Source organism: Bartonella sp. HY328, from assembly GCF_025449335.1.
In the GTDB taxonomy this organism is placed as follows: Bacteria; Pseudomonadota; Alphaproteobacteria; order Rhizobiales; family Rhizobiaceae; genus HY038.
Map to the genome: position 1 here is coordinate 727,843 of NZ_CP104883.1, position 115,343 is coordinate 843,185.

The window sequence follows — 115,343 nt, forward strand, 5'->3', positions numbered from 1 at the left end:
ACCTTAAGCGCAATAAAATATGGCTTAGTGTAAGTGCCGGTATTATGGCGGGTTGCGCTAAGTTATGTGGGTGTATATTATAGTGGTTTTGTAGACGTAAACATGCAAGTGCATTAAAATCTTGCATTTTTGCTTTAAATTTGCGACATCTGCTTTGAATTAATTGGTTGCAGTATTATTTGTCAGATAATTTGCGTTACCTGTGATTGTAGAGTATTGCAAAATTTAGTAATGGTTTTATCGGCAAATAGTTGTTAGCATAGCTAAATATTATAGCGATTTATAGGCTATATATTCATATTCGGTTTGATATGATATCATATGAACACCGTATAATAATTAAAGAAATAGATCGTTTGATGCGAACGATTGGGTAGAAAATGAGTAGTCGTCTTTAATGGTTGTAAAACTGGCCCAAGATGATTGATCCTAAAAGGATGATGACTAAGGTGAGCAAACTAAAAACAGGTATTATCATTACTGGAACTCTAGTATTGAGCATTAGTGTGTCTGGCTGTGTCAGCGGCCCAACCTATGGTACGGATAAATCATCCGGCCAACAAATGGTCGATGATTTTTCAAACCTTTTTTCATTCCGCACCAGTAAAAACTCCGGTATTGAAGTAAAGCCACGGCCTGAACTTGTGCGCCCTAATGAAGCAACCAGAAATAATTTGCCTGCCCCTCAACAAAGTGTTGCAAGTGCAGGTTCACCAGACTGGCCAGAATCACCTGAGCAGAGGCGTGCACGCTTACGTGCAGAGGCGACCGCCAACCAAAACAATCCTAATTATGTATCACCGATTACCAGTTCACCAGGTAATCCAGAGCGCTATTTGGCGACGGGTATTGATTCTGCTGCAGAACGGGCGGATAGAATGCCTAATCAAACAACGGCTAAAAAGCAGCGTGAAGAATATCAGCGCCTTAAAAAAGAAGCCGGTGGTGGCAGCGCTACTCAGCGTAAATATCTAAGTGAACCGCCAATTGCTTATCGCCAGCCAGCAGCTTCGGCGCCGATTGATGAACAAGGGCCTGATGAAGCGCAAAAAGAGCGTGAACGTAAGGCTAAATCAGGCAAGAAAAGCAGCCTTTGGCCCTTTTAGGCGCCAGTAAAAATAATAGTTTTGAAGCCGGTTTGTTGCAGCAAATCGGCTTTTTTATAATTGAAAAAACTTATCATAGCTGCGGTAATAACCAATTAACCCTTATAGGTTCTGGTCCTAGATTCTTCATTCTGACGCTTGTTGTTAAGCAAAAGCTTAATCTATTGGTATTGGAGGTGCTTTAGACTCTCCAAACGGGGATTTGCTATTTACAAGTTTTAAAGTGGCATTCTAGCAAAACACATCGAGTTTGTGACTTTAAAATTTTTAATTCAATAGAGTATAAAAATAAGCGGGTACGCGTTTGTGCTAATGTTAGCTATATATTACCGATTAACAAAAAGCGCGACTCACCTTATCATGTATCATTTTGTACTATTTCGTTGCATCCAAGTTAAGATATTTAACTAAATTAGTATATTGACCTAGCTTCATGCATGTCGATTATATGGTATTTTATAGTTAAAAGACTGTTTTATTAACCCAATATCGGAATCTTTTATAAAACGGCTTCACACTCTTCCATAAATGCATTAGAAGCTTATATATATGAAAATAAGTACTAAATGTAAGAGATTTATCGCTTTATGGCAGACTTTGTAGGACTTTTAAAAAAAACCATAGACGCACAAAGCAATATGACGCCGCAGTTGCGGCAGCGTATTTATGAACGTGCAAAGGCCGCAGTTGAGCGTAAGCTTTCTGAAAGTCCGCTTGCGCTTGAGGTTGTCAATGAGCAGCGCGCAATCTTGCAACGCGCTATTGATGAGGTGGAGGCCTATTATCTTGCACAAGAAGGGCTTGATGAGCTTTTAGGTTTTTCGTTTGATGAAAGCGTTTCTCAAGAAGTTGACAGCGTTGAAAATCAAGCGGTACAACTATCGCACGAAAATCAGCAATATGAGCCGCCAATTAGCAAGCATAATGACAGTACCGAAACGCTAATTGAGCAGCCTTTGCAGGCAACATCACCCAGTATATTGCCTGAGCATGAAGGTTCAATAGAGCCATCCGTATTGCCTGAAGCGCCAGAAGGTGACTATGAAGGTCGCCCAGCACAAATTAGTGTTGATAGTCAATATGTTGACAGATCATTAGGTGAGGGTAACTTTAATGATTCTGCAGATTTAGCCTCGCAAAATAGCAGTCAATTTACACAAGAATCGCATAGCTTTGGCGCTGTTAATGAGCCAGCCGCAGGCGAAACTGTATCGGACTCATTTGTTTTGCCAATTGCAGATCAACATCGTTTAAGCAATTCCACAGAAACATCCCGCGTCTTTAGTGTTAATTCCAATGCAAACGAGCAAGCACAGTTTGAAGAAATTGAACGCCTGCGTGAAGAAGAGCGTCGTATTGCGGCCGAGCAGGCTTTAAAGCAAGCTGAAGAGCGAGCAAAATTTGAAGAAAATGAGCGCCTGCGTGAAGAAGAACGTCGCATTGCAGAGGAGCAGGTTTTAAAGCAGGCTGAAGAGCGCGCAAAGTTTGAAGAAAATGAGCGTTTGCGTGAAGAAGAACGCCGCATTGCAGAAGAGCAGGTTTTAAAGCAGGCTGAAGAGCGCGCAAAATTTGAAGAAAATGAGCGTCGGCGTGAAGAAGAACGACGTATTGCAAGTGAGCAGGCTCTAAAACAAGCTGAGGAACGGGCAAAGTTTGAAGAAAATGAGCGTAAACGCGAAGAAGAGCGCCGTATTGCCGAGGAACAGGCTTTAAAGCAAGCAGAAGAGCGTGCAAAGCTTGAGGCAGAGCAGCTTCGCCTTGCTCAAGAACAACTAGAAGTTGCTAAGCAAGAGGAACTAAAAGCTGAGCAACAGGCACAGCTTGATGCAAAGGCAAAGATATATATTCCCGTATCAGAGGCACCTAGTGATGCAGGGCTCGAAGTGTTGCCTTATGCAGATGATGCGGCATTAGCCACGAAAGCACAGGCTGAAAAGGAAGATCTAGCACAGCAAGCCAGTGAAGAACAGTTAGATTCAAAAGAAAACGCTGTTCTAGAAGTTGATGCGCGTCTTAGCATTGAGGGGGCAAGAACAATCTTGCCGCGTAAAACTGAAAACAGCAATTTTGATCCTTCCTCTTATCGGGCTTTTGACGGCAATCTTGATATCGCTGCAGAACGTGATATTGCTGGTTCACGTAAAGATATTTCGCGCGGCAAAAATGATGATATTATGCCTATGCCGCCATTGGTGCGCGCCACAGCTACAAAGGCCGAAACCGATAGCGATACGAATGATCAACGGGCATCATCATTTATAAATGATGATCTAAAGCTGAAAAGTGATGATAAAAGTTCATTAAAAATTGACGATATTTCTGCGCGTAAAGTGGACGATAATTTTGATCTGGTTTCTGATATATTTAACCAGTCAGCTCGGAAGGAGCAAAATCGCACACGCAGTCACATTGGCATTATCCTTTTTGTTTTAGTCATTATAATTGCAGCAGCTACAGCTGGGGTTTACTTTTATTTAGAAGGTAATAAGGCGCAAGAGGCAAGTGAGCCCACAACGCCGCCCGCAATTACCGATGCTGGTGGCAGTACTGGTGAAACAAAGCCAGAAATCATAACGCCTGATGTGCCGGCTGTTACAGATGCTGATAAAGCCTCTTTAGGTGATGAGCCAGTTGTGACGCCGCCTGAAGTTGCTGATCAATCAGAACAAAATTCACCAACCACACCTATAGCTGATAAAACCACAAAACGCCTATTGCCAGATGGTAGCGAAGTTACTGCTGGGCTTTCTGAGCAGGGGGCGGATACTGGTAGCGAGGGTACTTCATTAACCCAAGCCACTTCTATTGCACAACGCAGTGCAACAGCTAAATTTTATGAGCGGTCAACATCAATTTTGCCTGCTTCTGTAAGCCCAGGTATTGTTGATTGGAAGCTTATTCGCAATAAAGGCAAGAATGATGGTCCAGATGAGCTAGCTGTTCGTGGTGATATTATCATTCCAGAGAAAGATTTAACCGCCAAAATCACTATTCGTCCCAATGACGATCCATCGATTAATGCTGATTTTTTGATTGATCTTATTTTCATCGTTCCGGAGAATTTTGATGGTGGATCTGTGGCTGATATAGGAAGAGTCAAGTTTAAAGCTGCTGAAAACTCAACGGGTCAAGAGTTATCGGGAATGTTGTCCGCAAAAGTCGATGATAATTTCTTTGTTATTGCTGTCTCTTCTAATGCAAGTGGTAGTAATCGCAATCTTAATCTTGATGTGATGCGGCAGTTTCGCTGGATAGTTATTCCTGTAATATATGAAAATGGCCGTATCAGTGAGTTTGTTATCGATAAAGGTGATTTTGGTGATAATATCTTTAAGCAAGTTATTGATGATTGGATTGCCAAAGGACCATGGACGCAAAATGCCAACCGCGTAAGGGAAGGGGCAAGGTCTACAACAGGTGGAAGTGCATCACCTATACAAAATACGCCGTCAGTTGCAGCTCCTGCGCCTGTGTTGTTGCCACAAAATGTGCCTGTGCCTAGCACCCCAGCGACGGTTCCTGCTCCTGGCTCTGTACCTGTTCCTTCTGCACCACCAGTTCAATAATAAGCAATTTAAAACAATAAGTTTCAATCTTTAAAATAATAAGAGCGTGTTACCATGTTAGATTTGGATGGTAAAACGCTCTTATTTTATGTCTTTACTTATGTTTTGCCGCAAAGAAATTTGCGGCTTTTAGTAAGTGCCGACGAGGTAATATCGTAACACTGTGCGTTGTAATAAATGAGTAATACTATATTGTTCTAGAGAATCGCATATTTTATTAAAATCGCCCTTTGCCATAGTATTTCGTCGTAAAGCACTAAAATTTTGCTATTGTACAATAACTTTTGTTCCAGTTGGCGTATGGTTGTAAAGATCCATCACATCCTGATTGGTTAAGCGAATACAGCCAGATGATACATTGCTACCAATTGTCCACCATTCTGGTGTGCCATGTAAGCGGTAAATGGTATCGCGACCGTTTTTATATAAATAAAGTGCCCGCGCCCCAAGTGGATTATTAAGCCCCGGCTTCATGCCGCCAGCATATTGTCTTAGTTGCGGTTGTCTGCGTACCATTGATGCAGGAGGGGTCCAAGTTGGCCACTCCTTTTTTTGCCCAATATAAGCGGTGCCCGACCAGCGAAAGCCACCACGCCCAACGCCGATACCGTAGCGCATTGCTTTGCCATTTGGCATAACGCGGAATAAAAATTTAACTTGGGTATCTACGATTAATGTTCCAACTTTTTCTGTGGTAGGATAGTTGACCAGTTGGCGACGAAATTCAGGCTTTATTTTGCTTTGTTCTATAGCGGGTATTGTGTAGCCTGCGTCGCGAACAAGTGGATAAGTTGAAGTAACGCTTGTGGGACCTTCACTGGTTACACAGGCAGATGTTGCCAATGCACCGAATAATGCTAAGCTGCTGAATACTCGTTTCAGGTTCATTATATTATCCTATGTTAAATTGAAGTATGGTTTACTTAATGTATTGAGTTGTAACCATTGCACGACGTGTAGTTAGTTTAGTCTTTTATATTAAAAAATCTTGCAAATTTTGGCTTTGATGGTATTAAAGATTAACAATCATTTGTGTATATAAATATTAATATACAATTAACCTTAATATACTTTGCTTCATTTAAAAAATATTTTGTATATTATAATAATTTTTTGCACTATGTCTTTTGGCCATATATGATATTGCGGGCTTTCTCATAATATTAGTGCTGTTCACGTGTGATACATAGTTGCAATAATCTCAAAATAATATCATTCTTTTTTCTTATGTGAGTACAAGTATTATTTGGTAAGTATATTGAATATATAATTAATACTATAAATTTTAATTATAATTAGTTTATTTTTATATATATTTTATAAAATTATAGAAGGTAAGTAATTATATCGATATTAAATAATTTTTTATAATTATGTATTTCGTTTTTCAAAACATTACAGAAAGTTAATCTTTGCTAAAAGAATTATTGCAAATAATTAATGTATTTCTGTCGTCAAATCACTGTTTAGACTTATTAAAAACCTATTTTTGCCTTAATTGGAGTCAATGCTAAGGTAACAAAAGTTGTAAAAGACCAGCTTTAGATATTTAAAAACTGTTTAATTTTATGTGATGGAGTAAAAAATGAAAAAATTATTATTTTCTACCATGATGGTTGGTGCGCTTGCTTTACCAGGTTTTGCATTTGCAGCTCCTGATGCTCCAAAGCCTACACCACCCCATGCAGAACAAGCGCCGACTGACGCTGCAAAGCCAGTAGGGCCTGGTTCTCGTGAACATGTAGCGGGCCCTGAGCGCCATGCTTTGCGTATGGCCGAGCGTCTTGCTGCTATAGAAACTGCAATTGGTATTAAATCTGACCAGCTGGATAGTTGGCGTGCTTATACTGCGGCACTTATTGGTTTGATGCCTGAGCCGCCACGTGATGCTAAGCCACCGCGCGAAGGTGATGATGGAGAAGGTCCAAAAGAGCGCATTTTAGGTGAGCGCATGGCAGATCGCATGATTGAGCAGGCTGAAAAAGCAAAAGTATTTAAAAAAGCCGCTGAAGAATTGCGTGAAAAGTTAACCCCAGAACAGCTAACCCGTTTAAATAATTTGGCGCGTGAAATGCGTGCAGAGCATGACGGCGATAAAAAGCCTCACCATGCTGCGCCCGCCGGTGAACATAAGCCTCACGCTCAGCCTCATCATGGTAAACCTTCCCATCCTGAAGCAAAAAAGCCAGCAGATGTGCATAAAGCGCATTAGTAATTTACTAATTTCTCAGCTTAAGCTTGTGTAGTCTAGGGCTGAGCCTATACCCTGAAAACTCCTAATATAAAACCATGCATCTTCAATAAAGAAAATGCATGGTTTTATATGTTGGGAGTTTTAAAAATTATACAAATGCGATTTTCCAAAATAGTAGGCTGAAATAATTAAAAATTAATACTTATAGTGCTATTTCATGTTAGGTGAATGTGTCAATTGCTGTCGTGAGTGTACAAGAATGCACATGCTCAGTGATTATTGAAAATTATTAAATCAGTAATTCTTTAGCGTATAGATAGGGTTAGGCCTAATTTAAGTCTTAGCAAGTACGTCACGCAGGTGGGGGTTGCATTCCAATTCTCGCTCATAGGAAATTTGACAAGTCGCATAGGCTTCTTGGCGCTCTACATTCCAATAGCGTAAATCATCAAGCAGAATTTTTTCGCCACTAACGGCACATAAAACATAGGTTCCTGGAATTTCAATAACGTAATCGCCACCCTTATATTGAAGCTTAGCTTCATTCCCGCGTAAATTGTTAATATCCATATTAAATTCCTTTTAGGCGCAGTTTTTATGCTATCATTTTGTATTATCAATAGAATAATTTGTTCGTTTTGCAAATAGTTTTCTGGTCACCTATGTTTTAAAAGCAGCCAGTGCTTTTAAAAATCTGTAAAAAAATTTCAGTAATCGCTTATTGGTTCTAAAAACTGTTATTTTGATTAAAGCGGTAACTGCTTCAAATTGAAACATTCTTCATCTCATTAGAGGCTGTTACACAAGAAAATCAGTGTAAATTGATATTCTCACCTAGAATTGACTTTTAACCGTTCTAATTCTTTGACATTGTGTTAGAATAATTCTATGCATGCGCCTTTAAATAGGTACTTGCCTTGCTGGAATCTACGGTGAAAAAACTAAGGTTCAAGGATGCAAAGCTGAGCGCCGCAAAATAAAGCAATGTTTTGACAGCAGTTTGGTGAAGCTAAAAAAACAATAATTCACTAATGTGCTGATAGAGATGGAGGATATCCGCCATGAATTTTGAGATCTCGCGGCGCGCCTTTTTAAAGGGTGCAGGCGCGGGGGTTGCTGTAACAGCGCTTGGCGCGCTAGGTTTTGACGAGGCAGAGGCCGCTGTGCATAGTGCCATTCGTCCTTATCGACTAGCCGCCACTCAGCAAACCCGTAATACCTGTACCTATTGTTCTGTCGCCTGTGGTATTATCCTTTATGCTAAGGGTACTATGGAAAAGGGCGATGCTAAAATCGTTCATATTGAAGGCGATGTTGATCATCCAACCAATCGTGGTACTTTATGTCCAAAGGGTGCGGCGCTTTTCAATACGGTTAATGCGCCAACGCGCTTAACCAAACCAAAGGTTCGCAAACCGGGTTCTGATCATTTTGAGGATATTAGCTGGGGCGAGGCTCTGGATAAAATTGCTCGCTATATGAAAGATGACCGCGACAAAAATTTTGTCGAGAAAAATGAAAAAGGTCAAACGGTTAATCGTTGGATTTCAACTGGTTTTCTTGCAGCTTCTGCGACAACCAATGAAACAGCTTTTTTAACCTATAAGGTAGTGCGCTCGTCAGGCATGCTGGTTTTTGATAATCAGGCACGCGTTTGACACGGCCCAACGGTGTCCAGTCTGGGCCCAACATTTGGTCGTGGTGCAATGACGAATGCATGGACGGATATCCGTGCAACTGATCTTGCCATTATTATGGGCGGCAATGCAGCTGAAGCGCATCCTTGCGGCTTCAAATGGGTAACTCATGCTAAAGAGCATCGGGGTGCGAAGCTTATTGTTGTTGATCCTCGTTTTACCCGCTCGGCATCGGTGGCAGATTATTATGCGCCTATCCGTCAGGGCAGTGACATTGCATTCTTGCTTGGTGTTATCCGCTACTGCATGGAACATGATAAGGTGCAGTGGGAATATGTGCGCCATTATACCAATGCTGCCTTTATCATCAAAGATACATTTGAGTATAAGGATGGTTTGTTTAGCGGTTATGACGAAGAAAGCCGCAGTTATAATACATCTAGTTGGGCCTATGAAATGGGCGATGATGGCTTTGCAAAAATTGACGAGACATTGCAGCACCCTCGCTGTGTCTGGCAGCTTTTGCGCAAACATGTCGCACAATATACGCCTGAATTGGTAAACCGCATTTGTGGTACACCAACGGATAAATACCTTAAAATTTGCGAAATGATCGCAGAATGTTCAAGCCCAACCAAAAACATGACTTCCATGTATGCGCTTGGTTGGACGCAGCATTCTAAAGGCTCGCAAAATATTCGTACCATGGCGATGCTTCAGCTTATCCTTGGCAATATTGGTGTGCGTGGTGGCGGCATGAATGCGTTGCGCGGTCACTCAAATATTCAAGGTCTTACTGATGTTGGCTTGATGTCCAATCTATTGCCGGGCTATATGAATATTCCCAATGAAAAAGAGGTCGATTTAAAGACCTATCTTTCAACCCGCCAGTTTAAACCTTTGCGACCCAATCAGGTAAGCTATTGGAAAAATTACGATAAATTCTTCGTTTCCTTCCAAAAGTCAATGTGGGGCAAAGCTGCAACAAAAGAAAATGATTGGGCCTATGACTATCTGCCAAAGCTAGATATTGCCAATTATGACATTCTAAAAGCTTTTGAAATGATGGATAATGGCCAGATGACCGGCTATTTCTGTCAGGGCTTTAACGCGGTTTTATCATTCCCTAATCGCGCTAAAGTACAGCGTGCTTTGTCTAAGTTGAAATATTTGGTGGTGATGGATCCGTTAGAAACGGAAACTGCACGTTTTTGGGAAAATCATGGTGATTTTAACAATTACGACCCCAAAGATATTCAAACTGAAGTATTCCAATTCCCAACTAGTTGCTTTGCCGAAGATGAAGGCGCAGTGGTGAATTCTGGTCGTTGGTTGCAATGGCATTGGGCAGGCCAAAATCCTCCTGGTGAAGCAAAGTTTGATACTTGGATTATGGCACAAATTGGCTTGCGCTTGAAAAAGCTCTACCAAGAAGAAGGCGGTGTGTTCCCAGATCCTATCGTCAATCTTCATTGGCCCTATGAAGATCCGGAAGATCCGTCACCTCATGAGCTTGCCAAGGAAATGAATGGTTATGTCCTTGAAGACGTTTATGATGACAAGGACCCAACCAAGAAGATCCTTGAAAAAGGCAAACAAATTGGAGGTTTTGCGGCACTTCGCAATGATGGTACAACTGCAAGTGGTTGCTGGATTTATGCCGGTTCTTATACCGAGGACGGCAATATCATGGCACGGCGCGATAATACCGACTATGACAATGCCGGTCTTTATCAAAAATGGACTTTTGCATGGCCAGCCAATCGACGTATTATCTATAATCGCGCTTCTGCCGATCTTGATGGTAAGCCTTGGGATAAGGATCGTAAGATTATTGAGTGGGATGGTGAGAAATGGGGTGGTTTCGACGTTCCAGATACCACGCCAACTTCTGACCCACGCAGTGTCGGCCCATTCATTATGAATGCCGAAGGTAGTGCGCGGTTATTTTCATTGGCGGGTTTGCGTGATGGACCATTCCCTGTTCATTATGAGCCATTCGAATCGCCAATGACCAATTTGGTTGCTCCGCATATTCGCGGCAATCCGGTGGCACGCATATTTGAGAAAGATTTAGCACAATTGGGAGATCGTTCTGAATTCCCTTATGCGGCAACATCTTATCGCTTGACCGAGCATTTCCATTATTGGACTAAGAATAATCCAGTCAATGCTGCCTTGCAGCCGCAATTCTTTGTCGAGATTTCAGAAGAATTGGCGGAAGAAAAGAAAATTGAGCGCGGCGGTTGGGTGCGTGTATGGAATAAACGCGGCAGTGTCTTTGCTAAAGCTTTGGTAACTAAGCGTATCCGTCCACTCAATTGTGATGGTCAAAAGGTTCATGTCATTGGTATTCCATTGCATTGGGGCTTTGTTGGCGCGGCGAAAAAGGGCTTTGGTCCAAATTCGCTGACACCATTTGTTGGCGATGCCAATTCCAATACACCGGAGTTTAAGGCATTTCTTGTCAATATCGAGCCATCACGCGCGCCAGTTGATGTAAGTTAAGGAGGAAGTAAATGGTCAATATTAATCCTCCCAGCGAGGGACAGATAAAACCTAAATTTGGTCCTGATGATTACATAAAGGCTTCGGCATCAAGCTTGCCGGAGCCTAGCCGAAAGCTTGAAGAAATTGCAAAACTCATTGACGTGTCACGCTGCATTGGCTGTAAAGCCTGCCAATCAGCCTGTACAGAATGGAATGAGTTAACGCCGCCAATTGAAGAAAATGTCGGGTCGTACCAAAATCCTCATGATCTTTCGCCTGATGCTTTCACTTTGATGCGCTTTTCGGAGTGGATTAATCCAGAAACCGATCAATTCGAGTGGCTTATCCGCAAGGATGGTTGCATGCATTGCTCAGAGCCCGGTTGTCTTGCGGCTTGCCCGTCACCCGGTGCTATTGTACAATATTCAAATGGTGTCGTTGATTTCGTCCATGATAAGTGCATTGGCTGTGGCTATTGCGTTAAAGGCTGTCCATTTAATATTCCGCGCATTTCAAAAGTTGACCATAAGGCTTATAAATGCACTCTTTGCTCTGATCGTTTGGCTGTTGGTCAAGCACCTGCTTGTGCCAAATCTTGTCCAACTGAAGCCATTATGTTTGGTAGCAAGGGCGATATGAAAGCCCATGCGCAAGATCGAATTAAGGATTTGAATTCGCGTGGTTATGATAAGGCTGGCCTTTATGACCCGCAAGGCGTTGGTGGTACTCATGTGATGTATATTTTGCATCATAATGATCAACCCCATATTTATGCTAACTTGCCCGATGAGCCAAAAATATCGCCGATTGTTAAAACATGGAAAGGCATTTCCAAATATGTTGGTATTAGCGCGATTACAGGGGCTATTGTTGCAACTGCCGCCCATGCTTTGATGTTTGGTGCAAGCCGCGTTAAGAAAAAGGAAGAGATCGAGGCTAAAGAAGCCTTGAAGGAGGCCGAAGATGAAGCATAAATATTACGAAAAAGGCGATATCGTCACTGATGGTGAACCGGTTATTGTAAACCGCTATACCGTTGGTGCGCGGATTAATCATTGGATCGCTGCTGGTTCAATGATTTTACTTGCTTTAACTGGCCTTGCTATGTATTGGCCACCTTTGTTTTTTATTGCCCATCTTTTTGGCGGTGGTCAGGTCATACGCGCCATTCATCCCTTTATTGGCGTTGTGATGGTTTTGAGTTTCGCTGGCTTATTTTTCCGTTTTTGGCGTTTAAACATTTGGGAAAATTCCGATTTAAAATGGGCTATGCAGGTCCATGATGTTCTTGGCAATAATGAAGAAAATTTACCGGAAATTGGCAAATATAATTTTGGCCAGAAATGTATTTTCTGGGCAATGTCGATGGGTTTGATTATTCTTATCGTTTCGGGCTTTATGGTTTGGCAAGCCTATTTTGCGCAATATTTTAGCATTGAATTGCAGCGCTATGCCTTGCTTGCTCACTCGCTGATGGCAGTTATTATTATCGCAATCTGGATTTTCCACATGTATGCGGTTTACTGGATTCGTGGGTCATTAGGTGCAATGATAAAGGGTAAGGTAACTGGCGGTTTTGCTTGGCAACACCACCGTAAATGGTACCGTGCTATTATTGCCAATAAAGATCTTATTAAGGAGCCTGAAGAGCAAAACAAAACGACAAAGAAGTAAGATAATTTAAAGCACTTTACCTCGCTTAGAGTTAAAGTGCTTTAATCCTTTATAAAGTGGGTTTTCCAAAATTAAGCTTTATATGTTTTGATAGAATAGCAGTATTAAAACATGCTAGAAATATAGTACATCACTCTAACATCATAAATATTAGGGTCTAAGGGCCCATCTAATGTTTCACCAGCTAAAAAATTGGTAAATGACATGAATGAAAATTGATGGTAGCAATCATCATTGGCTTTGGCCAAGAAATAAGCATCTATTTCAAAGGAATAGAGAATTGGGTCTTTGTTAAGATATAATTCACGAACCTTTTTGTAGCATTGCTCTAAATCTTCATCCTTTTGCATCAAAATATGAATGACGATTCACTAAAATCATAATGTAATTCTAAATTTGATTTTTTCCATAGATCACCATTAAACCGTGATAATTCTTGCCTTAGGTCATCAACAGGTTTAAGCAATTTTTTAATAATAATATTATCATTCATCAGCAAGCTCTTTATTTGCCATTTAGAAGAGGGTTTGGGCAAAATTTAATGCGGCAATGATTGCAAATTATCGCTATTTAACCGCACCAACAAGCAAATCTTCTGGTTGTTCGATTGATACCCACTGACCTGTATTTTGGGTTGATTGGCGTTTAAGATAAAGATATTCAGTATCTTTCCAATTCAAAACCTTATCGCGTAAATTATCTAAAATAAAATCACCACGGTCAGTTCGAATGGTGAGAACTGAATGGCCTTCACCATCAGGCTTACGTACAACGGTGATAAGTAGGCTTGATAGGGGGATGCCGCGTTGGTGTAGCTCACGGCGCTTCAAAAGCACATAATCTTCGCAATCACCTGCATCAACAGGATAAGCCCAATATTCTTCCTTGCCGTAAAGTTCCATGTCTGTCGCTGGACGGATGCGGGTATTGACGTCATAATTGACAAATAAAATATTATCCCAAATTTCTTGGGTCAGTTTGATGGCAACAGGATTGCGGTCTTTTTGATTGCACTCTTTCGGCAATCTTTGGCAAAATTCATAATGGCCAATCGGTTGAGATGTAATGAAACCAGTTTTCATGAATGGGCTACTGGCAAGCGCAAGGCTACCTGATGTGAGGCAAAAGCTAGTGGCAAGCAGAGCAATTTGGCAGATTTTACGCATTACAACTTAACCTGTATTAAAATTCAAATCACTTCAACAAGACCATTTGGCAATAAGACCACTTTGTAACAGTGGATTTTAGTCTTTATGGCATGTCTTTGGCGAATTATTAACAAAAGGTTAACACTGCTTAAGGGGGGACTGTCAATGACACAAAAGCCACAATTGCATAATTATTAAAAAATGGTTAATAAATAAAAATACTTAAAATCAATAGGTTGGTTGGTTTAACAATAATTGTTACAGTTTTAATCAAGAGTTGTTGAACAGAATATAAGCATCATCCACACCTTAAATTTTATCAAGGTGGTTGGGTTTGGTATACATATTAGTAAATATGCATATTTTGCGTTTTTCATCGGTTTATTTGTTAACGCAAAGCGGCGCTTCATATAAAATAATAAGAGAGTGGTATAGGTGGGCTTTCAAGGCGATTCTTACTGATAAAATTTCTGGAAAAAGGCCTTAAATAAAAGTGTTTGTGCAGTAATTTTTGGTTTAAAAATTTCTTCACTTTCGTATAAAATGCTCTACACTTGCTTTGCTATTTCGCCTATCATTTTTGTTTTACGGTTTTAAGTCTTTAAAAGGAAAGCTATATTATGACAGCTATTTCGCCTCTTGCGCCACAATCCTATCCTGATATGCCAAGCCTAAAGGGCGTGCGCATGGCAACAGCACAGGCTGGCATTAAATATAAAAACCGTACTGATTTATTATTTCTCGTTTTTGATCAACCTGCTGATGTTGCAGGTGTGTTTACGCGTTCGCGGTGCCCTTCAGCAACGGTCGATCATTGCCGCGCTTCGCTAGACCACGGTAAAGCAAAAGCTGTTGTGGTTAATTCTGGTAATGCCAATGCATTTACAGGCAAAAAGGGCAAGGTCACCACTACAAAAACGGCAGAAGCAGCAGCAGCTATTTTATCATGCCGTGAGGATGAAATTTATCTTGCATCTACGGGTGTTATTGGCGAGCCATTGGATGCAAGCCGTATTACCAATGTTTTGGATGGCATGGTTGAAACAATGCGCGAAGATTATTGGCTTGATGCAGCGCGCGCCATTATGACAACTGACACATTTCCCAAAGTAGCAACGCGTAGTTTTGAGATTGATGGCGTTAAGCTCACCATTAATGGCATGGCAAAAGGCGCTGGTATGATTGCGCCTGATATGGCAACCATGTTGTCTTTTGTTGTAACTGATGCGCCAATTGAAAGCATATTATTACAAAAAGCATTGAGCATTGGCACCGAAATTAGTTTTAACTCAATTACCGTTGATAGCGATACATCAACATCTGATACTTTGCTGCTATTTGCAACTGGTACGGCTTTGGAACAAGGCGTCAAGCCAATAAGCGATGAAGCTGATCCGCGTTTTGCTGTGTTTAAAGCAGCCCTTAATGATGTTTTGCAAGATCTTGCTGTGCAAGTGGCAAGCGATGGCGAAGGGGCAAGAAAGCTTATAAAAATTAATGTGCGTGGAGCCATGGATAATAAAGCTGCCAAAAAAATTGCTATGTCGATTGCTAATTCGCCATTGGTCAAAACAGCTGTTGCCGGCGAAGACGCCAATTGGGGACGGGTGGTTATGGCCGTTGGTAAAGCAGGGGAAGAAGCAGATCGTGACCGGTTAGCAATTTGGTTTGGTGATATTCGCGTGGCAGTTGATGGCGAACGTGACCCCGATTATAGTGAAGAAGCAACATCAAATTATATGAAAAATAGCGAAGTCATGATTGGCGTTGATATTGGCCTTGGTAATGGTGAGGCAACGGTTTGGACTTGTGATTTAACTAAGGAATATGTGGCAATCAATGGCGACTACCGTAGCTAATCTTATCCAACAGCTTGAAAATAGCTATTATCGCAGTTGGGTTGCTGAAACAACTTATTATGATGGTGATTGGCTGGTGCGTAAAACGCCAGACAGCCCGTTTAAACGCCTAAATAATGTGACGCCGCTTAATATGGCTGATGATCATGATATTGAGCAGCGAGTGCTTGCCCATTGTGGAAGCCATCTAGAAAAGCCTTTGGCCATACGGCTCATTCCATTAAGTGCACCAAAAATTTTAAATTATGTCGAGCGCCACCAGTGGAAAGTTTTGGCAAGTGTTGGCGTTTATGTGTTGGATTTAAAGGGCAGGGATGTGCTTGCAACCTTTGACGATTGCCCAATTGCTGATCTTAACCTATTTGCTGAAAGTGTTACAATTGGCAATATGTCGATAGAACTTGTTGACCCACAGCTTTACGCTGAAATTTCGATTGCTCATCATCAAGCTAAACCAAGCGAAGTTAAGCCGCTAAATCAACTGGTGCAGCGCTGTGAAGCAAAATCATATCCACTTATTTTTAAAATAAATGGCCAGATTTTTGCTAATATATTTTTGGTGGACGACAATGGCATAATCGGAATGTTTGACTTTGCACTTGCCCCCAATATGCGTGGGCAAGGGTTGGGGCGACAAAGTTTTAATGCTGTTTTGGAATATTTACGGCTTTTTGATACTATTCGCTTTGTTTGGCTGCAAATTGAAAGCACAAATGCAACAGCTTTGCATCTTTATCAAAGCTTTGGTTTTAAAAAAATCTATGCTTATGATTACTATATAGTCGATTAAATATTTAAAAGTGAAATCCCACATCATTGTGATATTGGAAATTATATGAAAAAATTATTATTGGTTGTCGCTTGCGCACTTATTGATGCTGATAATCGTATTTTATTGGCACAGCGTCCAGAAGGTAAAAACCTTGCAGGGCTTTGGGAATTTCCAGGTGGAAAGGTTGAGCAGGGCGAGGAGCCAGAAGCAGCTCTCATCCGCGAGCTTCATGAAGAACTTGGTATTACCACCAAGATTGATTGCTTAGCGCCATTAAGTTTTGCAAGCCACACCTATGATGATTTTCATTTATTGATGCCACTCTATATTTGTCGGCGTTTTGAGGGGATTGCGAGCGGACGCGAGGGGCAAGCGTTAAAATGGGTGCGGGCGGATAAGTTACAAGATTATCCTATGCCGCCAGCAGACCTGCCACTTATTCCAGTTTTGCGTGATCTTTTGGGATAACTATTTGGATTGAGCTGGGCGGCGCATGAATTTGGTTCGTTGCAATGGGTAGACCATTTGCGTTTTCAAAACTCTATTGTGTGTCCATCACTGATTTACCAATATAATGGTGCGGATCAAGATTAACCTTTGCGCAAAATAGGCATGTGACCTATTAGAGCGATAGGCTGTGTCATTATTCGTCTTTACCAAAAAAAGATATTTCAAAGCCTAACTCTAAATTCATTTCCGCCAAAAGCGCCATGTGCTCGGGCCAAATCATTGGGCCGCCATCTCCATATTTTGACCACCAGATGCCTTTAACATACATTTGAATTTTTTCATCTCTTTGCAAATGTAGTAAATAATTTTTTGATGGTTTTAACTCATTTAATAACCAATCTAAATGCCTTCTTATGTCTAAAGAATTTACAAAATTTTCACTGCTCAATTCCCATAAAGAGTTTTCATGTGTTTTTTTATGCCTCTCGATGTTATCCAAATATCGCCCTTTTGGAATGATCGTTTCGGTTGAATATTCATTCCTTGGGTTATATCTAATACTAAAAAGTCATTCGGATATATTAACAAAGAAACATAACAATTTTCACAAGTCGCATAATCATCATCAAATTGGTTTGACATATAACTATTTCGTATATTCATCAAATATAGTTCTCCAAATTTCTTATTCGGCCTATTGTTGATAAGTAAAACTTGTTTTACCTTTTGCTGGAATTTTTTTAAACTTAGCACATAGATACAATTTAGATTAATAGGAGGTGTCATTGAAATATTATAGTCTACATTTATTTTTTGTATTTATCATAAGCACACTTTTAGTTAATTTTAGCTATAGCAATGATTACGTCTCGCAACTGCGCGCAAAAGCTGAACAAGGGGATACAAAGGCCCAATATTTTCTCGGCTTTAACTATGAAAAAGGTATAAGCTTTGAGAAAGATATAGAGGAAGCCATAAAATGGTATAAGCTGGCTGCGGATCAAGGCAATGCTGATGCGCAATTTAGGATTGGGCTTATTTATATAAATGGTACAGCTGTTAAACAAAACGCTGTGGAGGCAGCCAAATGGTTTAGGTTGGCCGCTGAGCTAGGCCTACATGAAGCACAATTCAATCTAGCTGTGATGTGTGAAAATGGTATGGGTGTTAAAGAGGATAAGGCGGAAGCACTTAAATGGTATAGAAAAGCGGCAGAGCAAAATTATGCTAATGCGCAATTTAATCTTGGTGTAATGTATCAAAAAGGCGTAGGGGTTGTTAAAAACGAATTAGAGGCAATTAATTGGTTTAAGTTAGCCGCAGATCAAGGCTTACCTGAAGCTCAAAATAGTTTAGGCCATATATATTCCAAAAACGCTGTTGATAACGAGGATTTGCTTGAAGCGGTTAGGTGGTTTAAAATGGCCGCAGATCAGAATAATGCCGATAGCCAATATTTTCTTGGCTCTATGTATGCTAGGGGCACTGGTGTTAGAGCAGATTTTGTTGAAGCAGCTAAATGGTTTAGACTTTCAGCCGAGCAGGGCCTTCATGATGCTCAATATAATCTTGGCTATATGTATGAAGGTGGCTTTGGAGTTACAAAGGATATTACCACAGCAATTGTATATTACAAGCAAGCAGCAAAACAAGGTAATGCGCAAGCACAAAGAAGTTTAGGCCATATATATATTAATGGGATGGGTGATCGGTCTAACGCGAGCGAGGCTTTTAAATGGTTTAAACAAGCTGCCGACCAAGGTGATGTCAATGCCCAATATAATATTGGTGTTTTATATTTCCAAGGAAATGGTGTTCCACAAAATAAGAATGAAGCGCTTAAATGGTATAGGTTAGCAGCAGACCAAGGCTACCCCTATGCTCAATATAATATTGGTCTCATGTTTTTAAAAGGAAATGGTGTGCCGCAAGATAAGGTTGAAGCGGCTAAATGGTTTAAACTAGCGGAAAATCATGGCCTTCCAGGTATCCCAAGTGCAATAGACGCATTAAACAAATAAACCTAAAATGAGAATGCAAAAATTTTGACAGGTTTGCGTCAACACCGACTTGAAACAGGTCCTATTAATTTGAATGAAATAGTATGAGAAAATTTTTAACCAAAAGCTATCTCAATACTATTCTCGGTTTTGCATGCTCATAATTGGTAGCTTGTTCAATTGGTAAACCAAGGTAAAGAGTTGTGTCTTTTGTAACATATTGTTTTTATTATTTTATTCTTGGTGTGAAATTTTTTTATAACACTTTTTTAACCATTAAATATATTTTATTTTGCTTTTAAAGCTATGTGTGTAAAGTCGTTTTACGCTGCTATCTAATTGATTTTAATTTATTTTATTTTTGTGCGTGATGCGTTTATTTGTTTTTTGTTCACGTTTTAATAAACAATGTTTCCGGTTTTTACGGGCTTTTTGCGGTGAATCAATGCATAATGATCACATGAGATTATCTTATTGTCTGTAGAATATGAGATAGTTTTGATGTCTTATCGGAAGTATATTGGGTTCTTTGCCTTAAATCTTCCATAGCTAGTTGGAGTTAATCATGGGTCATGCAAAAAGCGTAGAAATTGAAAATATTGGCTCTATGGCTGGCGAATATTCTTTGAAAGCTGGTGTTGGCTTTTTACGGTTTATTTTATTATTTGGCATGGCTGCTGTTATGTTGGGTCTTATTTTAGTACCGCTTTTAATGCAGCGGACAGATCGCCAATTATCGGATAGTCTTTATCCCAATTTAACAGATCAAACCATTACAGGCTCAATTAAGCCCAATAGTGGATCATCTGAGTAAGATTTAAAAATACAGTAATAAAGCGGCTTTTAAGCCGCTTTTGTTTTTTCGCTTTCTGGAATAAACAGATTAAGCAAAATTGCTGTAACGCCGCCCATGGCAAGTGGTGAGCGCATAAGATCTGCAATAACAACAGGCCCAGCACTAATAAAGCTTGGTACAGTCTCAATACCAACCCATAAAAATAAATGGGAAATCATTAAATTTACTGATATTGGGAAAGCTTCAATAAATTGGGGTACTTGTGCAATGCCAAGACCTAATGCCAAAGACACAGCAATAATCAATAAGGCACGGCGATCAAGATTGATGCTTGATAGGATATTGATGCCTGAGGCGGCAACCGAGCCAAACATGATTAAAGTTGCACCGCCAAGCGCTGCTTCTGGCAAAGATTGGATAACAGCCGAAAAAATAGGAAATAGACCAAGGATCACCAAAATTGCAGCAATCCAAATGCCAACATAGCGGCTGGCAACGCCAGTTAATTGGATAATACCGTTATTTTGCGCAAAGACAGAGCTTGGGAAAGTGTTGAAAAAGCCAGCAAGCAACGAATTAGCGCCATTGACTAAAACGCCGCCCTTAATGCGTTCCATCCATTTTGGCCCTTCAACTGGTTCTTTAGAGATTTTACTGGTTGCCGTAATGTCGCCAACCGCTTCAAGCGATGTCACAAGATAGATAACAATCATTGGAATAAACAGTGACCAAGAAAATGAAATACCAAAATGCATAGGGCGCGGTATTTCAAAAATTGGTGCTTGTGCTAAGGGGACAAGATTTAAATCACGCATGAGTGCTGCTAGAATATAACCAGCCACCAAAGCGAGCATAATCGCACTAGAGCGAAGCCAGATGTAATTCATACGATTAAAAATGATAATAAGAATAAATACGGTTAATGAAAGTATGAGATTATCAGGGCTGGCAAAAGTACCGTTTTTCATGGCTGCATAACCGCCACCCATGCTTATCAAACCTTCCTTAATGAGGGAAAGGCCGATAATTAAAACAACAATGCCCGTCACCAATGGTGTTACCATGCGCCGCACAAAGGGTAAAATGCGGGAAACGCCCATTTCAATGAAGGAGCCAGCTATTACTACACCAAAAATGGTTGCCATAACTTGCTCAGCTGGAACGCCTTGTTCTACCATGAAAACGCCGCCGGCAATAAGTGGGCCAACAAAGTTGAAACTCGTTCCTTGTACAATCAAAAGGCTGGCGCCTAATGGCCCAAATTTGCGACATTGCACAAAGGTAGCAATCCCAGAAATCACCAGTGACATCGACAGGATCATTGATGTATCACGATCATTAAGCCCAACCGCGTTGCAGATTAAAAAACCCGGTGTAATAATTGGCACAATTATCGCCAGTAAATGTTGAAAAGCCGCAAAAAACGCAATATGCGGCTTTGGACGAGCATCCATGCCATAAATAAGTTCACTATTGTTGGGTTGCGTTATTGGTGCTTCTTGGGGCGATGTCATGATGGGCCTACTTAATTGACACGAAATTTAGATGGTAAACTTATTTAAAGACAGTGTTCACTAACTATTGAGTTTTGGACTAATTTGTTGGGCAAAAGAGCGATATTGGGTGAGGGCGCAAACTAAGTGATAAAATATGGAAGCTGGCACTTCATTGGAACGGCCACGGCCATCTTCATCAATCATGTCAATCCAAAGACCTTTGGGTGCGGCATCAATATGCCAACGAAATAACCGCCCGACCCGCGCTTCAATTTCTGGCTTTAAGTCGGGTCCCTGATTGCCATCAAGAGCAATAGCGGCCTTAATCACTTCAGTTTGTGGCCAGCTTCGTGAGTTGCGATCAATTGGAAAGCCTGAGCGTGAAACAGAATTATAGGCAAGGCCAGTCGCACGATTTAGACCATTGGCAATGCCAAAAGCATAGAGTTTTCGTGCAAATGGAACAAGGTTTTCGCACGGCTTTTTGGTTTTTGTGCAAAGATTTTGATAGCTTATAAGTAAAGATGCCCATTCAAAATGGTGGCCGGGCTCACAAATGTCACCGGATTCGCCCGTGGCTATACGCCAATCATCATCAAAAAATTCGCCTAATGTCCAGCTATCACGATCAAAGAAATGGCTTTTAAACAAATCAACAATGCGCGATGCGCGTTGTAAATAATCAAGGTTACCAGTTACATCATACCATGCAAGAAAAGTCTCTAATAAATGCATATGTGGGTTGGAGCGCCGCCATTGCCGCTCGCCATTGGGTGTTTCAAAAAAGCCTTTGCCGCTTTTATCGCTTAAATATTCGTCTAAAAATGCAAAACTATTAATGGCGGCAGGCAAAGCTTTTTTATGGCCGGCCTTGTGGGCATGAGCAAGCGCCAACAAAACAAAAGCTTGGTCATAAAGATCTTCCACGGGATTTAAGATGTTGCCACTGGCATCAAAACTTGAAGCCCAGCCACCATTTGCCGTTTGTCCGTGTTTTAAAATAAAATCAAGCCCATGGTCGATAAGCTGCTGCGCTGGCCCATCCCAACCCATTTCACCGGCTATGGCAAAGGCATAAATTTGCCGTGCCATGGTACGCATCCGCCGCTCACCGATAATCGGCAGGCCATCAAGCCCCAATGCTTCATAAAATCCACCCTTGTCATCAACTCCGTATGTTGACCAAAGCGGCAAGGTTTCGTCAAATAGCCAATGTTCAACCCGTGCATTATAACTACCAGCAATCGGCATACGATCCGGCGCGGGGGTAAATTTTGCTTCTAAGCGACCGGATTTTTCTAAAGCAGCTACCACTTCGCGTACATTTTGGCTTTGACTGACGGGGGCAACAAAGGTTGCATCACTGGTTGCAACTACTGCCATGTTGCGTAGGCCAACCGCTGATAAAAGCCCCCCTTGCGAGCGTAAATATGAGCGCTCACAATCAATTGCTACAACATCGCCAATGATGACATTGCCAAATTCATCTCGATTATTGTTTTCGCCTTGTGCGTCGAGCAAGGATTGCCATGAGCCTAAATCATTCCAGTGAAATTTAGCGCGGACAAGAGCGATATTGTCTGCGTGTTCCATAATAGCATAATCAACTGAGGTTGACGGAATATCTGCATAGTCATCAAAGGGAAGCCACGTGCCAGAAATGTCGGTATTAGCGGCCTTTAAGGCTTTTGCGGTCTTGTGCCATATATCAGCAGATAGTTTCAAAAAGCTTTCTTGCATCGTTTTGGCACTAAATAGAAAAATGCCAGAATTCCAAAGAAAGTTACCCGATGCAACATAGTTTTGTGCAGTTTTAAGGTCAGGCTTTTCAACAAATCGCTCCACATCAAAAACATGCTTGCCTAGAGCTTGATTATTATCTTTGGCTGTTTCAATATAGCCATAGCCTGTTTCCGGCTTATCGGGCACAATACCAAAAACAACGATTTTGCCATTTTGGGCAGCAAGTTTGCCTTCATTAATCGTTGCCCAAAAATCATCATTTGTCGATATTTCATGATCGCTTGGTACAACAAGAACGAGCGCATCTTCGCCTTGCTCGGATAGCGCAATTTGGCTGGCAAGCGCTACGGCAGCGGCTGTATTGCGGCCAATTGGCTCAAATATTGGGCGGCCACCATTTAAGGGGAGACCTGCAATATCTTGACTAAGGCGGCTCGCATGGGCTTCAGACCCAATAAGATAAATCGGTGTATCGCCGTGATGATTAAGACGGCTTACCGTTTGTGATAGCATAGAGCCATGGCCGGAAAAATCATGAAATTGCTTGGGGAAATCTTCACGCGATAATGGCCAGAGGCGCGAGCCGATGCCGCCACTCATAATAAAGCTGATAATTTTTCCCGTCATGGCATTCTCCTGCAATACCGCAAGGTCAATTTGGTGAATTTACCTTGCATATTTAGCCAATAAATAACTAAGTGGTTATTGGATGTCTTTATAGGCTGATACAGTTTTTTACAAATTGAAAAGCGCCAAGCTATCCAAATTATAATTTTATGAGAGAAGCTATATCATTTTTATAAGAAATTGTAACAGGTTTTGCTAGGGGAAAATTTATTAAAATTACGAGCATATCTAAATTCCCTATAAAAGATTTCGATATGCTCGTATTATGAAACGGAGGCATTGTTATTTTAAAATTTACTTCTAAAACCAAGATTGCCCTTTAAAGAATAACTATTGCCAATATTTTCAAGAGATGTATTGGCAGAGGCTTCGCCATATATCGAATATTTATCATCGGCAAAATTATAAGATCCCCCAAAGCCAATGCCAGCAGACCATTTGTCTAATTGCGACACAAATTTTGCATCACTCACATTAACCTCTGATCCATCTAAAAATTCATAGTAAATATTAGCAATTCCATAAATGAGACTGCGGTTCATAAGGCCATTATTGCCTTTAGCAGTTCTTTCGCGTTCTAAAGCGAGGCCTATACGTGTTTGTAAGCTATCAGCTGAATTGAGATTTACTCTGGTATTATAGCGGTCGTTAAAGCTCTTAAAATCGATATTTGAATACATCAATTGTGCTTGAGGTGTCAAATTTAGGCTGTTTCCAATGGCAATTTTTTTACCAGCTTCGGCAGATAGTGCATAACCAAATCCTCGGTTGCCATTCACAAGATTTTTATTGTCGAGTTTAGATTGCAGGTCACTATTAAACCAGGTCAATTGTGTTTGGCTGTCAATATAAAAACCAGTGTCATTATACCAAGTTAAAGTACCACCAAAGCCATAGCCATCGGTAGTAACTGTTCCGTCACCATAGTTTTTAAGATCGCTCCAATGCCAATCGCTATTGGCCTTGCCACGTGTATATTGTACATTGATACCAGCAATCAATGTGTTGTTAGGGGTTTCAATCATTGGAGCATCGATACCAGCTTGCATTCGGAAGGTATTTTGATCGAATTTTGTATCGGTGGTTGAGTGCTTTGGATCCACCTTATTATATCCTCCTTCCATTTTTATCCAAAATCCAGTTGTATCCGACGCAAAAGAACTATTAATTATTGAATCTAAGTCAACAGAAGCATTAGATTGAAGCCATGAACGATTTCCCACACGTTGTTGTAAGGTGGGCAGAGCATTTAACGCTAATAAAGTTTGCGGATAGGCTTCATAAATAGGAACACCAGGTTGGTATATGCGTTTTGTTTGTTCCGTTACACTACGTAAATACCAGTTTCCATCATCTGGTGTGCTTGCACCTCCCTGATAGAGGCTGTAGATATAAGCACCAGCGACCATCGCTTGTTGACCATTATATGTTGTATCACCATTGATCATTGTAAACATTGCATTTGATCGGCCATTGACCTCAATGAGCTTAATACCTTCAAGCGTTTGTGCGCCAGTACCACCAATGTTGGTTACACTAATATTGCCAGTACCCGTCGTATTATTTTCCACAATTAGTCGGTCTGTTTGTGATGAATCATCACCTAGAGCGGTATTAAAGTGAATTGTACCGTTATTGGTCGAATAGTTTTGTGTTTGAAGATTTTTAAAATTATTAGCTGTCGGTACTTGGAAGGCTATAGTACCATTGTTCGCAAGCTCTTGAGAGATGGTGGAGCTTGCGGTTACATTCCAAAGACTATTGGTATCTAGAGAGACATTGGTTGCATTAATAGCCTGACCGGTTAAGCGACTAGAAACTAAAGCAATATTTGCAATATTTTGGTCATCAACAATGATGTTACCGATTATGTCTGAATTTTGTGCATTGAAGTTGATGCGGCTATGGCGAGCCATATCATCATCCATCGCATGCAGCAAATTACCCGCTTTTGCCTCAACTGTAGTGATATCTTTAAAGTTTAGATTTAAGCTTACGCCTTCCGCGCGAATGACATCGCCATTTTCAGCAATGATAGAGCTACCTGATACAGAAATATTATTATCCTTTGCAATATTTTCTTCTGTGCCATTGTCCCAATGCCCTGCATATATAGCAGCACTGTCCTTGCCAGATGTTGTAATTGCAGTGTTTTCGACATTAAGCGTACCATTTTCATATGCGGCTAGCCCGTATGCATTTTCCCCATTAACAGTGATGGTACTATTAATTATGGTTGAACTTCCGCCGCGAGATGCACCAATGCCGAATGCTTTTGATCCAGAAGTTTGAATGGAGACGGATGAAGCTTGGAGAATTGACCCATCATCTTCAGCTGCCAAACCACGGCTTTCATCACCCGTTGTTGTAATAGTGCTGTTTGTTAATGTAATTTTAGAACCTAATTCAGCAAATGCACCGATGGCATTTAAACCGTTGGTTCGAATGTTAGCTGAGTTAATAGTAATAAGTGAATTGTCATCTGTTGCTCTAAAGCCGTCGGCATATTTGCCGTTTGTTGTCACTGAGCCACCCTCAAAAATGATATGGCTGCCGGCACCCGCATAAGCAGCGTAAGCGTATTCACCTTCAGTTTGTATAGTACCATTTTTGAAAATAATGGTTGCGTTATTTATTGTGTAAAGTCCTTCGTTATTGTCGCCACTGGTGGTGATGCTGACGTTTTGAGCTGAAATAAGCGAATTTGCGCCATTTGCATTTAGTGCATTACCACCATTTACTTGAGATATAATATTACCGCCGCCATTTAAAAAAATTTGCCCGCCCGAACGAGCATAAACATTTGAACGGAATTGGGTTGTTAGAAAATCAACCGCACCATCAATTGTAATATTGCTGCTCGTTTCTGCAGTAAGATTATTGTTTAACGAATGAATTTTTGTATCACCGCCAAAATAAATCGTTGAATTATTTCTGGCCACAATGGCGTTTTCGACGTTTTTATTTAAAACAATATCAGTTTTACCTTTTATTATAACACTATAAGCATTATCGGTTTCAACCGCAGCGTGAATACTATCTGTTGTTTCTAAACGTGCGGTGAAATCGCCATTAATTGTAACATTAGCTGGTATATCATTTGTAGCAGTATATTTACCTGCATAGATACCACGCACGCCGCCATTAGCTGTGCCAACATATGTATCAAGTTTTAAATTCAAGTTGTTAAAATTTATCTGACTGCCGCCCATAGCAATAATATGGTGAGCATTATAGGGATAGCCTTGGACGGTAACCGTTTCTTGAGTGAAATTCAAAATACTTCCTTGGCCAATCGCATATACAGGCCAACGCCCCATATAAGAAGTTTGATTGGCATAGCATGTATCGCCGTCCCGAGCCGAAGCGCCAACTGCATTGCTTCCAGGTGTCCAAGAATTGTCAGTACATGATGACCAAGCAGCTGTTGGCATCATGGATAATAATGTTATTGGTAAAAGCAAGTATTTAAATTTTTGATATTTTTTGAGTATTTTCATTTTCGCCCCCGCAAAAGACTTTTAATGATTAAGTTAAAAAGGTAAATGCGGCGTTTCTATTCGATTAGAAAAGAAAATGCAATGCTAACTACATCTAGTTTTAAATAGACGACATCTTATTTTTTATTTAAATCGTATTTTTAAGCCAAAAAATGGCATTTTTATTTGCTTTAAATAAGTCTAAACAAAAAAAAGACTTAATATTTATTTTTTTTTGTTGCAAAATTGCATCATATTGAAACATTGTTTTATTTTTACTATAAAAGAAGAAACTGTTTCTATAAGTTTTATTTAATAATAATCTTATAAAATATTGTTTATGATTATTAATATTATAATTTATTTATAATCGATTGGCTGAAATTACTTTAAATTGGTCGTTTTAATAAGTAATATTTAAATAAAATTCTGTTTATTATTTTTTAAATTAATTTTTGAAAAAATGTATATGAAAAATGTATTTTGAATTTGCATGTTTTCGATTGGTTATTCTGTTTAATATTAATAATAAGACGAATAACATTCTGTTTTTCTAAGTGCTGCGTAATGCCTTTATTTGAATGCTTACAATTTGATTGCCAATTTTTTGCAAATCAAAAGTTTTGCCAGAATGTAGCCATTCGCTGATAATTCCGCCAATAATGGCCACGAGCATGCGGGCTGCATCTTCCGGCGAAAAATCTTGGTTAAGCATCTGTCGATCTTGTGCGACCTGTAAAAGACGTATGAAAAGGTCTAACATGCTATTTTGCGCTTGGCGCAGACGCTCTACATTTTTAGAAAAAGCACCAACATATTCGCAGCGTTGGGTGATAATAGTGACAATCCGTTGCTGTTGCTCATCTTCGCTAAAAATTTTGAATGCACCTGCTGCTGATTTTTCAAGAATATCAAGAGGATTAATAGAATCACTTTGCTGTGCTTCTTCAATGAGGCTTTCTTGCGGAAAGCGCACTTTTTGAATCATGGCACGAAATATTTCTGCTTTATCAGCAAAATGAAAATAAATAGCACCGCGTGTGACATTGGCACGTTTTGCTATGTGTGCAAGGGTGGTTTGTGAAACACCTTGTTCAAGGAAAAGAAATTGCGCTGCAGTAATGATAGAATCGCGGGTTGCTGCCGCCTCAGCTTTTGTACGTCGCATATATGTTCCAAGTTAATCAATATATATCAAATACTTGCTTATATAATCTAGGCAATTACGATTTGTTGGTAAATCATTATTGTGCTAAGAGTCAGATATTTTGATACGATAATAAAGGGGCAGTTTTGTAATAGCATCAAGAATCAGCGTTTTTACAGCTTTTGTGTTTCTAAGATCATTTTTTTGTGACCAATGCTGGGAGATAATAACTATCGACTTTTACCTAGGCAATGGGATAATTACAATATAAGTTCAATTATTTACTTGAAGCATGTATAGGCCATATTATTAGTATTTTAACGCTTGATTGTAGGGTGTAACAAGGTAAATTTAACAAAATATTCAATTTACCTTCGGTTTCACCTATTTACAAACATTGGTGTCGGTATATTTTAGGCATATCATGATATAGAGGTCTGATCAGACATGAATTTTTTAAAGAAATTAACGATGGGCATTGCAATCAGTGCTACCGGTTTGAGTTTAGTGGCATGTGGTCAGGAACAAAAAGCTCCACAACAAATGCCCCCTCCTAATGTTTCCGCTGTGACCATTGATAAGCGTGAAGTTCCTATCACCTATGAATATGCAGGTCGTGTAGCGGCATACCGCGAAACTGAAGTGAGAGCGCGTGTTGGTGGCATTTTATTGCGTCGCAACTTTATTGAAGGCAATGAGGTAAAAGAGGGCGATGTTTTATTTGAAATAGACCCTGATACATATGATGCCGAGGTTGCTCGCCAAAAGGCAGCGGTCGCTCAGGCTCAAGCGACTTATGATCAATCACTGCGCGATGCAAAACGTGCGGAAGAATTATTAAAACAACGTGTTTATAGTACGGCGCAGCGCGATCAAGCTTTTGCAACCCGTGATGCCAATGCTGCAAGTTTGCAGCAGGCGCAAGCGTTGTTAAAAACAGCAGAACTCAACCTGCAATATACGAAAGTTACAGCGCCGATAAGTGGTGTTACTTCTAGGGAACAAGTTCCTGAAGGTAGTCTTATTAGTGCTAATGGCTTGTTAACTAGCATTACCCAAAGTAATCCAATTTATGTTAATTTTTCCTATACAGATAGCGAAGCCAAGGCCATTCAAAAATTAATGGCTGACATGAATGCCCGCGGCGAAAAAATTGATAAATTACAGGTAAGAATTACCTTTGGTGATGGCAGTGAATATCCAGAGCTTGGAACAATTGATTTCACCTCGCCAACTCTAGATGCAACCACAGGTACATTGGGTGTGCGTGCGGTCTTTAACAATGATAATCGGCAGTTGGTTGCAGGACAATTTGTACGCGTTACTGTACTTGGACTTAAACAGGATAATGCCATCGTCATTCCTGAAGCCTCGCTATTGCAAGATGCAACTAATCAGTATGTTTATATTATCGACGAAAATATGAAGTTGCAAAAACGCGTTGTTAAAGTTGCGCGCGAGGTTGAAGGACGTAATTGGTTGTTAGAGCCAGCAACCAAGGTAATGGTTGATGCACCGCTTGCTCCAGCTACTCCCGCTGCTGAAGCGGAGCAAAAGGGACAAGGCCAGCCCAAAGCAGATAAGCAAGCTCAGGCTGGTGAAACACAACCCGTGACACCTAAAAAAATAGAGGAAACTATTGGTCTTGTTGGTGGTGAACGTGTTATTACTGATGGTATTGTTGGGGTTCAATCTGCCATGGGGCGGAAAAAACCAGGTAGTGATGCAATCGGCAATTTGACGACACTTGATGGAAAGGCATTGCCTCAACCAACGCAAGGGCAGCCAGCGCAAGAAGCCGAAGCAAAAAGCTCGGCTCCTAATGATGATAAAACCCCTAAAACGGGTGAAAAACAATGAATTATGGTTTTTTCATCAATAGGCCAGTTTTATCTGCCGTTTTATCAATTGTGATTGTTCTTGCGGGTATTTTATCTATTCCTAATTTGCCCGTGGAACAATATCCAGATTTGTTGCCGCCTCAGGTTACAATTTCGGCGCAATATCCAGGAGCCAGTGCGCAAACGCTTGCGCAGACTGTTGCTGTTCCTCTTGAGCAGCAAATTAATGGCGTTGAAGACATGATTTACATGAACACGGTGTCTAATGCACAAGGTACTTTGCAAATCACCGTGACTTTTAAGCAAGGAACTGATGCAGACCAGGCAACGATTAATGTGAATAACCGTGTGCAACGTGCGTTGACGACACTACCACAAGAAGTACAGCGTTTGGGTGTTTCAGTGGTGAAACGTTCGTCGTCCACTCTTGGTATCGTATCGATGCAGTCAAATACTGCATCCTATGATCGTACTTATGTTGGCAATTATGCGTTGCTTAATGTGGTGGATGATATTAAACGTATTTCAGGTGTTGGCGATGCTCAGGTTCTCGGTAACATCGATTACTCCATGCGCATTTGGTTGCGTCCTGATAAATTGGCGCAATATAAGCTTATTCCATCAGATGTTATAACAGCTGTTCAACAACAAAATGCGCAATATGCAGTTGGTCGGTTTGGTGATAGCCCAGATAGTCAATCGGGGGCTTACACTTATTCTGCGACGACCCAAGGTCGGTTAATTTCCGCAGAAGAATTTGGCAACATCATTTTAAATTCTGATCAAAATGGCTCTGCTTTACGCCTAAAGGATGTTGCACGCATTGAGCTTGGCACACAACAATATGTCGTTGATACCAAGCTTAATGGTACGCCGATGGTGCCGATTATGATTTATTTGCAACCAGGTGCTAATGCGTTAGCCACCATGGAAAGCGTTAAGTCAACCATGGACGTACTTTCAAAGAATTTCCCATCGGGTATTACATTCGATGTTCCTTATGATACCACCAAATTTATTAATGTTTCAGTTGAAGAAGTTATTCATACCTTCATCGAAGCTATTTTGTTGGTTATTATTGTTGTTTTCATTTTCTTACAAAACTGGCGCGCAACTCTTATTCCGCTCATAGCGGTGCCAATATCCATCATTGGTACATTTGCGGGTATGTATATTCTCGGCTTTTCTATCAATATGCTAACGCTATTTGGTTTGGTGCTGGCTATTGGTATCGTCGTGGATGACGCTATTGTTGTGCTTGAAAACGTTGAACGCCTGATGAGTGAGGAAAAGCTGTCACCTCATGATGCGGCTGTCAAATCTATGGCCGAGGTAACTTCGCCAATTATTGCTATTGTTTTGGTGCTTTGTGCTGTGTTTATTCCAGTGTCCTTCATGGGTGGTCTTGCTGGTATCATGTATAAGCAATTTGCGATTACGGTTGCAATTTCAGTGGTAATTTCAGGGCTTGTAGCTCTAACACTGACACCAGCTTTGTGCAGCTTGCTTTTAAAGCCAACCCATAAGGAACCTATTGCACCTTTCAGAGCATTCAATAAATTATTCGATGCAATTACCAATCTTTATATGCATGGCGTCAAGTTTTTTATTCGTTATGTTGCGATTGGTATCGCGATTTTCATTTTTGTTTGCGGATCTGTTTTCTATCTGTTCGAAAAAGTTCCAAGCGCACTTGTTCCAGCTGAAGATCAGGGCGTCTTAATGGTGTTTGTATCATTACCATCTGGCGCATCACTTGATCGCACCTCTAAAATTATGACACAGGCCGAGGCGATATTAAGTCAAAATAAGGCTGTTGATTCAATTGTTTCTATTGCTGGTTTTGATTTGCAATCAAGTGGTCTTAAAACCAGTGCTGGGGCAATGTTCCTAACGCTGAAAGATTGGAGTGTTCGTGGTAGTGATCCAATGCAGGATCCACGTCAAATGACCGGTCCAATTATGGGGGCAACATCTGGGATCCAAGGTGGCTTTATCTTCCCAGTTAATCCACCGCCAATTATGGGGCTTTCAATCTCCAGTGGTTTTGAGCTTTATATTCAAGATCGTAGTACTGGCGGAGCACAAACTATTGAAGAAACGTTGAAAAAGCTTAATGACGTGACGCAAAAGGTTGTGCAAGCAGCACGGATGCGTCCAGAATTAAATCCGCAAATGGTTCGTACAACTTTTGATCCTAATGTACCGCAATATGATTTAAAGGTTGACCGCGAGCAAGCTTTGGCAATGAATGTGCCGATCAGCACTATTTATGATGCGCTTTCATCAACCTTTGGTAACGTCTATATTAATGATTTTACGCTTTATGGTCGTAACTATCAGGTTAAATTGCAATCTGAGGCTGAATTTCGCCGTACTCCTGAAGACTTAAAACAAGTTTTTGTTCGGTCTAATAGTGGCGAAATGGTTCCACTTGATGCATTGATCAAGGCAACACGTGTTGTAGGTCCTGATCAGTTAGAGCGGTATAATGCTTATTATGCTACCAAAGTAACTGGTGATGCTGCTTCTGGTTATACATCGGGCGATGCTATTAATGCGATGAGAGAGGTCGCTGCAGAAGTATTGCCGCAAGGTTATCAGATCGCTTGGACAGGGACTTCTTATCAGGAAGTAACCAATTCAGGTCAGGGAAGTACCGCGCTTATTTACGGTATCATAATGGTATTTCTTATTCTTGCTGCCCAGTTTGAAAAATGGAGTTTGCCACTTGCTGTTATCACGGCGGTACCTTTTGCCGTTGCAGGAGCCCTGCTGCTTACTTTGGTACGTGGGCTTGCCAATGATGTGTACTTCCAGATTGGGCTTGTCACGCTTATCGGGCTTGCCGCCAAGAACGCTATTTTGATTGTTGAGTTTGCGGTGCTTGAGCGCGAAAATGGTAAGTCAGCGGTGGATGCAGCATTATCGGCGGCAAAAATGCGCTTCCGCCCGATTGTTATGACGTCTCTTGCTTTCATTCTTGGCGTGTTGCCATTGGCAACTTCAACAGGTGCAGGCTCTGCAAGCCGCCATGCAATTGGTACTGGCGTTATTGGTGGTATGTTGGCGGCAACATGTATTGCAACCTTCTTTATTCCAATGTTCTATCGTTTGATCGGCGGTAGAGGTAAAGCAACTCGCAGCACTGATAATGGAACCAGTAATGGTGGTGATGTACCACAACCAGCAAGTCATTAAACAGCTCAATAAAAATAAAAAGCCCCGCAATTTGCGGGGCTTTTTTGCTTAAAGATGCTTCACTTTTAAAAACTGCTAAATAACTTGCAGCTCATGCATGATCAGATTGTTGGCGGTTTAATTAATCGCAGGTAATAGCGCTGTTTTGGTTTAGGGAATAGTTTTGCCACATTTTTACATAAAGCTTTTCAAGGTTGGCTGCAAAAAGCTGGGTGTCAAACAGCGGTGAGGTCATCCGCTTGTCAGTAAGTGTTTGGCGTAATTTTTGCTGTTGCTCTGGGCTTTTTGCCAAAGCAATAATCCTAGCTAAATAGTCTTCATCTGTATCACAAATAAGGTCGCTAAAGCCATGGGTGGCTAGCAAGCTACTTGCCACACGTGAGGCAAAACTTGCGCCACGTTTGGTGATTAGTGGAACCCCAACCCATAAGGCATCGCTTGCTGTGGTATGGGACGTATATGGAAATGTGTCAATGGCGATATCAGCAAGACCAAGACGTTGAAGATGAAGATCAGTGCTTAAGGGGCTGGCAAAAGTAATCCGGCTAGTGTCAATATTGCGTTTTGCAAACTCTTTTAGCAAATTATCGTAAACGTCTTGTTCTTTCGGTTTAATCAGCCATAAATGGGCATTATCAATATTGGCAAGGATCTTTTGCCATAAATCAATCGTTTCTGGATTGAATTTGATAACTTGATTAAAATTGCAAAGCACAATGGCATTATCAGGCAATCCCATATCAGCTCTTGTTACATTGGTCGTAAATGGACGTGTGCGGTCATTTGGTTGGTAGCAATGGGGCATTAACGCTAATTTTTCACTAAAGCCGTCTGCATCATTTAATGGAGTAACAATAGCATCACCAATAATATAATCAGCAAGGCGCGCATGCCCCAAAGTGCCAGGAAAGCCAAGCCAGCTTACAATGATTGGGGCCGGATGATAAGCGGTGATACCAAGGCGGTGTTCGCCCGTATAGCCTTTAAGGTCTACAATAATATCAAACGCATTGTCAGCAATCCATTGCGCGGCGGCAAAATCACTTTTGTCATATAAATTATGTTGCGGCCAGCCCAATTGGGCTAAGCGCGCTGTATAATTGTCTTGCTTTGGCTCATTATAGGCAAGGATTTGGAAATCAAAGTCTGATTTATTATGTGCTTCCATAACGCCAATCATGAGCCGCATAGTGGCATGGTCATAAAAATCCGATGAGAGATAGCCAATTTTTAATCGCTTTTTTAAAGGTGCATTTTGACTTGTTGGACTAATGAGAGGAGGCCTGTTAAAAATAGTGCCGTAACGGCTAAGCGCATAGGCATGAGCCGCTTTACGTAAGTTTAGCGGTGTAAGAATTGGCATATTTAAAATAGACAATGCATCACCAATATTGCCACCATTAAGCTCATTATTTTCACATAATTGGCGGTAAATTGCATCAACTTTACCTAAGTCATTCCAAATTACACCACGGCGCATGACCCGTTGCAAACCGCCCCAATCTTTTGCGGCATTAAAATTTTGTGCAGCTTCATTATAGCGGCCAGTTTTTTCGGCTATTTCGGCAACGCCGGCATAAATTTGCGGTAAGTTGGGGGCAAGTATCTTTGCCTTTAATAAGTGGCTTTCCGCATTTGCATAGTCTTGTTTTTTTACCGCCAAAAAAGCCGAATTGACGAGGCTTGCTAAATGATTATTGTCACGCTGCAAAGCATCATCATAATGCATTCGCGCATTCTCATAGCGTTCAAACCCTTGCTCAACCATGCCTAAATAATAATGGGCATTGGCATTTTGATTGAAAGCTTTGGCAAAATCTTTGGCAAAAGTTAAAGCCTCTTCTTGTCTTTTCATTTCCCAAAAAAGACGTATCAATAAGTCATATGCGCGCACATCTTTTTTTATTTGCAGAAGCTTTATAAGATCCGCTTCGGCTTGTTGGTGGGCTTGACGTTTAATATAGCAGGAAGCTCTAAGATAAAGTCCTTCAATGTCTTTTGGTTTTTTACCTAAGAATTGGTCAAGCAATTCTTCTGCCTTGCTAAAATCCTTGGCATTATAGGCAGATACTGCTTTGATAAATCGTTTCATAAAATTGCTTTCCCACCATTAAGATCTAAGCTAAATATTGCATAGTTTATGAAAAATATGAAGAAAATAGCAATGGTTAAAGCGCGTTTAGTTTAAAATAAAGACGAGAAAAACTCTTTTTACCAAAGTGCTAAAAAGGTCAATAAAAAAGGCTATTACTAATAATAGCCTTAAATTAACATCAAAATATTTCGCTGATTATTAGATTGGACGTTTAAGCACTTTCATCAAAGCGCCATGCATTAGTTCATTACCAACCACAATATTTTTTGTGTCAAACATATTTTGACCGCCATCTTTGTCGGAAACATAGCCACCAGCTTCACGTACCATGAGCATGCCAGCCGCCATATCCCAAGGTTGCAAACCATCTTCCCAAAAGGCGTCAAGGCGACCAGCAGCAACAGCAGCAAGATCTAATGATGCTGCACCCATGCGGCGGATACCTGCAACTTCACCCATGACATTGCGCAATTCAACAAGGTAATTACCATGATGACCGCGGCCCAAATGTGGAATGCCTGTGCCGATAACTGCATCTTCAAGTTTGCGGCGTGCTGCAACACGCAAACGACGATCATTTAAAAATGCACCGCCACCGCGTTCCGTGGTGTAAAGCTCATCTAATACTGGGTTGAAAATAACACCCGCAACAATTTGTCCTTGGCGTTCTAATGCAACTGAAATTGCAAAAAGTGGAATACCATGCAGAAAATTGGTAGTGCCATCAAGTGGATCAATAATAAAGCGATGCTGGGCATCATTGCCGATAACTTCGCCGCTTTCTTCCATTAAAAAACCATAGTCGGGACGGGCGCGACTTAATTCATTGTAAAGAATGTTTTCTGCCTTTTTATCGGCTTGGCTAACATAATCACCAGGGCCTTTAAGGGAAACTTGCAAATTTTGCACTTCACCAAAATCACGAACCAGCGAGCGGCCAGCTTTAACTGTCGCTTGTACCATCACATGCATTATAGCCGAAAGGGCCATTATCTTTTCCTATCACTTTAGCTGTGTCACCTAAGGGTGATCTATAATATCGTCAATTTTATGAAAATCTCGGCTGCTTGCCAAGACAAAACAATGGGAATGATTTTATTATCGTTTTATCAAGCATTTAAGCGCTCGCCGATCAAATATGTATTTTGACGCAAGTGTAATGATGGTGCCTATGAACAATAATATTGGTCATTCCAAAACCAAAAAGATCCTGTTTCATTTGCTTAGCTACAACCTAAGCAATAAAAACATTTTGTTTGCTGCCATTTATTCGGCGCATACCATATTATCGATGGTGAATTTTATTCGTGTTAAACTTATGAATTTTTGAGTGGCATTTTAAAATGCCACTCAAACAAAAAATTAGTCAGCGCGGCGAAGATAAGTAATTTCATTGGTATCAACGATGATGCGCTCACCCGATGCAATGAAAGGCGGCACCAAAACGCGAATACCATTTTCAAGGATTGCAGGCTTATAGGAAGAAGCAGCGGTTTGGCCTTTAACAACAGGATCAGCTTCAGAAATTGTTAATGTTACTTGATCAGGTAAGGATATACCAATTGGCCTGTCTTCATAAAGTTCAACAGTAACAGTCATACCATCTTGCAAAAATGCAGCGCGATCGCCAACAAAATCTTTTTGCAATTCAAGCTGCTCATAGCTTTCTGAATCCATGAAAATCAAAGCATCGCCTTGTTCATAAAGAAATGTGAAGTCTTTTTGCTCAAGACGTACTTTTTCAACAGTCTCAGCAGAGCGGAAGCGTTCATTAAGCTTGGTGCCATTAAGAAGGTTTTTAAGTTCAACTTGATTGAATGCGCCACCTTTACCAGGCTTTACTGCATTGCATTTTACTGCAACCCAAAGGCTGCCATCATGTTCAATCACATTGCCTGGGCGAATTTCATTGCCATTAATTTTCATTTATCTATCCACTTATATCAAATATCTTATAATTTTTGCTATATCCATGTGTTAAGAGGCTAAATAACACATATTATACAAATTTCCACCCATATTGGCATATGCTTGCTGCTGATTTAAACAAGTTTACCTATCAGTTTCACTTTTGTTAATTTTACTGACTGATAACACCAATAAATCTTGTGTTTTAAAAACCATATCAAAGATAGCGAGCACCTCGTTTAAATTAAATCCGCTATCAATACGGTATTTATATTTCATCTTCCAAAACCATAAAATTGTAATGAAAGCAAGGAAAATGCCATATTGTTGGTGGTTAGTTTTGAAAAATCGTCTTTTTTTTATTTTTTACAAAATAGTACACACCCTTTTGCTATATGCTTTTTAAAATCCGCTTTTGTGTTGACAGCTGTTTTTAAGGCTTTGGTGGATTTTGGGGATGCATAATTGCTAATTTTTGGATTATCCGTTTAGCAGATCCCACCCCCAATATCAGTTTTGATGGAAACTAAATAAGAGTTTTCTTTATAAAAAATTCTTAAACGAAATGTTCTTTTGAGGGTGATCTATAGTAACAGCCATATTAATGGTGTTTTCCCTCATTAAAATCAAGCATATAAGTAACGCTTGTCGATACTCTATTTTGTTTTGTATAAAATTGATTAGTGCAAAATAAATTGCGATAAAATTTTACTTGATTATTGTATATGTTCCATTGTTATAAGACAAATGAATATAACTGATAAACTTAAAGATAATATGCTGTAGGCTATTTTGTCATGAACCGTTGCATTTAATATAGATAATTTATTAGTAGATTTGGAAGGTAAAGTTTGATGAGGGATAATATTAATAGTCAAAAAAAACGCGGATGGCTTCGGCGCAATTTAAAATGGGTGCTGCCAATATCAATTGTCGGTGGTATTGCTGTGTTTGTCAGCATATTGTTTTTTACTATTACTGGCTTTATGCGCTCTGCCGATGCTTATCAAGTGGGTGTTGCTGCGGCGCAAAAAAATGCAGCAGTCATTGAATTAATTGGTGAGCCGATGCAGCCAGCAAGCTATTTTACAGGCTCTGTAAGTGTTTCCAACTCAAATGGTAACGCCGATATTGCAATTTCGATTAAAGGCCCAAAGGGCTCAGGTACGATCTACGTGGAAGCGGAAAAAAAATTCGACGTATGGAATTATTCATCAATCAAGTTTCATCCAGATGGCAGCAATACGCTGATTGATCTGCAATAAAAGAATTGAGTTTGCACAGATTGCTTGTCTTAGAGCATTTTTATAATGACTAAAAATGCTCTAATTTTTTGAAAAATCAAACATATGCTCAAGTGGCAAGCTTATAATTAAAGTCAATTTTGGTGAGTTGTAATAGAATTTGCAACTCATTTAGGGCGCGAATAATAGCGTATCAACGCGGGCTTTTGCTTGTTTTAATTGTTCGGGCGAAAGCTTTTTCATCAATTCGTCAAGGTCAGTCGCTCCTTGGTTCCCTTGTTGGGCAAGAAGATACCAACTTGCACCCATCACAGGATTTTTTTCAGTGCCAACGCCGTTGAAATAAAAACGGGCAAGATTTACTTGAGCCACAGGCACATTATTCACCGCAACCAATTTTACTAGAGTAAACGCACCCTTTTGGTCAATTGGTCCACCACGACCGTCAATCATCCAATTAGCAAGCTCTAATTGGGCAGCAACATGCCCGATATTAGCGGCACTTTCAAGTAAAGCACGCGCAGCATATTCATCGGGCTTTACTTTTTCACTCCCAACGGCAAGAATTTCCGCAGCAGAATAAAGACTATAAGCATCACCTTTTATGGCGCCTTTTAAATACCATACAAGACCAATATCAAGTTTGTCTTTTTCAGGGGCAAGATTCATTAATATTTGAGCATAATAGTAATTGGCACGCGGAATACCAGCATCTGCTGCCTTTTTTAGATAAGTAACCCCCGTTTCCTTGCCCTCTTCAGTTGTTGAACTATTGAATAAGTTAACGCCATAATAGAGCGCGGCATGGGGGTCGCCAAGATCTGCAGCACGTTTAAACCAGTCTGCGGCAATCTCAGAATTTTTTTCAAGAACCCGCCCTTCCATGTAAAGCATGCCTATAAGGGTCATTGCCGTTGGATCACCAATATCAGCCCGCTTTTGGGCTAATTCAAATGCTCTTTTAAACTGTCCTGAAACATAAGCACTATAAGCGGCATCATAATCGCCAGCTTTAAGGATGTGGGCTGGTAGATCAGGCTCAGGTTCAGGCTGATTGGCTGAGGGGCGCATTCCAGCGATCTGTAGGTTGTTGCTTGAGGATGTATGATTGGACCGGTTCATGGGGTGCCCGGTTGCTGGCGCGCCATGAACTGGGCCACGAATATCACTGGCACTTGCCGGCACAGTTTCCATAACCATAACATTAGGCGTATTTTGTGCCAAACCAGTTGCAGTACTGCTCAATAAAACAGCAGTTGATACTACCACAAAGCCGAATACCCGCATCACTCGTCATTATCCCCTAATTTAGGTGCATGCTCATCAAGCAACTCATTTGCTGCAATGATATTTGCTACCATATCGCCTGTTCCGAAAATGGCTTCTTCTAAAACGATAAATTCTGCACCTGTTTTAGCAATTGTTTCTATGCTTGCCAAGCTATTGCCTGCTTGAATAAGCGCTGGAACTTCCATCAATGATGCCCACCATTCACCAAGATTGATATTACGTGAATGGGCTTCTGGTTTTTTATCCGCACCAAGTTTACCAAACATCATATAATCAGGTTCTAATTCGCCAACTTGCATAGCATTATGGCGGTCACGCAAATTGGCAAAGCCAACCATCATTGATGATTGATGTTTTTCAATTGCTTCTTTTAAATCTTCTAAATTGGTCTCAATATGTAGTCCATCAGCTTTAACTCGTCCCGCAATACGGCTATCGCCTGCGATAATTGCAGCAACGCCAGCATTTTGTATGACTGGCACTAAAGCTTGGGCCTGTTTTTGGAAGGCACTTTCATTTTCTTCTTCACTATAAAGAATGAGAGAAGCAACATCGCCTGCTGCCAAAATATCGGTTAATTGCTCGGGTGATATATTGCGTGCAATTGAAAGAGCTAAAACAATGCGGCAGCGTTGAAAAGTATTATTACCGGACATATGCTTATTCTCCTGCCGATGTTAAATATTGCCTTTATAGTGGTTTATTTTAATCTTGCAAATAAAACAAATGCAAGAAATCTCTTTGCTAAGGGGATTTTTAATCATCATAGTCGATTTATGTCCATTTATCTTTAGTTTTCATAGCGATTTTAGCAATCATTAGATGAGCTGCGTTTTTTTAATATGGTGTCATATGAAAGTTAGCAAAATCTTCGATAAGATGATGTGGCACGGTTTTGGATTGGGTTAATTGCTTAAGGTGCAATTCGTTTTAAGGGGGAAGGCTTTAAAATGGGGCAGAGGTTTTGCCATTTTGGATATCTATCTTAACTAAGATTTCAACTTATTACGAAAATTGATGGGTAAAGCGCATTTTTGGGCTACATTTTGTCAATCCATAGTTCTAATTATAGCATGACCGCAAATTGCTTGCGTTGCATGGAGTATTTGAATTGAATAAGGCGTCTCATCTTACCCAAAATATAGCTGTAAAGCGCGATACACGCATTGATGTATTGCGGGCTTTGGCGCTTTTGACTATTTTTATCAACCATGTTCCTGGTAATATTTACGAAATATTTACACATAAGAATTTTGGTTTTTCTGATTCGGCCGAAGCATTTGTGTTGATGTCAGGTATTGCGGTTGGCCTTGCCTATGGTAATAAATTTGTACCAGGCAATCGTTTGCTGCTTACTTTAAAAATGTGGAAGCGTAGTTTTACGCTTTATTCGGCTCATATCTTAACCACTCTTATCACTATTTCGATTTTTTGTGGTGCTGCCTTATTTATGCACCACCCAAATTTATTGGGTCAAATTAATATTGCACCAATCATGAAAGAGCCCGCAAAAGCAGTGTTTGGCATTGTAACGCTGGGCCATCAATTGGGCTATAATAATATTTTATCACTTTATCTGGTATTGATGCTTGCAGCGCCATTTATGTTGTTTTTGGCGCGTAAAAGCTATGCCTTGCTTTTAGTTGTATCAGGTAGCCTTTATTTATCCTCTGCGCTTTATGGCATCGCTCCCATTAATTATCCTAATGCAGGTGTTTGGTTTTTAAATCCCCTTTCATGGCAATTTTTGTTTGTTGTTGGCCTTGTGGTCACTATGCATATTAAAAATGGTGGTAAGTTACCGACCCATCCCTTATTAGTGATTTCAGCGATTGGCTATTTGCTTCTTTCGCTTATTTGGGTAAAGGCTAACCTCTGGTGGATTGATCCATCTATGGGATTGCCGCATCGTTTAACTGGTTTTGATAAGACATATGAGTCTTTACCTCGCCTTTTACATGTCTTAGCGCTTGCCTATGTAATTGCAATTTTCCCACGGATCTCCAATTTTTTCCGTTGCTTGCCCACCAATCCATTAGCGATTTTGGGCAAATATAGCCTTGCTGTATTTGTTACTGGAACTATTTTAGCAATGGCGGCGCAGGTGTTAAAGCAAGTTAATCCCGGCGGATTGGTTTTTGATAGCTTGCTGATTGCAACTGGTGTTGTTGTGCAATTTACCGTTGCTTATTATTTTGAATGGCTTGCAATGATTAAGCTTGCTGCGAAACAACAGCAAACACAACCCGCTCTAGCTGATGCTCCAACAACCGATGGCGAAGTTGCACTACCACAACCTGTCGCCAATGTTCTTAAAGCCAGTTAATCTTTATTAACCTTCATTTTGCTTAATTGTGTGCAATTGTTTTCTAATATGCCTTTCAAGGTGAAATGCTATTATAAAAGGCGATAATTGATGCATGGAATCGCTAGAGAGAAGATTTTGCCAGCCAGAGTTTCAGGCTTTGTTGGTGGTTAAATTATATTTGCTATTTGATTTACATGTTGTTTAATAAATAAAATTCAAAAATGAAGGAACCAATTTCGGGCAGCTTGCGTTGAATAGGCAATAATTGGGTTGTTTTGAATATCATCAATAATGCAAATACTTTTGCATTGCTCAGTTGATTGATAGTTCAGCATGTGGTGTTTGTTTAAATGCCGGTAGTGATATTACCCTGTTTTCAACCAAGAATAGTTGAAGCAATTGTTTTAAAAGCAATTTGCCTTAAATATGCTTGACTTTTTTGTTTCAATAAAGGTCTTTAATATGAATATGGTAGCCACATGGCCTAAGGATGGACAGCAGGTGGGATCACATCCGTCGAAAAGCACGAATAAATCAGGCAATATGGTTGTATTAATGGAGCATGAAGCTTTTAATACAACTTTCAAAGCGCTTTATCAGCGCGGCATGCACTTGATTGAAGAAGTTGGCCATTATATTAATGAAGATGGCCGTGCTGCTATGTGCTGCTTGCCTGACGATGCTGCGGCTCTTTATTCAACAGAAGCTATCCATTTAGGATCACGTTTAATGCAGGTGGCTTCATGGCTGTTGTTAGAACGGGCTCTGCGTGACAATGATATGAAGCCAGATTATGTCGCCAAAGAAAAGAAAAAAATTAAACTCAATTTAGAATATCCGCGTTTTGACCACGAGGCGTGGAATGAGCTACCACAAAAATTTCGTGATTTAGTAAGTGAGTCTGTCCAGTTGTTAGAGCGCGTTCGCCATTTAAACAGTGAAGATGATAGTGCTGGCCAAAAAAATGAAAGTGCTGAAGTAATTAAGCTACAGCTTAACCGCCTAGAGCAGGCCTTTGGTGCTAAAAAATAGTTGAGCAGTTTGTGCCTTGCTTACGGGTATAATAATTGTCAGTAATAAAAAATATCTAAAAATTATAAATCTCAAAAAAACGCTAATCCGCAAATCTAATGAGCTGCGCACGGATCACTAATCATCTAAAACTTGGTGGCAACTGCTGGTTGGCGTTAGTAAAACAATAGAAAATCGTCAATAGTTGGATTTTTGTTTTCCTTTATTTGTGGCTATTGAAAAATAGATGACTGTTTTAACCAGCCACAAAAAGCGAACGGCGTAGTAGCTGTTTATTCTATTTAAAAAATTCCTTTACTCGCATATCAAAAAAACGCGGCTTTAAAAAACCTTTTTAGTTAAGGTTATTTTTATCATGGCTCAGCATTGGTATTTAAACTATTGCCAGTAAAGCTTGGCGCAATTTTGGTTTTAAGACCATGCACCAAAATATAGTAATGGGAGCAGTTTCCATACCAAGCATATATCAATGCGCTCTAAAAAAACTAAATTAAATTTTTGAAAAAAATAACGGGTGTGATTTTCATCACACCCGTTATTTTATTTTTTGCTATAGAGTACTATATTTATGATTTGTTATGAGGCGTTTCATCATTGTCAGGCTTATTGTAATTAGAGCTGTCAGCAGGGGAACTATCAGCCGATTTTTCGTTTTCTGCAGTTTGATCCTCTTCAACAGGCTTTTCAATGTCAACCTTTACGCTGCGGCCAGCTTTCGGCACGCCCGAGCTACGGCTTGTTTCATTACCAAGATTGCGTGAAGGCTCTTTGCCTGCCATAACCTCGATAATTTCTTCACCGGTTAGGGTTTCATATTCAAGTAAACCTTCAGCAAGGCGCACCCATTCGTCTCTTTTTTCCGTTAAAATGCGTTTTGCTTCGTCATGGGCGTCATCAATAAGGCGGCGCACTTCCATGTCAATAATCTGCGCTGTATGTTCAGAAGTTGCGTCTTGTCGAGCCGCACCATAGCCATAGCCCTCATCTTGGTTGCTACCATAGGCAACTTTACCAAGCTGGTCGGAAAAACCCCATTTGGTAACCATAGCACGTGCCAATTTGGTGGCTTGCTCAATATCGGATGATGCACCAGAAGTGATGTTTTCAGCACCAAATTTCATTTCTTCAGCAATACGACCAGCCATTAAAATAGCAAGGCGCGATACCATAGATTGATAGGTCATCGAATAGCGGTCACCTTCAGGTAACTGCATCACCATACCTAAAGCACGGCCACGAGGGATAATTGTGGCTTTATGAACAGGATCCGTTGCTGGTACTGTTAATGCAACAACAGCATGGCCTGCTTCGTGATAGGCGGTATTTTCTTTTTCGCGTTGGGTCATTGCCGTCGAGCGGCGCTCAGCACCCATTAAGATTTTATCTTTGGCATCTTCAAATTCTTGCATGGTTACAAGGCGCTTATTGCGTCTTGCTGCCATAAGGGCTGCTTCATTGACCAAATTCATCAAATCAGCACCAGAAAAACCAGGGGTACCACGGGCAAGAACAGTTAAATCAACATTAGGCGCAAGCGGCACATTACGTACATGCACACGTAAAATTTGCTCACGGCCAGCAACATCTGGATTTGGCACAACAACTTGGCGGTCAAAACGGCCTGGACGTAATAGTGCAGGATCAAGAACATCGGGGCGGTTGGTTGCAGCTATGATGATGACATTTTCATTTGCTTCAAAGCCATCCATTTCAACCAGCAACTGGTTTAATGTTTGTTCACGCTCGTCATTACCGCCGCCAATACCAGCACCACGATGACGGCCTACGGCATCGATTTCGTCAATAAAGATAATGCAAGGGGAATTTTTCTTGGCTTGTTCAAACATATCGCGAACACGGCTTGCACCGACACCGACAAACATTTCAACAAAATCAGAACCAGAAATTGTAAAAAACGGCACATTTGCTTCACCAGCCACCGCACGGGCAAGCAAAGTTTTACCTGTTCCTGGAGGGCCAACAAGCAATACACCACGGGGAATACGCGCTCCAAGGCGTTGGAATTTTTGTGGGTCACGTAGAAATTCCACCACTTCTTCTAGATCATTTTTGGCTTCTTCAACGCCAGCAACATCATCAAAGGTGACACGGCCATGCGCTTCGGTTAAGAGTTTTGCTTTAGATTTGCCAAAGCCCATTGCCCCACGTGAACCACCCTGCATTTGGCGCATTAAATATACCCAAATTGCAATGACAATGACAATTGGAATAATTGTCGTAATAATACTAAAAAGCGGGTTGGAACCAGTACTATCAGCCGTTACTTCAATTTTAATATTTTTTTCTTGTAAGCGTTCAGCAATCTGCTCGCCCTTAGGTGCAGTAGTATTGAATGCTTTTCCATCTTCCTTAAGGCCGCTAATCGACTGGCCCTCAATCTTTACCTCTTTAATCTGCTTATTCTCTACATTGGTTAAGAATTCAGAATAAGGAATTGTTGTGCTTGCTTGTTGTCCTGCTCCCTGAAACATCGAAAACAGTGCGATAATAACAACTGCAATAACACCCCATAGGACAACGGAACGGTAATTCGGGTTCATATTAAATCCATATCTAAGCCAAAGGCACTTATAATTTTGTCATTTCTTAGTATTCTTGTCATAATTTTCACCGACAAAACCACAGCACAAAATCTTGCGCGACATGTCGATTGTCAAATTCATCCATAACCAACTAAAAGATATTATGAATACTTCCTTAGCAAATTGCCAAGTGAAGTTTTTTGTAACATATGTTTTCATTCTTCACTTGCCAAGGTGCAAGTGGGTATTTCTGCAAGGTTTTTGTTAGCAAAACCATCTATTTTGAATTTTAAATCCATTCTTTGATAAAAAAGTCGATATAATGGCGATAGCATGGCAAAATCATGTCCTGATGCCAACCAATGAAACGGCATTAATACAGGTGTAATATGATATTGGTTACTTTCAGAAAATTTGCGGCTAATGAACGGCAGGGTCTTATCATTTTTTGTTTCAATGAGCGGCGCAGTTAATAAGGATGGTATATGGTATTTGATCTTATTTATATTGTGGTTTTGTAGTTCATTTAATGCAGCATGGACCTCACTAATGCTTGGTATACGTATCATTAAATCCTCGTTTTGCTTATTGGTAATAGCAAAGCGACCATCCCAAATCATGGTTTTACCGCTGGTAATAATCATTGGCTGCAAATTTCTTTGTTCGCGCCAAATCCTTATTTCTTTAGGGTGGTTTTCTAAAAGTGCAGAGCAATGGGTCGCCTTTTTGGCGTTTGCTGGTGTTGCAATGAAGTCAATTAAAGCACTGGTTGCTGGCTTCAAAAACGCTTTGCCGCCGACAAGTGCAGATAAAACTTCAATTAAGTGAATGAAAGCTAGCTGTTGTCGCAGCGAATCATCAGCAATTTCTATAAAAAGTTGTTCGCCGCGCCAATGAATATTGGTTTGTTGAATAAGTTGAGCAATGTCTTTTGCAGCTTTTTCGCGCTGTAACCGTGCTGTTTTAAGTTGATTATAAATAGTGTCTTCAATGGCAGGATCAGCGCTTTTGCGAATACGCACGCGTTCATAATGCACATTGTCATTGCTTGGATCATCCACCCAGCCAATATTTTTTGTTAGCAGATAGTTGCGCAAATCGGCTCTTTTGCAATCGAGCAAAGGGCGCAATAGTTTAAATTCTTGTTGTAAGAGTGCTTCTCTTGCCATGCCAGCAAGTCCACGGCCTTTATCAAGGCGTATTTGCCGCATGCGGAAGGTTTCAATCTGGTCGTTAAAAGTGTGACCAGTTAAAATAACGTGACTTTGGTATTGTTTGGCCGCTTTACATAAGAGATTGTAGCGAGCCGTTCTTGCCTTGTCCGATATGCCCACCTTGGGCTTTTCCCCCTGCCAGACATAAATATCGTGTTGTATATTATGCTTGAGGCAAAGTGCACCAACTGCCTGTGCTTCTAAAAAGGATTCAGGACGCAAACCATGCTCGATCGTAATTGCGACGAGCCGATGCTGCTGGCCATGCTTTTGTAAAAATTCTTGTAACAAGAATAACAAAGCCAAAGAATCACTTCCCCCTGATACGGCGGCAATGATATTTTGGCTCTGGTCAAAATCATCAATTAAAAAATTAGGTTTAAGATTTGCTATCACGGGCTACAATTAAGACGCTTTTGTTCATCAACTACCCGCTTTAACACTGCAGGCTCTGCTTGTTTATACTCTTGTGGCACTTTTGCAAAGACTGCACAAGCAGTTTCATCATCATTAAGTTCTGCCATAGTCATGCCAAGCTTAAGCATATTTTCCGGTGCGCGCGGTGTTGAGTTGTAATTGCGCTCAACATCCATATAGGCTGCCGCCGCTTCACGATAACGCCCTTGGCCATAGAGTGATTCTCCAAGCCAAAAGGAAGCATCCGCAATCAATGGGTCGCTTGGGTAACGCTCTTGAAACGCGCGAAATATAGGTTCTGCGGCTCGATAATCGCCAGCGAGAATCGATTGATAGCCAATTTGATAAAGCTCTTTTGGGCTTGAAGTTTGCGGCACGGAGGTTGTTTGGTTACCACCTGTTGGAACACTGGCTTGTGAATTACTACCGCTCGCGCTTTCAATAATATTGCCATCGCGGTCAAAATGAATAGAGCCCAAATTTTCCATGCCGCCATTTGTATTTGGTGCCACTTCGGCATGAGCTTTTGCAGTTGGTGTCGTATTTTTATTACTTGTCGAGCCACTTACAGTGCTATTGGTAGAGACACTATTGGCACTTGTAGTCGCAATTGGAGGATTGATGGGCAATTGTTGGCGCTGGGCAATTGCGGCATTACTTGGCTTTTTGCCTTCAAGAACATCGATACGGTTTTGCATTTCTAAAACCTGTATATTCAAGTTTTCTACTTGGGTCGTTAAATCACGCAAAGCTTGTTCAAGCTGAATGGTACGCGTATCAATCTGCGGCGAGGCTTGCGCAACATTTTGGCTTTTATTGCCGCCAAGAACCCGCTCTAAAAAATTAGGGTTTTGTTGCGCATGTACGCTTGGTACTTGCATTGCAGTCAAGGAAAGGACGGGGACAAATAGGGCCGTTGACAAAAATCTTTTTGTTGAGCGTTCCATAAATTACCTCAATTTCCATAACTTGTTTTAAGTGTTTCTTTATTTTTGCTTTGCAGCAGCAATAAAGATATATCCCGTTTTAATGTATTAGATAGACAGTTTCACTATTGATTTTACCCGATGTCGTCAGGCTATCGATGCCAAAACTATATAAGGTTGCCTGTGTAGCTTTTCAATTCATATTGCTGTCTTGGCTCTAATTTGCCTTTCGACTTTGGTTAAATTTTGTTCAATATGGAGACGAAATGTGATTGTTTCGTGATCTTTTGCGGCAAAATTTATAAAGGTTCAAAATATTTTTTAAAGAATTTCAGTCGTGACATTTGCACAATAAATTTGACGGTAGCAAAAATTAGATTGAAGCATATATGTTCAACAATTTGGCCATTTTGAAATAATTATCTAATGTTTTGATAATTTTTAAAAAAATAATGCATGATATGGCAGGAAATTAATTCATCAGTTCTCTTTTGTCCGGTTAAAAAAGGTTATCTTGATTTAAACTTTAAAAGAGCGGCATATCGCTTGAAAATAAGCGATTATTGCCTTTTAGCTTTAAGCGATGGAGCGTTAAATGAGTGGTATAGAAAATAACACAACAGCCAAATCTACTAAGGGGCGTGGCAAAGTTTATAATTCTATTCTCGAGACGATTGGTGATACCCCGCTTGTTCGGGTGGATAAATTTGCCAAAGCCAAGGGTGTTGGCGCTAATTTGCTTTTAAAACTTGAATTTTTTAATCCTTTAGCGAGCGTCAAGGATCGCATTGGTTTTGCAATGATTGATGCACTTGAAAAGGCTGGTAAAGCCGTGCCGGGTAAAACGGTATTTATCGAGCCTACCTCCGGTAATACTGGTATTGCTTTGGCCTTTGTTGCTGCATCAAAAGGCTATCGCATTATTTTAACTATGCCAGAAACTATGTCGGTTGAAAGACGCAAATTGCTTAAATATCTTGGCGCTGAACTGGTTTTGACAGAGGGTGCAAAGGGTATGAAAGGCGCTATTGCGAAAGCACAAGAATTAGCGCAAGAAATTCCCGATGCGATTATTCCTCAGCAATTTGAAAATCAAGCAAATCCGCAAATCCACCGCGAAACAACGGCGGAAGAAATTTGGAATGATACCGATGGTCATGTCGATTTTTTTATTTCCGGAATTGGTACTGGTGGTACAATCACTGGCGTGGGGCAAGTATTAAAAGAGCGCAATCCCGATGTTAAAATTATTGCGGTAGAACCAAAGGATTCCCCTGTTTTATCAGGTGGCAATCCCGGCCCACATAAGTTGCAAGGTATTGGAGCTGGCTTTGTGCCAGACACATTGGATACCAAGGTTTATGATGAAATCATCACCGTTGCAAATGACGATGCCTTTGAAAATTCTCGCGCGCTTGCGCGCATTGAAGGCATTCCAGTTGGTATATCGGCTGGTGCTGCTTTAACTGCGGCAATTGAAGTTGGTAAGCGTCCAGAAAATAATGGCAAAAATATCGTAGTCATTATTCCTTCCTTTGCAGAGCGCTATTTATCTACCGCACTTTTTGAAGGGCTTGAATAGGCTTTATGTCTTATAATTCGCCTTGCGTAAGCGCAAATAAATCATATCGCCTAAGCACCAAGTTTAAGTTTTGAAAATAAAAGCACTGATTGACAAGGTTCAATTGGTGCTTTTTGCGTAAATTAGTAATTACCATAAATTAGCAATTACCTCGTGCTCCACAATAGCGGTGAGATTGACAAGAATATTTATAGGTGTTTTTCACTATTTTTAAACGCTGTCATTAATGGCTTTTGCCAAATTTATCCACACAAGTTGCAAGATGCTGTTTTGTCAATTAAGCGATGTGGTTTATAAGAGATTAACGACAGAATCATTGCGCTGGTTTTGATGCGAAGATAATTGTCTTTAAAGTTTGGTTTAGCGGTTGAATATCCGCAGTTTAGGAAGTGAGTTATAGATATGCGCATTACAGTTGATCGTGCCAATCTTCTCAAATCATTGGGTCGTGTTCATCGGGTCGTGGAGCGGCGCAATACCATCCCTATCCTGTCTAACGTATTGATTGAGGCTGATAATGGTCAAATGCTGCTAAAGGCAACTGATCTTGATATTGAAATAACTGAGACAACCACATCAACTATCGAGCAGGCTGGTGCTACGACTGTTCCGGCTCATCTTCTTTATGACATTGTTCGTAAACTTCCAGATGGCGGTGAAGTAAGCCTTTCAATGAATGGTGAAGGCAATGCGGTTGCAGTTGCTGCAGGCCGTGCGAGTTTTCGTTTGCAATGCTTGCCAAAAACTGATTTTCCAGAGTTAAGCACGGGCCAATTTAGTCATTCTTTTGAAATTAAAGCTGAAGATTTAAAGCGCCTTGTTAATTCAACGCAATTTGCAATTTCAACCGAAGAAACCCGTTATTACCTAAATGGTATTTACTTCCATGTGGTTGAAAGTGACGGTGTATTAAAGCTGCGTGCCGTTGCAACTGATGGTCACCGCTTGGCGCAAGCAGAGCTTAATGCACCTCATGGCACGGAAGGCATGCCTGGCGTTATTATTCCGCGTAAAACCGTTGCTGAATTGCAAAAGTTAGTTGGTGATGACAATGAAGCTTTGGTGAAAATCGAATTATCAGACGCAAAAATTCGTTTTTCGGCAGGCTCTGTGGTTTTAACATCAAAACTCATTGATGGTACATTTCCTGAATATGGCCGAGTTATTCCACAAGGCAATGATAAAAAACTGATTATTGATCGCGCCGCTTTTGCAGCAGCAGTTGATCGCGTATCAACTATTTCAAGTGATCGCGGCCGCGCTGTTAAGCTCACAATTGGTGATGGACAATTAAAGCTCACGGTTAATAATCCAGATTCAGGTAGTGCTGAAGATGAGTTAAGTGCAGATTATGAATCTGATCCATTGGAAATTGGCTTTAATTCTCGCTATTTAATGGACATTACGGGCCAATTGTCGGGCGATGAAGCAATATTCTTATTGGCCGATTCTGGTTCGCCAACTTTGATCCGTGACAGCAATGATGCTGATGCGCTTTATGTTTTAATGCCCATGAGAGTATAGAAAGTGCGAGTTTAGAATTTGCGAGTTTAAATCTATTGGGCAGATTTAGAAATTTTGAGATAAGGTCAAATAATAGATTTGTCTGATATTCAATCCTATGGTGATAAAATGCGGGTTCGCGGGCTTAGTCTCGCGGCCTTTCGCAATTATGAAAGCCTTAATTTGGTTTTTTCTGGCCAGCATGTTGTGCTAACTGGCCATAATGGTGCTGGCAAAACTAATATATTGGAAGCCATATCATTGTTATCGCCGGGCAAGGGGTTGCGCCGCGCTAGCTATAACGAACTTATCCACGGCGCCTATGATAAAAACTTAGCCTCAAAGCATAACGGTTTTACTATATTTGCTCGCCTTGAATGTGATATTTATGGCGAAGCGCAAATCGGTACTGGTATTACTGATAATGAAAGCACACGTAAAGTGCGCATCAATGGCGCCAATGCTTCGGCCGATAGCTTGCTGGAATATAGCCGCATTAGTTGGCTAATTCCGGCAATGGATGGGCTATTCACTGGTACGATATCGGATAGACGGCGTTTTCTTGATCGTCTGGTTATGGGGCTTGATCCCCTGCATGGGCGGCGGGTTATCAATTTTGAAAAAGCCATGCGCTCACGCAATAAATTATTAAGTGACAATGTTAATGATGCCTATTGGCTCAGTGCATTGGAAGCGCAAATGGCTGAACTTGGGGTAGCAATTGCGGCAGCGCGCAAGGAAATGGTCCGCCTAATGGCCTCAATGATTGAAAAAATGCTGTTAAATAGCTTATTTCCTATGTCTGTTTTGAGTGCGACGGGCCTTTTGGAAGCACAGCTTGATGAAGCGGCGGCAGTCGATGTCGAGGAAGATTACCGAGCGCTTTTGGAGCAAAATCGCCTGCTTGATGCACGGGCAGGGCGCACTTTGGAAGGTCCCCATCGCAGTGATCTTGAGGTCAGCCATCTCGTTAAGTCTATGCCGGCGGCGCTTTGTTCAACTGGTGAACAAAAGGCTTTACTAACCGGGCTTATTTTGTCCCATGCGCGTCTTATTGGTGAAATATCGGGTATGACACCAATTTTATTGCTTGATGAAATTGCTGCCCATCTTGATCCAATGCGTCGTGGTGCACTTTTTGAAATCCTTGATCAACTGGAAGCTCAAGCCTTTATGACCGGAACTGACCGTGCACTTTTTGCAGGATTAGAGGGAAGGGCACAATTTCTTTCAGTAAAAGAAAATCAAATAGAGATTGATCGCAGTTGATAAATTAATTTTTTAAAAAGCCAACAGTTTTATCATTTTAAATTGCAATAATTTATTTAAAATAATAATAATTATAAAAGATGCTTAATATCTTGGTGTTTTTCAACAATTGACGGATAATATATTTTATTTTTAAGTTAAATGTATTAATAATATGCCAAATTAAGTTTGTAAAATATATTTTAAGTTAAAGGGGTTGCTTAAGATGGCAAATATTGTTGGCATTGATAATATGAGTGTTGAAGATATACGCGAAGAAGTCGCCAAAGGTGGGCGTTTCGTGCAATATATCTGGTGTGTTTCGATTGTTGTTATGTCGTTTAAACGTCCAACCGATGTTTTTTTTATACGAAGTGATGAATCTGCGGCTGCAAAGGCTTTGCCCTATACATTGTTAACTTTATTTTTGGGCTGGTGGGGTTTTCCTTGGGGTATTATTTATAGTTTTCAATGTTTGGGAGTTAATACAAACGGCGGTTATGATCTTACCGAGGAATTTATGCAAAGTATGAATGCCTCTTTGTATTATGATCATGATGATGAAAATGTTGCAATGGATGCAATTGAAGAAGTTGCACAAAGCAGTGATGCAGAGCCTGATCCGAAGCCTAAAAATCAGAACCAGCCGATTAATCGAAGTGGTTCTGTTATTCAGCGTTAACAACAATTGCATTTACTCTAAAGGCTTTCTGGCCTGCGATAGCAGGTTGGGCGGCCATAAAGCTTGGCAATGCGTGAAATTGCATCATTTAATGGCTCAATGCGCACATCCATGGAGGCACCATTGGCATGAATGATATTATCTTTATCAATCATAATCGCAACATGTCCTTGCCAAAAGATAAGATCGCCACGCTCATTTGGCAAGCCTTCTGGTATTTCATGGCCGATGGAATGCTGTTGCATATCACTATCGCGCATGACATTGCGCCCAGCCATTGCAAAAGATAATTGCACAAGGCCGGAGCAATCAATACCAAAGGCCGTTGTGCCTCCCCATAAATAGGGCGTGTGAATGAGACTTTCTGCCACACAAACAAAATCAAGGGCGCGCACATCAATTGGCTCAATATGCTCGGCAATGATTGCTTTGCCGTCTTCAAGCATCGCATAGCGCGTGCCTCGTGTTTCTTCAAAACCACCAATGGTTAGTTTGGAATTCATAGCAATGGCGGTGATTGGCGGCGTTTTTAAATCTGCCATTGGGTAAATAAAACTGCGCGGAACTTTAACGCGGTGGGTGAGGGGGCGTTTGTCAACGCTAAGATGGCTACTAGCGACATAGCCGACATAGCCATCTTGCAGTGAGCGGATAAAGCAAAAATCATTGTGATTTTCAAAAACAAGCGCTTCATCACCAAGCAACATTTGGCTTAATGTGCCACTAGCAAAATTAGCAGCTTTTTTAATATCGCTTACTGGCGCAATAATACGATGTTTAACACCTTCAACGAATTTTTGTGCGTTAACGCGTCCTTTTAAGGTGATATCTGCCAGGTCATCACGATAAGCATTAAGGCGAGGATCAAGTTTTTCCATTTATCTAGCCTTTGAAGTTAAAAAATTCATTTAACATATAATTGTCTAATCGCAGCAAAAAGTGCTCTTATGCCTTGCGCTTCACCACCTTTTGGAAAACTTGGGCGTGCTGTTGGTGTCCAGCCGTAAATATCAAAATGCGCCCAAGATTTTGCTTGTTCTACAAACTGGTTTAAAAACAGTGCCGCAGTGATTGATCCGGCGAAGCCGTCACTCGTGACATTGTTTAAATCAGCGATGGGGGAATTAAGATTTTTTTTGTAGGCAGGCCAAAGTGGTAATTGCCAAACTGGGTCATGTTGGGCAATGCTCTGCGCATTAATCGCACTAACCAAATTTTGGTCATGGCTATAAAATGGTGGCAAGTCCGGCCCCAAGGCAACACGTGCGGCGCCCGTTAGTGTTGCCATGTCAATGATCAAATCGGGGGCATCTTCATCGCCATAGGCAAGCGCATCGGATAATACCAATCGTCCTTCTGCGTCCGTATTGCCAATTTCAATGCTTAAGCCTTTGCGGCTCATCAAAATATCGCTTGGGCGAAAAGCATTGCCAGCAATTGAGTTTTCCACCGCAGGGATAAGCAGTTTTAAGCGTACATCAAGTTTTTGTTCCATAATCATTTGGGCAAGACCAATAACATTGGCAGCGCCGCCCATGTCTTTTTTCATCAAAAACATGCCGCTTGCTGGTTTAATATCAAGACCGCCAGTATCAAAGCAAACTCCCTTACCAATAAGAGTTATTTTAGGCGCATCTTGCCGTCCCCAATTAAGCTCAATCAAACGCGGTGCAATAGCGCTTGCGCGTCCGACCGCATGAATAAGCGGAAAATTCTGTGCAAGCAAATCATCGCCAATAATGGCATGGACTGACGCGCCAAATTGATTGCCAAGCATGCGGACAATGTTTTCAAGCTGGTCAGGCCCCATATCATTGGTTGGGGTATTGATGAGATTGCGCACAAGTGTTGTGCTTTCAGCTTGGCTTAATAGTGCCTTATAATCAATATGACTGGGCACAAAAAAGCGTAAAGCCCTTTCACTTTTTTGGTTCAAATAGCGATTAAACTTATAAGCACCTAAGGCAAGCCCTAAATAGTGTAGGGGCTGCAAATTTTGGTCATCATGAAAATGCCAATCTCCATCGGGTAAGGCGTCTGCTAATTTTCCAGTAATAAAAGCGCCATTGTCTGGGCAGCTTATGAGCACTGCGCCACAAAGACCACCTTTTTCGTTCGGCAATAATGCAAATGCGCCCGATTTGGCTTTAAAATTTTGTGCCTTTAGCCAATTTGCGCTAAAATCTGATAGTGGCAGCGCTGCAAAATCACACTCATTGGTGAAAAATATTGGTAGGCTTGAGGCTGATTGATTGGTGGTGAAAGCAATATTTAAATGAATATTCATAAAGCACCTTTTAATTTTTAAAAATAGTATTGCTATAATCTGTGACGTATCATTTGCTTAAACTCAAGTCGGATTAATATATAATAATCCGCCTATTTTTTGCAAAAAAGCAAGTTAAATGATAAAATTGAAAACCTAACTTTGCCCTTGTCCTTTAGATATTGATGTAAACAAGTTGTATTTTTTTAAGTTTTTAAAAATGATGGCAATATCAATATATTTTTTATCATAAATGATAAGATGGCTGCTATTTGCTACCACGCCCTTACCATATTGATAAAACTCATTAGAAAATAACAAGATGCAATCATCAAGCTCATCATAAGCAGCTGTGGTGCAAAATAGATTATTATCAATCAAAATGTCATCAATGTAGTCTTCAATATTTTTGGCATCGCTACCGTAAATGAAGAAATTCTCATTACCATTTTTAGCAAGGTTTAAAATAAGGTTTTCTGGTAATTGGTTTTGTTGTAATCCAATCAATACAACATTTTTATAGGGTAAATTTTCAATAAACTCATCAGGTTGACGAACGCTAATTATATTTTGGTCATGCTGTATAATCATTGCCTCACCATTGCTTCATCTTTCTAAAAGTAAAGCATATGATGAATAAATGGTAATAGCCAATTTTTGTTCATATTTTGATTGCTGCCATGTCCCTTATCTTTAATAGGGTTTATTTAAGGAACAAGATAATGTTTATCCCAATCTTGGCGCGGTACAGGATCGCCCGTTTTAAACTCAAAAGATTTTATAGTTAAAAAATCATCTTGTGTCTTACAAATATATGACAGGCGATACCACTTACCGCCTGAGCGGAAAGCGGCGCCTTTGGCTTTTACCGTATGCTTACTCATAATAGGGTCAGAAAAAGCATAGGCCAACACCTTATCAGGTCGCCAAGTTTTTTCTTTGCCAAGTCGGTTCATTGCTTCAATATCACAACGCTGTTCAATGCGGGTTTGTGGGTCTAGCTTATTGAGCTGCATTGCTTCAGAAGCCGTCAACGCATGAGCAAAGCCGCCTGAAATACTCAATATTGCTAAAGCAAAAAAAGATAGCTGCCATTTTATAGAAAAATAGGTTTTTAAAGCGCGAGCATTTGCAAATAGACCGCATGCTTTGGGCTTTTTTGCTATTATCTGTCTTTTAATGTGCATCTTTATAATCCCTATTAAATTTTGCCTTTTTACAAAAAGGCTAAAGCAATACCTATATGTGTGTTGCGACACATATTTTTAAAAGCATCAGAATCTTCATAAAGTTTGAGCTGAGTTTCACATCTTAAAGCCCTTGATTAAGATAAGAATATGTTAATAGACAACCCATCCATAACTCCATTTGATTATTTTTTAATTTTTTACCATTACGGGTTAACAAAAGCTTAATATCGCTTTAATAAGGTAGATAATAACGCTAATAGCTGAGGACAAATGATGAAGCCGATTTTCATGCAACTACAATGTGTGCCTGGCAAAACCTACGAAGTTGCCGATATACTCTATACAAGAGAAATTGTTTCAGAGCTTTATTCTACCAGCGGTGAATTTGATCTTCTTCTCAAAATTTATGTAGCAGAAGACAAAGATATTGGTAAGTTTCTTAGCGAGAATGTGTTGGATATTCCAGGTATTGTACGCTCATTAACGACCATGACCTTTACAGCATTTTAAAAATTCATTTTCATTGGCAACTAAAACAATGAATATTATCGAATAATGAGAGTTTGCGTCGCTTCAAACATAAAGTGCGCTAAGTCTATTGTACATCATCACAAATAGATTTTTTAATCATTTCTTGTCTTTTCATCTAAAAGCTATAAAAGGGCTGATTGAAAAAAATAAAGCTATTACGGCATTGTGTCCGATAATACGCTAATTGTGTGTGAAATTTTAAATGAGAGATATATCCATGGCACCTAATAGTGGCCTTACCAAAGAACAAAAATCATCAAAAGCCGTAAGCGATCAAGAAGCCCTCAATTATCATTTTGAAGGCCGCCCTGGTAAGTTAGAAATTATTCCAACCAAGCCAATGGCAACTCAGCGTGATCTGTCATTAGCCTATTCTCCAGGCGTTGCTGTTCCCGTTGAGGTTATTGCCAAAAATCCTGCTGCCGCCTATGACTATACGGCAAAGGGTAATCTTGTTGCAGTTATTTCTAATGGTACTGCTATTTTGGGGCTTGGTAATCTTGGTGCATTAGCTTCAAAGCCGGTCATGGAAGGTAAGGCGGTTTTATTTAAGCGTTTTGCTGATGTTGACTCTATCGATTTGGAAGTTGATACAACCGACATTGAAGCCTTTATTAATTCTGTCCGCTATTTGGGCCCAAGTTTTGGCGGCATTAATCTTGAAGATATTAAAGCCCCAGATTGCTTTATTATTGAAAGCCGCTTGCGCGAAATGATGGATATTCCTGTTTTCCATGATGACCAGCATGGAACGGCGATTATTGCCGTTGCAGGTCTTATTAACGCGCTTTATTTAACCAAGCGTGATATGAAAACAACCAAACTTGTGTGTAATGGCGCCGGTTCTGCTGGCATTGCCTGTATTGAACTTGCAAAGGCTGTTGGCTTTTCTTCTGAAAATATTACCCTTTGTGACACCAAAGGCGTTGTTTATGAAGGCCGCCAAGAAAATATGAATCAGTGGAAATCGGCTCATGCCGTGAAAACGGATGCTCGTACCCTTGCTGATGCGGTAAAAGATGCCGATGTTTTCTTTGGTGTTTCTGCCAAGGGCGCCCTTACTGCGGATATGGTCAAATCAATGGCAGCCAATCCAATTATTTTTGCGATGGCCAATCCTGATCCCGAAATTACCCCAGAAGAAGTGGCGGCAATTCGCTCTGATGCTATTGTTGCAACGGGTCGCTCTGACTATCCAAATCAGGTTAACAATGTTCTTTGTTTCCCTTATATGTTCCGTGGTGCTCTTGACGTGCGTGCGTCAACCATTAATGATAAAATGAAAGAAGCAGCAGCTTACGCCTTAGCAAATCTTGCTCGTGAAGAAGTGCCAGATGATGTTGCAGCTGCCTATCAGGGCAATCGTCCACGTTTTGGCCCCAACTATATTATTCCTGTGCCTTTTGATCCACGTCTTCTTGCCGCAATTCCTGTGGCTGTTGCAAAAGCGGCGATGGAAAGCGGCGTTGCACGTAAACCTATTGAAGACTTGGACGCTTATGCTAACGAATTAGCAGCTCGCCGTGATCCAATTGCATCCACCATGGGCGATATTTATAAGCGTGTGCGCAATGAACCTCAGCGTATGGTCTTTGCCGAGGGTGAAGAAGAACAAGTCATGCGTGCGGCGCTTTCTTACGTTAATCAAAAGCTAGGTAGCGCAGTGCTGGTTGGGCGTGAAGAAAAAATTCAAGAAACCGCAAAGCAGGCCGGCATTGATCTTGATCGTGAAGGCGTTACCATTGCCAATGCATCATCTAATGCCCGACGTGACGACTATGCTGATTTTATCTACCAGCGTTTACAGCGTCAAGGTTGGTTAAGACGCGATTGCCATCGCTTTATCAATAATGACCGTAATTTCTTTGCCGCAACTATGGTCGCCATGGGCGATGCCGATGCTATGGTAACTGGTGTAACGCGCAATTATGAGACTGCTTTTTCTGATGTGCGCCGTGTTATTTCGGTTAAAGAAAATGCAAGATTAATGGGTGTTTCTATTGCGGTCTGTCGCGGTCGTACGGTATTTATTAGCGATACAGCCGTGCATGAACATCCAGATGCTACCGCCCTTGCCGATATTGCAGAGCAGTCAGCGCATTTGGCAGGCCGCATGGGCTATACGCCACGCGTTGCATTCCTTGCTTTTTCAACCTTTGGTCATATGAAAGGTGAGGGTGCCCAACGTATTCAAGAAGCGGTGGCAATTTTAAAAGAGCGCAAGGTCGATTTTGAATTTGATGGCGAAATGAGCGCTGATGTTGCATTAAATCCTAAACTCATGGAACAATATCCGTTTATGGGCTTTAAGGCACCTGCTAATGTTCTTATTATGCCCGGTTATCACTCGGCATCAATTGCCAGTAAAATGCTGCAGGAATTAGGGGGAGCCACCATTATCGGCCCCATCCTTGTTGGCCTTGAAAAATCGGTGCAAATTGTACCTTTAGGCGCAAAGGACAGTGAAATTGTGAATATGGCTGCGCTTGCTGCCTATGGTGCGGTTCGCTAAAATACAGATAGATAAATGCCCCGTTTCGACGGGGCATTTTTTTGCAAAAGACCTAATCGCGAGTACGCACCTTATAGGTAAATATTGTTTGGCTCTTGGCTTCGACGTTGACTTTCCAAACAGCACATTGTGCATCTAGCTTTTCATGGGCAATATCTTCTTCTAATACTTGCCACTCTCCAAAAAATTTATTACGGATTTCGACTATGGCAGCCTCATCCTTGGCATTTTTAATGGTAACTTGGCTCGTTTTTTCATAAAAGGGATTTTTGCCCAAACCTTCTTTTTTGTATTCAAGAGTTTTAACATAAACATTGACATCAAAAGCATTGCCAAAATTAAGCCGCACCCGCTCGTTTTCAGCCGTATGTTTGATGAAATCCTCGCCAATAAATAGCGGATTTCCCATTTGGTCAGGCTTATAAGCGCGTAAAATACCTTTTGGCAATGGCAGTCCTAAATTAGATTGCTTATCATTGATAAATTCGAAATAAACGGCAACATCAAAACCTTGCCCTTCGTCATTTATGTTGGCATAGCGGCTCAAACTTGGATAGAAACTGTAATAAGTATCTACAATATAGTGTTTTTCAACTGGTATTTCGAAGGCCGCCATTAAAGCAATTTGCTTAGTTTGGTTATGATTAAGTGTTGTGCGCAAAGGTAGCGAATAAAGATGATAATCAAAAAATGTTTCTTGCTTAATAAAATGCTCTGTCACTCTTTTTGAATCTTCACTCGCTCCAGCCATCCCACATGAAACTGATTCATCACTTATCTGGTTAACATCGCCGGCAACAAGCTGCATTTTTGCGTCATGATAATCTGTGCCGCTATTATTGGTAAGCGTAACCCAACCTTTAAGGGAAATGTGATTTTCTTGCTGGTTAAGCTCGGCAACATAATCGGCAATCCAACTAAAGCCGCTTGAAAGATAAGAAATTTCCACTTGCCGCGCACCAGCCTTGCTACACAAAATATCGGTTGCTAAGGTTGGACGATCGCGTAAATTTTGTGGCAATGCGTCAAATTTTATTCGCGCATATTTGGGTAAACCAATTTCAATACGGTCACGATATTGTAAAACAAGACCAGAATTATTGGAAAGTATAGTTGCCTTTTCTTCATACTCATCGCCAGCACTATTGCGCATGACGATTGTCACTTCTTTGCCAACATATTTTTCGGTTAGGGCATCCGGTGTTAAGAGATCAAAATTAAAATTTTGCTCAATCACGTTCAACTCAGAACCATCTGTAGCAATCATAATTGCGGTTTCTGGTCGTATTTTTCCAGAAACATCACGTAAGGCAATGCGGTTTATTCCACTATTCAAATTAAGATCGCGCACTTCGCGCACAAGAGCTAAATTTTCATTATAAATTGTAATCGCGATTTCTTTACGCGCATTGCCAAAACTTACCTGTTCATCAATAGGGCGCATTTCTATTTGGTGTTTTACGTTTTTATTTTTATTTTCATCTTTTTCCATAAATTACCCTCACGCTAAAAAAACTCACGATCATTAGGTATCAAAGCACCTTACCATGGCCATGCGCAACTAAAATTTGTCGCTTACTCCAAAACTAAAATTTTGCACCCGATTTTTGAACCAATCTATGATATGTAAGCGGAGCCTATAATTGAAAACTTTTTGCTCTTTTGGTTCTAGCTTTACTTTCCAAAGCACGTTATTGGCGTCAACATTGATGTGGGGCAAATCTTCATCCAAAATCTCCCACTCATCTTCAAAATGAAAACGTACCCAAACTTCGACAGCCTGATTTTGTGTATTTTCTATTGTAATTTTATGATTTGCTTCCGAAATGGTGCCATTGTCAATTTCGGTTTTAGATAGCCCTGTTATATCTTTATACGCCACGATATCATTGGTGGTAACCGATTTTATAGCTACACGTTCTCCCTCTATGGGATGATCGAGTGATGTTTGATCCAAAAACTGCATGTCGCCAGCACTATTTGCTTTATAGCTACGCAAAGTACCCTTCGGTATCGGTATTCCCAAATTGGATTGCTTGTCATTTGAAAAATAATAATTGGCACTAGCATGAAGTTGTCCACCAAGATTTGGATCACCATATTGCTTATCATTTGGAAAATAATAAATGGCACTTGTATAAAAATATTTATCAAGATTTAGATCAATATATTGCGTGTCATCTTGTTTTTTGGTTGTGTTTGGTTGTGATACTTCATAATATTTATAAACTGGTATAGCATCGACATCCATAAACGTCACTTGTTTTGCTTGATTATCAATAAGGGTAGTTGGTTGCGGTAGCGTATAAAGGTGATAATCAAGTAGCGGCGCTTCTAATTTTACAGAAATACCAGAATTAGAGTTTTGTACCTGATCTGACGTTTCTTCAAAGTTTTTTTGTTCTTCAAGAGCCAAATTAAGCTCACCTGCGACAAGTTGTAATTTGGCGTTTTCATAATCAGTGCCACTATTATTTTCTAATGTTACCCAGCCCTTTAAAGTCATTTTGTCATTGTGTTGGTTTAATTCAGCAACATAATCTGCACGCCAACTAAAACCGCTTGAAAGATAGACAATATCGACCGCCCGTTTGCCTGCATCATCACTTTTTATATCCGTTACTAAGGTTGGCCGATCACGCAAATTTTGCGGTAGACTATCAAATTTTATTCGCGCATCTTTGGGTAAACCAATTTCAATGCGGTCAGCATATTTGAAAATAAGACCATTATTGGCTGAAAGAAGAAATGCTTTTTCTTCAGTTTTGCTACCATTTGGGTTACGGCGAATAATGGTTAATTCCTTACCAACATTTTTTTCACTCAAAGTATCGGGGGTTAAAAGCTCAAAATTAAAATTTTGTTCAAGAACATGAATTATCGCATTATCTTTAAACTTCATAATTGCTGTTTCTGGTTTGATTTTGCCTGAAACATCACGCAATGCAATGTGATTTAACCCCTTTTTAAAATCAAGATCGCGCACCTCATGCACCAAGGCCAGACCATCATTATAGATTGTCAGCGCAATTTCTTTGCGGGCATCGCCAAAACTTGTTACTTCCATCACGTCTTGTGCTAAGACCTGTAGTGTACTGCCAAATAAAAGACTTGCGCAGCAAGCAACTAATTGAGTGGTCTTTTTCATTACTACCCCTTATGGAGAAATTCGCCGATTGGATCGTTTGCCAAAACCAGCCAAAAAAATTGGTTAAAACGCAATGCAATTAGTAGCTTAGAGCATGTCTCCACTTCCTAATAAAGCGGACATGCTCTTTGGTTTAACGCTATTTTATTCGCTTGACCGAACTGTATAGGTAAGTGTGGCTTCGCTTTTTGGATCAACTTTGACCTTCCACACAATATGTTTGTCATCGCGCTTTTCATGGGCAATGCTTTCTTCCAAAACTTCCCATTCGCCATAAAAACGCCGTGGAACCTCGACAATAACAGCCTCATCTTTGGCATTCTTAAAGGTAATTTCATTGGTGGTTTCAGAAGTAGAGCCAGATTTTAAGCTTAAGCCAAATTTTTTGCTTTCTGTACTTTTCATTTGTGCAGAAATATCAAGCGCATTGCCAAACTTTAACCGCACCTTGGCATTGGGATCAACATGTTGAATAATATTTTGACTTAAAAATACTGGACTGCCATTTTTATCCAAAGCAAAGCTTCTAAGATTGCCACTTGGCAAAGGCATACCAAGATTGGATTGTTTATCATTGGCAAAATCAAAATAAACGCCAATAGTGGCTTTTTGTTCGCCAATAGAGCTCGACTTGATATAGCTATAATCGTTAGAGTTGCTGCCTTCCCCGTCAAGGATATAGTGCTTGACGACCGGTACTTCCACGCCATTTACCAAAGCTGCTTGCGTGTCAACTTCATGACTAAGGGTGACCGGCTGCGATATGGTATAGGAATTATAATTGAATGCAGCGCGTTCTTCAAAAGATTGGTCGGCTAGCGTAATGCCAGGCTCTTCAATATCTATCCTTGTTTTACCTTTTTTTTCATAAGAACCGATAACATCAGCTTTGCCCTTAATAAGGGTCAATTTAGCATTTTGATAACTGGTATCCGTGTTATTTTTAATTGTTACCCACCCCGTAAAAAGCATTTTGTCTTCGCGAGCATTAAGCTCTACCGCATATTCTGCAACCCAATCAAAACCTTTGGAAAGATAAGAAAGGTCAACGGTGTTTTTGCCCTCTTCACTGCTCATCACCTTGGCTAGCAAAGTTGGTTGGTCATATAGGTTTTGTGGTAAGCTACCAAAATCAACGCGCACATCCGCGGGCAGACCTGCGGTAATTCTGTCGGCATATTGCAAAATGAGGCCTGAATCATTTGATAAAATGGTTGCCTTTTCAGAGTGTTCTTCGCCATTTTTGTCTCGGCTAACAATGGTGACTTGTTGGCCAACATATTTTGCCGTTAAATTGGCTGGAGTTAACTGATCAAAATGAAAGCTTTGTTGCAACATCTGGATTTGTGCTTGCGCAGAACTCATAAAGGCTGTTTCCGGCCGTATCATGCGCGAAACATTACGAAAAGCAATGCTGTTGATACCTTTAATAAGGTGAACATCGCGCTGCTCATGCACTAATGCGAGACTATCCTTATAAAGGGTAATTGCTATTTCTTTACTTGAATCAGCAGAAATTATTTGTTGATCCACCGTTTGTGCTGATGATTGGGTGATTGATGCCACCAGTAAAGATGCACAACTAGTAAGAAGTATTTTTGACTGTTTCATGGATTATCCTCAACGTAAAAAATGCTTAAATTTATGATTAATTACTCATGCGCACCTTATAGGTGAGTTCGGCTTTACTTTTGGGATCTACTTTTACGCGCCATACAGCAGTATTGGCGTTGCGTCTTTCATGGGGGATATTTTCTTGTAAAATCTCCCAATTGTTATAAAAATCCCCCGGAATTTCAACTACAACTGGCTCATCCTTAGCGTTTTTAACCGTGAGCTGATTTATTATTTCATAGGTAGTATATGAACCATTGACAACGCTGACTTTGTCACTTGCCAAGGTTTTTGCATAAACTTTAACATCAAAAGCATTGCCAGTTTTCACTCGTACAGTTTCTTTGTCAGCGGTATGATCAAGGTGATCTTCACCGATAAAAAGCACATTGCCTTTGCTATCTGGCTTATAGGCACGCAATACGCCTTTGGGTAAAGGCACACCCAAATTGGATTCCTTATCATTTACAAAATCAAAATAGACACCAACTTTAAGTGGTTCACCTTCTTCATTGGCGTTGTCATTGGAATAGCTGCTTTTTGTTGCCTCAACGATATAACGCTTTTCGACGGGCACATTGTCTGCGCTCATCAAGGCCACTTGTTTGATTTGATTATTATTAAGCGTAGTTGGTTGCGGCAAAGTATAAAGATGGTAGTCAAGGAAAGATTCTTCAGCCATTATATCCTTGAATTTAAAACCACGTATCATGCTGCTAGCGCGCCCACTCATCTCAGCACGCATATAACTAGGCGCCCTATTAATATCACCAGCGACTAACTGCAATTTAGCATCCTGATAGGACGTGCCACTATTATTTTGGAGTGTCACCCAGCCTTTTAACGAAATCCTATTTTCGTCATTGTTAAGCTCGGCGACATAATCGGCTTTCCAGCTAAAGCCACTTGAAAGATAAGCAATATTAACTTCTTTAGCGCCTGTTTCATTACTCATAATATCGGTGACCAATGTTGGGCGGTCGCGAAGATTTTGCGGCAAGGCATCAAATTTTATCCGCGCATCTTTTGGCAAACCAATTTCAATACGGTCACTATATTTTAAAACAAGGCCGGAATTATTAGAAAGAAGGACTGCTTTTTCTGGATTTTCACTGCCATCTTGGTTGAGGCTAACAATGGTAACTTCCTTGCCGACATATTTTGCAGTTAAAGCGTCTGGCGTTAAAAGGTCAAAATTAAAATTTTGCTCAATCACATAAAGCTTGGCATTGTCCTTAGTAGTCATAATCGCAGTTTCAGGTTTGATCTTGCCGGAGACATCACGCAGGGCAAAATGATTAACGCCCTTTTGTAAATCAAGGTCGCGCACTTCACGCACCAGTGCCAAATTTTCATTATAAATGGTAACCGCAACTTCTTTTCGTGCATCGCCCGAACTTACTTTTTCAGCGCTGGTTTGAGCTGAAGATTGAGCAATAGTTGCAATAAATAAGGTTGCACAGCTTGCAAGTAGCATATTGGCCTTTTTCATGAAATCTCCTGATCTTAAATTAAATTTTAAGTTTCTATTTTTTAATTTTTGCATATGCTTATTAAACTAAACGGTTACGATTTTTGTGAGCTGCTACGCACTTTAACATTCAGTATAGATTGACTTTGCGCCGCAACCTTTACTTGCCAACGCGCACTGTTCACACTCATCTTTTGGTGGGGTATATTTTCTTGTAGAATTTCAAAATTGTTAGAAAAAACGGCCGGAATTTCAACGGTGATTTCTTCATTCTTGGCATTTTTAATTATGAATTGAAAACTGTCTTCGTAAATCTGCTTTTTATTTTTGTCCAAACCGAGTTTCTTTTGTTTGACTTTATTTATCAATACATTAACATCAATCACATTGCCTATCTTTAGCCGGATATGTTCATGCTCTGCGGTATGCCCAATATTATCCTCATTAAGAAAGTGCTGGTTTAACAAATTATCTGTTATATAGCTGCGTATAGTGCCTTTTGGTAATGGTACCCCTAAATTGAATTGCTTATCATTAACAAAATCAAAATACACATTGACAGCAAGGATTAGCCCCTGCCGACCAAGCATGTTGTTTTCATAATTATCCAAATGTACATTGTCCCACGTTGTGCTAACGTAATGTTTTTGTGATGGAATGTTTTCTGCATGCAACAGCAATACTTGCTTTAGTTGATTATTGTGAAGCGTTGTCTTAAAAGGTAGATCATTTAGCTTATAATCAAGAAATGGCTCAGCCACGATGGTTTGAGGAGGCAAGGCTGGTTGTATTGGCCCAAACGGGCTGTTCCACATCAAGCTTTTAAGTCTATTCAACTCGCCAGCGACCAGTTGTAATTGAACATTATTAAAATCGGTGCCGCTTTTATTTTGTAAAGTCACCCAAGCTTTTAAAGATATTTTATTTCCTTGTGGGTTTAGTTCTGCAACATAATCGGCTTTCCAACTAAAGCCACTAGAAAGATAGGCAAGATCTACTTCACTTACACCGTGTTCTTCGCTCATAATAACGCTAACCAATGTTGGACGGTCATAAAGGTTTGGCGGCAACGCACCAAATTTTATATGACCATTTTTGGGTAAGCCAATTTCAATGCGGTCACTATATTTAAATACAAGGCCAGATTGGGTTGCAAGAATAGTTGCCCGCTTTTCAACCTCGCCGCCATCTTGCCGGCGGCCAACAATGGTAACCTCTTTACCTATATATTTTTCACTTAAAGCTTCTGGCGTTAAAAGATCATAATTAAAATTCTGCTCTATCATGTGAAGCTTACTATTATCCGTGGCTGTTATTATAGCTGTTTTTGGCTTAATCATTACCGAGACATCGCGAAAATTGATGTGGTTGATGCCTTTTATAAGATTAATTTTTCGCTTTTCACGTATCAGTGCCAAATCTTCATTGTAAATAGTAATGGCAATATCTTTGCCAGCATCACTGGTACTTACTTGCGCGTTTTGGTCTTGCGCAACCGATTGGGTAATTGGGGTAAAACAAAAGATTAAACTACCCCAAAAAAGCCAAGCTGCTTTTTTCATAAGCCCCCCTTAAGATGTCGTAAACGCACTCGTTAAACGATTTTATAACCGCAAGTTGTTATTTCGTTTGCTCATAAGGACATTGCCCCGCAGATGTGCAGGGCAATTTAAACTTAATTCTTGGTGCGCACTTTAAAGGTTAGTACACTTGCACTCTTTGGGTCAACTTTTACGCGCCATATAGCAGTGTTAGCGTTGCGCTTTTCATGTGGGATATTTTCTTGCAGCATTTCCCAATTATCAGGAAAATAGGCGGGAATTTCAACCTCAACCGGCTCATCCTTAGCATTTTTAACCGTGAGCTCATTTGTAGTCTCATAAATTGGGTTTGAATTAAAACTCAATCCAACCTCTTTGCGCTCTAAAGTTTTTGCATAGACTTTAACATCAAACGCATTGCCAAATTTCACCCGCACAGTTTCTTTGTCAGCAATGTGATTAATACTATCTTCACCGATAAAAAGTACGTTGCCTTTACTATCTGGCTTATAGGCTCGCAATACGCCTTTGGGTAATGGCACGCCCAAATTGGAGTCCTTATCATTTACAAAGTTAAAATAGACCCCAACAGTAAGTGGCTGCCCTTCTTCATTTGCGTTATTAAAAGCATAATAGTCTCGTAATGTTTCGGCGACATAGCGTTTTTGTACTGGCACATTGTCTGCACCCATTAAAGCCACTTGTTTAATTTGATTATTGTTTAACGTGGTTGGTAGTGGCAAAGTATAAAGATGATAATCAAGAAGCGCTTCCTGCTGAATTGGTGCGGCGGTTGCCATAACTTCATCTTGACTTGCATCTGCCATCAAGCGTATGGCATCGCCGCGACGTGGGAATTCAGCTTGATTAACATCACCTGCAACCAACTGTAATTTAGCGTCCTGATAGGACGTGCCACTATTATTTTGAAGTGTTACCCAACCCTTTAACGAAATCTTATTTTCATCTTTGTTAAGTTCTGCAACATAGTCGGCTTTCCAGTTAAAGCCACCTGAAAGATAGGCAATATTAACTTCTTTAGTACCCGTTTCTTCACTCATAATATCGGTGACGAGTGTTGGGCGGTCACGGAGATTTTGCGGTAAGGCGTCAAATTTTATCCGTGCATCTTTTGGCAAACCAATTTCAATACGGTCATTATATTTTAAAACAAGGCCAGAATTATTAGACAGGATGGTTGCCTTTTCTTCCGCCTCGCTACCGTCTTGATTGAGCCTAACAATGGTAACTTCCTTGCCAACATATTTCTCGGTTAAAGCATCTGGTGTTAAAAGATCAAAATTAAAATTTTGCTCAATGACATAAAGTTTAGCATTGTCTTTAGTGGTCATAATCGCCGTTTCAGGCCTGATCATGCCAGAAACATCACGCAAAGCAAAATGATTAACACCCTTTTGTAGATCAAGGTCGCGAACTTCACGTACCAATGCTAAATTTTCATTATAAATGGTTACTGCGACTTCTTTACGCGTATCGCCCGCGCTAATCTTTTCAGCGCTGGTCTGAGCTGAAGACTGGGTGATGCCGGCAATGATCAAGGTTGCGCAACTTGCAAGTAGCATATTGGCCTTTTTCATGAAATCTCCTTAATAAAACAAAAATATCAATGTTTAATTTTTGTCATTAGAGAGAATGAATAAGACTTTTTTTCTACATTTTTGTAGCAAAAATAAATTATTTTTAATAATTCAATGCATTATTTTGCCATATTTTATTTGGTGGGTCAAAAACCTCGCTAAGATGCAACGAATACTTTAAAAAGGATTGAGTAGGCAAAAATAAAAAGGTGGTATGACATATTGCCATCCCACCTTTAAAAAGCTTTCACCACTCATCTAAGTGTATAGTATTTTTTAGCAAAGCTAAACTAGATAGTCTGGGACCCTAGTCGCTAAAACCTATTCATCGCTGACTGGCACATCTTTAGGTCCGCCGGTTGTTACGCCAACTAATGCTGGGCGCAATACGCGTTCACCAATCACATAACCATCTTGAATGATTTGGGCAATAGTATTTGCTGGTTTTGATGGATCTGGCACTTCAAACATTGCTTGATGGAAGTTTGGATCAAATCGATCACCAATGTCACCAGCTTTGGTGATGCCATAACGCTCCATGGTGGTCTGCATCAAGCGCTCCGTCATTTCAACGCCTTCAGCAAGATTGCTCAAATTAGCATCGTTTTCACGGGCATCAGCAGGTATAGCAGTTAATGCACGACCAAGATTATCGGACACGGCAAGCATATCACGAGCAAAATTAGCAACTGCATAGGTTTTTGCATCATTGACATCGCGCGCAGTGCGGCGGCGCAGATTTTCCATTTCTGCAGCAACACGCAATAATTGGTCTTTTAAAGATGCGTTTTCATCTTGCAGCAAGTCAATATTGCGTGCAGTAATAACGCCTTCCTCATCTTCAATTTCCATGCGCTCTTCAGCTTTGCGTGACTTTAAAAAGTCATCGGCAGCTTGCCTAAGCTCATCGCGATCCTTTGGATTTCTTAAATCACGAGCATTTTCAATGTTCTCGTCAACGTGTTTTTCGTCAGACATATCAATTCCATTGTTTACAAAATTTCTCTTAACCCACGATATCGATTTTTATAGTCTGAAAATCAAGGGCAAAATTACAATTTATACGCTATTATAATATATTTCCTTCAAAATTATGGAAAAATCCGAATAAATAAAAATCCAGTCGAGCATTAGGTTTAAAATTTTATCTTAATCAAACTTAATACTCATTAAACAAGCTTTACCATTGCTCGTAATGCTTGGTATTTTGTGGGGGGAGGGCATTTATTGCGCATAATTTTACTATTAGCCTGGTTTTTACAATTTATATCAAAAAAACAGCCTAATGACGAAAAATTCTATTGCGCTTACGCCACGTTTGGTTAAAAAATCAAAATACTGATTTTAGGGAGATATCCATGAGCGATAATTTTGACAGCCAGCAAGAAATTTTCGAAAAACAGGCGGCACTGCTTTCTGCTGCTCTTCCCTATATGCAACGCTATGAAAATAAAAATGTTGTTGTGAAATATGGCGGTCATGCGATGGGAGACCCTGAACTTGGTCGCGCTTTTGCCCGTGATATTGCTCTGTTAAAGCAATCTGGCATTAATCCAATTGTCGTTCATGGCGGTGGCCCGCAAATTGCAACTATGCTGCAAAAATTGGGTCTTGAATCAAAGTTTGAAGGCGGTCTTCGCGTTACTGACGCAAAAACCGTTGAAATTGTTGAAATGGTTCTTGCAGGTTCTATCAACAAAGAGATCGTTGCAATGATCAATGCTGAAGGTGAATGGGCCATTGGTCTTTGCGGCAAAGACGGCAATATGGTCTTTGCCGAAAAAGCTCGTAAAACGATAGTCGATCCTGATTCTAATATTGAGCGTGTACTTGACCTTGGTTTTGTTGGTGAGCCGGTAGAAGTTGACCGCACATTACTGGATTTGCTCGCCCGATCAGAAATGATTCCAGTCATTGCGCCAGTCGCACCAGGGCGCGATGGTCACACCTATAATATCAATGCTGATACATTTGCTGGTGCTATTGCTGGCGCATTAACTGCAAAGCGTCTGTTATTTTTGACCGATGTTCCCGGCGTCCTTGATGAAAATGGTAAGTTACTCAAGGAATTAACGGTTAGTCAAGCACGCCATATGATTGAAAAAGGAACAATTAGCGGTGGCATGATCCCCAAGGTCGAAACCTGTATTGAAGCCATTCAACGCGGGGTTGAAGGTGTGGTTATTCTTAACGGTAAAACCGCTCATTCGGTCTTGCTTGAACTGTTTACCGAGCGCGGTGCAGGTACTTTGATTGTGCGCGGATAAGTATTTTTATGGGCGCGCAAAAATTTCCAACGGAAAAAATAGATTATTGGGTGTTTGATCTTGATAATACCCTTTATCCACCAGGTGATCATCTTTTTTCACAAGTGGATATTAAAATGACCGACTATGTTAGCAACTTGCTAAACATGGATAGGATCAGTGCGCGCCAATTACAAAAAGATCTTTATCGTGATTATGGCACTACCCTATCTGGCTTGATGCATCTTTATGACATTGATCCAGAAGATTTTTTAAATAAAGTCCATGATATCGATTATAGTTGGCTAAGCCCAGCGCCAAATCTTCGACAAAATTTACAAAGGCTTAAGGGCAAAAAATACATCTTTACCAATGGTGATTTTAACCACGCGGTCAACGTATTAACAAGGCTTGGACTTGAAAACTTATTTGATGGCATATTTGACATTAAGGCGGCTCAATATATTCCAAAACCAAAACAACAAGCCTATGATATTTTTGTAACAGAGTTTGCGATAGACCCAAGTCGTGCCGTAATGTTTGAAGATCTTGTCCGCAATTTGAAAGTGCCAAAATCTTTACAAATGCAAACAGTATTAATAGAACCTCTATTACAAGCAGCTCAAACCCATGATACACCGCAAGGCGATGATAGCGACCAAAGTCATATTGATTTTACAACCAATGACCTTGCTGCTTTTTTAGGAAAAATATTGATTTAACTGCATTGCAGTTTAAATTGTAATCGAACTAATCTCAAAATTTACCCTTTATAGCTTGAATTATTTAACCGTTTTGCAATTATAAGAAATTGCTTTAAAAGCGCGCCAATAGAATACCAAGCCCACCAAAACAAGTATGGACCAATGAAATCTTTTTCTTTTTTACGCCCACAAGAACTTATTCTCATTGGTGTAACCATTCTTTGGGGTGGTACATTTTTGATTATTAAACAGGCCGTGAACCAGAGCGGGCCGTTTTTCTTTGTAGGTTTTCGCTTTTTTGTTGCTGCCGTGATTGTTGCAATTGTATTTCACAAAGCATTAAGAGGCCTTAGCAAAAAAGAAATTATTGGTGGCACAGCCATTGGCCTATCTATTTATTTAGGCTATGGCCTGCAAACTATGGGGCTCGAAAGTATCAATAGTAGCCAATCAGCTTTTATTACCGCCCTTTATGTGCCATTTGTGCCACTACTGCAATGGGGCGTATTGAAGCGCAGCCCTAGTCTTGGTAGTTGGATTGGCGCTGGCCTTTGCTTTATCGGCCTTATCTTAATTAAAGATCCGCAAAATATCGGTTTTAGTTTTTCCTTTGGTGAAATTATCACTATCATTGCGGCCTTCTTTATTGCGATTGAAATTATTCTTATCGGCAGATTTGCACCTGAAGTTGATAGCCGCCGGCTTACTTTGGTGCAATTAATTGTGGCATCGCTCGCCGCTTTTATCACTATGCCAATTACAGGTGAATCTATCCCTCAATTTTCTCCTATCTGGTTTTGGGCAGCACTTGCGCTTGGCACAATGACAGCACTTATCCAATTGGCAATGAACTGGGCACAAAAATCTGTGTCGCCCACTAAAGCCACCATCATTTATGCTGGTGAGCCAGTATGGGCAGGTATTTTTGGTCGTATGGCTGGAGAACGTTTTGGCCCCTTTGCGCTAGTTGGTGCAGCGTTAATTATTGCTGGTATTCTCATCTCTCAATTATTACCAACATCATTACGTAATAAATTATCTGCACTTAGCGATGATAAATCAAAAGACAGCTCAAATAATAGTTAAAGTCAAATGCAAGGTAATAAGAATCGCGAGTCGGCCTATGAAATTGCGATTTTTAAAATATCGGTAAAATTTACATTAATTTCTTTTGAAAACATGAGTTAATCGGCGTTTTTTGCTTTTGGGTGCTGGAAAATCTCATTGACCTTTGCTGCTTAATCCAGTATAAGCGCGGAAAGTTATACGGTCGAAGTGCCGTTATTTAATTTTCGTGCCATTATTTTTGATGGTCGTTATCGAGAAAAGAGAGAGATAAATGGCTAATACAGCTTCGGCCAAAAAAGCGGTGCGCAAAATTGCAGCTCGCACAGAGGTCAATAAATCACGTCGTTCACGCGTTCGCACTTTCATCCGCAAGTTTGAAGATGCTGTTGTTGCTGGCAACAAAAAAGAAGCACAAACAATTTTCAAAACAGTTGAACCTGAATTGATGCGCGCTGTAACCAAAGGCGTTATCCAAAAAAATACAGCAGCTCGCAAGGTTTCTCGTCTTGCTCAGCGCTTGAAAAGCCTCAACGCTTAAGTTTTAAAACTTAAATAGTTTTTAAAAACCCTCGAAGATGTTCTTCGGGGGTTTTTGTTTTAATGGCAGTTAAAAATCTTAGCAGTAGCGTCTTTATAAATTTGGTAAAATGTTTTCTAGAAGTTATAAATAAATATGACTAATATAGTCATATTTATTTGCTTTTGGTGTGTTTTGGATTAAAATACTATGATCAAATTAAGGAATGCTAACATGTCCTCTATCGATCAAATCTCCCACACAATCAAAGCTGAAATTATTGTTGTTGGTGCAGGACCTGCCGGCTTAATGGCAGCTTATTTATTGGCGCGCCAAGGACGACAAGTCGTTTTACTTGAAAAACATGGTGATTTTTTGCGCGATTTTCGCGGCGACACTATTCACCCCTCGACCCTTGATCTCATTGACCAGTTGGGCTTTTTAGACGAGTTTTTAAAAATTTCCCACACAAGGGCCGAAAAATTAAATGCTGAAATTAATGGCAAAGATATCACTATTGCCGATTTTTCCAAACTATCCACCAAATGCAAATTTATAGCTTTCATGCCGCAATGGGAATTTTTAAACTTTCTATGTGACAAAGCCAAACAGTTTGATAATTTTTCCATCATCATGGATTGCCAAAGCCGCAAACTTTTATACGAGCATGATAAGGTTGTTGGTGTTGAAGCAACAACTGCGCAAGGCAATATCCGTGTTGAAGCACCCTTAACTATTGCCGCTGATGGGCGCAACTCTATTCTAAGGCAACAATCCGGCCTTGATTTGGAGGAGTTTGGTGTGGCGAGCAATGTTTTATGGATGAAGCTATCGCACCAAAAGGAAGATCCACCCTATACAATGGGCCATGGCGGCCCAAGGCAGGGCTTTATTCTTATTGATCGCGGCGATTATTGGCAATGTGGCTTTGTCATTCCAAAGGGTAGTTTTGAAGAGCTAAAGGCAAAAGGGCTAGAAAATTTTCGCGAGGAAGTTGCGCGCTTTTCACCGTTGCCAGCAAGCCGCATGGATGAGATCATTTCATGGGATGATGTCCACCTTTTATCTATCCGCATTAACCGCCTTAAGCAGTGGTGGCAGCCGGGGCTTCTTTTCATTGGTGATGCTGCCCATGCTATGTCACCTATTGGTGGTGTTGGCGTCAATCTTGCTATACAAGATGCCGTTGCTGCAACCAATATATTAAACATTCCATTGCAGAATAAAAATGTTAGCATAAAAGACTTGGCAAAGGTACAAAAACGCCGTTTATTCCCCACTAAAGCGACCCAAAAGTTGCAGCTTATGATGCAAAAAAGTAGCCAAAGGCGCAACCTTGATCCGGAAAAGAAAAAAGCGCCACCGAGCTTTATGCGTTATATTGCAAAATGGCCACCGCTTGCGCATTTTGCTGGTCGTATTGTTGGTATGGGCTTTAGATCTGAAAAAATCAAATTTTAAATGGGATATAAATATTAAAGTATTTAAGAGAAAAGGCCGATACAAATTTTGTATCGGCCTTTTTTATTTTAGCTAAATATTTATCAACCTAAAAGCGCTCAATTAAGCCGTTATAGTAATAGAATTTTCTACCATTTTTTTCTAAAACCAATACGGCCACTCACACCATAACTATCGCCAAAACCGCTGAGGCTGGTCTTGACGAGGGCTTCGCCATAAATTGAATAATTATCATCATTCCAATTATATGAACCGCCAGCCCCAACACTGCCCCATAAGCGTTGCTGTTGATTTGAAACGTCAACTCCGGAAACATCGACACTGGTGCCACTTTGTAAAGCATAATAAAGGTTGCCAATGCCGTAGATATGAGTGCGATTTAATGAGCCCTGATCATTTTTCCAGCTGGTTTCGTAATCAACAGCAAAGCCCAAACGCGCCTCTAAACTATCGCCACGCTTTAGGCTGACATCTGCATTGAAGATATCGTGAAAACTATCAAAATCAATATTAGAATAAACAAGCTGTGTTTGCGGGGTAATAGACCATTTTTCATCAAGTTTAAAGCGCTTACCTACCTCGGCTGATAAAGCATATCCAAAACCATCATTGCTACTTACTAAGTTGCGATTGGCTAAATTGGATTTTAGATCACTGTTATATAGGGTGACTTGTGCTTGGCCATCGACATAGAAACCATCATTGCCATACCAAGTAAGAGTTCCGCCTAAACCATAACCATCGGTGGTGATTTCACCATCGCCATAAAATGATTTGGTCTTGGTTTTACCAGTCGTATAAAATCCGTTGATACCGCTAATTAGGCTGCCATGGTCATTTGCATAAAGCTTTCCATCGATACCAATTTGCGCTTTAAAAGTATTTTGATTAAAATCCACTCCTGAGGTTGATTTTTGGGATTCAAAATGGCTGTGATTGCCAACCACACGAGACCAAAGTCCTGTATTTTCGACATTTATTTCAACAGGTGAGCCATCACTTGCACTAATCCAAATGCGATTGCCAACACGCTGTTGTAATGTTGGTAAGCTGTTTAAATTAAGCAGTGATTGTGGATAAGCCTCATAGGTCGGAACGCCAGCTTGAAAAACGGGCGGGGCCGGTAAAATTGGAGGTTCTACTGGATCTACTGGAGGCTTAACCGGTGGTTTCACAGGTGGCTCTTCGGGTTTTACGGGAGGTTTAACCGGTGGCTCGACAGGAGGTTCAACTGGCTTTAATTGCGAACGCAAGTACCAGTCATTTTGAAGTTCGGTTTCGCCATATTCATCTTCTGCTACCGTAGATGATTGAGCACCCTTAAATAACCCATAGGCATAGGCGCCGGCACCAACCATGGTTTGTCCTTGCAATGTATAGGCATTGGATGCGGTTGCATCTAATGCAAAAGCATCATCGGTGGTTGTAGCGCCATTGATGGCACGAACAATTTTAATACCTTGTCCAGGCTCGGTATTGCCTCCTGCATTGGTTGCATCAACATTATTGACCCGCACCAGAGTATTGCCATCAACTTGGCCACCATCAATCACAAGGCGATCGGATAAGGCGCCACTTTTACCAAGGAAGGTATCTATTGATAAAAGTGCATTATTACGACCGGTATAATTGCCCTTAATTGTTAAACTATCACCCGCAACGCCACTGTTTAGATTTAAAACACCAGCGTCACTTAACACATTTCCTTGCAAGGTGAAATTTGCACTACCATCAGATGCACCATAAGCAATAACTTGAGCGCCATTTGTAAGATTTAACTGGTCAAATGTTGCTGTTGTCGATGGTGTAGTACCATTTTTGGCGGCAAGTATCCATTGGGCATTATTAGAAACATTGAGATCTAGCGTTGCATTTTCACCCTTATTAACAAGGCCAGTCATTTTACCGTCAGCAAAATTAAAAACAGTGGTGCTTGGTTGGCTGACGCTACCACCAGTCATATTTAAAATATAACCTCCATCTGCAGCAGTAAGATTGCTGTTTGCACCACGAACACTTAGCAAATAATCAACATTACTGCCCATGACGTCAATCAAATTAGCTGTTGCAGAACTTGTCGTGGCAACAAGATTATTAAAACTTGTTTGACTTTGTACGCTTGTTGCATCTGTACTTGCACTAATGGTAATTGCTTGGCCGCCAGCCTTAATTGTGGTTGATGCTGTATCAGCATCCGCATTTAAAACACCGCCCTGCCAAACAACCGCAATGGCAGAAGAATTAGGTGCATTTAACGTATCAAGAACCATATTGCCGGTTGAAGTTATAAGTCCTTCACCAGTACCTGCTACAGTTAACTCTTTACCAATGCGGAGCGCATTTGCGCGAGTGGATGTACTGGTAATTGTAATATTACTATTATGAATACGCACTTCTGGGCGGACACCATTTTTTTCCGTACCAGACACGTAAATGCCAATAGCATCATTGGCTTGGGCTGTAAGATTAATATTTAAGTCATTTTTAACTTCAACATAACCCGCCGCACCGTTACCCGAACTTTGGCCAGCACCTTGAATGACACGGATGCCTGCCAATAATGGATAACGAGTGAAAAGCCAACCACCTTGTTCAGACTGCATAGTAATATTTAAATTGTCAAAAACCGCCTTTGATTGCATCCCATTAAAAGCTTCTGGCTCACCCGCATTAACTGTAGAACCAGCCAATACACCATAATGCTCATAACGGTCACCTACTCCCCAAGTGCCACCACCAGAACCAGACGGCAAATTAAGCATGGTAAGATTAAGAGTACCTATGGTTGCCATTCCACCATGGGACACGCCAAGACCGGTTTTGGCAATTCTATCGCCAACGCCAGTTTGCGGGTTTGCAGTCAGATTTTCAATGGTTAAATTAATTGTTTTACCCGTTGCATCAAAAACCGATTGAGTTGCAGTAGTGCCACCACCGCCATAAACTATGATGCCGGCGCTGCCTTTAACAGTGGTAGAAAAATCATTTTCAATAGTCATGGTGTTGCTTGTTCGACCACTATACACACCAAAACCACCTGCCCAAATACTATTGTCTCCAATAGTTGAATTAACAGAACTGATGGAACAGCTGGATGGATTAGCGGCACCATTGCTGCCAATTGAAAAAGTACTATTGGATGATGCTAAACATTCTGCCGCTTGTGCATTGCCGCCTAAAAAACAAAATCCCACCAGTGCTGTACTAGCTAATAAAAACTGTTTCATAATATCCCACGATTTTGTAAATAAATATAATTTAATGATATATTACATTATAATAGTTGATAAATCTAGATTTATAATTTAATTTATATATGATCAAGAAAATACTAATTTACTATTTAATTAAGTAATTGCTAATATAATAATATATATTGTAAAGTTTGATATTAGTGGGATATTGTCATCGTTGATGGATAATTATATTTTCAGGGAATAGTTATTGGTAATGATGGACAACTTATTTACATTGCTATACTCGGCTGCTCAAAAAAGCATCGTCGCGTTAAGTAATTTTTTTGCATAATTTATTGCCGAATGATTTATTGAAAACTTCAACTGCAGTTTAGGCTATGAAGTCTCGTTAAGCATTTTTAACCCGTCTGATCCCGTGAGAAAAAGTCATTAAAAATGGATAGGTGGTTATAATAATAACTACATTCCTTGACTTAAATGCATATGCTGATGATATGCTCCATTCCTAGCTACCCGACTAGGTCGAACATTAGCATGGGCTCCATCAAATTTTAAGATGAGGCAAAAATTGGCTAAAATTTACAAAGCCAAGTCTGCCTATTTATCAAGTCTGTTTGGCAGAGCATATAGATGTAGGGATTATATGCGGGGCAGGGCAAATCCTACCTGTGGTTTAGCATCAGGTGGGCGCATATAAATTGGGGTGGGTAGAGCTTCTTGTGGTGATTTTTGTTCACCAAGAACGGCTAGGGATTGTAATATTTCAAAATATTGCGGGGATTTGCGAGCCGCTATTAATGGGCTTTTAATATTTGCGGCACCCGAGCCGCTCATCAAGATTTCACCCATAAGATTTTTGCGAATATCATCGGCATTTGCAGTATAGGCAGGTGTTAGCTGTGAGCCTGCTGCATTGAAATGCTGCGCCATTAAGGTGCCACCATGACCTTCCTCAATAATTGAGATTGCATATTGGCTGTTGCGCAACGAAAATGCTTTGGCTTCCAATAAGGAAATGCCAATGACTGGCTTATTAAGTGCAAGACCAAAACCACGTGCTGCAGAAACTCCAATGCGAATACCTGTAAATGAACCTGGGCCAGTATTAACGATGATACGGTCAATATCGGTAAAGGATTTGTCAGCCTTTTCCATGATCGTTTCGATTTGTTGCATTAAATGTTCGGCAGGACTTTTTTCCAGTGGGTTGGTATCAAATACCAAACAAGTATCGCCGTCAAAAAGGGCGGTAGCACTAAGGCGCGTAGCTGTGTCGATGATCAATAATGTCATGGTAGATTTTACAACTCAATTTTTAATCTGGTTTTAAATCAGATCGGTATTTAATAGCTTGCTTATAGTCCTAATCGCAAAAAATGCAAATTTTTAGATGAAAATTGGCAAGGAAACAAAAAATGATTCCCTTTATTTGAGCAAGTGTGCATTGATAGAAACGTAAAAATCAAATTCTTGCAATGTCTATTTTGATAGCTTATCGCTAAATTACATAAATAAGGCGATGCGCTATCGAGTGTGTTAATTGGCGTTTATGTGGTTAACCTACAGCATTTATCCTAAATACCTTTATTAAACAGGACAAATCTCCTGCCAAATGGTGCATTGGTGAATTTGACTGCTATAAAAACTCATATTGGGCAACAAAAAATGGATGATTGCCATGTTCTAAAACGTCACTTTATAAGCTTTTGTTCCTTCAGATAGTTTAAATAAATTTCACCATCTTCATCAAAAATTTCATCACCTTCTAACATATAAGCGCGTAGCAAATAATCGGTTGCTTCATCCCTGCGGTTTAAATCATATAGGTTTGTACCTATTGAATAAAGGATATAGGGATTTAAATAGCCCTCCGCTGACTGATAGCCGCGTTCAAAATAAGATAGCGCCTCCTGATAATCGCCTTTACTTTGATAGGCATCACCCAATGCAGCATAAAGCCATAGGCTTGCCGCCCATTTTTGCTGCGGCTTTGGTAATAAATTCAATGCTTGCTGCCATGTTTTTATAGCTGCATCTATTTGCTTGTTATCAAATAACTCTTCCCCTTGCTCTGATAGATTTTCTACTTCTTCATAAATATCATCAGGCAATTCGTCATCTTCCAGTTCATCAACCACTTCTGGAGTTTTAGCGCTTGATATTAAGCCATTTTCAATAAGATAGGTTTTTATCACATTTTTATCCAAAACTGCCTTTTGCTTTTCGCCTTCATAATAAAGCATGAATTTATATTGATTTAAATCTTCACCTCTAAAAGCACCTTTGCCATATATTTCATAGGTGCGATGAAATGCTTGATAGGCTTTTTCATAATCCTCAAGCTTGAGATAGCCTTTACCTGCGGTACTCAAAACAGATAGCTCGGTTTTTTCTGGGGTGTGATACATTTTAAAAGCAATATCAATCCACTTGGCAAATTCTTCAGAATTACCGATATTGGCATATTTATTAGCCATATTGATTGACATTATTTGCGGATACATCATCCACGTCTCTTTAGGCTCAGGAATAAGATCCCAAGCTTCAAGGCCATATTCTATGCTTAAAGCGATATTTCCACTACGCGCTAATTCCCCAGCTTTACTTAAAAAGTCAGTAACTTGCTGTTCAATTTCGACAGGGAGTTCTTGTATCACAGTCATCATTAACTCCTTTAAGTATAATGCGGTTTTCGATCAATTATATTGTGATTAAATAATCGCCAATCGCAAGTATTTTATTCATAAAGTGATAAGTTAACAAATAAGGTCTATTTTTCTACATTCCCTTGTAGGCTATTCAATTTTTCTTTTTTACTTTGTTCTATTTCAGCACGAACAGCATCAAGGATTTGCTTGCGCTTATGGGCTTGCAATCGCGCTTTTCGTGTGCGGCTTTTATAAAAGCGTGCAATTGTGTTTTCGGTCATTTCAATATCGTTAACGCAATTACGCCAAGAAATTGGCACTTCACTGCGGATCGAGCGATCAGGCTTTGAAAAATCGGTATAATGTCCGCCTTCGCCGGAAAATACCCGACAATTATCAGCAACAGCTCGAATAGTGTCACTTAGCCATTCTGGTGGTGGTTCTGCTTGTTTGCGCAGTGCATTGACAAGAGCTTCAGAAAATAACAATGTTACCGCATAAAGACGGATCGCCGCTTGGTCATAGCGCACCGATAAAGCGGTAACTTGTTTTGATGCAATACGGCCACGCAATGTCCAGCGTGCACTATCGCGTGCGACATCAATAGCACCGGTTAACGCAACCAAAGCAATATGGGTGCGTGAACAGCTTTTTAATGCGCTTACGGCTGCCGCAACATTATTTTCATCTAATGCATTGGCAGCTAAGGTATAATTATTGGCAAGCTCTCGAAAAAAGCGTTCAACCGATGCGCGAAGGGCTTTAATTGGGTCGGGCGTAAAAAGCACTTGGCTAAATAATAAACCAATCCCAGTTCCAACCATCACATCAATGACGCGCGTAAAACCTGCGACTTCCGCACCCATTGCGAGGACCATAACCGAAGAAACACCCGCTTGGATAATAATCGCAGGAACAACTGCATAGGCAGAACCAATAAGCAATCCCAAAAAGGCGACAATAGTAATGCGCAATTCAATTGCCATTGGCGGTAATAAAAGCGTCATTTCACCAACAAAAACGCCGGTTAGAACACCAATCAATACATAAATGGCTTGTTTGCCATGGTTGGTAAGCCCTGGTGCAATACAAATAAGTGCCGACATTGACGCAAAAATAGGATGAGAGTGCCCAAGCCAATGCTGTGAAATATACCAAGATATACCCGCAGCAATACCAGCAAGCGCAGCGTCTACCCAATTGGCGCGCGCCTGCGACCAAGCCAGCTTTAAACGGCGATTTAAATGTTCAAGTCCAATCATTGTAATGGCCAAACCCACATTAGCATCGGTACTGAAATCAAGAGGATTAAAAATGACAATGGTAGCCCAAGGCGCGGATAATCACTAAATTTATATCCTCCTGGTGCCATAACCAACATATTGCATTGATGACCTATGGGGGTTAAAAAATCACACCCTGCACCAATAGCAACTGCCATTAAAAAAGCCTCCGGCTTATAATGGAGTGACGTTGCAAAGCTTGATGCAATTGGTGCCATAACCATTACCGTTGCTGCATTATTCAAGAAAGGTGTCACCAACATGGCGGCAACCAAAATTAATGCAAGCGCACCAAAAGGTGGTAGCGAGGCTGCAGAATAAGAAAGCCAATCACCAATCAATTTGGTGCAGCCAGTGGTTTCCAGCGCTTGGCTAACTGGAATAAGGGCGGCAAGCATTATTAATATTTGCCCATCTAAGCTTTTATAAATATCGCGACCTGGAATAACCCGAAAAACAACCATGGCGGTTGCCGCGGCAAAAAAAGTGATAGCAACTGGCACAAGCTGCAAAGCTGTAACCATAATTGCCAATAGTAAGATAAGTAATGGAATAAGCCCACGGCGCAAGCTACCAATATTAATATTACGCTTGGCAAGCGGCAAAACTTTTAAATCACGTAAAAGGCCGGGTAATAGGTGTTCTCGCCCTTGCAAGACAATAACATCACCAAGGCGAAAAGATATTTCACCAAGGCGGGCACGAATACGCTCGCGCTGGCGACTTACCGCAAGAAGATTGGCATCATAGCGGTCAAATAGTGCAAGGCGCTTGGCGGAAATACCGATAAGCGGCGAATTATCCGTAATCACAGCCTCAATAACATCAAGTTCTTGTTTTTTATCGCCTTCTGGAATAGGCCGCCCCGTAGATAATGACAGTTTGCCGGTATTAATCAAAATATCAAGGGCTTTCGGACTGCCTTCAACGATGATAATGTCACTTTCAGCTAAGATCGTATCAGGAAGTGGCGCAATATTTTTTCCGCCCCTAATGATTTGTAACAACATCAAACTGCCCGTAACGGGACGCAAAACTTCAGAAACGGTTTTACCAATATAGGGTGAGCCCGTTACAATTTCTGCTTCAGAAACATAATCACGAATTTCAATGGCTTCGCTATTTGGAACTTCGCTACGACCACGCACCGGTAAAATCCAATAAAAAAGCACAAGATAAATAAAGCCACCAAGTGCAATGGTTGCGCCAACAGGCGTAAAATCAAACATAGAAAATGACTGGCCAGTCATATTTTCACGAATACGCGAAACAACCACATTGGGCGACGTACCAATTTGTGTCATAAGGCCGCCCATCAAAGCGCCAAAAGACATTGGCATTAAAAATATTGACGGTGATACGTTTGAGCGGCGCGCAAATTGGAAAGCTACCGGCAGCATAATTGCCAAAGCACCAATGTTTTTAACAAAAGCTGAAAGAATGGTTACAACAATGACCAAAAACGCCAATTGCATTCTTACAGATCCGGTATCATGCCAATAACGCTGAATGAGGTTTTCCATAATGCCGGATCGCGCAACACCAGCACTTACCAATAAAGCACTACCGACAATAATAACAATATCGTCACTAAACCCAGAAAAAGCACCATTTTCACCGCTGACAGGTACAATTCCAACTGCAACAGCAATAAGTAATGTGCAAACTGCCACAACATCAAAACGAAATCGGTCGAGAATGAAAAAGAACATCATCAAACCGATAATTGAAAAGGCAAAAATTTGCTGATGCGTCATGAGAGTTTATTCCTTTTGGCGTCAATCGCCCTTTATGGCAGTTATAAACTATTCAACGGTATTGAGTAGCCAAGTTTTATATTTAAGCGATCATAAAAATATGATTTGCACATATATTTTTTCTTTAAAAAAACATAATAAGCACCATTTTCGAAAAAGGGTTTTTCTGCACGATAAAGGTATAAATAATTGGGTTTTAACTAAAATCCAGTGCCTCACTGCGATTGAAGAGCTTCGACAAAATAATATAGCTTTAAATAATATAGCCATATTGGGTGGTGATACTTAATCGTAACAGCCGGATAAATCCAAATGGTGACAGTTGGTCGATCGATCACCAAGTTGGTGAAAATATCAAGAACATTTTGAGCGAAGCATAGATGCTGCGATAAAATTTGTCTCTAACCCAATTTATGCAAAATATAGCTTTCTTCTTGTACCCAAACAATAAATATCAAACAGGTTTTTAACAAGACATGGCCCAAGCTGTCATTATTTTTTAATTTTTTAATAATATCGGTAACTTTAATATATTTCTCACATTTGGTATTTATCCATGTTTTCATTTAACAAGCCTAATCTTATTTTACGCATCGAGGCATTATTTTTCTTAATCGCAGTGATATTTATCTATTGGAAAATGCAAGGTTCATGGCTGCTTTTTGCTATTTTATTTTTTGTACCCGATATTTCGATTATTGCTTATAAAGTTTCGCGTGGGATCGGCAGTACCATCTATAATCTATTTCATACCACAATTTTTGCGATTATATTGGTTGTCATTGGATTAGCGGTAGATAATCAAAATTTATTATCCATCGGCTTAATATGGGCGGCTCATATCGAATTTGATCGCGTCCTTGGCTATGGTTTGAAATATCCAACAGGATTTAACGATACACATTTGGGCAAAATTGGTGGTGTTAAATAATAGGGGATCAATAGCACGATAGCGGCACTAGTAGTATTTATTCAGCCGCGTTGAACTTTAATTGATCACAGCACAGTTGAACCACATCACCTTTTTTAAAGCCTTGGGGCAAATTATCAATTTTTTGTTTGATAGTTTGCCCTAATATTTTAACGATAACAAATCCATCTTCATCAGCAAGGCTTAAAATTTCACCTATCATTTCCAGCTTATTATGCAGCTTGTTTTGGCGATAATCCTTTAAATTTTTATCCGTGACAATTTTTCCGGCATTTAATTCCACAATGCGATCAGCCATTGCAATAATATCTTGTTTGTCATGGCTAATCATAATGGTTGTCGTTTCAAATAAATCATGTAAGCGGCGTATTTCACCTTGTAAAAATAAACGCATTTGTGGATCAAGCGCCGATAAAGGCTCGTCAAGCAATAAGAGTTTTGGTTTGCTGGCTAAGGCGCGAATAAGTGCAAGGCGTTGTTGTTGCCCACCTGATAATTGTGCTGGATACATGTTGGCCAAATTTTCCAAGCCCACTAAGGCTAGATAATCTAAGGCAATTTTCTTTTTATGCTTTTCCTTAATGGCGTAATAAAGGTTTTTTTGTACGCTCATATTGGGAAACAAGGCATAGTCTTGAAAAACAAAGCCAATATGGCGATTTTGTACCCGCTTATTAATCTGCCGCTGACTTGAAAACCAAATATCATCTTGGGCGTCAATCTGGCCAATCTGCGGTTTATCCAAGCCGGCAATCAGCCGTAAAAGGCTGGTTTTTCCTGCTCCTGATGGCCCACATAAAGCAACAAATTGTCGCTCAAAAATGGCAATATCCACATTAAGGTCAAATGCGCCTTCGGCACCCATCAGCGGCTTGACTAGACTAATATCAATATATTTTTTAAAAGCGTTCATAGGTTTAACTATACAACGATATTTGATGATGTTATAGAGCTAAAATACGAATGAAGGAAATTAATATGCGTAAATTTTTGACCTCTATTATTGCAATGACGACAATCATCGGCTTTGGCAGCGCTGCGCTTGCAGATAATGCCATTATCGCTTCAGCCGGTGGCTTTCGCAAGCCAATAACTGAACTTGTAGCCCAATTTCAGCAGCAAAGTGGCATAAAATTGGACCAAGTTTATGGGCATATGGGGCAGATTATTACGCAAGCATCGGAAAATAAAGATGTTGCATTGGCTTGTGGCGATGAAAGCGTATTAAAAGCCGCCAAGAATGTTGAGTTTTCAAAAATGCTACCGCTTGGTGATGGCAAATTAGTTTTGGCTTTCCGCAAGGGGCTTAAAATTGAAGATACTAAGGATATTGTAGCAGCCGACATAACAAAAATTGGCGTTGCAGATCAAAAAAGTGCAATTTATGGTATGGCAGCACGTGAATTTTTACAAAACTCTAAGCTTGATAAGCAAGTAGATGATAAAATCCTGCCTGTTGCCAGTGTGCCACAAGTTACCAGCTATATTGTAAGCGGTGATGTTGATGTAGGTTTTATCAATGCTACCGATGCATTAGGCGCTGGTGATAAAATTGGCGGCTTTATTGAAGTTGACCAAAAGCTTTATACACCAATCAAGATAAGCTGCGCAGTAACCAAAGACCATGCAGAAACAAAGGCAGTTAAAGAGTTCTCGTCGTTTTTAAAAACTCAAGTTGCCCAATCTATTTTAAAACGATACGGGCTTTAAGATATTGCTACTTAATCTAATCAACGAAATTGCCGATCCAAGCGTCATTCAATCGGTAATTTTAACCTTGCGCGTCGTTGTGGCCACTTTTTTTTGTCACCTTATTTTAGGGGCGCTCCTTGGCTGGGCATTAGCGCAAAAAAAGTGGTTTGGGCGCACATTGCTTGATATTATCATCACGCTCCCCCTTATTTTTCCGCCAATGGCTCTTGGTTTTTTTCTTCTTTTATTGCTGGGTCGCAATGGTTATATCGGCAAATTTTTAAACAATGTATTTTCTATCAATTTAATTTTTTCGATTGAAGCGGTGATCTTAGCTTCCGTCATTGCTGGTCTGCCATTGGTTGTAAAACCGGTTGAGGCTGCAATCCGAAATCTACCAAAAAGCCTATGCGAAGCATCCTACACGCTTGGACATGGCCGCTTGACCACATTTTTCTTGGTGATTTTACCTAATATAAAAGGCGCATTTATCGCAGGCCTCATCCTTGCAACCGCCCGCGCTATGGGAGAAGTTGGCATTACCCTTATGCTTGGTGGTAATATTTTAGGCCGTACCAATACCATATCATTAGAAATTTATAACGCCGTTTTCAATACCGACTATGATCGCGCCTTGGCATTGTCGCTTCTACTTGCAGTTATTTCCATACTGATATTTATATTAATGCGCATTTTCACACGCAATGATTTGCAAAAACATTAAATTTAATATTATGTTTCCCAATATTTTATAAGGCTTTATGAATTGCTACTTTCACATCTTTTGGCGCTGCATAATAAGGCTGTGAGGTTACAAGAATGTCGGCTCCTGCCTGTGCAAAACTTTTCGCATTTTGCGCATTTATGCCGCCAGCAGCAGAAAGCAGTGGCGGATTTTTAAAAGTTAAAAAGGCAGTTTTTAATTGAGCAATATCTTCAAGACTTACCTTATCCATCTGGATAATATCTGCGCCAGCTTTTGCAAATTCCAGTGCTTCGGCAACATTATTACTTTCAATGGCAATTTTACGCTCAGGTGCCGCATTGCGTAAGTTCATAATATAGTTTTCAAGGCTGATATCGGGCGCAAAAAGATTGCGATGTTCTGCAAAAATAAGAACGAAATCCGAAAGCCCTAAACGGTGGGGACTTGCTCCTGCGCTATTAATGGCTTTCAATGCCGCTTTCTTAACGCCCGGCATATGTTTGCGCGTACAAGTTACATGACAATCTGAATTACCGGCTTTTGCTTCTTTAACGATATTTGCAGTTGCGCTGGCTATGCCAGATAAAATTTCCATAAAGGTTTGTGCTACCTTATAAACTTCGTGAATTGCGCCCGCTTTCCCCGTTCCGCTCAAAATGACATCGCCAGCATTTAAAGCATCACCGCTTTTAAAAAACTGGGTTATATTAATATGTTTTAAATGAAATAAGCGCGCCGCTTCTTCAACACCGCATAACGTCATATCCGTTCGGGCGGTCATCGTAATTTCAGCATTAACTTTAGTTAAACCCAAACCATTGGTTGTAATATCGCCATAGGGACAATCATCATCAAGCATGGATAAAAGCATATTATCATTTAGGCAAATCATTTTGGGCCTCTAATTATTGGCTATTAACGTATTTATACTGCAAATATTAATTACCGAAAAAGAAAAACCATATCCATAGTTAGAGTATAAATCACCCCATCTTTTAACGGAGCATAACACTCTCCAGCTATTTATCGCAAATTCAGGCAGTTTTTGTGGCGGACTATTCCTTTGACGCCTTTAAGGCTATGGGGAATAAGCTCTAGCCCCAGTAATCGGTCAGGATTAACCGGCGCTGGCATATGAATATGTCCATTGGGTATTTTTTTAAATCCAAAACGGCCGTAATAGGGCTCATCACCAACTAATAGGATCGATCTAAATTCAGCAGCTCGCGCAGCTTCAATGGCAATGTTCATCAAATGTTTGCCGATGCCTGCACTTTTAAGTTTTGGAGAAATAACGATTGGCCCCAAGAGGAGACTTAAATCCTGCCCAATATAAATTGGTGTTTGCCTTATGGTGCCTACTACTTCATTATTTTTTAACGCAACAAAAGAAAGCGAACGATCATGCCCACCAGATTCGCGTATCAAGTGGGCTGCCCGCGTAAAACGCGATGGTCCAAAAGCCTCTTCATTCAAATTTTCGATGATAGCATTATGCGCGGCATCTTCCGCCGCATAGATTAACTCTACAAATGTCATTTAAAATTCCACTGATATATTATGAACACAACAAAGCGATGCCCTTAGAGGCAAAATCAAATCATCGTCGGTTAAAGTTCATAAAATCAACCAAAGAATTTCCCAATGAAAGCTAGAGTAAATATTCAATACCACATTATTAGACAAAAAATTGAAAATAGCTATTAAAAAATAAAATTTATAAAAATTTTCAAATAATAAGACAGAACGAATATGTTGCAAGTATGACACAAAGAGCAATATCCAGCGATGATAACCTTAAGTTTTTGAATAATTTGATTTCAATCAATGAATTGGGGGCATAAAGGGTGCATTGATCAATTATATTAGTTGCACTTTTACGGAGAGAAAAATGAAAAAGTGGATTGGTGCTAGTGTTCTGGCCATCGCAGCTGCAACGGCTTTTTCTAACTCGGCATCTGCTGCCGATGTTGTAAATCAACAGCCTACACAATATGAAGCGACTCCTGTTGTGCAAGAGGCTTCAAGCCCATGGCAAATTCGTGTACGCGCTTTAGGCGTTATTCCACAGAATAAGGGTCATGTTAGTCAGATTCCAGATTCAGGTCTTGGGTTCTCAAATACAGTTGTTCCTGAGCTCGATATTACCTATTACTTCACCGACAATTTAGCTGCAGAGCTTATTCTTGGTACAACTTATTCAAAAGTTGATAGCCGCCGCTCATTGTCGCAAGCTGGTGCGGGTCGTCTTGGTAAAACTTGGATTTTGCCTCCAACACTTACATTGCAATATCACTTCACCAATTTTGGCAACTTTAAGCCTTATGTCGGTGCTGGTGTGAACTATACTTTCTTCTATAAAGAAAAAGCATATGCAAATGATGCTGGCATTGGTCTTGATGACTTTAATGTTAAAAATACTTGGGGCGCAGCATTGCAAGTTGGTTTCGACTATATGCTTGATAAGCATTGGGGTTTAAACTTGGATGTGAAGAAACTTTATTTGCGTCCAGATTGGAGCGGCCGCCTCAATCCAGCAACTGCTAGTGCACTTGGTATGGATCCACATATTAGCGGTAAAGCTAAGCTTGATCCTTGGTTAATTGGTGCAGGTATTACCTACCGCTTCTAATTTATGGGCAATAGAAGTTTAGCTAACATGGTTAAGACCTATTTTGATTGTGTTGGCGCTTCTATTACCTTATCACATTTGGCCAGAGTTTGATGAATTGCGGGGGCTGGTCATCAAACTGCTTAAAGGGAGTGTTTTTTTAAACACTCCCTTTGGCTTTTTAAAAGCTAAAGAATCTCTATTATTAAGACTGCTATATGGCGATAACCAATTAAAGCCACATTAATAATCATAGCGTTAGGCTTAAAGTCTTATACTAGTAGTTTGAATTTACCATTATCTATAATTATGCTTCATAAAGCCCTTGTTCTGCAGGTAAATGTTTGCAAATTATTGTCTTCGCTTATTTTTAAGCTGAACCAAGTTTAGTTAAACATGATAGCAATGACATGCGTGCCATAAGTCACAATTGCGCGTCTTAGTATAGCGTTTGTGGGCTGTTACTACCAAAAATATTCATATTTTAGGTTAGTTGACTTATGCTAATACGCAAAGGAATAAGTCATTTCCACGACGAATTTAAAACTTTAGCAAGGAACAAGAGTGGCTTTATAATCAATAGTTATTTGTTTTTAAAAATTGATTGTGCCAACGTAATTTAACCAAAAATAGATGCATAAAAAAAGCGGCTCGATGAGCCGCTTTTCTGTATCTGATAGAGGTTAGGACTATTAGAAGTCCATACCGCCCATACCACCCATGCCGCCACCTGGCATTGCAGGCATTGCAGATTCTTTCTTAGGAAGTTCTGCAATCATGGCTTCAGTGGTTACAAGAAGACCAGCAACTGATGCTGCGTTTTGTAAGGCAGAGCGAACAACCTTAACTGGATCAACAATACCAAGAGCGATAAGATCACCATATTCGCCAGTTGCAGTGTTGTAGCCAAATGTGTCAGCGCTGTTTTCAAGGATCTTGCCAACAACGATTGAAGCTTCATCACCAGCATTGGTTGCGATCTGACGAGCAGGAGCTTGTAGAGCGCGACGAACAAGGTTGATACCAGCATCTTGGTCAGCATTGATACCCTTAACGGTGATGCCGTTAGCAGCGCGAAGAAGTGCAGTACCACCACCAGGAACAATACCTTCTTCAACAGCGGCGCGAGTTGCATTCAATGCATCGTCAACGCGGTCTTTCTTTTCCTTAACTTCAACTTCAGTTGCACCGCCAACGCGGATAACTGCAACGCCACCAGCAAGCTTAGCAAGACGTTCTTGAAGTTTTTCACGGTCATAATCAGAAGTTGTTTCTTCGATCTGAGCCTTAATCTGGCTAACGCGTGCATTGATTTCAGCTTTTTCACCAGCACCATCAACGATTGTGGTGGTTTCTTTAGTGATAGCAACTTTCTTCGCACGGCCAAGCATGTCAAGAGTTACGTTTTCAAGCTTAATGCCGATATCTTCAGAAATAACCTGACCTGCTGTAAGAACAGCGATATCTTCAAGCATTGCCTTACGACGATCGCCAAAGCCAGGAGCCTTAACAGCCGCGATTTTCAAACCACCGCGAAGCTTGTTAACAACGAGAGTTGCCAATGCTTCACCTTCTACATCTTCAGCGATGATGAGAAGTGGCTTACCGGTCTGAACGATAGCTTCAAGAACAGGAAGAAGAGCTTGCAAGTTTGAAAGCTTCTTTTCATGGATAAGGATGTAAGGATCATCAAGATCTGCCACCATCTTTTCAGCATTGGTGACGAAATATGGTGAAAGGTAACCGCGGTCGAACTGCATACCTTCAACAACTTCAAGCTCTGTTTCAGCAGTTTTAGCTTCTTCAACAGTGATAACGCCTTCATTGCCAACTTTTTGCATGGCTTCAGCAATCATCTTACCGATTTCTGCTTCACCATTTGCTGAAATTGTACCAACTTGAGCAACTTCATCAGATGTGTTGATTTTTTTTGCTTTTTTAAGCAATACACCAACAACTTCAGCAACTGCTGCATCAATACCGCGCTTTACATCCATTGGGTTCATGCCGGCAGCAACAGCTTTTGCGCCTTCTTGAACGATAGCTTGTGCAAGAACAGTTGCAGTTGTTGTACCATCACCAGCGATATCGTTGGTTTTAGAAGCAACTTCACGCACCATTTGTGCGCCCATATTTTCGAACTTATCTTCAAGTTCGATTTCTTTAGCAACTGAAACGCCATCTTTAGTGATGCGTGGTGCACCAAATGACTTTTCAATAACAACATTACGGCCTTTTGGACCTAGTGTTACTTTAACAGCGTTGGCAAGGATATCAACACCGCGCAACATGCGCTCACGTGCTTCACGGCCAAATTTGACTTCTTTAGCAGCCATTTATTTAACTCCTTTTAGGGAAATTTCCCAAATTTTTAAAATTAGGCGAATAGGTATAGGCTCAAAAGCTAATGGATTAGCCGAGAATACCCATAATGTCGGATTCTTTCATGATCAAAAGGTCTTCGCCACCAAGCTTGACTTCAGTGCCAGACCATTTGCCGAAAAGAACGCGATCGCCAGCTTTAACGTCGAGAGCAGCAACCTTGCCGTTTTCATCACGTGCGCCTGGTCCAACAGCAACAACTTCACCTTCTTGAGGCTTTTCTTTGGCGCTATCAGGAATGATGATACCACCAGCAGTCTTTTCTTCTGATTCAACGCGGCGAACCACAACACGGTCGTGGAGCGGGCGGAAATTTGGTGTAGCCATGGTTTTTACCCTTAGTAAAAATGTTAACTTAAATAATTGAACAGGCTTTACGCCTTTGTTGTTAGCACTCAATGTTTGAGAGTGCTAACGCTGCAATAGAGATAAAAATTGAATAGTCATTTGTCAAGGAATGAAGAAAAATATTTTTTATTTTTTTAAAAAAATATTTATTACTTTTATCAGCTGTTTGAAATTAGCTTTAATGTGCGCGTGAATTACGACATTTATAAGTTGAAAAGAAATCGATCTCTAACTTGTTTAAAATGCGCCTAGATCGCTTTTAAAATGTTGCTATTAAAAGATATTTTGCAACGCATTTTCCAATTTCTATCCCTTTAAAATGACATATATCATGGAAATGACATGGTAATATGACAAATTAAAAGACTAATAGCTTATTTTTGAACATTGTCCCATCTAAACGGCGTGGAAAGAAAAAACTTGGCCCTTGCAGTTTTTGTTTCAATTGCAAAAACCAACTTTAATACAATATATGCCGCTGCGTTCGGGTGAAGCAGGCTACGAAACGGTTAAGGACATGCGCCTATTGGGAAGAGGTTAAGGAAGCTACTTGCAAGTTGGCTGGGTTGTGGTCCTTAAGTCTCATCATCTTCCAAATAACGGGTTGAACGCCATATTGTCAAAGTTTCATTAATGTTATCGCGTACAAAATGCATCGCGCTATCACGGTCATAGCCTTCATCGCGTAATTGATCATAATCTGTATAATTATGGCGGATATAGGCAATGGCAGCCAACCAAATAGCGATTGATGGCGGAAACTTGCGTAAATGCGGGGCGTTTACCGCTTCTTTGATCGCTTCCGCATCAATAAAAGGAATAGCTGGAAAAAGCTCATTTAAAATTTTGCTTTTGCTTTGGTTTCTTTTGGTTGTCATTTTATTCTATTAAGTGCAAAAAATTTAATCATTTTATGGGGCTTGAAACGACTTTAAACGTAAAGTGGCTATATTTTGTGAAAATACTTTATTCATTTATCTATAAGATTATTTTGGCAAAAAAATGTAAATTAAATTTCAGTTGAACTTTTTATAACCAAATAAACAAAAACAATATAATCTTAAACTTCCCACGGTATGAGAATTGTTTTAAGATCGCATAAATAGATTAGACAGTTGGAGTTAACAAATGAGCAAGACGGTTAGAGTTAATTTGGGCGAACGTAGCTATGATATTTTAATTGGCTCTAATCTTATTAATTCATGCGGTGAGCTAATCTCGTCACGGTTTAAAGGCGTAAGAACAGCCATTGTAACTGATAGCAATGTTGCAAAAATCCATCTTAAAACGGTGGAGGATAGTTTAAAGCAAGCTGGTATTGATAATACATCCATCATTGTTGATGCGGGAGAAAAATCAAAATCCTTTCCTGTTTTACAAAAAGTTGTCAGTGATATTCTTGACGCCAAATTAGAGCGCGGCGATATGGTTTTGGCGCTTGGCGGCGGCGTTGTTGGTGATTTAACTGGTTTTGCTGCTGGCATCGTTCGCCGTGGCATGGGCTTTATCCAAGTGCCAACCTCGCTTTTGGCGCAAGTTGATTCTTCAGTTGGCGGTAAAACTGGCATTAATACAGCACATGGAAAAAACTTGGTTGGCGTTTTTTATCAGCCAGAACTCGTGCTTGCTGACACCGAGGTGCTTGACACATTAAGCAAACGCGAATTTCGGGCTGGATATGCCGAGGTTGTTAAATATGGGCTTATTAACCAACCGGATTTTTTTGAATGGTTGGAAAAAAATTGGCAAGGCGTTTTTGCAGGTGGCAGCGAGCGGGTTAGTGCAATTGCCCGTTCATGCCAATCAAAGGCCGATGTTGTTGCCCGTGACGAACGCGAGTCGGGGGAGCGTGCTTTACTTAATTTAGGCCATACATTTGGCCATGCTTTAGAAACTGCTACCCATTATGATAGTAGCCGACTTGTTCACGGTGAAGGAGTGGCGATTGGCATGGTACTTGCCTATGAATTTTCAGCAAAATTAAATCTTTGTGCGCCGGAAGTGGCTTTACGCGTGCGTGCGCATTTAAAAGAAGTGGGCCTACCGACAGATCTTGGTGATGTGGCAGGCGGCTTGCCTGATGCAGAAACCTTAATGGGCTTTATCGCACAAGATAAAAAAGTTGAACGTGGCGCCTTAACATTTATCCTCACGCGGGGGCTTGGCCAGTCTTTTGTGGCAAAAAATATCGCAACTTCTGATGTTTTAGCCTTTTTACAAGAAAAACTTGCCAAAATTTAACAATCGCTAGTTGATCCTTCAATCGTTATTGGTTAAGAGAAAGGCATCAATGTCCACGTAGCTCAGTAGGATAGAGCACAGGATTCCTAAAAATTGGGCGTTGCAGCTGGGAAACCCTGCAACGGATCTGCTCAAATTCGGGGAAAGCTTTATTGTTGCGATTTGTCCAACAATGTGCCAATCCCGAGCCAAGCTTTCAATGTTTTAGCGCAAGCTAACAATTATTGAAAGAAGGTGTAGAGACTGGACGGGCAGCACCTAAAGGTTAAATGTAATGTTTACCAATGGTGAAGGGACAGTCCAGACCACAAACATAGATGATCCATCTATGGCGATGAAAATCGTAGTGGTATGAATCCTGGGGTCGGGGGTTCGAATCCCTTCGTGGACACCATAACCTCTTTGTATCATGCAATTTATTGTTTTTATTGAATTTTTTAAGTTGATGGCAAAAAGATATAAGGTTAGGGCTTAGAGTTAAAACTTTCCCTAAAGGCATTTGATGGACGCATTTTTTTATGGCCTCGCAAATGGGCTGAGTTTTTTAGTAGTGATTGGTGCGCAAAATGCCTTTATTTTGAAGCAAGGATTAAAGCGCGAATATGTTTTTATTTTATGCTTAACCTGCGCCTTATCCGATGCTTTATTGATTGCCTTTGGTGTAACTGGCTTTCACGTCGTTTTACAAAGCCTACCTTGGATTGAACCGTTAATGCGGTGGGGTGGTGGTTTATTTTTGCTGTGGTATGGTAGCAAAAGTGCAATTGCAGCCTACAGAGCTAATGGAAATATGGAACTTGGCAGCACGCAAAAAATATCCCTTGCAAGTGCTGTTTTAACCTGCCTTGCTTTAACATGGCTTAACCCGCATGTTTATCTTGATACAGTGGTTTTGCTTGGCACTGTCTCCACCCAATTTGCCCCTCATCAATATTTATTTGGGCTTGGTGCGGTGATAGGTTCATTTTTATTCTTTTTTGGTCTCGGGTTTGGCGCTCGTTTTTTACGGCCAATTTTTAACAATTCTCGTTCATGGCAAATACTTGATAGCATTATTGCACTTATCATGTGGGCTATTGCGATAAAGCTTTTATTTTTTTGAAATTAAATGCTTGTTTATTAGCAGTCAATTTGCTGAGATAGCGCATAGCTTTTTAAGTGAACCATGTTATATGGCCGCCGACTGTGATTATACTATTGGTGATTAGATATGCCAACCATTACAAGCAATGAAAATGGTATTGATATAACTAAGGCTCCTTATTGCCTTTTTCTTGGTGGCTGGATGTGCAACCAAAGCAAAGATGGTATCTTTGTTTATGATATGAGACACAGCAAAACTATAACTGAAAACTAGCAAAATCTATCTTACTTTTTGCGCATGCTCGCTTATCAACCTATAAAACAGCTATTGGCTAAACAATTATTGGCGATGCAATATTATAGGGATTGCCCAGATAATCAGCGCAATAATAATCATCAGGATTAAAGCTGTTGCCATGCGTATAAAATCGAAATTAATCGCATCGCTTGGGAAAAATAAACCAGCTACAGTCCCAGCAAAATTTAATATCATTTGAGCAAGTTCGCGTAACATGGCCACCTCCATCATCTTTAAATTATAATACGCCTTTTAAATCATTCTAACAAGCTATTAAATCAACATTGAAGAATGGGGGCAAAACTGCAAATTTAATATATTGGTGGTAGTTTCGGCAAGCTCGGCTGGTTTAGCGCCAGACCACTAATCAAATAACTTTTCGTTAAAATAACATTGCGAACGATCATAGGGCGATAAAAGCGTGATTTGTAATTATTATAATTAAGTTGGGGCAATCTGTCTTATTTACGTATTTAGCCTCTAGAAATGTTTTAAAAGATATGCCATCCTTATTATTAAGCAGGAAAAAACATTTTTCCATCTTGCTGCGGGAGAGAATTTTTCAATAAATCGCCGAAGGGGAAAACCGCCCGTAATCTCTCAGGCAAAAGGACCGCAGCTAAGATAAAGTAACTCTGGAAAGTCGGGGGAAACCTCGCGCCGAAGGTGTAAGTGGATTTCTCCACGAGTCTCTCAGGCTCTCGACAGAGGGGCACAATAGTAATCTGCCTATCATGAAGATAGCGCGGACATTGTGTTTTGGTATGCGGGCAAGAAAATAAAAACTCTTTCCCAGGTGCCAGCCTTTTATGGGAGAGATTATGGGTGACATTGATAGCAATCTAAAAGAATTGCCCCTTAAAGCCATGCATGAAGCAGCCGGTGCAAAATTTGGTGGCTTTGCTGGTTGGCATATGCCAATCACCTATCCACTTGGGGTGATGAAAGAACATTTGCATACACGATCAGCAGTTGGGCTTTTTGATATTTCACATATGAAGCTTATCTTAGTTGAGGGGCCGGACGCCGCCAGTTTTTTAAATCATGCAGTACCACTTGATGCAGGCGCGCTTAAGCTTGGCCAGTCGCGCTATAATTATCTTTTAAATGATAAGGCTGGCATTCTTGATGATCTTATCATCACGCGCCTTGGTGACACGCGCTTTATGGTGGTTGCCAATGCTGGTAACGCCGATGCCGATATTGCAGAATTGCAAAAACGTCAAAGTGGTTTTAATTGCACAATTACGCCGCTTGATCGCGTATTCCTAGCATTGCAGGGGCCGCAAGCAATTAATGTTATGAATGATTTGGGTTTGCCTGGTACAGATCTTACTTTTATGCATGGTTTGTTAACCGATAATAATTGGTTCATTACGCGTTCTGGTTATACGGGTGAAGATGGTTTCGAACTTGCTATACCGCTTGATGACGCAAAAGCTATTGCGGAAAAATTAATTAATGACCCACGCGTTGAGTGGATTGGCCTTGCTGCACGTGATAGTTTACGCCTTGAAGCAGGTCTTTGCTTGCATGGACAGGATATTACCCCTGAGCTAAATCCAATTGAGGCCGGTATCACTTGGGCGGTTACCAAAGCTGTGCGCGAAAAGGCCGATTTTATTGGTGCTAAAGCGTTTCTTGAGCTTCTTGCTGAAGGCCCTGCCAAAAAACGCGTTGGCCTTGCCCCGCAAAGCCGCCAACCAGTACGCGCTGGCGCTGAACTTTTTGACCAAGATGGGACAAAAATTGGCATTGTGACTTCTGGTGGCTTTGGTCCATCTTTTGATGCACCCGTTGCAATGGGTTATCTACCAACGCAATTTGCCACTATTGGCACAGAAATTTATACCGATGTTCGGGGTAAAAAAATCGCTGTCCTCGTTCATGCACTTCCCTTTGTTCCGCAAAATTACTTTAAAGGATAAATCAATGTCTACACTTTATTATACCGAAGATCACGAATGGATGAGCGTAGAAGGCGATATCGCTACTGTGGGCATTACCATCCATGCACAAGAGCAATTAGGTGATCTTGTTTTTGTTGAGTTGCCAGATGTTGGTAAAAGCGTTGCCAAGGGCGATGCTATTGTGGTGGTTGAATCAGTTAAAGCTGCATCAGACGTTTATGCGCCTGTTGATGGAGATGTGATTGAAATCAATGAAGCTCTTTCTAGTGATCCATCTCTTGTCAATCAAAGTGCTGAAGATGCAGGCTGGTTATGGCGCATGAAATTGAGCGATAAAAGCCAGCTTGATAGTTTGCTTGATAAAGCTGCCTATGACGCATTAGTTGGCTAAAGGTGATTCATGAGTGAACAATTGTTTAAAGATCGCCATATAGGGCCAGATGCCGGTGATGTCAGCGCCATGCTTGATGTGCTTGGTCTAGATAGTTTGGACCAACTGGTAGAGGAGGCAGTGCCGGCCTCTATCCGTCTAAAAGGTTTGCTAGATTTGCCCAAGGCAGCAAGCGAAGCGGAAGCATTAAATGAATTACACGGCATTATGGAACAAAATGCCTTGCATAAAAGCTTTATTGGTCAAGGTTATCACGGCACATTTGTGCCGCCTGTTATCTTACGGAATTTGTTTGAAAATCCAGCTTGGTATACTGCCTATACACCATATCAGGCTGAAATTAGCCAAGGCCGCCTTGAACTTTTGTTCAACTTTCAAACCTTGGTAGCGGAATTAACTGGCTTACCGATTGCTGCCGCATCATTGCTTGATGAGGCAACCGCATTAGCCGAAGCAAATGCTCTTGCTATCCGTTCGTTTAAAGACAATCGCGAAAAAATTGTTGTTTGTGGCGATTTACATCCGCAAACCCTTGATGTTGCCAAGACCCGCGCTAACACTCAAGGTTATAGCGTTGAAGAAAACGGCACAATTGATGAAAAAACTGCGGCAATTATTGTGCCTTGGCCTGATACTTATGGTGTTTTCAACGATTATTCCGTTGTTATTCGCCACGCAAAGGCAGTAGGCGCACGTGTTATCACCGTTGCTGACCCACTTGCCCTAACGCTACTTGCTTCCCCTGCAAGTTGGGGTGCAGATATTGCTGTTGGCTCCATGCAGCGTTTTGGCGTGCCCATGGGCTTTGGCGGCCCACATGCTGGTTATCTTGCTGTAGCAAGTGACTTAACCCGCATTATCCCCGGGCGTATTGTTGGCCAATCAATTGATACTAAAGGGCGTGTTGGCTTTCGTCTTGCCTTGCAAACCCGCGAGCAGCATATTCGCCGTGACAAAGCAACATCCAATATTTGTACAGCGCAAGCATTACTGGCTAATATGGCAGCATCTTACGCCATTTGGCATGGCCCTAAGGGATTACAAGACATTGCTACGCGTATTCATGAACTTGCAACTCGCTTTAAAGCTGCGCTTAACGGCGTTAATATTGAAACTTTAGGCGAATATTTCTTTGATTGCGTCACTGTAAAAGTTAAAGGTGAAGCGGAAGAAATCGCCTTTGCTGCTCGTGAAAAGGGCTATTTACTGCGCATTATTGATGCTGATCATGTGTCGATTAATTTTGATGAAGTATCAACGGAAGATGATTTGCATACGCTTTGCCAATTGTTTGACGCCAATATTGGTGAAACCATTGAAAGTCAATTGCCAGAAGCAAAGCGTGTCGGCCCTTTCATGACGCAACCAGCTTTTCGCGGTGTAAAATCTGAAACAGACATGATGCGTTATTTACGCCGCTTGGCCGATAAGGATCTTGCCCTTGACCGCGCCATGATTCCACTTGGCTCATGTACCATGAAGCTTAATGCGGCAGCAGAAATGCTACCGGTTAGCTGGCCAAAAGTTGCCAATATTCATCCTTTCGCACCGCAAAGTGATACGGTTGGCTATCGCCAAATGATTACGCAGCTTGAAGATTATTTAAGCGCAATTACAGGCTTTCCCGGTGTTTCCGTTCAGCCTAATTCAGGTGCACAAGGTGAGTATGCTGGACTTTTGGCCATTCGCCGTTATCATGAATCGCGCGGCGATCATAATCGCAATATCTGTCTTATCCCAGCATCAGCCCATGGTACCAATCCAGCTTCTGCTCATATGGCAGGCATGGATGTGGTTGTGGTCAAGTGCTTGAATGATGGCGATGTTGATATTGATGATCTACGCTTCAAGGCAGAGCAATATAGCGAAAAGCTGGGTGCCTTGATGATTACCTATCCATCAACCCACGGTGTTTATGAAGAAGGCATTGTTGAAATATGCGACATTATTCATAAAAATGGTGGGCAGGTCTATTTTGATGGTGCCAATCTTAATGCATTGGTTGGGCTTGCTCGCCCTGCTGGTGTTGGCGCCGACGTTTGCCATATGAATTTGCATAAAACCTTTGCAATTCCTCATGGCGGCGGTGGCCCCGGTGTTGGCCCTATTGGGGTTGCTAGTCACTTAAAGCCATTTTTACCCGGTCATGAAGAATTTGGCAGTGATTATGCGGTGTCTAGTTCACCTTTTGGCAGTGCATCAATTTTGGTGATTACTTGGATGTATATTCGCATGATGGGGCCGGATGGTTTGCGAGATGCAACCAAGACGGCCATTTTAAACGCAAATTATATCGCAACACGGGTAAGTAAGGCCTATCCCATTCTTTATAAGGGTAAAAGGGGTCGTGTTGCCCATGAGTGTATTGTTGATACACGGGTATTAAAAGACCAATACGGCATTACGGTTGATGATGTTGCCAAGCGGTTGATTGATTATGGTTTCCATGCTCCAACCATGTCATTTCCCGTTGCTGGCACATTGATGATTGAACCAACTGAGTCTGAACCAAAGGGCGAGATTGATCGTCTTTGTGATGCATTGATTGCCATTGCTGGTGAAGCGAAAAAGGTTGGGGAAGGCATTTGGCCAAAGGATGATAATCCACTGGTTAATGCGCCGCATGCCTTGGCTGAAACTTTGGATGATAATTGGGCTCATGCCTATAGCCGCAAAATCGCTGCTTTCCCTGACGAAAATCGCGATCCAACCCAAAAATATTGGCCTCCAGTTTCACGTATTGATAATGTGGCAGGTGACCGAAATCTCATTTGCTCTTGCCCACCGCTCAGCAATTATAGCTAAATAAAAAGGCTGGTGTAAAAACCAGCCTTTTTATTGTGACAAAATTTATTGTAATGAAATTTAAAATAAAGCTAAGGGCAGATTTTCTTCACCGATAAAGGTTTTTACCAATTGTCATCGGTATCTTGTATTTTACGGTATAATAGCTACAGTTTAGGCTAACATTCTTCGCCAAAGCGCTCATTAACCAGTTCTTCAATCGCATCAAGAACAGCATTTGCATCATCACCTGATGCAATAACCGTAATTTTGCACCCCGGTGAAGCCGCAAGCATCATAAGCCCCATTATAGAGGTACCACCAACGCTCATGCCGTCTTTTTCTACCCGCACATCGGCACTAAACGACCCTACCAGTTTAACAAATTTGGCTGAAGCGCGAGCATGTAAGCCACGCTTGTTACAAATGCCAATTTCGCGGGATAGCGCTTGTTCTGCAAAGACTAATGGTGATGACAGCTGCGTTTGTGACATTTTGCCTCCTATTCGTCTGCAAGAACCATGCTGGGTACGGTAATATAGCGCCGTCCAGCATCTTGTGCGGCGCGTAACGCCCCTTGCAAACTCTCAACATGTCTTACACTTGCCAATTTTATCAGCATTGGCAAGTTGACACCAGCAATAACTTCAATATGCCCTTCTTCCATGACCGATATGGCCATATTGGAAGGTGTGCCGCCAAACATATCGGTCAAGATAATGACACCATCGCCCTCATCAACCGATTGAACTGCGTCTAAAATATCATCTCTGCGCTGATCCAAATCATCGTCTGGACCTATACAAACAGTTGCAAATTTTTCCTGTGGGCCAACCACATGCACCACCGCATGCAAAAACTCTTCCGCTAGCCTACCGTGCGTAACAAGCACGAGTCCGATCATATATATGCTCCCGTTAAAAACACTTCTCGTCCAAGCTTGCTTGATTTCCTCAACAAGGACGAATGTTCTATTGTCTCAGTCTTAACGCGGAGTGCAAGGGGAAAGTTCAAATAATTACAATATTTTCGCTTCTTTAACCAATAAATGTGATTTTTTTGCCAAATTTCGCCGCTTTTTTGCCCAATTTGAAAAATCACTACAAATATTGAGACAAATCTGCAATTAAAATACAGATTTGATCGTCAAACAGAATCGGATTGCCAACACCGCAATCCAATTCACTGGATTAATGATAAATATTTTAAAGTTTATAAGCTTGTTTGAACAATGTAGCTTCAATAGCCTGACAAATAGTAATTGGATTTGCATTTTCAAGACTAGGTAAGCGTAAAAAAGGCAATTTAATTCCTAAAATGTCATAGCCTTCGCTTGATGGATAACGCTCGCCTTTACCTTCCAATTCGACAACAAGGTCAATGCGGGCTTTGTCTTGATGTTCAATTCTAAAAACACCGGCACCACGTACCTCAATTAATCCTCTAATTGTGTCTGGTGCTGATGCAATCACCGTTTGCTCGTCGCGGCTTAACAGCACATAATCATCACTAACCAGCGCGGCACTGCGATTGATAGATTGCGCCCATTCGATCAAGGCAAGGGCGATAGTTGATTTGCCGCTACCTGATTGCCCCTTGATTATGACTCCATAACTACCAAGGCGTAAGGCACAAGCATGCATTAAATTTGGGTTATTCGTCGTCTCGTTCATGATGGGGCTTTCCGTGATAGCCAGCAACTGGCAGCTTAATGATAAAGCGCGCGCCAAGCAGGTGGTCTTCATTGTTAGGGTCGATTATATTTTCAGCGGTGAGGGTGCCCTCATGCGCCTCGATAATCTGTCGGCTGATAGATAAACCAAGGCCAGAATTTTGTCCAAAAGATTCTGCGCCTGGGCGGTCGGTATAAAAACGTTCAAAAATACGCTCAATATTTTCAGCGCCAATGCCAGGACCATTATCTTCAACCGTGAGAATGATACTATGACCAGACATCTTCATTTTTATTCGGATGATACCATTGTCAACTGGAATAAATGATCGAGCATTTTCAATTAAGTTTGATACCACCTGACCAAGACGCAAATCATGCCCAGCAACCACATAGCGTTTATTGCCGCTTAATGGTTCAACTTCAAACTCAATTTTTGCTATTGCTTTATTTTTGCGGACTTCTCTTGCCGCCAACACAATACTATCAAGCAAAGTCTCAATATTTACTTCTTGTGATGCTTCGCGTGCTAATTCTGCGTCAAGGCGTGAAGCATCAGAAATATCGGTAATTAAGCGGTCAAGACGGCGTACATCATGCTGGATAACTTCTAAAAGTCGGCCACGTGTTTCATCAGTTTTTGCAAGAGGCAAGGTTTCAACTGCGCTGCGCAGCGATGTCAGCGGATTTTTCAATTCATGGCTAACATCAGCGGCAAAGCGTTCAATCGCTTCAATACGCATATAAAGTGCTTCAGTCATATCGCGAATTGAGGTTGATAAATGTCCAACTTCATCTTGGCGTGAGGAAAAATCAGGAATTTCGACCCGCTTATTGGTACCATTACGAACCCTATCAGCAGCGGCCGCTAATTTCCGCAAAGGTGTAGCAATCGTGGAAGCAAGGAATAATGACAGCACTAACATGACAGCGGCAATCACTGCAAAAATTTTCAAAATTCCCATGCGCTCGGCACGAACAATATTATCAATATCAGAGCCAACTGTAGAGAGTAATAATACCCCAACAACCGTATGAGAACGTTGAATAGGTACAGCTACTGAAACAATTAATTCGCCTTGTCTGCTGCGGCGTTGCGCGGTTGCTGGTGTTCCGTCTATTGCTTTTAACACTTCAGGATAGGCCATTCCGTTGCCACCTGACATTTCACTGTCTTGGGGAATGTCATTGCCAAAAAATAAACTTGAAAGCCAGCTCGAAAAACGCTCATACCAAGTTTGATCATTATTGGAAATATTGGGTAGGCTATAGCTTAAAACTTGGCCGCTTGAATAAAGTTGGCGTGAATCCAGCAATAGATTAGCATCACGATCATAAATGCGCGCCCTAGTGGTTGCTGGTGAAATAACCCGCCTTAAGAGCGGTGAAACGCGCTCTGGATTAATTGGAAAATCCCAATTATCGCTGCTGTCGCCATGGGCAAATAAACTTTCGCCTGCTTGCAGTTCCATAAGCTTTTCGGGGTCAATGAGGATTGAATTGGTATCAACCGTTGCAGATGCGGCAATGGCACCTGCAATAATTTTACCTTGCGTTGTTAAACTATCAAGACGCGCATCCACCACCACATCACGGGTTTGATTGAGCAGCATGATGCCAAACATTAAACCAACCAGAGCGGCAATGTTTAGAATAACAATCAACATGGTAAGATTGGAAAATAGGACAAGCTCAAAAAAGCGCTTTATGCGGCGAAAAAATCGCATGATTGGCGATTTTTTTACGCGTTTTTTCGCAGTTGACGCTTTACTACTATCGTTTATTTTTGCGTCTTCATTCATAAAGCAAGAATAATCCTATTTGTTTAAACTAGCTCATGCATGCTGCTAACCAGTTTGAAATTTAAGTTTGGCTTAAATAAATCTGAAATAAAATAACCAATATCTGGATTATCATCGATCTCATATGTTTATTTATGTCAGATTGTTATGTGTAAGCCTTAGCCTGCTGACCTTATAACTTTAAAGGCCATAGTGTCACAATAAAAGCCTGTCCTTACTTATGTGACACTATAGCCAGTTTTTATCAACCTTCGCGGAAACGATAACCAACGCCATAAAGCGTTTCAATCATTTCAAAATTATCATCAACGCTTTTGAATTTTTTACGCAAGCGTTTAATATGGCTATCAATGGTGCGATCATCGACATAGACTTGGTCGTCATAGGCAGCATCCATCAAAGCGTCACGGCTTTTAACAACGCCAGGGCGCTGTGCAAGTGATTGCAGGATCAGAAATTCAGTCACTGTTAAAATAACCGGTTCGCCCTTCCATGTGCAGGTATGGCGTTCTTGATCCATGACTAGCGATCCGCGCTCAATAGACGAGCTTGGTTGGCCGCTGACTTTAGCAGCTTCCCTTGCAGCTGTGCGGCGTAAAATGGCTTTTACACGTTCAACCAATAATCGTTGTGAAAAAGGTTTGGTGATAAAATCATCCGCACCCATTTTAAGGCCAAAAAGCTCATCTATCTCATCATCTTTTGATGTAAGGAACATGACTGGTAAATCAGATTTTTGGCGCAGACGACGCAATAATTCCATGCCGTCCATGCGCGGCATTTTAATATCGAAAATAGCAAGATTTGGCGGACGGGCTGTCAAGCCTTCAAGGGCAGACGCACCGTCTGTATAGGTTTCAACCTTATAACCTTCAGCCTCAAGTGCAATCGATACAGATGTCAGAATATTGCGGTCATCATCAACCAGTGCAATGGTCTGGGTTGTGGTTGTTGCATCTTTCATAAGGCCTCGCTTTTAATTAGATACCATATTTGTTTTAATGCTATTCTATCATGTTCTTTTACAAGATAGGATAGGGCAATAAAATTCACTCTCATGCGACCCAAATTCAACAAGAAGTCATTCGTTGGATTTAAAGGGTATTGAAACTTAAATTAGCATAATTAGCATAAAATTATAAAATCTTATTCAATATTTCATGCTAATATTAATACCGCAATTTAAAAACTACCTATGCCAATTTCAACATGGATAAATATATAAAATTGCGGTGCTAAAAGCACTTTTTGCTTTGCCAAGCATTTTGGCATTTTTAGGCAATTGCTGCTTTTAAACTTCCGACTCACTTTAGAACAATTTGCAATTTATTAAGGAGCAATCCGCAAATCTTTGCTTTTTTGTTCTGCTACCCTTTTTGGCGGACAAATTAGGTACAAATTGTGGCAAAGAGTAAAAATAGTTGATTTTTAAGATATTTTTCTCGGATTTTAATCGCAATCCTATTTATTAGCAAATAATAATAAATTGGATAACTGGCAATTTAAAAAATTTAAATTTCTTTTAAATCGATTAAAAGTTTGATCTATTTGATTTTTTCTGTCTTAAAGCAGTACGCCTTTTTAAAAAGTGCGTTTTTAATGATGAATCATGCGGAGTTATTATGAAAGAGACTGGCATTTTCAACCCGTCCGCGTCTATCACTACAGCGGGACTTAAAGATCTTGGTAATGTATATTACAATCTTACCCCAGCTTTGCTTTATGAAGAAGCAATTAGACGTCAAGAAGCAAAGATAACCGCTCAAGGTGCACTTGTTGCCTATACTGGTCAACACACTGGGCGCTCAGCCAAGGATAAGTTTGTTGTCCGCACCAGTGAGACTGAGTCTCATATCTGGTGGGAAAACAACAAACCAATGTCGCAAGAGCATTTTGATACGCTTTATGCAGACTTTATCGAACATGCAAAGGGCCGTGATCTTTTTGTTGAAGATTTGATTGGTGGCGCTGATGAGCAAAACTCAATTCGTGCGCGTGTTACCAGTGAATTTGCTTGGCATGCTCTTTTCATCCGCAATTTGCTAATTCGCCCTTATGAGAGCGAATTGAAAAATTATGTACCACAAATGACCATTATCAATCTGCCATCCTTCCGCGCAGATCCAGTGCGTCATGGTTGCCGCAGTGAAACGGTTATCGCTTGTGATTTGACCCGTATGATCGTGCTTATTGGTGGCACATCTTATGCTGGTGAAATGAAAAAATCAGTTTTCACCGCTTTAAATTATCTCTTGCCTGCTAAGGGCGTTATGCCAATGCATTGCTCGGCCAATGAAGGCCCACATGGCGATACTGCTGTGTTCTTCGGTTTGTCTGGCACTGGTAAAACCACACTTTCAGCCGATCCTACACGCACCCTTATTGGTGATGATGAGCATGGTTGGGGCAAGGACGGCATCTTCAATTTTGAAGGCGGTTGCTATGCTAAGACCATTCGTCTTTCCGCAGAAGCAGAGCCTGAAATTTATGCAACAACGCAACGTTTTGGTACTGTTCTTGAAAATGTTGTCTTAAATGAGCGCCGTGAGCCTGATTTTGATGATGGTTCACTGACTGAAAATACCCGTTGCGCTTATCCTTTACATTTTATTCCTAATGCAAGCCCAACAGGCCGTGGTGGTCAGCCTAAAAATATTATCATGCTGACCGCAGATGCCTTTGGTGTTATGCCACCAATTGCGAAGCTTACCCCAGCACAGGCCATGTATCATTTCTTGTCTGGTTATACAGCCAAGGTTGCCGGTACTGAAAAAGGTGTAACAGAGCCAGAAGCAACATTCTCAACCTGTTTTGGTGCACCTTTCATGCCGCGTCACCCATCCGAATATGGTAATTTGCTACGTGCTCTTATTGCGGAACATAAGGTGGATTGCTGGTTGGTTAATACTGGCTGGACTGGTGGTGCTTATGGTACTGGTAGCCGCATGCCGATTAAGGCAACACGTGCGCTTTTAACTGCGGCTCTTGATGGTTCGCTTAAAAATGTTACTTTCCGCCACGACGAAAATTTTGGCTTTGAAGTGCCAACAGCAGTTAATGGCGTGGATACTACTATCCTTGATCCACGTTCCACATGGGAAGATAAAGCTGCCTATGATGCACAGGCTAAAAAGCTTGCTGGCATGTTTGTTGAAAATTTTGACAAGTTTGCTAGCCATGTTGATGAAGAAGTGCGTAACGCAGCACCTAAAGCATAAAGTTTAAACGCTTTTAAAAGTAAATTTTATCAAAATAACAATAGATCCAGTATGTCTTTTATAAAAAGGCATGCTGGATTTTTTTGTTTTAATATAATGAATTTTAATATAATAGAATTGCGTAATTTTATGTTTAGATAAAGGTGTTTGTTTATGAAAAAAATGATAAACTTTGTAATATTGTTAATTATTGTCGGTGTCGGAGCTGTTTACTTTGCATGGGGACCAAATGTTTTTTTTGGAGGTCCTAAAAATAGCGATATTATAGAAGTGACAAAAACAGTAATGCTTGCCACATCAGATAGTGAAGAAAAAAAGGCTCTTGTGGCAACAGCTAAAATTACGCCAAAGGGTATCTGCAATAAAATGGATAGCAAATTTGCTTGTGCCGTTAATATTAGTCTATCAGACGGGAGTAGTAAGGATTTTGTAGCTGTATTGCAAAAAAATGCCACAGGCACTTGGATTGCTGTAGATTAGCAAATTTCAAAGCGATTGATCATTATATTTATTGAGATCAATCGCTTTACTACATTGATTTAATAGCTTTTTACAAATTTTAAAGCCAAATTTAAAAGTGTTAATCTATTGATAAAATTATAATTTAGGAAGAAAATACTTAGTTTTTGATTTATAGTTTTATTATTCCATACGAAAAACATGCTGGTAGGAATTGGCGGTAAGGCGCGCCAGTTGCTCCTCTTCTGATGGGGTGATGCTAAGGCTTGGGCGAATAATGATGCCAACTTGCGCGAATAATTTCAACATTTGTGTTGCTTGATGTTCAACTTCGATAAAGGCAGCTTTGCTGGTTAGGTCGCCATGGTATGGTGCGGTGGCTGTTGTACTCGCAACAAGATCAATTAATAAAAGCTCCGTTGGTGTTAAATAGTCTCCCTCTTGTCCGGCTTTGATTTCATTAATTTTATCAGCGCGTCTAAACAGTTCAAATAGCGCATTAATAAAGGGATAAATTCGCTCCCATCTAAGATTGGCTGCCAAGCGATGTTCAATAATTGCCGTTGTTGGCTGGGCTTTGCGCCAGATGCGATAGGATTCAATAATAATCTGTTCCCAGTAATGAAGGTCGTGCACAAAGACACTTGGCATTTTTTTCTCCTATATCAGATGCGCCAAAATAACGGTTTTTCTTATTTGTCTGTTTATCAATCAAGGCTTTTATTTTCTTTAAAATATTTACTCTAATTATAATGTTTAAATTTTTAATTATTATAATAAAAATCTATCTCATTTTATAATAAAAACCATTTGACGAAATAAAAACTATTTATATATTAAAAATCGTAAATTTTAAATAGGAAATCTTTTTAAAAGATTCTAGAAATAGAAAATATATTATTAGAATATTTATAATTATTACAATTAGTGGTAATTATATTATATTTATTACAATTAAAATGTATATCCATTTCACTTAATTCAAAAGATCTTACGCTTTTGAAAACGAATAATTGTGTAAAATTTGGAGGATACACTGTGGCAAATCATAATACACAGCAGGAAACAGGGCATAAGGATACAGAAGTACGTCAATTGGCGCGTTTTGTAACTCATGCTAATATTGAAATGATGTCAGATACAGCCAAGGAAGAATTGAAAAAGCGTATTCTTGACTCTGTTGGCGTTGCAATTGGTGCATTGGATGGCGAGCCTATCCATATGATCCGTGAGCAATTGGAGGATTTTGGTGGTCGCCCCCTTTCAACCTTGATTGGTGGTGGTAAAACCGCGCCGGATCGTGCGGCTTTTTATAATGGCGCACTCGTTCGCTATCTTGATTTTATGGACAGCTATCTTGCTAAGGGAGAAACCTGCCACCAGTCGGATAATCTTGGTGCGGTGCTTGCTGCAGCTGAATATAATGATGCGAGTGGAGCAGATTTTTTAACCGCTATGGCTGTTGCCTATCAGGTGCAGGGTCGCCTTTGTGATGTGGCGCCAGTGCGTGCCAAAGGTTTTGATCACACAGTGCAAGGTGCCTATGCTGTTGCGGCTGGTGTTGCTAAAGCCTTAAAGCTTGATGATGAAAAGACCGCCAATGCCATTGCAATATCAGGCACTTGTAATAATGCCCTGCGCGTTACCCGTACTGGGGCTTTATCCCATTGGAAAGGGCTAGCCTATCCCAATACCGCCTTTATTGGCACGCATAGCGCATTTTTAGCTATGCGCGGCATAACCGGCCCTGAAGAAGTATTTGAGGGCAACAAGGGCTTTAAAGACGCAATTGCAGGACCTTTTACTATTGACTGGCAAAAGGAAGATCTTGAAAATGTCGTTCAGTCGATTATCAAGAAATATAATGCCGAAATTCATTCACAATCTTCCATTGAAGGTGCGCTTGAGTTGCAAGCTCGTGAAGGCTTTACATGGGATCAAATTGATAAAATCGAAATCGATATTTTTGATGTTGCTTATCATATTATTGGCGGCGGCGAAGAAGGCGACAAGACGATTATTAGAACCAAGGAAGAGGCAGACCATTCCTTACAATATATGGTTGGTGTTGCTTTAATTGAAGGTAATGTTTTGCCAGCCCAATATGATGATGCTCGTATTATTCGCGATGATATCCAATCCTTGTTAAAGCGCTTTATTGTGCGACCAAGTAAAGAATATACTGACCGCTTTCCGCAAGAAGTAGCAACAACGCTTACTGTTAGCTTAAAAGATGGCAAGAAATTTTCAATTGATAAAACTGATTATGAGGGCTTTCGTACCCGTCCAATGAGTTGGGAGACTGTTATTGCCAAATTTAACGGTCTTGCAACGCCATTCACATCTGAAAGGGCGCGCAAAGCAATCATTGATGCTGTGCAAAATATTGAAAAAATAAAGGTTCGTGAATTTACTGAGATTTTGGCGCATCTTAAAGTTTAAAGCTTTTTTTAAACTGGCAGCGGTTTTCATGAAACCGCACGAAACCAAAAATCTAGAGCATGCCATAGCCCAAACGATCAGTGGGCGTGCTTTAGACCAAAATTCCTAACTTAACTGCGTTGTTGGTTCATATTTGAGGTTGGGTTTTATCCGTCTATCCATGACCCATGCGCGACTAATTTATAATTTTTTTTAAAAAAATGGAGTTTATTATGAGTGACAAGCCGCAATCTGATGTATGGAAAAATCGTTCATTTCCGTTTGTACCAATGAATGATCGCGACCCCAAGCCGCGCAATAAGTCAATTACTGAAATTCGTGGTCCTTATTATGCCATGGTTACCCCAACCTATACCAAGGAATTATTAGAAGGTATGGGTGAGCATGTCGATGGCTATAAATATGCTGGTGGCTCTTTCTCACTCATGCCAGCAGATTATGTTCGCAAGATCAATCGTATTTGTCATGATCACGGTGTTTATGTTTCAACTGGTGGTTGGATTGAAAATGTTCTTGCCCGGGCACCAACGCAAATTGATGCCTATATTGAAGAATGCGTACGGTTAGAATTTGACATGATTGAGCTGTCAACCGGTTTTATCCAATTGCCAACGCCTGATCTTATCCGGTTGATTGATAAGGTGAAAAAAGCAGGACTGAAACCAAAGCCTGAAATTGGTATTCAATTTGGCGCTGGTGGTGATACATCTAAAGCCGAGCTAGAGGCGGAAGGTACGCGCGATCCGCAAATCTTGATTGATACTGCTAATGATTGTCTTAATGCTGGCGCTTCGATTATCATGATTGAATCGGAAGGCATTACTGAAAATGCTGATCCATGGCGCACCGATGTTGCGGCAAAAATCATGAAAAATGTTGGCATGGAAAATGTTATGTTTGAAGCTGCTGACCCTGAAGTCTTCTCATGGTACATTAAAAATTATGGTATTGATGTCAATTTGTTTATCGATCATAGCCAAATTGTGCAGCTTGAATGTTTACGCCGTGGTATTTGGGGTACTAAGAGCACCTTTGGTCGTATTACTACATTCCGCTAATGAGCATATCTAAATAGCTTTGTTAGTTTTAAAAATAAAAATCTTAAGCCGGTTTTCTGGCTTAGGATTTTTTTGTTTTGAGTAGCGAAGTCGATCAAATTGATTTTGATCTGTCGCTTCAGGGTGAATTTCTTTGGTTAACAATCTAAAAAGGTAATAATAGCTCTATAATTTGCTTTATTTGTAAAGTTTCAAAGAATTTTATAGACAAGATATAAACATATCTTTATATGTTATTTATCGCCTATTTGGGGTGGCTTAGTGACTGGAAATGAAAGACATGTCGAATCTTGATCTTGCTGCAATGGTTGAAATGCTAAAGGCTGCGTCTGAAGCAACGCGCTTGCGTATTTTGGCGGTTCTATGCCAAGGTGATTTAACCGTTTCTGATTTGACACGTATTCTTGGTCAATCACAGCCGAGGGTTTCACGACATTTAAAGCTGTTGCAGGAAGCTGGGCTGATCATTCGTTATCAAGAGGGCGCTTGGGCCTATTTTCGCCTTGCGGATGATCAAATGCGCATGACAATTACTCATGCAATTCTTAACCATCTTAACCACAGTGACCATATGTTAGAAAGCGATCAGCATCGGTTAAATCAGGTTAAAGAAGAACGCAACTCCTATGCTGCATCTTATTTTTCGGCAAATGCTGCCGAGTGGGATAGGTTGCGTTTGCTTCACGTGCCCGATAATGCTGTTGAAGCAGCGATGAAAAACATTGTTGGCAGTCAATCATTTCAATCCATGCTTGATATTGGTACCGGTACCGGATCAATGTTGAAATTATTTGCTGATTTATATGTGCGTGGTGTGGGTGTTGATAATAATCGTGATATGCTTGCTATTGCGCGTTCTAATCTTGATTTGGCGGGAATTACCAATGCGCAGGTGCGCCAAGGTGATATTGCTGCCTTACCAGTTGATAAGGAAAGTTTTGATCTTGTGACACTTCATCAAGTGTTACATTTTTTGGATGATCCACAAGCTGCAATTCGCGAGGCTGCGCGGGTTATGCGTCCCAATGCTCGGTTGGTTATTGTGGATTTTGCTGCCCATGATTTAGAATTTTTGCGCACTGACTACGCGCATTTAAGACTTGGTTTTTCTGATATTCAAATGAAAACATGGATCGAAAAGGCAGGACTTGAACTGGTTGAAACTAAGGAGTTTGAACCGATGGATCGCCAAAAAGGCTTAACGGTTAAATTATGGTTGGCAAAAGACCCTCGATTGCTCATTGCTGCGAGGGGTTCAGCATTAACCGTTTGATTGGCAATAGCATTTTTTAATGCGGATTTTTTTAGTTTTAAGTGGGCAACGGCCCTAACATTTAGGAGAATAGGCTATGGCATCTTATGGGTTGTCGCGCCGTAATGATATTGGCGAGAATCTCAGAGTTTCTTTCGAATTTTTTCCACCAAAAAGCGAAAAAATGGAAGAAATGCTATGGCAAACAGTAGAGCGGCTTGCGCCGTTACAGCCCGAATTTGTGTCGGTAACTTATGGTGCAGGTGGTTCAACGCGTGAACGTACTGCCCGTACGGTCGAGCGTATTATTAACGAAACTGGTCTTACAACTGCGGCGCATTTAACCTGTGTTGATGCAACGCGTGAAGAGGTGGATCAGGTAGTGCGTGAATTTGCGGCCCTTGGCATTCGCCGCTTTGTGGCTTTGCGGGGCGATCCAGCAAATGGTATTGGTGGCACTTATGAGCCAACTAAGGGCGGATATTTTAATGCTGCTGATTTGGTTGGTGGCTTAAAAGCCATTGATCCTGATTTTGATATTTCAGTGTCAGCTTATCCAGAAAAACATCCTGAAAGTCCAGATTTTGCAACCGATATTGAATTATTAAAACGCAAGATTGATAATGGCGCGACGAGGGCCATTACACAGGCATTTTTTGATAATAACCTATATGAAAGCTATGTTGAAAGAGTGAGACGTGCTGGAATTTATATTCCAATTTTACCCGGCATCTTACCAATTCACAATTTTTGGCAGGTGAAAAATTTTTGTTCACGCAATGGCACTCACGTGCCAGATTGGCTTGCTCAGCGTTTTGAAGGCTTGGAAGATGACCCCAAAACCCATGGTCTTGTTGCAGCTGCAGTAGCTGCTGAACAGGTGGTAGACCTTGTTGAGCGAGGTGTTACCGATTTTCATTTTTATACGTTAAATCGCGCCGATCTTGTTTTTGCAATTTGCCACCTTATTGGCATTAGACCTAAGGTTAAAAAAGACCTATAAACCGTTATTCCAAAGTGCCCAGCTTAAAACTGGGCACTTTAAAGTGATTATAGCTCATATTAGAAACCATGTTATAGATGATTTCTCTGGTTGTTTTTTGCGGTTAAATCTATAGTCTTTCAAAAAACTTTTGTGTAAATTTTTAATATGGTTTTATAATATGACAAAATTATCGGTTAATCTTAATGCCATTGCATTATTGCGCAATCGGCGTGATTTGCCTTGGCCAGACCTTTTACACTTTGCCCGTCTTGCTTTAGATGCCGGTGCTATTGGCATTACGGTTCATCCGCGCCCTGATGAGCGCCATGTGCGTTTTAAAGATCTTACCAACATCCGCAAACTATTAGATGATGACTATAAAGATCGTGAATTTAATATTGAGGGCTATCCAACCGATCATTTTTTAAGTTTGGTTGAAGAAAATGGTGCTGACCAAGTGACCCTTGTGCCTGATGCGCCCCAACAATCAACATCGGATCATGGTTGGGACTTTGAGGCAAATGCAGATCGTCTTGCACCTATTATTGCGCGACTCAAAAAAAATAAGATTCGAGTGTCGCTTTTTGCGGATCCTGAACCAAAAGGACTCGATATAGCCGCTAAAATAGGGGCAGATCGCGTAGAGTTTTTCACAGGCCCATATGGTGCAACTTTTAATGATGAAAAGCAGCAAAAAATAGAATTGCAGCGTTTGCAGCAAGCCTCTGAAACTGCAAAACAATATGGTCTTGCAATTAATGCTGGCCATGACCTAACCGTTGCTAATATACCCCCCTTGATAAAGGCAGTTCCTTATATCGCGGAAGCATCAATTGGTCATGCCCTTATTGCAGATGCGCTAGAATATGGTATGAATATCACCGTGAAGCGCTTTATTGATGCTATGTCGCAGTAAAAATCTGACCATGGTCATTAAGGATCAAAACAACATATGACTCGGCATGAATGGTTTAAATGTGTCGAGACATTGCAATTAAAAACCTATTAAAGGCGTACCATAATGATAGGCGATGCCTTTTAATTAAAATACATGCAAATAAACACATGAAGTTGAATTTTAAGAGTAGCATGTATTGTGATAGCAGAT

At 40.6% G+C, this 115,343-nt stretch carries 90 protein-coding genes and 1 riboswitch; of the genes, 44 read left to right on the forward strand and 46 right to left on the reverse strand.

Features of this window, described 5'->3' with window-relative positions; translation table 11 throughout:
• Window positions 1-449: 449 nt before the first annotated feature.
• Together N5852_RS03005 and N5852_RS03010 are read left to right on the forward strand one after the other, a co-directional pair.
• Window positions 450-1,106, forward strand: coding sequence for a hypothetical protein (locus tag N5852_RS03005; protein WP_262098942.1), 657 nt, complete (start codon window positions 450-452; stop codon window positions 1,104-1,106).
• Between the two features lie 587 nt (window positions 1,107-1,693).
• Window positions 1,694-4,672, forward strand: coding sequence for a hypothetical protein (locus N5852_RS03010; RefSeq protein ID WP_262098943.1), 2,979 nt, complete (start codon window positions 1,694-1,696; stop codon window positions 4,670-4,672).
• Between the two features lie 267 nt (window positions 4,673-4,939).
• Here N5852_RS03010 and N5852_RS03015 read toward each other — a convergent pair whose 3' ends face one another.
• Window positions 4,940-5,560 (reverse strand): L,D-transpeptidase, encoded by a 621-nt coding sequence (locus N5852_RS03015; RefSeq protein WP_262098944.1) that lies wholly within the window; start codon window positions 5,558-5,560, stop codon window positions 4,940-4,942.
• A gap of 697 nt (window positions 5,561-6,257) precedes the next feature.
• Here N5852_RS03015 and N5852_RS03020 point away from each other — a divergent pair.
• Window positions 6,258-6,884: a Spy/CpxP family protein refolding chaperone gene (locus N5852_RS03020; RefSeq protein WP_262098946.1), complete on the forward strand. Its 627-nt coding sequence runs from the start codon at window positions 6,258-6,260 to the stop codon at window positions 6,882-6,884.
• 315 nt (window positions 6,885-7,199) lie between these two features.
• Here the strand turns inward: N5852_RS03020 and N5852_RS03025 are convergent, their stop codons facing one another.
• Window positions 7,200-7,436 carry a DUF2093 domain-containing protein gene (locus tag N5852_RS03025; RefSeq protein ID WP_262098947.1) on the reverse strand — a complete coding sequence of 79 codons (237 nt, stop codon included), beginning with the start codon at window positions 7,434-7,436 and terminating at the stop codon, window positions 7,200-7,202.
• Window positions 7,437-7,927: 491 nt separating this feature from the next.
• On the opposite strand from N5852_RS03025, the gene fdnG reads away from it, so the two are divergent.
• Genes fdnG through N5852_RS03040 form a run of 3 tightly spaced genes read left to right on the forward strand, consistent with a single transcriptional unit; the run spans window position 7,928 to window position 12,667 of the window.
• Window positions 7,928-11,011: a formate dehydrogenase-N subunit alpha gene (gene fdnG / locus N5852_RS03030; protein WP_262098948.1), complete on the forward strand. Its 3,084-nt coding sequence runs from the start codon at window positions 7,928-7,930 to the stop codon at window positions 11,009-11,011.
• 11 nt (window positions 11,012-11,022) lie between these two features.
• Complete coding sequence (gene fdxH / locus N5852_RS03035) at window positions 11,023-11,967, forward strand: formate dehydrogenase subunit beta (RefSeq protein ID WP_262098949.1); 945 nt, start codon at window positions 11,023-11,025, stop codon at window positions 11,965-11,967.
• A complete protein-coding gene (locus N5852_RS03040) occupies window positions 11,957-12,667 on the forward strand; it encodes a formate dehydrogenase subunit gamma (RefSeq protein ID WP_262098950.1) in 711 nt (236 codons plus the stop codon). Before fdxH ends, N5852_RS03040 begins: the two co-directional genes overlap by 11 nt.
• Before the next feature lie 104 nt (window positions 12,668-12,771).
• Here the strand turns inward: N5852_RS03040 and N5852_RS03045 are convergent, their stop codons facing one another.
• Together N5852_RS03045 and N5852_RS03050 are read right to left on the reverse strand one after the other, a co-directional pair.
• Complete coding sequence (locus tag N5852_RS03045; protein WP_262098951.1) at window positions 12,772-13,017, reverse strand: hypothetical protein; 246 nt, start codon at window positions 13,015-13,017, stop codon at window positions 12,772-12,774.
• A gap of 216 nt (window positions 13,018-13,233) precedes the next feature.
• Window positions 13,234-13,833, reverse strand: coding sequence for a transglutaminase-like cysteine peptidase (locus N5852_RS03050; protein ID WP_410004227.1), 600 nt, complete (start codon window positions 13,831-13,833; stop codon window positions 13,234-13,236).
• 599 nt (window positions 13,834-14,432) lie between these two features.
• On the opposite strand from N5852_RS03050, the gene argJ reads away from it, so the two are divergent.
• From argJ to N5852_RS03065, 3 genes are read left to right on the forward strand one after another with little or no spacing between them, the layout of a single operon-like run.
• Window positions 14,433-15,674 (forward strand): bifunctional glutamate N-acetyltransferase/amino-acid acetyltransferase ArgJ, encoded by a 1,242-nt coding sequence (gene argJ / locus N5852_RS03055; protein WP_262099673.1) that lies wholly within the window; start codon window positions 14,433-14,435, stop codon window positions 15,672-15,674.
• Complete coding sequence (locus N5852_RS03060; RefSeq protein WP_262098952.1) at window positions 15,655-16,464, forward strand: GNAT family N-acetyltransferase; 810 nt, start codon at window positions 15,655-15,657, stop codon at window positions 16,462-16,464. Before argJ ends, N5852_RS03060 begins: the two co-directional genes overlap by 20 nt.
• 45 nt (window positions 16,465-16,509) lie before the next feature.
• Window positions 16,510-16,914: a (deoxy)nucleoside triphosphate pyrophosphohydrolase gene (locus N5852_RS03065; RefSeq protein ID WP_182417675.1), complete on the forward strand. Its 405-nt coding sequence runs from the start codon at window positions 16,510-16,512 to the stop codon at window positions 16,912-16,914.
• 175 nt (window positions 16,915-17,089) lie between these two features.
• Here N5852_RS03065 and N5852_RS03070 read toward each other — a convergent pair whose 3' ends face one another.
• Entirely contained in the window at window positions 17,090-17,395 is a 306-nt protein-coding gene (locus tag N5852_RS03070) for a DUF4279 domain-containing protein (protein ID WP_262098953.1), read from the reverse strand.
• A 286-nt stretch (window positions 17,396-17,681) separates the two neighbouring features.
• Between N5852_RS03070 and N5852_RS03075 the strand changes: the two genes are divergently transcribed.
• Complete coding sequence (locus N5852_RS03075) at window positions 17,682-18,917, forward strand: tetratricopeptide repeat protein (RefSeq protein ID WP_262098955.1); 1,236 nt, start codon at window positions 17,682-17,684, stop codon at window positions 18,915-18,917.
• Window positions 18,918-19,461: 544 nt separating this feature from the next.
• Window positions 19,462-19,710, forward strand: coding sequence for a hypothetical protein (locus N5852_RS03080; RefSeq protein ID WP_262098956.1), 249 nt, complete (start codon window positions 19,462-19,464; stop codon window positions 19,708-19,710).
• Between the two features lie 29 nt (window positions 19,711-19,739).
• Here the strand turns inward: N5852_RS03080 and N5852_RS03085 are convergent, their stop codons facing one another.
• From N5852_RS03085 to N5852_RS03100, 4 genes are all read right to left on the reverse strand, one after another.
• The gene (locus N5852_RS03085; protein WP_262098957.1) at window positions 19,740-21,206 is read right to left on the reverse strand and encodes a nucleobase:cation symporter-2 family protein; all 1,467 of its coding nucleotides are present in this window, start codon (window positions 21,204-21,206) and stop codon (window positions 19,740-19,742) included.
• A 60-nt stretch (window positions 21,207-21,266) separates the two neighbouring features.
• A complete protein-coding gene (locus N5852_RS03090) occupies window positions 21,267-23,558 on the reverse strand; it encodes an AGE family epimerase/isomerase (protein WP_262098958.1) in 2,292 nt (763 codons plus the stop codon).
• 287 nt (window positions 23,559-23,845) lie between these two features.
• Entirely contained in the window at window positions 23,846-27,058 is a 3,213-nt protein-coding gene (locus N5852_RS03095; RefSeq protein ID WP_262098959.1) for an autotransporter family protein, read from the reverse strand.
• A gap of 532 nt (window positions 27,059-27,590) precedes the next feature.
• Window positions 27,591-28,205 carry a TetR family transcriptional regulator gene (locus N5852_RS03100; RefSeq protein ID WP_262098960.1) on the reverse strand — a complete coding sequence of 205 codons (615 nt, stop codon included), beginning with the start codon at window positions 28,203-28,205 and terminating at the stop codon, window positions 27,591-27,593.
• 450 nt (window positions 28,206-28,655) lie between these two features.
• Between N5852_RS03100 and N5852_RS03105 the strand changes: the two genes are divergently transcribed.
• Both N5852_RS03105 and N5852_RS03110 read left to right on the forward strand, forming a co-directional pair.
• The gene (locus N5852_RS03105) at window positions 28,656-30,044 is read left to right on the forward strand and encodes an efflux RND transporter periplasmic adaptor subunit (protein WP_262098961.1); all 1,389 of its coding nucleotides are present in this window, start codon (window positions 28,656-28,658) and stop codon (window positions 30,042-30,044) included.
• The gene (locus N5852_RS03110) at window positions 30,041-33,226 is read left to right on the forward strand and encodes an efflux RND transporter permease subunit (RefSeq protein WP_262098962.1); all 3,186 of its coding nucleotides are present in this window, start codon (window positions 30,041-30,043) and stop codon (window positions 33,224-33,226) included. The genes N5852_RS03105 and N5852_RS03110 overlap by 4 nt, the downstream gene beginning before the upstream one ends.
• Window positions 33,227-33,347: 121 nt before the next feature.
• On the opposite strand, the gene N5852_RS03115 is transcribed toward N5852_RS03110, so the two are convergent.
• The 3 genes from N5852_RS03115 to efp all read right to left on the reverse strand — a co-directional run bounded on the left by N5852_RS03115 (window position 33,348) and on the right by efp (window position 37,247).
• The gene (locus N5852_RS03115; protein ID WP_262098963.1) at window positions 33,348-35,318 is read right to left on the reverse strand and encodes a tetratricopeptide repeat protein; all 1,971 of its coding nucleotides are present in this window, start codon (window positions 35,316-35,318) and stop codon (window positions 33,348-33,350) included.
• A gap of 201 nt (window positions 35,319-35,519) precedes the next feature.
• Entirely contained in the window at window positions 35,520-36,311 is a 792-nt protein-coding gene (locus N5852_RS03120; RefSeq protein WP_262098964.1) for an inositol monophosphatase family protein, read from the reverse strand.
• 372 nt (window positions 36,312-36,683) lie between these two features.
• Window positions 36,684-37,247, reverse strand: coding sequence for an elongation factor P (efp, locus tag N5852_RS03125; RefSeq protein WP_262098965.1), 564 nt, complete (start codon window positions 37,245-37,247; stop codon window positions 36,684-36,686).
• An 836-nt stretch (window positions 37,248-38,083) separates the two neighbouring features.
• Here efp and N5852_RS03130 point away from each other — a divergent pair.
• Window positions 38,084-38,494: a cytochrome c oxidase assembly factor Coa1 family protein gene (locus N5852_RS03130; protein ID WP_262098966.1), complete on the forward strand. Its 411-nt coding sequence runs from the start codon at window positions 38,084-38,086 to the stop codon at window positions 38,492-38,494.
• Window positions 38,495-38,644: 150 nt separating this feature from the next.
• Here the strand turns inward: N5852_RS03130 and N5852_RS03135 are convergent, their stop codons facing one another.
• Window positions 38,645-39,760, reverse strand: a complete 1,116-nt coding sequence (locus tag N5852_RS03135) for a tetratricopeptide repeat protein (RefSeq protein WP_262099674.1) — start codon at window positions 39,758-39,760, stop codon at window positions 38,645-38,647.
• A complete protein-coding gene (locus N5852_RS03140) occupies window positions 39,760-40,419 on the reverse strand; it encodes a thiamine phosphate synthase (protein WP_262098967.1) in 660 nt (219 codons plus the stop codon). Before N5852_RS03140 ends, N5852_RS03135 begins: the two co-directional genes overlap by 1 nt.
• A 455-nt stretch (window positions 40,420-40,874) precedes the next feature.
• Here N5852_RS03140 and N5852_RS03145 point away from each other — a divergent pair, with 455 nt between their 5' ends.
• Together N5852_RS03145 and N5852_RS03150 are read left to right on the forward strand one after the other, a co-directional pair.
• A complete protein-coding gene (locus tag N5852_RS03145) occupies window positions 40,875-42,089 on the forward strand; it encodes an OpgC family protein (RefSeq protein ID WP_315973234.1) in 1,215 nt (404 codons plus the stop codon).
• Between the two features lie 444 nt (window positions 42,090-42,533).
• Window positions 42,534-43,103: a DUF1465 family protein gene (locus N5852_RS03150; protein ID WP_262098968.1), complete on the forward strand. Its 570-nt coding sequence runs from the start codon at window positions 42,534-42,536 to the stop codon at window positions 43,101-43,103.
• Between the two features lie 566 nt (window positions 43,104-43,669).
• On the opposite strand, the gene ftsH is transcribed toward N5852_RS03150, so the two are convergent.
• The 3 genes from ftsH to ybgF all read right to left on the reverse strand — a co-directional run bounded on the left by ftsH (window position 43,670) and on the right by ybgF (window position 48,224).
• Window positions 43,670-45,664, reverse strand: coding sequence for an ATP-dependent zinc metalloprotease FtsH (gene ftsH, locus N5852_RS03155; RefSeq protein WP_262098969.1), 1,995 nt, complete (start codon window positions 45,662-45,664; stop codon window positions 43,670-43,672).
• 197 nt (window positions 45,665-45,861) lie between these two features.
• Complete coding sequence (gene tilS, locus N5852_RS03160; protein ID WP_262098970.1) at window positions 45,862-47,256, reverse strand: tRNA lysidine(34) synthetase TilS; 1,395 nt, start codon at window positions 47,254-47,256, stop codon at window positions 45,862-45,864.
• A complete protein-coding gene (gene ybgF, locus N5852_RS03165) occupies window positions 47,253-48,224 on the reverse strand; it encodes a tol-pal system protein YbgF (RefSeq protein ID WP_262098971.1) in 972 nt (323 codons plus the stop codon). The genes tilS and ybgF overlap by 4 nt, the downstream gene beginning before the upstream one ends.
• 574 nt (window positions 48,225-48,798) lie before the next feature.
• Between ybgF and cysK the strand changes: the two genes are divergently transcribed.
• The 4 genes from cysK to N5852_RS03185 all read left to right on the forward strand — a co-directional run bounded on the left by cysK (window position 48,799) and on the right by N5852_RS03185 (window position 53,218).
• Window positions 48,799-49,785: a cysteine synthase A gene (gene cysK, locus N5852_RS03170; protein WP_262098973.1), complete on the forward strand. Its 987-nt coding sequence runs from the start codon at window positions 48,799-48,801 to the stop codon at window positions 49,783-49,785.
• Window positions 49,786-50,187: 402 nt separating this feature from the next.
• The gene (dnaN, locus tag N5852_RS03175) at window positions 50,188-51,309 is read left to right on the forward strand and encodes a DNA polymerase III subunit beta (RefSeq protein WP_262098974.1); all 1,122 of its coding nucleotides are present in this window, start codon (window positions 50,188-50,190) and stop codon (window positions 51,307-51,309) included.
• A gap of 108 nt (window positions 51,310-51,417) precedes the next feature.
• Window positions 51,418-52,557 carry a DNA replication/repair protein RecF gene (gene recF / locus N5852_RS03180; protein WP_262099675.1) on the forward strand — a complete coding sequence of 380 codons (1,140 nt, stop codon included), beginning with the start codon at window positions 51,418-51,420 and terminating at the stop codon, window positions 52,555-52,557.
• A gap of 205 nt (window positions 52,558-52,762) precedes the next feature.
• The gene (locus N5852_RS03185; protein WP_262098975.1) at window positions 52,763-53,218 is read left to right on the forward strand and encodes a hypothetical protein; all 456 of its coding nucleotides are present in this window, start codon (window positions 52,763-52,765) and stop codon (window positions 53,216-53,218) included.
• A gap of 17 nt (window positions 53,219-53,235) precedes the next feature.
• Here N5852_RS03185 and N5852_RS03190 read toward each other — a convergent pair whose 3' ends face one another.
• The 4 genes from N5852_RS03190 to N5852_RS03205 all read right to left on the reverse strand — a co-directional run bounded on the left by N5852_RS03190 (window position 53,236) and on the right by N5852_RS03205 (window position 56,671).
• A complete protein-coding gene (locus N5852_RS03190) occupies window positions 53,236-54,096 on the reverse strand; it encodes a C40 family peptidase (protein WP_262098976.1) in 861 nt (286 codons plus the stop codon).
• Window positions 54,097-54,122: 26 nt separating this feature from the next.
• Entirely contained in the window at window positions 54,123-55,505 is a 1,383-nt protein-coding gene (locus N5852_RS03195) for a leucyl aminopeptidase family protein (protein ID WP_262098977.1), read from the reverse strand.
• A gap of 135 nt (window positions 55,506-55,640) precedes the next feature.
• Complete coding sequence (locus N5852_RS03200) at window positions 55,641-56,075, reverse strand: hypothetical protein (protein WP_262098978.1); 435 nt, start codon at window positions 56,073-56,075, stop codon at window positions 55,641-55,643.
• 116 nt (window positions 56,076-56,191) lie between these two features.
• Entirely contained in the window at window positions 56,192-56,671 is a 480-nt protein-coding gene (locus N5852_RS03205; protein ID WP_262098979.1) for a DUF930 domain-containing protein, read from the reverse strand.
• A 276-nt stretch (window positions 56,672-56,947) separates the two neighbouring features.
• On the opposite strand from N5852_RS03205, the gene N5852_RS03210 reads away from it, so the two are divergent.
• Together N5852_RS03210 and N5852_RS03215 are read left to right on the forward strand one after the other, a co-directional pair.
• A complete protein-coding gene (locus N5852_RS03210) occupies window positions 56,948-57,184 on the forward strand; it encodes an Lrp/AsnC ligand binding domain-containing protein (RefSeq protein WP_262078489.1) in 237 nt (78 codons plus the stop codon).
• A gap of 238 nt (window positions 57,185-57,422) precedes the next feature.
• Window positions 57,423-59,717 carry an NADP-dependent malic enzyme gene (locus N5852_RS03215; RefSeq protein WP_262098980.1) on the forward strand — a complete coding sequence of 765 codons (2,295 nt, stop codon included), beginning with the start codon at window positions 57,423-57,425 and terminating at the stop codon, window positions 59,715-59,717.
• 52 nt (window positions 59,718-59,769) lie between these two features.
• Here N5852_RS03215 and N5852_RS03220 read toward each other — a convergent pair whose 3' ends face one another.
• The 7 genes from N5852_RS03220 to grpE form a co-directional block, all read right to left on the reverse strand.
• A complete protein-coding gene (locus N5852_RS03220) occupies window positions 59,770-61,209 on the reverse strand; it encodes a DUF4139 domain-containing protein (RefSeq protein WP_262098981.1) in 1,440 nt (479 codons plus the stop codon).
• A 69-nt stretch (window positions 61,210-61,278) separates the two neighbouring features.
• Window positions 61,279-62,865, reverse strand: a complete 1,587-nt coding sequence (locus tag N5852_RS03225; protein WP_262098982.1) for a DUF4139 domain-containing protein — start codon at window positions 62,863-62,865, stop codon at window positions 61,279-61,281.
• A 144-nt stretch (window positions 62,866-63,009) separates the two neighbouring features.
• Window positions 63,010-64,476 carry a DUF4139 domain-containing protein gene (locus N5852_RS03230; RefSeq protein ID WP_262098983.1) on the reverse strand — a complete coding sequence of 489 codons (1,467 nt, stop codon included), beginning with the start codon at window positions 64,474-64,476 and terminating at the stop codon, window positions 63,010-63,012.
• Window positions 64,477-64,513: 37 nt separating this feature from the next.
• Window positions 64,514-65,971: a DUF4139 domain-containing protein gene (locus N5852_RS03235; RefSeq protein WP_262098984.1), complete on the reverse strand. Its 1,458-nt coding sequence runs from the start codon at window positions 65,969-65,971 to the stop codon at window positions 64,514-64,516.
• Window positions 65,972-66,045: 74 nt separating this feature from the next.
• Window positions 66,046-67,512 (reverse strand): DUF4139 domain-containing protein, encoded by a 1,467-nt coding sequence (locus N5852_RS03240; RefSeq protein ID WP_262098985.1) that lies wholly within the window; start codon window positions 67,510-67,512, stop codon window positions 66,046-66,048.
• 113 nt (window positions 67,513-67,625) lie between these two features.
• The gene (locus N5852_RS03245) at window positions 67,626-69,089 is read right to left on the reverse strand and encodes a DUF4139 domain-containing protein (RefSeq protein WP_262098986.1); all 1,464 of its coding nucleotides are present in this window, start codon (window positions 69,087-69,089) and stop codon (window positions 67,626-67,628) included.
• 321 nt (window positions 69,090-69,410) lie between these two features.
• Window positions 69,411-70,067 (reverse strand): nucleotide exchange factor GrpE, encoded by a 657-nt coding sequence (grpE, locus tag N5852_RS03250; protein ID WP_262098987.1) that lies wholly within the window; start codon window positions 70,065-70,067, stop codon window positions 69,411-69,413.
• Between the two features lie 380 nt (window positions 70,068-70,447).
• Here grpE and argB point away from each other — a divergent pair, with 380 nt between their 5' ends.
• The 5 genes from argB (at window position 70,448) to N5852_RS03275 (ending at window position 75,085) form a co-directional block, all read left to right on the forward strand.
• Window positions 70,448-71,356 carry an acetylglutamate kinase gene (gene argB / locus N5852_RS03255; RefSeq protein ID WP_262098988.1) on the forward strand — a complete coding sequence of 303 codons (909 nt, stop codon included), beginning with the start codon at window positions 70,448-70,450 and terminating at the stop codon, window positions 71,354-71,356.
• An 8-nt stretch (window positions 71,357-71,364) separates the two neighbouring features.
• Window positions 71,365-72,057 (forward strand): pyrimidine 5'-nucleotidase, encoded by a 693-nt coding sequence (locus N5852_RS03260; protein WP_262098989.1) that lies wholly within the window; start codon window positions 71,365-71,367, stop codon window positions 72,055-72,057.
• 144 nt (window positions 72,058-72,201) lie between these two features.
• Complete coding sequence (locus N5852_RS03265; RefSeq protein ID WP_262098991.1) at window positions 72,202-73,125, forward strand: DMT family transporter; 924 nt, start codon at window positions 72,202-72,204, stop codon at window positions 73,123-73,125.
• Between the two features lie 253 nt (window positions 73,126-73,378).
• The gene (gene rpsT / locus N5852_RS03270; protein WP_262098992.1) at window positions 73,379-73,645 is read left to right on the forward strand and encodes a 30S ribosomal protein S20; all 267 of its coding nucleotides are present in this window, start codon (window positions 73,379-73,381) and stop codon (window positions 73,643-73,645) included.
• A 213-nt stretch (window positions 73,646-73,858) separates the two neighbouring features.
• Window positions 73,859-75,085 carry an FAD-dependent oxidoreductase gene (locus N5852_RS03275; RefSeq protein WP_262098993.1) on the forward strand — a complete coding sequence of 409 codons (1,227 nt, stop codon included), beginning with the start codon at window positions 73,859-73,861 and terminating at the stop codon, window positions 75,083-75,085.
• Window positions 75,086-75,213: 128 nt separating this feature from the next.
• Here the strand turns inward: N5852_RS03275 and N5852_RS03280 are convergent, their stop codons facing one another.
• From N5852_RS03280 to N5852_RS03300, 5 genes are all read right to left on the reverse strand, one after another.
• A complete protein-coding gene (locus N5852_RS03280; protein ID WP_262098994.1) occupies window positions 75,214-78,312 on the reverse strand; it encodes an autotransporter family protein in 3,099 nt (1,032 codons plus the stop codon).
• A gap of 609 nt (window positions 78,313-78,921) precedes the next feature.
• The gene (tsaB, locus tag N5852_RS03285) at window positions 78,922-79,575 is read right to left on the reverse strand and encodes a tRNA (adenosine(37)-N6)-threonylcarbamoyltransferase complex dimerization subunit type 1 TsaB (RefSeq protein ID WP_262098996.1); all 654 of its coding nucleotides are present in this window, start codon (window positions 79,573-79,575) and stop codon (window positions 78,922-78,924) included.
• A 398-nt stretch (window positions 79,576-79,973) separates the two neighbouring features.
• Complete coding sequence (locus N5852_RS03290; protein WP_262098997.1) at window positions 79,974-80,945, reverse strand: tetratricopeptide repeat protein; 972 nt, start codon at window positions 80,943-80,945, stop codon at window positions 79,974-79,976.
• A 107-nt stretch (window positions 80,946-81,052) separates the two neighbouring features.
• Window positions 81,053-82,192 (reverse strand): FUSC family protein, encoded by a 1,140-nt coding sequence (locus N5852_RS03295; RefSeq protein WP_262098998.1) that lies wholly within the window; start codon window positions 82,190-82,192, stop codon window positions 81,053-81,055.
• Window positions 82,189-83,970, reverse strand: a complete 1,782-nt coding sequence (locus tag N5852_RS03300; RefSeq protein ID WP_182418833.1) for an SLC13 family permease — start codon at window positions 83,968-83,970, stop codon at window positions 82,189-82,191. Before N5852_RS03300 ends, N5852_RS03295 begins: the two co-directional genes overlap by 4 nt.
• A 556-nt stretch (window positions 83,971-84,526) precedes the next feature.
• On the opposite strand from N5852_RS03300, the gene N5852_RS03305 reads away from it, so the two are divergent.
• On the forward strand, window positions 84,527-84,901 hold the full coding sequence (locus tag N5852_RS03305) for a DUF4260 domain-containing protein (protein WP_262098999.1): 375 nt from the start codon (window positions 84,527-84,529) through the stop codon (window positions 84,899-84,901).
• Window positions 84,902-84,938: 37 nt separating this feature from the next.
• Here N5852_RS03305 and N5852_RS03310 read toward each other — a convergent pair whose 3' ends face one another.
• A complete protein-coding gene (locus N5852_RS03310; protein ID WP_262099000.1) occupies window positions 84,939-85,814 on the reverse strand; it encodes an ABC transporter ATP-binding protein in 876 nt (291 codons plus the stop codon).
• A 65-nt stretch (window positions 85,815-85,879) separates the two neighbouring features.
• Here N5852_RS03310 and modA point away from each other — a divergent pair, with 65 nt between their 5' ends.
• Together modA and modB are read left to right on the forward strand one after the other, a co-directional pair.
• On the forward strand, window positions 85,880-86,611 hold the full coding sequence (gene modA / locus N5852_RS03315) for a molybdate ABC transporter substrate-binding protein (protein ID WP_262099001.1): 732 nt from the start codon (window positions 85,880-85,882) through the stop codon (window positions 86,609-86,611).
• A gap of 4 nt (window positions 86,612-86,615) precedes the next feature.
• Window positions 86,616-87,317 (forward strand): molybdate ABC transporter permease subunit, encoded by a 702-nt coding sequence (modB, locus tag N5852_RS03320; RefSeq protein ID WP_262099002.1) that lies wholly within the window; start codon window positions 86,616-86,618, stop codon window positions 87,315-87,317.
• Window positions 87,318-87,342: 25 nt separating this feature from the next.
• Here modB and modD read toward each other — a convergent pair whose 3' ends face one another.
• Both modD and N5852_RS03330 read right to left on the reverse strand, forming a co-directional pair.
• Window positions 87,343-88,191 (reverse strand): ModD protein, encoded by an 849-nt coding sequence (modD, locus tag N5852_RS03325; RefSeq protein WP_262099003.1) that lies wholly within the window; start codon window positions 88,189-88,191, stop codon window positions 87,343-87,345.
• Between the two features lie 131 nt (window positions 88,192-88,322).
• Complete coding sequence (locus N5852_RS03330) at window positions 88,323-88,838, reverse strand: GNAT family N-acetyltransferase (protein WP_262099005.1); 516 nt, start codon at window positions 88,836-88,838, stop codon at window positions 88,323-88,325.
• A 352-nt stretch (window positions 88,839-89,190) separates the two neighbouring features.
• On the opposite strand from N5852_RS03330, the gene N5852_RS03335 reads away from it, so the two are divergent.
• Window positions 89,191-89,931 (forward strand): OmpW/AlkL family protein, encoded by a 741-nt coding sequence (locus N5852_RS03335; protein ID WP_262099007.1) that lies wholly within the window; start codon window positions 89,191-89,193, stop codon window positions 89,929-89,931.
• 671 nt (window positions 89,932-90,602) lie between these two features.
• On the opposite strand, the gene groL is transcribed toward N5852_RS03335, so the two are convergent.
• The 3 genes from groL to N5852_RS03350 all read right to left on the reverse strand — a co-directional run bounded on the left by groL (window position 90,603) and on the right by N5852_RS03350 (window position 93,518).
• On the reverse strand, window positions 90,603-92,246 hold the full coding sequence (gene groL, locus N5852_RS03340) for a chaperonin GroEL (protein WP_182417542.1): 1,644 nt from the start codon (window positions 92,244-92,246) through the stop codon (window positions 90,603-90,605).
• A 76-nt stretch (window positions 92,247-92,322) separates the two neighbouring features.
• Window positions 92,323-92,619: a co-chaperone GroES gene (gene groES, locus N5852_RS03345; RefSeq protein WP_262099009.1), complete on the reverse strand. Its 297-nt coding sequence runs from the start codon at window positions 92,617-92,619 to the stop codon at window positions 92,323-92,325.
• Window positions 92,620-93,215: 596 nt separating this feature from the next.
• The gene (locus tag N5852_RS03350) at window positions 93,216-93,518 is read right to left on the reverse strand and encodes a DUF2293 domain-containing protein (protein ID WP_262099010.1); all 303 of its coding nucleotides are present in this window, start codon (window positions 93,516-93,518) and stop codon (window positions 93,216-93,218) included.
• 250 nt (window positions 93,519-93,768) lie between these two features.
• Here N5852_RS03350 and aroB point away from each other — a divergent pair, with 250 nt between their 5' ends.
• The 3 genes from aroB (at window position 93,769) to N5852_RS03365 (ending at window position 96,238) form a co-directional block, all read left to right on the forward strand.
• The gene (aroB, locus tag N5852_RS03355) at window positions 93,769-94,881 is read left to right on the forward strand and encodes a 3-dehydroquinate synthase (RefSeq protein WP_262099011.1); all 1,113 of its coding nucleotides are present in this window, start codon (window positions 93,769-93,771) and stop codon (window positions 94,879-94,881) included.
• 502 nt (window positions 94,882-95,383) lie between these two features.
• On the forward strand, window positions 95,384-95,983 hold the full coding sequence (locus N5852_RS03360; RefSeq protein WP_262099012.1) for a LysE/ArgO family amino acid transporter: 600 nt from the start codon (window positions 95,384-95,386) through the stop codon (window positions 95,981-95,983).
• Window positions 95,984-96,091: 108 nt separating this feature from the next.
• On the forward strand, window positions 96,092-96,238 hold the full coding sequence (locus N5852_RS03365; protein WP_262099013.1) for a hypothetical protein: 147 nt from the start codon (window positions 96,092-96,094) through the stop codon (window positions 96,236-96,238).
• Between the two features lie 66 nt (window positions 96,239-96,304).
• Here the strand turns inward: N5852_RS03365 and N5852_RS03370 are convergent, their stop codons facing one another.
• The gene (locus tag N5852_RS03370) at window positions 96,305-96,478 is read right to left on the reverse strand and encodes a hypothetical protein (protein WP_262099015.1); all 174 of its coding nucleotides are present in this window, start codon (window positions 96,476-96,478) and stop codon (window positions 96,305-96,307) included.
• Window positions 96,479-96,800: 322 nt separating this feature from the next.
• Window positions 96,801-96,888, forward strand: a riboswitch (glycine riboswitch).
• 195 nt (window positions 96,889-97,083) lie between these two features.
• Here N5852_RS03370 and gcvT point away from each other — a divergent pair.
• Genes gcvT through gcvP form a run of 3 tightly spaced genes read left to right on the forward strand, consistent with a single transcriptional unit; the run spans window position 97,084 to window position 101,368 of the window.
• Window positions 97,084-98,190 (forward strand): glycine cleavage system aminomethyltransferase GcvT, encoded by a 1,107-nt coding sequence (gcvT, locus tag N5852_RS03375; protein WP_262099016.1) that lies wholly within the window; start codon window positions 97,084-97,086, stop codon window positions 98,188-98,190.
• Window positions 98,191-98,194: 4 nt separating this feature from the next.
• On the forward strand, window positions 98,195-98,563 hold the full coding sequence (gene gcvH, locus N5852_RS03380; RefSeq protein ID WP_262099018.1) for a glycine cleavage system protein GcvH: 369 nt from the start codon (window positions 98,195-98,197) through the stop codon (window positions 98,561-98,563).
• A 9-nt stretch (window positions 98,564-98,572) separates the two neighbouring features.
• Entirely contained in the window at window positions 98,573-101,368 is a 2,796-nt protein-coding gene (gene gcvP, locus N5852_RS03385; protein ID WP_262099019.1) for an aminomethyl-transferring glycine dehydrogenase, read from the forward strand.
• Window positions 101,369-101,526: 158 nt separating this feature from the next.
• On the opposite strand, the gene N5852_RS03390 is transcribed toward gcvP, so the two are convergent.
• From N5852_RS03390 to N5852_RS03410, 5 genes are all read right to left on the reverse strand, one after another.
• On the reverse strand, window positions 101,527-101,841 hold the full coding sequence (locus N5852_RS03390) for an HPr family phosphocarrier protein (RefSeq protein WP_262099020.1): 315 nt from the start codon (window positions 101,839-101,841) through the stop codon (window positions 101,527-101,529).
• Between the two features lie 8 nt (window positions 101,842-101,849).
• On the reverse strand, window positions 101,850-102,251 hold the full coding sequence (locus N5852_RS03395) for a PTS sugar transporter subunit IIA (protein ID WP_262099021.1): 402 nt from the start codon (window positions 102,249-102,251) through the stop codon (window positions 101,850-101,852).
• Window positions 102,252-102,552: 301 nt separating this feature from the next.
• Window positions 102,553-103,020, reverse strand: coding sequence for an HPr kinase/phosphorylase (locus N5852_RS03400; protein ID WP_262099022.1), 468 nt, complete (start codon window positions 103,018-103,020; stop codon window positions 102,553-102,555).
• Window positions 103,001-104,821, reverse strand: a complete 1,821-nt coding sequence (locus tag N5852_RS03405; RefSeq protein WP_410004228.1) for a sensor histidine kinase — start codon at window positions 104,819-104,821, stop codon at window positions 103,001-103,003. Before N5852_RS03405 ends, N5852_RS03400 begins: the two co-directional genes overlap by 20 nt.
• A 244-nt stretch (window positions 104,822-105,065) precedes the next feature.
• Window positions 105,066-105,785 carry a response regulator transcription factor gene (locus N5852_RS03410; protein WP_262099023.1) on the reverse strand — a complete coding sequence of 240 codons (720 nt, stop codon included), beginning with the start codon at window positions 105,783-105,785 and terminating at the stop codon, window positions 105,066-105,068.
• A 658-nt stretch (window positions 105,786-106,443) separates the two neighbouring features.
• On the opposite strand from N5852_RS03410, the gene N5852_RS03415 reads away from it, so the two are divergent.
• A complete protein-coding gene (locus tag N5852_RS03415) occupies window positions 106,444-108,039 on the forward strand; it encodes a phosphoenolpyruvate carboxykinase (RefSeq protein WP_262099024.1) in 1,596 nt (531 codons plus the stop codon).
• Window positions 108,040-108,192: 153 nt separating this feature from the next.
• The gene (locus tag N5852_RS03420; RefSeq protein ID WP_262099025.1) at window positions 108,193-108,519 is read left to right on the forward strand and encodes a hypothetical protein; all 327 of its coding nucleotides are present in this window, start codon (window positions 108,193-108,195) and stop codon (window positions 108,517-108,519) included.
• Window positions 108,520-108,681: 162 nt separating this feature from the next.
• On the opposite strand, the gene N5852_RS03425 is transcribed toward N5852_RS03420, so the two are convergent.
• A complete protein-coding gene (locus N5852_RS03425; RefSeq protein WP_262099026.1) occupies window positions 108,682-109,149 on the reverse strand; it encodes a hypothetical protein in 468 nt (155 codons plus the stop codon).
• A 387-nt stretch (window positions 109,150-109,536) separates the two neighbouring features.
• Between N5852_RS03425 and N5852_RS03430 the strand changes: the two genes are divergently transcribed.
• The 5 genes from N5852_RS03430 to N5852_RS03450 all read left to right on the forward strand — a co-directional run bounded on the left by N5852_RS03430 (window position 109,537) and on the right by N5852_RS03450 (window position 115,151).
• On the forward strand, window positions 109,537-110,940 hold the full coding sequence (locus tag N5852_RS03430) for an MmgE/PrpD family protein (RefSeq protein ID WP_262099027.1): 1,404 nt from the start codon (window positions 109,537-109,539) through the stop codon (window positions 110,938-110,940).
• A 212-nt stretch (window positions 110,941-111,152) separates the two neighbouring features.
• Window positions 111,153-111,998 (forward strand): phosphosulfolactate synthase, encoded by an 846-nt coding sequence (locus tag N5852_RS03435; protein ID WP_182418793.1) that lies wholly within the window; start codon window positions 111,153-111,155, stop codon window positions 111,996-111,998.
• 280 nt (window positions 111,999-112,278) lie between these two features.
• Entirely contained in the window at window positions 112,279-113,271 is a 993-nt protein-coding gene (locus tag N5852_RS03440; RefSeq protein WP_262099028.1) for an ArsR/SmtB family transcription factor, read from the forward strand.
• Window positions 113,272-113,347: 76 nt separating this feature from the next.
• Window positions 113,348-114,253, forward strand: coding sequence for a methylenetetrahydrofolate reductase [NAD(P)H] (gene metF, locus N5852_RS03445; protein WP_262099029.1), 906 nt, complete (start codon window positions 113,348-113,350; stop codon window positions 114,251-114,253).
• A gap of 160 nt (window positions 114,254-114,413) precedes the next feature.
• Window positions 114,414-115,151: a pyridoxine 5'-phosphate synthase gene (locus N5852_RS03450; protein WP_262099030.1), complete on the forward strand. Its 738-nt coding sequence runs from the start codon at window positions 114,414-114,416 to the stop codon at window positions 115,149-115,151.
• Window positions 115,152-115,343 lie beyond the last annotated feature (192 nt).

Bases quoted from the DNA above. Each gene is read 5' to 3' on its own strand.
- N5852_RS03010 (WP_262098943.1), top strand. From the start codon at position 1,694: ATGGCAGACTTTGTAGGACTTTTAAAAAAAACCATAGACGCACAAAGC.
- N5852_RS03015 (WP_262098944.1), bottom strand. From the start codon at position 5,560: ATGAACCTGAAACGAGTATTCAGCAGCTTAGCATTATTCGGTGCATTG.
- N5852_RS03020 (WP_262098946.1), top strand. From the start codon at position 6,258: ATGAAAAAATTATTATTTTCTACCATGATGGTTGGTGCGCTTGCTTTA.
- N5852_RS03025 (WP_262098947.1), bottom strand. From the start codon at position 7,436: ATGGATATTAACAATTTACGCGGGAATGAAGCTAAGCTTCAATATAAG.
- fdxH (WP_262098949.1), top strand. From the start codon at position 11,023: ATGGTCAATATTAATCCTCCCAGCGAGGGACAGATAAAACCTAAATTT.
- N5852_RS03040 (WP_262098950.1), top strand. From the start codon at position 11,957: ATGAAGCATAAATATTACGAAAAAGGCGATATCGTCACTGATGGTGAA.
- N5852_RS03045 (WP_262098951.1), bottom strand. From the start codon at position 13,017: ATGCAAAAGGATGAAGATTTAGAGCAATGCTACAAAAAGGTTCGTGAA.
- N5852_RS03050 (WP_410004227.1), bottom strand. From the start codon at position 13,833: ATGCGTAAAATCTGCCAAATTGCTCTGCTTGCCACTAGCTTTTGCCTC.
- N5852_RS03060 (WP_262098952.1), top strand. From the start codon at position 15,655: ATGGCGACTACCGTAGCTAATCTTATCCAACAGCTTGAAAATAGCTAT.
- N5852_RS03065 (WP_182417675.1), top strand. From the start codon at position 16,510: ATGAAAAAATTATTATTGGTTGTCGCTTGCGCACTTATTGATGCTGAT.
- N5852_RS03080 (WP_262098956.1), top strand. From the start codon at position 19,462: ATGGGTCATGCAAAAAGCGTAGAAATTGAAAATATTGGCTCTATGGCT.
- N5852_RS03085 (WP_262098957.1), bottom strand. From the start codon at position 21,206: ATGACATCGCCCCAAGAAGCACCAATAACGCAACCCAACAATAGTGAA.
- N5852_RS03090 (WP_262098958.1), bottom strand. From the start codon at position 23,558: ATGACGGGAAAAATTATCAGCTTTATTATGAGTGGCGGCATCGGCTCG.
- N5852_RS03095 (WP_262098959.1), bottom strand. From the start codon at position 27,058: ATGAAAATACTCAAAAAATATCAAAAATTTAAATACTTGCTTTTACCA.
- N5852_RS03100 (WP_262098960.1), bottom strand. From the start codon at position 28,205: ATGCGACGTACAAAAGCTGAGGCGGCAGCAACCCGCGATTCTATCATT.
- N5852_RS03105 (WP_262098961.1), top strand. From the start codon at position 28,656: ATGGGCATTGCAATCAGTGCTACCGGTTTGAGTTTAGTGGCATGTGGT.
- N5852_RS03110 (WP_262098962.1), top strand. From the start codon at position 30,041: ATGAATTATGGTTTTTTCATCAATAGGCCAGTTTTATCTGCCGTTTTA.
- N5852_RS03115 (WP_262098963.1), bottom strand. From the start codon at position 35,318: ATGAAACGATTTATCAAAGCAGTATCTGCCTATAATGCCAAGGATTTT.
- N5852_RS03120 (WP_262098964.1), bottom strand. From the start codon at position 36,311: ATGGCCCTTTCGGCTATAATGCATGTGATGGTACAAGCGACAGTTAAA.
- efp (WP_262098965.1), bottom strand. From the start codon at position 37,247: ATGAAAATTAATGGCAATGAAATTCGCCCAGGCAATGTGATTGAACAT.
- N5852_RS03130 (WP_262098966.1), top strand. From the start codon at position 38,084: ATGAGGGATAATATTAATAGTCAAAAAAAACGCGGATGGCTTCGGCGC.
- N5852_RS03135 (WP_262099674.1), bottom strand. From the start codon at position 39,760: ATGCGGGTATTCGGCTTTGTGGTAGTATCAACTGCTGTTTTATTGAGC.
- N5852_RS03140 (WP_262098967.1), bottom strand. From the start codon at position 40,419: ATGTCCGGTAATAATACTTTTCAACGCTGCCGCATTGTTTTAGCTCTT.
- N5852_RS03150 (WP_262098968.1), top strand. From the start codon at position 42,534: ATGAATATGGTAGCCACATGGCCTAAGGATGGACAGCAGGTGGGATCA.
- ftsH (WP_262098969.1), bottom strand. From the start codon at position 45,664: ATGAACCCGAATTACCGTTCCGTTGTCCTATGGGGTGTTATTGCAGTT.
- ybgF (WP_262098971.1), bottom strand. From the start codon at position 48,224: ATGGAACGCTCAACAAAAAGATTTTTGTCAACGGCCCTATTTGTCCCC.
- cysK (WP_262098973.1), top strand. From the start codon at position 48,799: ATGAGTGGTATAGAAAATAACACAACAGCCAAATCTACTAAGGGGCGT.
- dnaN (WP_262098974.1), top strand. From the start codon at position 50,188: ATGCGCATTACAGTTGATCGTGCCAATCTTCTCAAATCATTGGGTCGT.
- recF (WP_262099675.1), top strand. From the start codon at position 51,418: ATGCGGGTTCGCGGGCTTAGTCTCGCGGCCTTTCGCAATTATGAAAGC.
- N5852_RS03185 (WP_262098975.1), top strand. From the start codon at position 52,763: ATGGCAAATATTGTTGGCATTGATAATATGAGTGTTGAAGATATACGC.
- N5852_RS03190 (WP_262098976.1), bottom strand. From the start codon at position 54,096: ATGGAAAAACTTGATCCTCGCCTTAATGCTTATCGTGATGACCTGGCA.
- N5852_RS03195 (WP_262098977.1), bottom strand. From the start codon at position 55,505: ATGAATATTCATTTAAATATTGCTTTCACCACCAATCAATCAGCCTCA.
- N5852_RS03200 (WP_262098978.1), bottom strand. From the start codon at position 56,075: ATGATTATACAGCATGACCAAAATATAATTAGCGTTCGTCAACCTGAT.
- N5852_RS03205 (WP_262098979.1), bottom strand. From the start codon at position 56,671: ATGCACATTAAAAGACAGATAATAGCAAAAAAGCCCAAAGCATGCGGT.
- N5852_RS03210 (WP_262078489.1), top strand. From the start codon at position 56,948: ATGAAGCCGATTTTCATGCAACTACAATGTGTGCCTGGCAAAACCTAC.
- N5852_RS03215 (WP_262098980.1), top strand. From the start codon at position 57,423: ATGGCACCTAATAGTGGCCTTACCAAAGAACAAAAATCATCAAAAGCC.
- N5852_RS03220 (WP_262098981.1), bottom strand. From the start codon at position 61,209: ATGGAAAAAGATGAAAATAAAAATAAAAACGTAAAACACCAAATAGAA.
- N5852_RS03225 (WP_262098982.1), bottom strand. From the start codon at position 62,865: ATGAAAAAGACCACTCAATTAGTTGCTTGCTGCGCAAGTCTTTTATTT.
- N5852_RS03230 (WP_262098983.1), bottom strand. From the start codon at position 64,476: ATGAAACAGTCAAAAATACTTCTTACTAGTTGTGCATCTTTACTGGTG.
- N5852_RS03235 (WP_262098984.1), bottom strand. From the start codon at position 65,971: ATGAAAAAGGCCAATATGCTACTTGCAAGCTGTGCAACCTTATTTATT.
- N5852_RS03240 (WP_262098985.1), bottom strand. From the start codon at position 67,512: ATGAAAAAAGCAGCTTGGCTTTTTTGGGGTAGTTTAATCTTTTGTTTT.
- N5852_RS03245 (WP_262098986.1), bottom strand. From the start codon at position 69,089: ATGAAAAAGGCCAATATGCTACTTGCAAGTTGCGCAACCTTGATCATT.
- grpE (WP_262098987.1), bottom strand. From the start codon at position 70,067: ATGTCTGACGAAAAACACGTTGACGAGAACATTGAAAATGCTCGTGAT.
- argB (WP_262098988.1), top strand. From the start codon at position 70,448: ATGAGCGATAATTTTGACAGCCAGCAAGAAATTTTCGAAAAACAGGCG.
- N5852_RS03260 (WP_262098989.1), top strand. From the start codon at position 71,365: ATGGGCGCGCAAAAATTTCCAACGGAAAAAATAGATTATTGGGTGTTT.
- N5852_RS03265 (WP_262098991.1), top strand. From the start codon at position 72,202: ATGAAATCTTTTTCTTTTTTACGCCCACAAGAACTTATTCTCATTGGT.
- rpsT (WP_262098992.1), top strand. From the start codon at position 73,379: ATGGCTAATACAGCTTCGGCCAAAAAAGCGGTGCGCAAAATTGCAGCT.
- N5852_RS03275 (WP_262098993.1), top strand. From the start codon at position 73,859: ATGTCCTCTATCGATCAAATCTCCCACACAATCAAAGCTGAAATTATT.
- N5852_RS03280 (WP_262098994.1), bottom strand. From the start codon at position 78,312: ATGAAACAGTTTTTATTAGCTAGTACAGCACTGGTGGGATTTTGTTTT.
- tsaB (WP_262098996.1), bottom strand. From the start codon at position 79,575: ATGACATTATTGATCATCGACACAGCTACGCGCCTTAGTGCTACCGCC.
- N5852_RS03290 (WP_262098997.1), bottom strand. From the start codon at position 80,945: ATGACTGTGATACAAGAACTCCCTGTCGAAATTGAACAGCAAGTTACT.
- N5852_RS03295 (WP_262098998.1), bottom strand. From the start codon at position 82,192: ATGATTGGACTTGAACATTTAAATCGCCGTTTAAAGCTGGCTTGGTCG.
- N5852_RS03300 (WP_182418833.1), bottom strand. From the start codon at position 83,970: ATGACGCATCAGCAAATTTTTGCCTTTTCAATTATCGGTTTGATGATG.
- N5852_RS03305 (WP_262098999.1), top strand. From the start codon at position 84,527: ATGTTTTCATTTAACAAGCCTAATCTTATTTTACGCATCGAGGCATTA.
- N5852_RS03310 (WP_262099000.1), bottom strand. From the start codon at position 85,814: ATGAACGCTTTTAAAAAATATATTGATATTAGTCTAGTCAAGCCGCTG.
- modA (WP_262099001.1), top strand. From the start codon at position 85,880: ATGCGTAAATTTTTGACCTCTATTATTGCAATGACGACAATCATCGGC.
- modD (WP_262099003.1), bottom strand. From the start codon at position 88,191: ATGATTTGCCTAAATGATAATATGCTTTTATCCATGCTTGATGATGAT.
- N5852_RS03330 (WP_262099005.1), bottom strand. From the start codon at position 88,838: ATGACATTTGTAGAGTTAATCTATGCGGCGGAAGATGCCGCGCATAAT.
- N5852_RS03335 (WP_262099007.1), top strand. From the start codon at position 89,191: ATGAAAAAGTGGATTGGTGCTAGTGTTCTGGCCATCGCAGCTGCAACG.
- groL (WP_182417542.1), bottom strand. From the start codon at position 92,246: ATGGCTGCTAAAGAAGTCAAATTTGGCCGTGAAGCACGTGAGCGCATG.
- groES (WP_262099009.1), bottom strand. From the start codon at position 92,619: ATGGCTACACCAAATTTCCGCCCGCTCCACGACCGTGTTGTGGTTCGC.
- N5852_RS03350 (WP_262099010.1), bottom strand. From the start codon at position 93,518: ATGACAACCAAAAGAAACCAAAGCAAAAGCAAAATTTTAAATGAGCTT.
- aroB (WP_262099011.1), top strand. From the start codon at position 93,769: ATGAGCAAGACGGTTAGAGTTAATTTGGGCGAACGTAGCTATGATATT.
- N5852_RS03360 (WP_262099012.1), top strand. From the start codon at position 95,384: ATGGACGCATTTTTTTATGGCCTCGCAAATGGGCTGAGTTTTTTAGTA.
- N5852_RS03365 (WP_262099013.1), top strand. From the start codon at position 96,092: ATGCCAACCATTACAAGCAATGAAAATGGTATTGATATAACTAAGGCT.
- N5852_RS03370 (WP_262099015.1), bottom strand. From the start codon at position 96,478: ATGTTACGCGAACTTGCTCAAATGATATTAAATTTTGCTGGGACTGTA.
- gcvT (WP_262099016.1), top strand. From the start codon at position 97,084: ATGGGTGACATTGATAGCAATCTAAAAGAATTGCCCCTTAAAGCCATG.
- gcvH (WP_262099018.1), top strand. From the start codon at position 98,195: ATGTCTACACTTTATTATACCGAAGATCACGAATGGATGAGCGTAGAA.
- gcvP (WP_262099019.1), top strand. From the start codon at position 98,573: ATGAGTGAACAATTGTTTAAAGATCGCCATATAGGGCCAGATGCCGGT.
- N5852_RS03390 (WP_262099020.1), bottom strand. From the start codon at position 101,841: ATGTCACAAACGCAGCTGTCATCACCATTAGTCTTTGCAGAACAAGCG.
- N5852_RS03395 (WP_262099021.1), bottom strand. From the start codon at position 102,251: ATGATCGGACTCGTGCTTGTTACGCACGGTAGGCTAGCGGAAGAGTTT.
- N5852_RS03400 (WP_262099022.1), bottom strand. From the start codon at position 103,020: ATGAACGAGACGACGAATAACCCAAATTTAATGCATGCTTGTGCCTTA.
- N5852_RS03405 (WP_410004228.1), bottom strand. From the start codon at position 104,821: ATGAATGAAGACGCAAAAATAAACGATAGTAGTAAAGCGTCAACTGCG.
- N5852_RS03410 (WP_262099023.1), bottom strand. From the start codon at position 105,785: ATGAAAGATGCAACAACCACAACCCAGACCATTGCACTGGTTGATGAT.
- N5852_RS03415 (WP_262099024.1), top strand. From the start codon at position 106,444: ATGAAAGAGACTGGCATTTTCAACCCGTCCGCGTCTATCACTACAGCG.
- N5852_RS03420 (WP_262099025.1), top strand. From the start codon at position 108,193: ATGAAAAAAATGATAAACTTTGTAATATTGTTAATTATTGTCGGTGTC.
- N5852_RS03425 (WP_262099026.1), bottom strand. From the start codon at position 109,149: ATGCCAAGTGTCTTTGTGCACGACCTTCATTACTGGGAACAGATTATT.
- N5852_RS03435 (WP_182418793.1), top strand. From the start codon at position 111,153: ATGAGTGACAAGCCGCAATCTGATGTATGGAAAAATCGTTCATTTCCG.
- N5852_RS03440 (WP_262099028.1), top strand. From the start codon at position 112,279: ATGTCGAATCTTGATCTTGCTGCAATGGTTGAAATGCTAAAGGCTGCG.
- metF (WP_262099029.1), top strand. From the start codon at position 113,348: ATGGCATCTTATGGGTTGTCGCGCCGTAATGATATTGGCGAGAATCTC.
- N5852_RS03450 (WP_262099030.1), top strand. From the start codon at position 114,414: ATGACAAAATTATCGGTTAATCTTAATGCCATTGCATTATTGCGCAAT.